104 protein-coding genes and 1 riboswitch (2 of these 105 only partly in view) are annotated in these 114295 nt (G+C 71.9%); of the genes, 31 read left to right on the top strand and 73 right to left on the bottom strand.

What is annotated here, in order from left to right; all coding sequences use genetic code 11:
- Nucleotides 1-347, bottom strand: the 5' portion of a protein-coding gene (locus tag ABZ385_RS12125) for a serine protease (RefSeq protein ID WP_358577676.1). Its footprint begins 451 nt before the window's first position; only the first 347 of its 798 coding nucleotides appear in the window; it begins with the start codon at nt 345-347; the stop codon falls past the left edge of the window.
- Nucleotides 348-596: 249 nt separating this feature from the next.
- Between ABZ385_RS12125 and ABZ385_RS12130 the strand changes: the two genes are divergently transcribed.
- A complete protein-coding gene (locus ABZ385_RS12130) occupies nt 597-1487 on the top strand; it encodes a hypothetical protein (RefSeq protein WP_358911207.1) in 891 nt (296 codons plus the stop codon).
- Between the two features lie 6 nt (nt 1488-1493).
- Here ABZ385_RS12130 and ABZ385_RS12135 read toward each other — a convergent pair whose 3' ends face one another.
- From ABZ385_RS12135 to hisI, 19 genes are all read right to left on the bottom strand, one after another.
- Nucleotides 1494-2357 (bottom strand): pentapeptide repeat-containing protein, encoded by an 864-nt coding sequence (locus ABZ385_RS12135; protein WP_358911209.1) that lies wholly within the window; start codon nt 2355-2357, stop codon nt 1494-1496.
- Nucleotides 2358-2533: 176 nt separating this feature from the next.
- Nucleotides 2534-4129: a DEAD/DEAH box helicase gene (locus ABZ385_RS12140; RefSeq protein ID WP_358911211.1), complete on the bottom strand. Its 1596-nt coding sequence runs from the start codon at nt 4127-4129 to the stop codon at nt 2534-2536.
- Nucleotides 4130-4275: 146 nt separating this feature from the next.
- On the bottom strand, nt 4276-4479 hold the full coding sequence (locus tag ABZ385_RS12145; RefSeq protein WP_055556530.1) for a cold-shock protein: 204 nt from the start codon (nt 4477-4479) through the stop codon (nt 4276-4278).
- Nucleotides 4480-4679: 200 nt separating this feature from the next.
- A complete protein-coding gene (locus ABZ385_RS12150) occupies nt 4680-5516 on the bottom strand; it encodes a carbohydrate ABC transporter permease (protein WP_358583074.1) in 837 nt (278 codons plus the stop codon).
- Nucleotides 5513-6523 (bottom strand): sugar ABC transporter permease, encoded by a 1011-nt coding sequence (locus ABZ385_RS12155; protein ID WP_358911213.1) that lies wholly within the window; start codon nt 6521-6523, stop codon nt 5513-5515. The genes ABZ385_RS12150 and ABZ385_RS12155 overlap by 4 nt, the downstream gene beginning before the upstream one ends.
- A gap of 54 nt (nt 6524-6577) precedes the next feature.
- The gene (locus ABZ385_RS12160; RefSeq protein WP_358911215.1) at nt 6578-7843 is read right to left on the bottom strand and encodes a sugar ABC transporter substrate-binding protein; all 1266 of its coding nucleotides are present in this window, start codon (nt 7841-7843) and stop codon (nt 6578-6580) included.
- 290 nt (nt 7844-8133) lie between these two features.
- Nucleotides 8134-9594 (bottom strand): glutamate synthase subunit beta, encoded by a 1461-nt coding sequence (locus tag ABZ385_RS12165; RefSeq protein ID WP_358583078.1) that lies wholly within the window; start codon nt 9592-9594, stop codon nt 8134-8136.
- Complete coding sequence (gene gltB, locus ABZ385_RS12170) at nt 9587-14155, bottom strand: glutamate synthase large subunit (protein ID WP_358911217.1); 4569 nt, start codon at nt 14153-14155, stop codon at nt 9587-9589. Before gltB ends, ABZ385_RS12165 begins: the two co-directional genes overlap by 8 nt.
- Nucleotides 14156-14461: 306 nt before the next feature.
- On the bottom strand, nt 14462-15193 hold the full coding sequence (locus tag ABZ385_RS12175) for a VIT1/CCC1 transporter family protein (RefSeq protein ID WP_358583081.1): 732 nt from the start codon (nt 15191-15193) through the stop codon (nt 14462-14464).
- 211 nt (nt 15194-15404) lie between these two features.
- Entirely contained in the window at nt 15405-16376 is a 972-nt protein-coding gene (gene lgt, locus ABZ385_RS12180; protein WP_358583083.1) for a prolipoprotein diacylglyceryl transferase, read from the bottom strand.
- 84 nt (nt 16377-16460) lie between these two features.
- Nucleotides 16461-17240, bottom strand: a complete 780-nt coding sequence (locus ABZ385_RS12185; protein ID WP_358583084.1) for a thioredoxin domain-containing protein — start codon at nt 17238-17240, stop codon at nt 16461-16463.
- Between the two features lie 62 nt (nt 17241-17302).
- On the bottom strand, nt 17303-18118 hold the full coding sequence (gene trpA / locus ABZ385_RS12190; RefSeq protein ID WP_358911219.1) for a tryptophan synthase subunit alpha: 816 nt from the start codon (nt 18116-18118) through the stop codon (nt 17303-17305).
- Nucleotides 18115-19398 carry a tryptophan synthase subunit beta gene (trpB, locus tag ABZ385_RS12195; protein WP_358911221.1) on the bottom strand — a complete coding sequence of 428 codons (1284 nt, stop codon included), beginning with the start codon at nt 19396-19398 and terminating at the stop codon, nt 18115-18117. The genes trpA and trpB overlap by 4 nt, the downstream gene beginning before the upstream one ends.
- A gap of 307 nt (nt 19399-19705) precedes the next feature.
- Nucleotides 19706-20515 (bottom strand): indole-3-glycerol phosphate synthase TrpC, encoded by an 810-nt coding sequence (gene trpC, locus ABZ385_RS12200; RefSeq protein ID WP_358583088.1) that lies wholly within the window; start codon nt 20513-20515, stop codon nt 19706-19708.
- Between the two features lie 142 nt (nt 20516-20657).
- Nucleotides 20658-21101, bottom strand: coding sequence for a DUF2752 domain-containing protein (locus ABZ385_RS12205; RefSeq protein ID WP_358583089.1), 444 nt, complete (start codon nt 21099-21101; stop codon nt 20658-20660).
- Between the two features lie 126 nt (nt 21102-21227).
- Entirely contained in the window at nt 21228-21452 is a 225-nt protein-coding gene (locus tag ABZ385_RS12210) for an HGxxPAAW family protein (protein ID WP_358583091.1), read from the bottom strand.
- Nucleotides 21453-21558: 106 nt separating this feature from the next.
- A complete protein-coding gene (locus tag ABZ385_RS12215; RefSeq protein WP_358911223.1) occupies nt 21559-22224 on the bottom strand; it encodes a TIGR02234 family membrane protein in 666 nt (221 codons plus the stop codon).
- A 7-nt stretch (nt 22225-22231) separates the two neighbouring features.
- The gene (locus tag ABZ385_RS12220; protein ID WP_358583093.1) at nt 22232-23740 is read right to left on the bottom strand and encodes an anthranilate synthase component I; all 1509 of its coding nucleotides are present in this window, start codon (nt 23738-23740) and stop codon (nt 22232-22234) included.
- Between the two features lie 11 nt (nt 23741-23751).
- Entirely contained in the window at nt 23752-24138 is a 387-nt protein-coding gene (hisI, locus tag ABZ385_RS12225; protein ID WP_358699969.1) for a phosphoribosyl-AMP cyclohydrolase, read from the bottom strand.
- An 82-nt stretch (nt 24139-24220) separates the two neighbouring features.
- On the opposite strand from hisI, the gene ABZ385_RS12230 reads away from it, so the two are divergent.
- Nucleotides 24221-24856, top strand: coding sequence for a TIGR03085 family metal-binding protein (locus tag ABZ385_RS12230; RefSeq protein WP_358699970.1), 636 nt, complete (start codon nt 24221-24223; stop codon nt 24854-24856).
- A 30-nt stretch (nt 24857-24886) separates the two neighbouring features.
- Here the strand turns inward: ABZ385_RS12230 and ABZ385_RS12235 are convergent, their stop codons facing one another.
- From ABZ385_RS12235 to hisD, 10 genes are all read right to left on the bottom strand, one after another.
- Nucleotides 24887-26152 (bottom strand): MFS transporter, encoded by a 1266-nt coding sequence (locus tag ABZ385_RS12235; RefSeq protein ID WP_358911224.1) that lies wholly within the window; start codon nt 26150-26152, stop codon nt 24887-24889.
- An 11-nt stretch (nt 26153-26163) separates the two neighbouring features.
- On the bottom strand, nt 26164-26778 hold the full coding sequence (locus ABZ385_RS12240) for a helix-turn-helix domain-containing protein (protein WP_358911226.1): 615 nt from the start codon (nt 26776-26778) through the stop codon (nt 26164-26166).
- A gap of 90 nt (nt 26779-26868) precedes the next feature.
- Nucleotides 26869-27624: an imidazole glycerol phosphate synthase subunit HisF gene (gene hisF / locus ABZ385_RS12245; RefSeq protein ID WP_358583099.1), complete on the bottom strand. Its 756-nt coding sequence runs from the start codon at nt 27622-27624 to the stop codon at nt 26869-26871.
- Nucleotides 27621-28031, bottom strand: a complete 411-nt coding sequence (locus tag ABZ385_RS12250; RefSeq protein WP_358583101.1) for a RidA family protein — start codon at nt 28029-28031, stop codon at nt 27621-27623. Before ABZ385_RS12250 ends, hisF begins: the two co-directional genes overlap by 4 nt.
- Nucleotides 28028-28765, bottom strand: a complete 738-nt coding sequence (gene priA / locus ABZ385_RS12255; RefSeq protein WP_358583103.1) for a bifunctional 1-(5-phosphoribosyl)-5-((5-phosphoribosylamino)methylideneamino)imidazole-4-carboxamide isomerase/phosphoribosylanthranilate isomerase PriA — start codon at nt 28763-28765, stop codon at nt 28028-28030. The genes ABZ385_RS12250 and priA overlap by 4 nt, the downstream gene beginning before the upstream one ends.
- Nucleotides 28762-29403: an imidazole glycerol phosphate synthase subunit HisH gene (hisH, locus tag ABZ385_RS12260; RefSeq protein ID WP_358583104.1), complete on the bottom strand. Its 642-nt coding sequence runs from the start codon at nt 29401-29403 to the stop codon at nt 28762-28764. Before hisH ends, priA begins: the two co-directional genes overlap by 4 nt.
- 17 nt (nt 29404-29420) lie before the next feature.
- Nucleotides 29421-29585, bottom strand: coding sequence for a hypothetical protein (locus ABZ385_RS12265; protein ID WP_358583106.1), 165 nt, complete (start codon nt 29583-29585; stop codon nt 29421-29423).
- 3 nt (nt 29586-29588) lie between these two features.
- A complete protein-coding gene (hisB, locus tag ABZ385_RS12270; protein WP_030783956.1) occupies nt 29589-30182 on the bottom strand; it encodes an imidazoleglycerol-phosphate dehydratase HisB in 594 nt (197 codons plus the stop codon).
- A complete protein-coding gene (locus ABZ385_RS12275; RefSeq protein WP_358583107.1) occupies nt 30179-31291 on the bottom strand; it encodes a histidinol-phosphate transaminase in 1113 nt (370 codons plus the stop codon). The genes hisB and ABZ385_RS12275 overlap by 4 nt, the downstream gene beginning before the upstream one ends.
- Nucleotides 31288-32619, bottom strand: coding sequence for a histidinol dehydrogenase (gene hisD / locus ABZ385_RS12280; RefSeq protein WP_358697942.1), 1332 nt, complete (start codon nt 32617-32619; stop codon nt 31288-31290). The genes ABZ385_RS12275 and hisD overlap by 4 nt, the downstream gene beginning before the upstream one ends.
- A 235-nt stretch (nt 32620-32854) precedes the next feature.
- On the opposite strand from hisD, the gene ABZ385_RS12285 reads away from it, so the two are divergent.
- From ABZ385_RS12285 to ybaK, 4 genes are all read left to right on the top strand, one after another.
- Nucleotides 32855-34369 (top strand): oxidoreductase, encoded by a 1515-nt coding sequence (locus tag ABZ385_RS12285; RefSeq protein WP_358583122.1) that lies wholly within the window; start codon nt 32855-32857, stop codon nt 34367-34369.
- A gap of 209 nt (nt 34370-34578) precedes the next feature.
- The gene (locus ABZ385_RS12290) at nt 34579-35550 is read left to right on the top strand and encodes a hypothetical protein (RefSeq protein WP_358911372.1); all 972 of its coding nucleotides are present in this window, start codon (nt 34579-34581) and stop codon (nt 35548-35550) included.
- Nucleotides 35551-35552: 2 nt separating this feature from the next.
- On the top strand, nt 35553-36299 hold the full coding sequence (locus ABZ385_RS12295; protein ID WP_358583109.1) for an LON peptidase substrate-binding domain-containing protein: 747 nt from the start codon (nt 35553-35555) through the stop codon (nt 36297-36299).
- Nucleotides 36300-36329: 30 nt separating this feature from the next.
- A complete protein-coding gene (gene ybaK / locus ABZ385_RS12300; protein ID WP_358583111.1) occupies nt 36330-36827 on the top strand; it encodes a Cys-tRNA(Pro) deacylase in 498 nt (165 codons plus the stop codon).
- A gap of 71 nt (nt 36828-36898) precedes the next feature.
- Here the strand turns inward: ybaK and ABZ385_RS12305 are convergent, their stop codons facing one another.
- The 4 genes from ABZ385_RS12305 to ABZ385_RS12320 all read right to left on the bottom strand — a co-directional run bounded on the left by ABZ385_RS12305 (nt 36899) and on the right by ABZ385_RS12320 (nt 41160).
- Entirely contained in the window at nt 36899-37549 is a 651-nt protein-coding gene (locus ABZ385_RS12305; protein ID WP_358911228.1) for a DUF2567 domain-containing protein, read from the bottom strand.
- A gap of 34 nt (nt 37550-37583) precedes the next feature.
- On the bottom strand, nt 37584-38381 hold the full coding sequence (locus ABZ385_RS12310; RefSeq protein ID WP_358583125.1) for an ABC transporter permease: 798 nt from the start codon (nt 38379-38381) through the stop codon (nt 37584-37586).
- A gap of 430 nt (nt 38382-38811) precedes the next feature.
- Nucleotides 38812-39774 (bottom strand): ABC transporter ATP-binding protein, encoded by a 963-nt coding sequence (locus tag ABZ385_RS12315; RefSeq protein WP_358911374.1) that lies wholly within the window; start codon nt 39772-39774, stop codon nt 38812-38814.
- Between the two features lie 135 nt (nt 39775-39909).
- Nucleotides 39910-41160 (bottom strand): NYN domain-containing protein, encoded by a 1251-nt coding sequence (locus ABZ385_RS12320; RefSeq protein ID WP_358583113.1) that lies wholly within the window; start codon nt 41158-41160, stop codon nt 39910-39912.
- Between the two features lie 337 nt (nt 41161-41497).
- Between ABZ385_RS12320 and ABZ385_RS12325 the strand changes: the two genes are divergently transcribed.
- On the top strand, nt 41498-41677 hold the full coding sequence (locus ABZ385_RS12325; protein ID WP_358583115.1) for a hypothetical protein: 180 nt from the start codon (nt 41498-41500) through the stop codon (nt 41675-41677).
- Between the two features lie 69 nt (nt 41678-41746).
- Here ABZ385_RS12325 and dnaE read toward each other — a convergent pair whose 3' ends face one another.
- Nucleotides 41747-45289 carry a DNA polymerase III subunit alpha gene (dnaE, locus tag ABZ385_RS12330; protein WP_358911229.1) on the bottom strand — a complete coding sequence of 1181 codons (3543 nt, stop codon included), beginning with the start codon at nt 45287-45289 and terminating at the stop codon, nt 41747-41749.
- A 180-nt stretch (nt 45290-45469) separates the two neighbouring features.
- Here dnaE and ABZ385_RS12335 point away from each other — a divergent pair, with 180 nt between their 5' ends.
- The 4 genes from ABZ385_RS12335 to ABZ385_RS12350 all read left to right on the top strand — a co-directional run bounded on the left by ABZ385_RS12335 (nt 45470) and on the right by ABZ385_RS12350 (nt 50167).
- Nucleotides 45470-46798, top strand: a complete 1329-nt coding sequence (locus tag ABZ385_RS12335; protein WP_358583118.1) for a DUF2252 domain-containing protein — start codon at nt 45470-45472, stop codon at nt 46796-46798.
- Nucleotides 46799-46875: 77 nt separating this feature from the next.
- Nucleotides 46876-47562, top strand: coding sequence for a hypothetical protein (locus ABZ385_RS12340; RefSeq protein ID WP_358911231.1), 687 nt, complete (start codon nt 46876-46878; stop codon nt 47560-47562).
- A gap of 45 nt (nt 47563-47607) precedes the next feature.
- Nucleotides 47608-48408: a DsbA family protein gene (locus ABZ385_RS12345; protein WP_358699041.1), complete on the top strand. Its 801-nt coding sequence runs from the start codon at nt 47608-47610 to the stop codon at nt 48406-48408.
- A 91-nt stretch (nt 48409-48499) separates the two neighbouring features.
- Nucleotides 48500-50167, top strand: a complete 1668-nt coding sequence (locus tag ABZ385_RS12350) for an alkaline phosphatase D family protein (RefSeq protein ID WP_358911233.1) — start codon at nt 48500-48502, stop codon at nt 50165-50167.
- A gap of 63 nt (nt 50168-50230) precedes the next feature.
- On the opposite strand, the gene ABZ385_RS12355 is transcribed toward ABZ385_RS12350, so the two are convergent.
- Nucleotides 50231-50800: a dienelactone hydrolase family protein gene (locus tag ABZ385_RS12355; protein ID WP_358584277.1), complete on the bottom strand. Its 570-nt coding sequence runs from the start codon at nt 50798-50800 to the stop codon at nt 50231-50233.
- Nucleotides 50801-50891: 91 nt separating this feature from the next.
- On the opposite strand from ABZ385_RS12355, the gene ABZ385_RS12360 reads away from it, so the two are divergent.
- Nucleotides 50892-51983: a mechanosensitive ion channel domain-containing protein gene (locus ABZ385_RS12360; protein ID WP_358699044.1), complete on the top strand. Its 1092-nt coding sequence runs from the start codon at nt 50892-50894 to the stop codon at nt 51981-51983.
- A gap of 24 nt (nt 51984-52007) precedes the next feature.
- Here the strand turns inward: ABZ385_RS12360 and ABZ385_RS12365 are convergent, their stop codons facing one another.
- From ABZ385_RS12365 to ABZ385_RS12385, 5 genes are all read right to left on the bottom strand, one after another.
- Nucleotides 52008-53594, bottom strand: coding sequence for a Na+/H+ antiporter (locus ABZ385_RS12365; RefSeq protein ID WP_358911235.1), 1587 nt, complete (start codon nt 53592-53594; stop codon nt 52008-52010).
- A 72-nt stretch (nt 53595-53666) separates the two neighbouring features.
- Nucleotides 53667-54134 (bottom strand): GNAT family N-acetyltransferase, encoded by a 468-nt coding sequence (locus tag ABZ385_RS12370; RefSeq protein WP_358584280.1) that lies wholly within the window; start codon nt 54132-54134, stop codon nt 53667-53669.
- A complete protein-coding gene (locus ABZ385_RS12375) occupies nt 54131-55072 on the bottom strand; it encodes an RluA family pseudouridine synthase (RefSeq protein ID WP_358584281.1) in 942 nt (313 codons plus the stop codon). Before ABZ385_RS12375 ends, ABZ385_RS12370 begins: the two co-directional genes overlap by 4 nt.
- A 69-nt stretch (nt 55073-55141) precedes the next feature.
- Nucleotides 55142-55753, bottom strand: coding sequence for a signal peptidase II (gene lspA / locus ABZ385_RS12380; RefSeq protein ID WP_358698068.1), 612 nt, complete (start codon nt 55751-55753; stop codon nt 55142-55144).
- A gap of 78 nt (nt 55754-55831) precedes the next feature.
- Nucleotides 55832-56878, bottom strand: a complete 1047-nt coding sequence (locus ABZ385_RS12385) for a TraR/DksA C4-type zinc finger protein (protein ID WP_358911237.1) — start codon at nt 56876-56878, stop codon at nt 55832-55834.
- A gap of 590 nt (nt 56879-57468) precedes the next feature.
- Here ABZ385_RS12385 and ileS point away from each other — a divergent pair.
- Nucleotides 57469-60618 carry an isoleucine--tRNA ligase gene (gene ileS / locus ABZ385_RS12390; RefSeq protein ID WP_358584284.1) on the top strand — a complete coding sequence of 1050 codons (3150 nt, stop codon included), beginning with the start codon at nt 57469-57471 and terminating at the stop codon, nt 60616-60618.
- A gap of 187 nt (nt 60619-60805) precedes the next feature.
- Here the strand turns inward: ileS and ABZ385_RS12395 are convergent, their stop codons facing one another.
- From ABZ385_RS12395 to rsmH, 16 genes are all read right to left on the bottom strand, one after another.
- Nucleotides 60806-61906, bottom strand: a complete 1101-nt coding sequence (locus ABZ385_RS12395; protein ID WP_358584285.1) for a DivIVA domain-containing protein — start codon at nt 61904-61906, stop codon at nt 60806-60808.
- Nucleotides 61907-61961: 55 nt separating this feature from the next.
- A complete protein-coding gene (locus tag ABZ385_RS12400; RefSeq protein WP_358584286.1) occupies nt 61962-62246 on the bottom strand; it encodes a YggT family protein in 285 nt (94 codons plus the stop codon).
- Nucleotides 62247-62327: 81 nt separating this feature from the next.
- On the bottom strand, nt 62328-62963 hold the full coding sequence (gene sepF / locus ABZ385_RS12405; RefSeq protein ID WP_358584287.1) for a cell division protein SepF: 636 nt from the start codon (nt 62961-62963) through the stop codon (nt 62328-62330).
- Nucleotides 62964-63087: 124 nt separating this feature from the next.
- Entirely contained in the window at nt 63088-63807 is a 720-nt protein-coding gene (locus tag ABZ385_RS12410) for a YggS family pyridoxal phosphate-dependent enzyme (protein ID WP_358584288.1), read from the bottom strand.
- Between the two features lie 6 nt (nt 63808-63813).
- Nucleotides 63814-64545 (bottom strand): peptidoglycan editing factor PgeF, encoded by a 732-nt coding sequence (gene pgeF, locus ABZ385_RS12415; RefSeq protein ID WP_358584289.1) that lies wholly within the window; start codon nt 64543-64545, stop codon nt 63814-63816.
- A complete protein-coding gene (gene ftsZ / locus ABZ385_RS12420; RefSeq protein ID WP_358911239.1) occupies nt 64542-65780 on the bottom strand; it encodes a cell division protein FtsZ in 1239 nt (412 codons plus the stop codon). Before ftsZ ends, pgeF begins: the two co-directional genes overlap by 4 nt.
- 275 nt (nt 65781-66055) lie before the next feature.
- Complete coding sequence (locus tag ABZ385_RS12425; protein ID WP_358911241.1) at nt 66056-66844, bottom strand: FtsQ-type POTRA domain-containing protein; 789 nt, start codon at nt 66842-66844, stop codon at nt 66056-66058.
- A 14-nt stretch (nt 66845-66858) separates the two neighbouring features.
- Entirely contained in the window at nt 66859-67953 is a 1095-nt protein-coding gene (gene murG, locus ABZ385_RS12430; RefSeq protein ID WP_358584292.1) for an undecaprenyldiphospho-muramoylpentapeptide beta-N-acetylglucosaminyltransferase, read from the bottom strand.
- Nucleotides 67954-67959: 6 nt separating this feature from the next.
- On the bottom strand, nt 67960-69255 hold the full coding sequence (gene ftsW / locus ABZ385_RS12435) for a putative lipid II flippase FtsW (protein ID WP_358584304.1): 1296 nt from the start codon (nt 69253-69255) through the stop codon (nt 67960-67962).
- A gap of 61 nt (nt 69256-69316) precedes the next feature.
- Nucleotides 69317-70756 carry a UDP-N-acetylmuramoyl-L-alanine--D-glutamate ligase gene (murD, locus tag ABZ385_RS12440; protein WP_358584293.1) on the bottom strand — a complete coding sequence of 480 codons (1440 nt, stop codon included), beginning with the start codon at nt 70754-70756 and terminating at the stop codon, nt 69317-69319.
- A complete protein-coding gene (gene mraY, locus ABZ385_RS12445; protein WP_358584294.1) occupies nt 70738-71808 on the bottom strand; it encodes a phospho-N-acetylmuramoyl-pentapeptide-transferase in 1071 nt (356 codons plus the stop codon). The genes murD and mraY overlap by 19 nt, the downstream gene beginning before the upstream one ends.
- Nucleotides 71805-73220: a UDP-N-acetylmuramoyl-tripeptide--D-alanyl-D-alanine ligase gene (murF, locus tag ABZ385_RS12450; protein WP_358911243.1), complete on the bottom strand. Its 1416-nt coding sequence runs from the start codon at nt 73218-73220 to the stop codon at nt 71805-71807. The genes mraY and murF overlap by 4 nt, the downstream gene beginning before the upstream one ends.
- Before the next feature lie 4 nt (nt 73221-73224).
- On the bottom strand, nt 73225-74892 hold the full coding sequence (locus ABZ385_RS12455) for a UDP-N-acetylmuramoyl-L-alanyl-D-glutamate--2,6-diaminopimelate ligase (protein WP_358911245.1): 1668 nt from the start codon (nt 74890-74892) through the stop codon (nt 73225-73227).
- A 25-nt stretch (nt 74893-74917) separates the two neighbouring features.
- Entirely contained in the window at nt 74918-76861 is a 1944-nt protein-coding gene (locus tag ABZ385_RS12460; RefSeq protein WP_358911247.1) for a penicillin-binding protein 2, read from the bottom strand.
- A 6-nt stretch (nt 76862-76867) separates the two neighbouring features.
- Nucleotides 76868-77494 (bottom strand): hypothetical protein, encoded by a 627-nt coding sequence (locus ABZ385_RS12465; protein ID WP_358911249.1) that lies wholly within the window; start codon nt 77492-77494, stop codon nt 76868-76870.
- Nucleotides 77495-77558: 64 nt separating this feature from the next.
- The gene (gene rsmH / locus ABZ385_RS12470) at nt 77559-78518 is read right to left on the bottom strand and encodes a 16S rRNA (cytosine(1402)-N(4))-methyltransferase RsmH (RefSeq protein WP_358584299.1); all 960 of its coding nucleotides are present in this window, start codon (nt 78516-78518) and stop codon (nt 77559-77561) included.
- A gap of 419 nt (nt 78519-78937) precedes the next feature.
- Here rsmH and ABZ385_RS12475 point away from each other — a divergent pair, with 419 nt between their 5' ends.
- The 4 genes from ABZ385_RS12475 (at nt 78938) to ABZ385_RS12490 (ending at nt 84546) form a co-directional block, all read left to right on the top strand.
- Entirely contained in the window at nt 78938-79495 is a 558-nt protein-coding gene (locus ABZ385_RS12475; RefSeq protein WP_358584300.1) for a carbonic anhydrase, read from the top strand.
- 220 nt (nt 79496-79715) lie between these two features.
- Complete coding sequence (locus ABZ385_RS12480) at nt 79716-80738, top strand: MoxR family ATPase (protein ID WP_358584301.1); 1023 nt, start codon at nt 79716-79718, stop codon at nt 80736-80738.
- Complete coding sequence (locus ABZ385_RS12485; RefSeq protein ID WP_358911251.1) at nt 80738-82096, top strand: DUF58 domain-containing protein; 1359 nt, start codon at nt 80738-80740, stop codon at nt 82094-82096. The genes ABZ385_RS12480 and ABZ385_RS12485 overlap by 1 nt, the downstream gene beginning before the upstream one ends.
- Nucleotides 82093-84546, top strand: a complete 2454-nt coding sequence (locus ABZ385_RS12490) for a DUF3488 and transglutaminase-like domain-containing protein (protein ID WP_358911253.1) — start codon at nt 82093-82095, stop codon at nt 84544-84546. Before ABZ385_RS12485 ends, ABZ385_RS12490 begins: the two co-directional genes overlap by 4 nt.
- Before the next feature lie 136 nt (nt 84547-84682).
- On the opposite strand, the gene ABZ385_RS12495 is transcribed toward ABZ385_RS12490, so the two are convergent.
- The 3 genes from ABZ385_RS12495 to ABZ385_RS12505 form a co-directional block, all read right to left on the bottom strand.
- Nucleotides 84683-85093 carry a DUF3040 domain-containing protein gene (locus ABZ385_RS12495; RefSeq protein WP_358911255.1) on the bottom strand — a complete coding sequence of 137 codons (411 nt, stop codon included), beginning with the start codon at nt 85091-85093 and terminating at the stop codon, nt 84683-84685.
- Between the two features lie 271 nt (nt 85094-85364).
- Nucleotides 85365-86201: a methyltransferase gene (locus tag ABZ385_RS12500; protein WP_358590677.1), complete on the bottom strand. Its 837-nt coding sequence runs from the start codon at nt 86199-86201 to the stop codon at nt 85365-85367.
- Between the two features lie 97 nt (nt 86202-86298).
- Nucleotides 86299-86847 carry an SAV_6107 family HEPN domain-containing protein gene (locus tag ABZ385_RS12505; protein ID WP_358911257.1) on the bottom strand — a complete coding sequence of 183 codons (549 nt, stop codon included), beginning with the start codon at nt 86845-86847 and terminating at the stop codon, nt 86299-86301.
- A gap of 163 nt (nt 86848-87010) precedes the next feature.
- Between ABZ385_RS12505 and ABZ385_RS12510 the strand changes: the two genes are divergently transcribed.
- From ABZ385_RS12510 to ABZ385_RS12530, 5 genes are all read left to right on the top strand, one after another.
- Nucleotides 87011-87805 (top strand): ATP-binding cassette domain-containing protein, encoded by a 795-nt coding sequence (locus tag ABZ385_RS12510; RefSeq protein WP_358584173.1) that lies wholly within the window; start codon nt 87011-87013, stop codon nt 87803-87805.
- On the top strand, nt 87777-89861 hold the full coding sequence (locus tag ABZ385_RS12515; RefSeq protein WP_358911258.1) for a YhgE/Pip domain-containing protein: 2085 nt from the start codon (nt 87777-87779) through the stop codon (nt 89859-89861). The genes ABZ385_RS12510 and ABZ385_RS12515 overlap by 29 nt, the downstream gene beginning before the upstream one ends.
- A 47-nt stretch (nt 89862-89908) precedes the next feature.
- Nucleotides 89909-90529 carry a TetR/AcrR family transcriptional regulator gene (locus tag ABZ385_RS12520; protein WP_358911260.1) on the top strand — a complete coding sequence of 207 codons (621 nt, stop codon included), beginning with the start codon at nt 89909-89911 and terminating at the stop codon, nt 90527-90529.
- Between the two features lie 402 nt (nt 90530-90931).
- A complete protein-coding gene (locus ABZ385_RS12525) occupies nt 90932-91546 on the top strand; it encodes a DUF4126 domain-containing protein (RefSeq protein WP_358584179.1) in 615 nt (204 codons plus the stop codon).
- Between the two features lie 45 nt (nt 91547-91591).
- Nucleotides 91592-93091: an NAD(P)/FAD-dependent oxidoreductase gene (locus ABZ385_RS12530; RefSeq protein ID WP_358584181.1), complete on the top strand. Its 1500-nt coding sequence runs from the start codon at nt 91592-91594 to the stop codon at nt 93089-93091.
- Between the two features lie 19 nt (nt 93092-93110).
- Here the strand turns inward: ABZ385_RS12530 and ABZ385_RS12535 are convergent, their stop codons facing one another.
- The 5 genes from ABZ385_RS12535 to ABZ385_RS12555 form a co-directional block, all read right to left on the bottom strand.
- Nucleotides 93111-93959, bottom strand: a complete 849-nt coding sequence (locus ABZ385_RS12535; protein WP_358911262.1) for a hypothetical protein — start codon at nt 93957-93959, stop codon at nt 93111-93113.
- 52 nt (nt 93960-94011) lie between these two features.
- Nucleotides 94012-94929 carry a methylenetetrahydrofolate reductase [NAD(P)H] gene (gene metF, locus ABZ385_RS12540; protein ID WP_358584185.1) on the bottom strand — a complete coding sequence of 306 codons (918 nt, stop codon included), beginning with the start codon at nt 94927-94929 and terminating at the stop codon, nt 94012-94014.
- 159 nt (nt 94930-95088) lie between these two features.
- Entirely contained in the window at nt 95089-95742 is a 654-nt protein-coding gene (thiE, locus tag ABZ385_RS12545) for a thiamine phosphate synthase (protein WP_358911264.1), read from the bottom strand.
- Between the two features lie 76 nt (nt 95743-95818).
- Complete coding sequence (locus ABZ385_RS12550) at nt 95819-96184, bottom strand: Rv2175c family DNA-binding protein (RefSeq protein ID WP_358584189.1); 366 nt, start codon at nt 96182-96184, stop codon at nt 95819-95821.
- 96 nt (nt 96185-96280) lie between these two features.
- On the bottom strand, nt 96281-97516 hold the full coding sequence (locus tag ABZ385_RS12555) for an FAD-dependent oxidoreductase (RefSeq protein ID WP_358584191.1): 1236 nt from the start codon (nt 97514-97516) through the stop codon (nt 96281-96283).
- 130 nt (nt 97517-97646) lie between these two features.
- A riboswitch (TPP riboswitch) is annotated at nt 97647-97759 on the top strand.
- Here ABZ385_RS12555 and thiO point away from each other — a divergent pair.
- The 6 genes from thiO to ABZ385_RS12585 all read left to right on the top strand — a co-directional run bounded on the left by thiO (nt 97757) and on the right by ABZ385_RS12585 (nt 103743).
- On the top strand, nt 97757-98977 hold the full coding sequence (thiO, locus tag ABZ385_RS12560; RefSeq protein ID WP_358584193.1) for a glycine oxidase ThiO: 1221 nt from the start codon (nt 97757-97759) through the stop codon (nt 98975-98977). (Overlaps the previous riboswitch by 3 nt.)
- The gene (gene thiS, locus ABZ385_RS12565) at nt 98974-99186 is read left to right on the top strand and encodes a sulfur carrier protein ThiS (RefSeq protein ID WP_358584195.1); all 213 of its coding nucleotides are present in this window, start codon (nt 98974-98976) and stop codon (nt 99184-99186) included. Before thiO ends, thiS begins: the two co-directional genes overlap by 4 nt.
- A 7-nt stretch (nt 99187-99193) precedes the next feature.
- A complete protein-coding gene (locus tag ABZ385_RS12570; RefSeq protein WP_358911266.1) occupies nt 99194-99997 on the top strand; it encodes a thiazole synthase in 804 nt (267 codons plus the stop codon).
- Between the two features lie 130 nt (nt 99998-100127).
- On the top strand, nt 100128-102074 hold the full coding sequence (pknB, locus tag ABZ385_RS12575; RefSeq protein WP_358911268.1) for a Stk1 family PASTA domain-containing Ser/Thr kinase: 1947 nt from the start codon (nt 100128-100130) through the stop codon (nt 102072-102074).
- A gap of 148 nt (nt 102075-102222) precedes the next feature.
- The gene (locus tag ABZ385_RS12580) at nt 102223-103122 is read left to right on the top strand and encodes a deoxyribonuclease IV (protein ID WP_358584201.1); all 900 of its coding nucleotides are present in this window, start codon (nt 102223-102225) and stop codon (nt 103120-103122) included.
- An 81-nt stretch (nt 103123-103203) separates the two neighbouring features.
- The gene (locus ABZ385_RS12585) at nt 103204-103743 is read left to right on the top strand and encodes a DUF4396 domain-containing protein (protein WP_358584203.1); all 540 of its coding nucleotides are present in this window, start codon (nt 103204-103206) and stop codon (nt 103741-103743) included.
- Nucleotides 103744-103756: 13 nt separating this feature from the next.
- Here ABZ385_RS12585 and ABZ385_RS12590 read toward each other — a convergent pair whose 3' ends face one another.
- On the bottom strand, nt 103757-104389 hold the full coding sequence (locus ABZ385_RS12590; RefSeq protein WP_358584205.1) for a sulfite oxidase-like oxidoreductase: 633 nt from the start codon (nt 104387-104389) through the stop codon (nt 103757-103759).
- A gap of 166 nt (nt 104390-104555) precedes the next feature.
- Between ABZ385_RS12590 and bfr the strand changes: the two genes are divergently transcribed.
- Nucleotides 104556-105035 (top strand): bacterioferritin, encoded by a 480-nt coding sequence (bfr, locus tag ABZ385_RS12595; RefSeq protein WP_358584207.1) that lies wholly within the window; start codon nt 104556-104558, stop codon nt 105033-105035.
- A gap of 22 nt (nt 105036-105057) precedes the next feature.
- Here the strand turns inward: bfr and ABZ385_RS12600 are convergent, their stop codons facing one another.
- Together ABZ385_RS12600 and ABZ385_RS12605 are read right to left on the bottom strand one after the other, a co-directional pair.
- Nucleotides 105058-105291, bottom strand: coding sequence for a (2Fe-2S)-binding protein (locus tag ABZ385_RS12600; protein WP_358584209.1), 234 nt, complete (start codon nt 105289-105291; stop codon nt 105058-105060).
- A gap of 165 nt (nt 105292-105456) precedes the next feature.
- A complete protein-coding gene (locus ABZ385_RS12605; RefSeq protein WP_358584211.1) occupies nt 105457-106809 on the bottom strand; it encodes a class II 3-deoxy-7-phosphoheptulonate synthase in 1353 nt (450 codons plus the stop codon).
- Between the two features lie 340 nt (nt 106810-107149).
- On the opposite strand from ABZ385_RS12605, the gene ABZ385_RS12610 reads away from it, so the two are divergent.
- The gene (locus tag ABZ385_RS12610; protein WP_358911270.1) at nt 107150-109048 is read left to right on the top strand and encodes an anthranilate synthase family protein; all 1899 of its coding nucleotides are present in this window, start codon (nt 107150-107152) and stop codon (nt 109046-109048) included.
- On the opposite strand, the gene ABZ385_RS12615 is transcribed toward ABZ385_RS12610, so the two are convergent.
- The 5 genes from ABZ385_RS12615 to ABZ385_RS12635 form a co-directional block, all read right to left on the bottom strand.
- On the bottom strand, nt 108991-109995 hold the full coding sequence (locus ABZ385_RS12615; RefSeq protein ID WP_358584215.1) for a 2-hydroxyacid dehydrogenase: 1005 nt from the start codon (nt 109993-109995) through the stop codon (nt 108991-108993). The genes ABZ385_RS12610 and ABZ385_RS12615 overlap by 58 nt on opposite strands.
- A gap of 88 nt (nt 109996-110083) precedes the next feature.
- On the bottom strand, nt 110084-111121 hold the full coding sequence (locus ABZ385_RS12620; protein WP_358584217.1) for a 6-phosphofructokinase: 1038 nt from the start codon (nt 111119-111121) through the stop codon (nt 110084-110086).
- A gap of 134 nt (nt 111122-111255) precedes the next feature.
- Nucleotides 111256-111909: a response regulator transcription factor gene (locus ABZ385_RS12625; protein ID WP_358584243.1), complete on the bottom strand. Its 654-nt coding sequence runs from the start codon at nt 111907-111909 to the stop codon at nt 111256-111258.
- Between the two features lie 92 nt (nt 111910-112001).
- Nucleotides 112002-113243: a DUF5931 domain-containing protein gene (locus tag ABZ385_RS12630; RefSeq protein ID WP_358911272.1), complete on the bottom strand. Its 1242-nt coding sequence runs from the start codon at nt 113241-113243 to the stop codon at nt 112002-112004.
- Between the two features lie 87 nt (nt 113244-113330).
- Entirely contained in the window at nt 113331-114086 is a 756-nt protein-coding gene (locus tag ABZ385_RS12635) for a lysophospholipid acyltransferase family protein (RefSeq protein WP_358911273.1), read from the bottom strand.
- A 158-nt stretch (nt 114087-114244) separates the two neighbouring features.
- Here ABZ385_RS12635 and ABZ385_RS12640 point away from each other — a divergent pair, with 158 nt between their 5' ends.
- Nucleotides 114245-114295, top strand: partial view of an alpha/beta fold hydrolase gene (locus ABZ385_RS12640; RefSeq protein ID WP_358584223.1) — the 5' portion only. The gene runs 729 nt beyond the window's last position; 51 of the gene's 780 nt are visible here — the first part of the coding sequence; it begins with the start codon at nt 114245-114247; its stop codon lies beyond the right edge, outside the window.

The raw sequence follows: 114295 nt of genomic DNA on the forward strand, positions 1-114295 counted from the left end.
GGGGCCTGGAGGACCTTGGTGGACTTGACCTTGATCGCGGAGGTGCTGCGCAGGTCGACGACGCCCGCGGTGGCGGTGATGCTGGTGTTGGCGCCGGAGCCGTCCACGCAGTGGGCGGCGGTCAGCACGATGTCCTTGGCGTACAGAGCACCGCCACAGCCCATCGACAGCCGGACCATGAACGGGAACTCGCCCTGCTTGGCGGTGGTGCCGCCGACGACGCTCTCGCTCGGCCGGGGGCCCGGCTCGGGAGCGGCCGAGGCGGCCACGGGCTGCAGGCTGAGGGCGGCGAGCGCGATTCCACCGAGGGTGGCGGCTCTCTTGACTCCACGCGGCTTGGTCTTCAACGGACTTCCCTTCGTGGGGTTTCGTGGGGGGCGGTGCACGCCATGGGCTCCCATCGACCACACGGATGGCATGAGCCCGCCAAAAGCGTTGTCCCGGATTATGGAGATCGGCGTCCGCTGAGTACAAGGGGCTGTTTCCGGCCAGGAGGCGGCGCGCGAAGCCCCCGCCCGCCCTGGGCCGTGGGCCCCAACACCCGTACAGTGAGGGCGAGTCGGGGTACCCGGCGGGTGGCGTCAGGGGGTGCGGGCGTGACGGTCGGCGGCGGTCCTGTCGTACACGGCTACCCCCACCTGGAGACCGTGCGCGCCGCCGTCACCGCACTCCACAAACGCCTGTCGTACGACACCGTCCACGCCTTCGACACCAGCGTCGCCCCCGCCGACGTGGCCCTCGGCGACCAGGACGACCTGTATCCGGGCGTGCAGCGGGTGGCCCGCGAGATGGTGCGGCACTTCCGCCTGCCCGACGCCCGGATGATCGTCGGCTTCCGCGAGATGACCCACGCGGCGCACGTCGAACTGACCGCCGGCCCCGAGTACTTCCTCGAACTCAACGACCGCTTCCGCACGCACCGGCGGGACATCGGCGCGGCACTCGCCCACGAGGTCACGCACGTGTACCTGCACCGCCTCGGCCTGTCCTTCCCCGGCACGCGCGACAACGAGATCCTCACCGACACCGCCGCCACCTATCTGGGCGCGGGCTGGCTGCTCCTGGACGCCTACCGCGAGGACGGCGCCTCCTCGCAGAAGCTCGGCTACCTCACCCCCGAGGAGTTCGGCTACGTCCTCGCCAAGCGGGCGCTGGCGTTCGGCGAGGCGCCGGAGACGTGGTTCACCAGCGCGCAGGCGTACACGGCGTACACCAAGGGCCTCGCCCGGGCCCGCCGCGACGAGCGGCAGCCACCGCTGGCGGCGGCCGCCTGGGCGGACAGGCGGCGGTACGCGAAGGACCGGCGGCACGCGCGTGAGGGTGCGCGGGCGGCCGGGGCGGCGTACGCGTTCACGCCCGACGGGCCCGGCGCGCTGCGGGTGTCCTTCCCCTGCCCCACGTGCTTCCAGCGGATCCGCGTCCCGGCGCGGGGCCGGGTCCGGGCCCGGTGCACGCTGTGCCGCACCGTCCTGGAGTGCGACGCCTGAGAGGCCCTAGGACGCGTCCGACCAGTGGCCGGGGCGGGCCAGGGCGCCGGGGAGCTTGGTGCGCTCGTCGCCCCTGGCCGCGTTCACCTGCGACTGCGTGAGGAACAGGGCGCCGGTGAGGTCGGCGCCCCGCAGGTCCGCGTCGCGCAGGTCGGCGCCGATGAGGTCGGCGGTGCGCAGGTCCGCCTCGCGCAGGTCGGCGGCGATCAGGCAGGCGCCGCGCAGGGTGGCGCCCCTGAGGTCGGCGCCCTTGAGCCGGGCGCCGAAGAGGTCCGCCCCTCGCCGGTTCTTCTTCTTGCCGCCGACGCCCTTGCGTACGAGTTCACTGGTGCGCAGGAGGAGGACGTTGACGTCCTCGCGGTGGGCGGCGACATCGGTGGCGGCGACGGCTTCGGCGCTGCCCCGGGTGAGTTCCTCGGTCCTGGCGAGGGCCTTCTCCAGGTCGGGGCGGATCGGCTCGGCCTGCGGCAGCGTGCGCGCCTCGGCCAAGTACCAGAGCAGTTCGTGGAGTTGCCGCATGACCGGGAACACCTCGAACATCTGCCGGGCGGTGGCGGGCTCCGCGCGCCAGTCGCGGCCGCCGAAGGTGCCCTGCGAGACGTGCTGCCCGGCGCCGAAGCAGTCGTACACGGTGCAGCCCCGGAAGCCCTTGCCGCGCAGCTCGCGGTGGATGCCGCAGCGGAAGTCCGCCTGGAGGTTGGTACAGGGCTTGCCCGCGTCCTTGTCGACGGCGAAGTCGGAGGACGCGGAGAAGGCGAGGGCCACGCAGCAGAGCCCGAAGCAGTCGCCGCACTCGGCGCGGAGCCCGGCACGGCCGTCCTGATCGTCCCCCAGCAGGTTCAGCACGAGCGGATCACGCTCCGACTTCATCGAACGTCTCCTTGTCGGACTTCGTACGGTACGGCGGTGGGACGGTGCGCGGACGGGCGAGGTGGGGTGGCACTCCCGCCCTACCCGGCGTGGTCCACCCGGGGCAAACGGGTGGGTGGGTGGGAGACCCCCGCCGCGGAGCGGCGGGAAACCCCCCACGGCGGGAAGCCGAAAGACTACGCGGCGCTACGACGCCCCCCTTGGGCCCCGCCCCCGGCCCGCCGAGGCGCCCGACGCCGCCCCTGCCCGGAAGCCGCAGCCGCACCAGCACCGGCACCGCCCCCGCCGCCCCCGCTACGGGGCCGCCGACGCCGCTGCGAAGTGCCACCCGCCGGCTGCTGCGGAGCGGGCGTCTCGATGACGACGGGCACCCCGGAAGGCTCGCGCGCCCCGGTGATCCGCACCAGTTCCTCGTCCGAGGAGCTGATCCGCGCCGTCCGCGGGCTGATCTCCGCGTCGGACATCAGCCGCGTCATGTCCCGCTTCTCCTCGGGCAGCACGAGCGTGACGACGCTGCCGGACTCCCCGGCCCGCGCGGTACGCCCGCCCCGGTGGAGGTAGTCCTTGTGATCGGCGGGCGGGTCGATGTTGACGACGAGGTCGAGGTCGTCGACGTGGATGCCGCGCGCCGCGACGTTCGTGGCGACCAGCGCGGTGACCTGCCCGGTCTTGAACTGGTCGAGCGTACGGTTGCGCTGCGGCTGGGAGCGGCCGCCGTGCAGGCCGGAGGCGCGTACGCCGTTGGCGAGGAGCCGCTTGGTGAAGCGGTCCACGGCGCGCTTGGTGTCCAGGAACATGATCACGCGGCCCTCGCGGGCGGCGATCCGCATGGCTACGGCCTTCTTGTCCGTCTCGTCGGCGACGTAGAGCACGTGGTGCTCCATCGTCGTGACCGCGCCCGCCGAGGGGTCGACGGAGTGCACGACGGGGTCGCTGAGGAACATCCGGACGAGCCGGTCGATGTTCTTGTCCAGCGTCGCGGAGAACAGCATGGTCTGGCCGCCCCGCTCGACCTGCTTGAGCAGCGCGGTGACCTGCGGCATGAAGCCCATGTCGGCCATCTGGTCGGCCTCGTCGAGGACGGTCGTGCGCACCCGCGACAGGTCGCAGTCGCCGCGCTCGATGAGGTCCTTGAGGCGGCCGGGGGTCGCGACGAGCACCTCGGCGCCGCGGCGGAGCGTGCCCGACTGCTTGGTGATCGACATGCCGCCGACGACGGTGGCCATGCGGAGGTTCACCGAGGTGGCGTACGGCGTGAGGGCGTCCGTCACCTGCTGGGCCAGCTCGCGCGTGGGCACCAGGACCATGGCGAGCGGCGACTTCGACTCGGCGCGGTGCCCGGCGGTGCGGGCCAGCAGGGCGAGGCCGAAGGCGAGGGTCTTGCCGGAGCCGGTGCGCCCGCGGCCGAGGATGTCACGGCCGGCCAGGGAGTTGGGCAGGGTGGCCGCCTGGATCGGGAAGGGGGCGGTGACGCCCTGGGCGGCCAGCGTCTTCAGGAGGGCCTCGGGCATGTCCAGGTCGCCGAAGGCCTCGACGGCGGGCAGGGCCGGGGTGATGCTCTCCGGCAGCGCGAACTCGCCGCCCTGGGCCGGCTTCGGCTTACGGCTCGCGGGCTTCTTCGCGGCGTGCGCGGAGCCCTTCGCCTGAGCCCTGGCCGAGCCGCCGGCCTGGCCCCTCGCGGAGCCGCCGGCCTGGCCGTTCGGCCTGCCCTTGCCCGCGGGGCTCGCGGAACGCTTGCGGGCGGGGCGTGCGGGGCGGTCGGAGTTGTTCATGCAGTGATGCCTTCCTGGTCGCTGGACTTTTCCGGACCTCTGAGCCTTCGGTGCGGCTCTGGGCCCGTAGGGCCCGATGACAGCGCAAGCCGAGGCCCGCACCTTCCGGTGCGGGCCTCGGCTCTGAGGTTCGCGCGCTGCGACGATCAGGCAGGAACGATGTTCTCGGCCTGGAGGCCCTTCTGGCCCTGGGTGACCTCGAAGGAGACCTTCTGGCCCTCCACGAGCTCACGGAAGCCGGAGGACGCGATGTTCGAGTAGTGGGCGAAGACGTCGGGGCCGCCGCCGTCCTGCTCGATGAAGCCGAAGCCCTTTTCCGAGTTGAACCACTTAACGGTGCCGGTTGCCATGTCAATCTCCTCAACAGGGGCAGAGTATGGAGAATCACGGAATTGCGATCTCCAGCGCTGCAATGACCCCATACCGGAGAGAACCGGTAAAACAATTACGCGCCCTCGGAGCATTCCCGTCAGGCGTACATAAAGTCATGGGTACCAAAACTGCAACACATAACTTTAACACGCCCGACGGAGCGGTTGTTCCCGGGGCCTCAGCCCTTGACCGCGCCCGCCGCCAGGCCCGAGCCCAGCTTCCGGTGCACGACCACGAAGAAGATCATCACCGGCACCGTGACCAGCGTGGAGCTGGCCATGACCGGACCCCAGGACGTCGAGTTCTCCCCGAAGAACTGGTAGATGCCGACGGCCGCCGTGTACTTGTCGCTGCCCTTCATGAAGGTGTAGGCGAAGACGAACTCGTTCCACGCCGTGATGAAGGCGAAGATCGAGGTGGCGACCAGGCCCGGCGCGACCAGCGGCAGCAGCACCGACCAGAACATCCGCGGCCAGGACGCCCCGTCGATGTACGCGGCCTCCTCGACCTCCTTGGGCACGGTGGCGACGAAGCCGCGCAGCGTCCAGATCGCGAAGGGCAGCGAGAGGGCGATGTAGACGATGCTCAGCCCGAGCAGGGAGTTGAGCATGTCGTAGTCCCGCATCTGGATGAACAGCGGGATGACGAGGGCCTCCAGCGGCACCATCTGCACGATCAGGATCATGATCAGTACGGAGGTGCGGAAGCGGAACTTGAAGCGCGCCACCGCGATGGCCGCGAAGAGCGAGAGCACTCCGGCGGCGACGATCGTGGCGAGCCCGACGAGCGCCGAGTTCAGCAGGTACGTACCGAAGTCGCCCTTGTCGAAGACGAACGCGAAGTGTTCGAGGCTGATGCCGCTCGGCAGGACGTCCGAGCCGCGGGTGAGCGCCTTCGGGTCGAGCGCGGTGGAGATCATCCAGTAGACGGGGAAGAGCGTGAAGACGAGGAGCGCGACGACGGCGGCCGGCAGGCCGACGCGGCTCGCGAGGGTGGTGCGGTGGCGGGCCGTCACAGGTCCTCCTCCCCCTGCCGGAACAGCGTGCGGATGTAGACGACGGTGATGATCAGGAGCAGTACGGTCAGCAGCACCGCGGCCGCGGCGCCCGCGCCGTAGTCGTTCTTGGCGAAGGCCTCGATGTAGGAGTAGACCCCGAGGTTGTAGACCTCCGGGTTGGAGCCGTCGCCGCCCGGCATCAGGTAGACCTGGGTGAAGACCTTGAAGTCCCAGATGGTGGAGAGGATGGTCACCACGAGGAAGACCGGCTTGATGGTCGGCACCGTGATGTTCCAGAACCGCTGCCAGGCGTTCGCGCCGTCCAGCTCCCCCGCCTCGTACAGCTCCTTGGGGATCGTCATGAGCCCCGCGAGGACGGTGATGGCGACGAACGGGAAGCCGTGGTGGATGACGTTGAGGGTGGCGATGGCGTAGAACGGGCCGCGCTCGGTGAACCAGTTGGTGGTCTCCGGGTCGATGAGGCCGGCCGCGCCCGCGAGCTGGCTGACCATGCCGTCCTGCGGCTGGAAGAGCCAGATCCACACATACGTGCCCGTCACCGCGGGCATGGCCCAGGCGGCGAGGATCGCGATCGAGCAGATCAGCCGCCAGGTCGGCCCGAGGCGGTTGAGGAGCAGCGCCACGAGCGTGCCGAGGGCGACGGTCAGGCCGACGCAGGCGACGGCGAAGAAGACGGTGTTGGGCAGGACGGTCTGCCACAGCAGGTCGCTGCCGAGCAGGTCGCTGTAGTGGTCGAAGCCGGTGAACGTGCCCGTTCCGCCGCCGAACTTGACCTCGTAGTCCTGCAGGGAGAGCTTGCCGACCTGGACCAGCGGCCACAGCAGCAGGCCGGCGAGGACCACGAGGGCGGGGGCGAGCAGGAGCCAGGGGCGGGTGAGGGTGGTCAGGCGCTTGCGGCGGCGGGCGGCCTCGGCGTCGCCGCCGGGCCGCGGGGCGTCGCGGCGGACCGGTGCCTTCGGTCCGCCGCCGACGAGCGTGTCCTTCACGACAGTCGCGTCCTTCACAGTCGCGCCTCGTCCTTCACAGTCGTGCCTTTCACGGTGCCGGAGCCGCCCTCGTCACTTGTCCTTGGCGAAGATCGCATCCATGTCCTTGGCCGCCTTGTCCGCGGCTTCCTGGACGGACGCCTTGCCGGTGAGGATCGACTGGACCATGCCGGGGATGACCTTGGAGGCCTGGATCTCGCCGTAGGCCGTGGTCTTGGGGACCGTGGCGCCGGCCTCCAGCATCTGCCGGGCGAACGGCTCGACCAGCGGGTCCTTCTTGGCGGCGATCTTCTTCAGCTCGGAGTTCTGGCCGGGGAAGTAGTTCGTCTGCTCGGCCCACTTGGCGGCGAACTCACCGGTGGTCAGCATCTTGACGAACTCCCAGGCCAGCTCCTTCTTGTCCGTGTTGAACGTGGACAGGTAGGAGCCGCCGAGGAAGGACTTGCTCATGCCGCCGTCCTGCCCGGGGATCGGCACGGCGCCGAGCTTGCCCTTGAGCGACGGGTTCTTGTCGATGATCGCCTTGGGGGTCCAGTTGCCGCCGATGGACATGCCGATCTGGCTCTTGTTCCAGGCCTCGCCGACCTCCTTCTCCGTCCAGGTGTTGACCTTGGCCGGGGAGACCTTGTCCTTGGTGGCGAGGCCGGTGTAGAACTCGATGCCCTTGACGGCCTCGGGCGAGTTGATGCCGGACTTCCACGAACTGCCCGACCCGGTGGCCAATTCGCCGCCCGCGCCCCACACGAAGGGGGTGGCGAACATCTCCGCGCCGCCGGCCACCGGGAAGGCGACCAGGTTCGGCTCCTTCTCCTTGAGCGTCCTCGCGGCCGTGCGCAGCTCGTCCCACGTGGTCGGGGGCTTGATGTGGTGCTTGGCGAAGAGGTCCTTGCGGTAGACGATCGAGCGGACGCCCGCGTACCAGGGCATGCCGTACTGCTTGCCGTCGAGCGTGCCCGCGTCCTTGAGGCCGGCGACGAGGTCGTCGCCGAGGCCTGACTTCTTGACCTCGTCGGTGACGTCCACGAGCGCGTCCGTCTTCGCGAACTGCGGCACCCAGGTCGTGCCGACCTCCGCCACGTCGGGCACCTGGTCCTCGCCGCCCTCGATGGCGGTGGTGAACTTCTTCTGGGCGGTGGCCCACTGCTGGTACTCGACCTTGATCTTGGCGCCGGTCTTCTTCTCGAAGGCCTTGCCCGCCTCGTCGAAGAACGGCCGGGCGTCGGGGTTGGTCCCCTCCATGATCCATACGGTGAGGGTCTTGCCCTTGCCGTCGGTGGCCTTGCCGCCCTCGTCGCCGTCATCGCCGCCGCACGCCGTGGCGGTCAGTCCGAGACTCATGGCGATAGAAACAGCCGCGATGACACGTCGCTTCATGCCGGCCCCCTCCAAGGTTGCGATTGGTGGGAGCGATTGTGGTCACACACCGCGGAGGCGGTCTAGACCCATTGGGATAAGCGGCCGAACCGTAATGACGGTTGCGGGTGACGCAACATGCGCACGTGCCATTGCGCACCATGCAACACACGCGTCCCGTACAACGCCACGGCGCCCGCCCTGGTCCGGTCGGGGACAAGGCGGGCGCCGCTTCAGTTCCGTACGCCGTTGTACGGGACGTATGGGGGTTGGGGTTACGCCATCAAGGCGCGGTCCGTCGGGCGGATCGGGGCCGGAAGATCACTCGCACCGGTGAGGAAGCGGTCGACGCCGCGGGCCGCCGAACGGCCCTCCGCGATGGCCCAGACGATGAGCGACTGGCCCCGGCCGGCGTCACCGGCGACGAAGACGCCGGGGACGTTGGTCTGGAAGTCGGCGTCGCGCGCCACGTTGCCGCGCTCGTCCAGCTCCAGGGCGAACTGGTCGATCAGGCCGTTCTCGCGGTCGGTGCCGGTGAAGCCCATCGCGAGGGTGACGAGCTGGGCGGGGATCTTGCGCTCGGTGCCCGGCTTCTGGGTCAGCCTGCCGTCGACGAACTCGACCTCCACCAGGTGGAGGAACTGGACGTTGCCGTCCTCGTCGCCCTCGAAGTGCGTGGTCGAGACGGAGTAGACCCGCTCGCCGCCCTCCTCGTGCGCGGAGGTGACCTTGTACAGCATGGGGAAGGTCGGCCACGGCTGGTGCGGCGCGCGGTCCTCACCGGGCCTGGGCATGATCTCCAGCTGGGTGACCGAGGCCGCGCCCTGGCGGTGGGCGGTGCCCACGCAGTCCGCGCCCGTGTCGCCGCCGCCGATGACGACGACGTGCTTGCCCTCGGCGGTGATGGGGGGCGCCACGAAGTCGCCCTCCTGCACCTTGTTGGCGAGCGGCAGGTACTCCATCGCGAAGTGGATGCCGTTCAGGTCGCGGCCCGGGACGGGCAGGTCGCGGGAGATGGTGGCACCGGCGGCGATGACGACGGCGTCGTAGCGCTTGCGCAGCTTCATCGCGTCGATGTCCCGGCCGATCTCCACGCCGGTGCGGAACTTGGTGCCCTCCGCGCGCATCTGCTCGATGCGGCGGTTGATGTGCCGCTTCTCCATCTTGAACTCGGGGATGCCGTAGCGCAGCAGGCCGCCGATGCGGTCGGCACGCTCGTAGACGGCGACCGTGTGGCCGGCCCGGGTCAGCTGCTGGGCGGCGGCCAGGCCCGCGGGGCCCGAGCCGATGACCGCGACCGTCTTGCCGGAGAGGCGCTCGGGGGCCTGGGGCGCGACGTCGCCGCGGTCCCACGCCTGGTCGATGATCGAGACCTCGACGTTCTTGATGGTGACGGGCGGCTGGTTGATGCCGAGCACGCACGCCGACTCGCACGGGGCCGGGCACAGGCGGCCGGTGAACTCCGGGAAGTTGTTCGTGGCGTGCAGGCGCTCCTGCGCGGCCGACCAGTCCTCGCGGTAGGCGTAGTCGTTCCACTCGGGGATGAGGTTGCCGAGGGGACAGCCGTTGTGGCAGAAGGGGATGCCGCAGTCCATGCAGCGCGAGGCCTGCTTGGAGATGATCGGCAGGAGCGAACCGGGGACGTAGACCTCGTTCCAGTCGCGGACGCGCTCCTCGACCGGGCGGGTCCTGGCGACCTCACGGCCGTGGTTCAAAAAGCCCTTGGGATCAGCCATTGGTCGCCGCCTCCATCATCTTCTCGGTGATCTCGGTCTCGGAGAGACCGGCTCGCTCGGCGGCGTCCTTGGCGGCGAGCACTGCCTTGTACGTGCTGGGGATGATCTTGCTGAAGCGCTCCACCGCCACGTCCCACTCGGCGAGCAGCTTCCCGGCGACGGTCGAACCCGTCTCCTCCTGGTGGCGGCGCACCACGTCGTGCAGCCACTGCTTGTCGGCGTCGGACAGCTCCTCGACGGCGCCCAGGTTGCCCGCGTTGACGTTGTCCCGGTCCAGGTCGATGACGTACGCGACACCGCCCGACATGCCGGCCGCGAAGTTGCGCCCGGTCTCGCCGAGGATCACCGCGTGGCCGCCGGTCATGTACTCGCAGCCGTGGTCGCCCACGCCCTCGGAGACCACGGTCGCGCCCGAGTTGCGCACGCAGAAGCGCTCACCGGTGCGGCCCCGCAGGAACAGCTCGCCGCCGGTCGCGCCGTACGCGATGGTGTTGCCGGCGATGGTGGAGTACTCGGCGAGGTGGTCGGCGCCCCGGTCCGGGCGGACCACGATGCGCCCGCCGGACAGGCCCTTGCCGACGTAGTCGTTGGCGTCGCCCTCCAGGCGCAGGGTGACACCGCGCGGCACGAACGCGCCGAACGACTGGCCCGCCGAGCCGGTGAAGGTGATGTCGATGGTGTCGTCGGGCAGGCCCGCGCCGCCGAACTTCTTCGTCACCTCGTGGCCGAGCATGGTGCCGACCGTGCGGTTGATGTTGCGGATGGCGACCTGGGCGCGCACGGGCTGCGCGTCGGTGGCGCTGGGGGCGGCGAGCGCGTCGGCGGAGAGCCTGATCAGCTCGTTGTCGAGGGCCTTCGCCAGGCCGTGGTCCTGGACCGCGATCTGGTGCCGGACGGCGCCCTCGGGCAGCGACGGCACGTGGAAGAGCGGCTGGAGGTCCAGGCCCTGCGCCTTCCAGTGCTTGACGGCCCGGTCGGTGTCGAGCAGCTCGGCGTGGCCGACGGCCTCCTCGATGGAGCGGAAGCCCAGCTCGGCGAGGAGTTCGCGGACCTCCTCGGCGATGAACTCGAAGAAGTTCACCACGTACTCGGCCTTGCCGGAGAAGCGCTCGCGCAGCGCCGGGTTCTGCGTGGCGATGCCGACGGGGCAGGTGTCCAGGTGGCAGACGCGCATCATGACGCAGCCGGAGACGACGAGCGGGGCGGTCGCGAAACCGAACTCCTCGGCGCCGAGCAGCGCGGCGATGATCACGTCGCGGCCGGTCTTCAGCTGGCCGTCGGTCTGGACGACGATGCGGTCGCGCAGCCCGTTGAGCAGCAGGGTCTGCTGGGTCTCGGCGAGGCCCAGCTCCCAGGGGCCGCCCGCGTGCTTGAGGGAGGTCAGCGGGGAGGCGCCGGTGCCGCCGTCGTGGCCGGAGATGAGGACGACGTCCGCGTGGGCCTTGGAGACGCCCGCGGCGACCGTGCCGACGCCGACCTCGGAGACCAGCTTCACGTGGATGCGGGCCCGCGGGTTGGCGTTCTTCAGGTCGTGGATGAGCTGGGCGAGGTCCTCGATGGAGTAGATGTCGTGGTGCGGCGGCGGCGAGATGAGGCCGACGCCGGGCGTCGAGTGACGCGTCTTGGCGACCCACGGGTAGACCTTGTGGCCGGGCAGCTGGCCGCCCTCGCCGGGCTTGGCGCCCTGGGCCATCTTGATCTGGATGTCGTCGGCGTTGACGAGGTACTCGGAGGTCACGCCGAAGCGGCCGGAGGCGACCTGCTTGATGGCCGAGCGGCGCGCCGGGTCGTACAGGCGGTCCGCGTCCTCGCCGCCCTCACCGGTGTTGGACTTGCCGCCCAGCTGGTTCATGGCGATGGCGAGGGTCTCGTGCGCCTCGCGGGAGATCGAGCCGTACGACATGGCGCCGGTGGAGAACCGCTTGACGATCTCGGAAGTCGGCTCGACCTCGTCGACGGGGATCGAGGGCCGGTCGGACTTGAAGCCGAAGAGGCCGCGCAGCGTCATGAGCCGCTCGGACTGCTCGTTCACGCGGCCCGTGTACTGCTTGAAGATGTCGTAGCGGCGGCTGCGCGTGGAGTGCTGGAGGCGGAAGACCGTCTCGGGGTCGAACAGGTGCGGCTCGCCCTCGCGGCGCCACTGGTACTCGCCGCCGATGTCCAGCGCGCGGTGCGCCGAGGGGACGCCGGAGGCCGGGTAGGCCTTGGCGTGCCGGGCGGCGACCTCCTGGGCGATGACGTCGAGACCGGCGCCGCCGAGCTTCGTCGTCGTCCCGCTGAAGTACCGCTCCACGAAGGCCTGGTCCAGGCCGATGGCCTCGAAGACCTGGGCGCCGCGGTAGGAGGCGACGGTGGAGATGCCCATCTTGGACATGACCTTCAGGACGCCCTTGCCGAGGGCGTGGATGAGGTTGCGGATGGCCTGCTCGGGCTCGATGCCGGGCAGGAAGGTGCCTGCGCGGACGAGGTCCTCGACGGACTCCATCGCGAGGTAGGGGTTGACGGCCGCGGCGCCGTAGCCGATGAGGAGGGCCACGTGGTGGACCTCGCGGACGTCGCCCGCCTCGACCAGCAGGCCCACCTGGGTGCGCTGCTTGGTGCGGATGAGGTGGTGGTGGACGGCCGAGGTGAGCAGCAGCGAGGGGATCGGCGCGTGCTCGGCGTCGGAGTGCCGGTCGGAGAGCACGATCAGGCGGGCGCCGGCCTCGATGGCGGCGTCGGCCTCGGCGCAGATCTCGTCGATGCGGGCGGCGAGGGCGTCGCCGCCGCCGCCCACCCGGTAGAGGCCGGAGAGCGTCGCGGCCGTCATGCCGGGCATGTCGCCGTCGGCGTTGATGTGGATGAGCTTGGCCAGCTCGTCGTTGTCGATCACCGGGAAGGGCAGGGTGACGCTTCGACAGGAGGCGGCGGTCGGCTCCAGGAGGTTGCCCTGGGGGCCCAGGCTGCTGTGCAGCGAGGTGACCAGCTCTTCGCGGATGGCGTCCAGCGGCGGGTTCGTGACCTGCGCGAACAGCTGGGTGAAGTAGTCGAAGATGAGGCGCGGGCGCTCGGACAGGGCCGCGATGGGGGTGTCCGTGCCCATGGAGCCGAGCGGCTCGCCGCCGGTCTTGGCCATCGGCGCGAGGATGATCCGCAGCTCTTCCTCGGTGTAGCCGAAGGTCTGCTGGCGGCGCGTGACGGAGGCGTGCGTGTGCACGATGTGCTCGCGCTCGGGCAGGTCGGACAGCTCGATCTCGCCGGTTTCCAGCCACTCCTGGTACGGGTTCTCGGCGGCGAGGGCGGCCTTGATCTCGTCGTCCTCGACGATGCGGTGCTCGGCGGTGTCGACGAGGAACATCCGGCCGGGCTGGAGGCGGCCCTTGCGGACGACCTTGGCCGGGTCGATGTCGAGGACGCCGACCTCGGAGCCGAGGACGACGAGGCCGTCGTCGGTGACCCAGTAGCGGCCGGGGCGCAGGCCGTTGCGGTCGAGGACCGCGCCGACCTGGGTGCCGTCGGTGAAGGTGACGCAGGCCGGGCCGTCCCAGGGCTCCATCATCGTGGAGTGGTACTGGTAGAAGGCGCGCCGGGCCGGGTCCATGGAGGCGTGGTTCTCCCAGGCCTCCGGGATCATCATCAGGACGGAGTGCGGCAGGGAGCGGCCGCCGAGGTGCAACAGCTCCAGGACCTCGTCGAAGGACGCGGAGTCGGAGGCGTCCGGCGTGCAGATGGGGAAGACGCGGTCCGGCTTCCGGGTGCCGAAGAGGTCGGAGGCCAGCTGCGACTCGCGGGCCCGCATCCAGTTGCGGTTGCCCTTGACGGTGTTGATCTCGCCGTTGTGCGCCACGAAGCGGTACGGGTGGGCGAGCGGCCAGCTCGGGAACGTGTTCGTGGAGAAGCGGGAGTGGACGAGCGCGACGGCCGTGGCGAAGCGGCGGTCGGACAGGTCGGGGAAGAACGGCTCCAGCTGGCCGGTGGTCAGCATGCCCTTGTAGACGATGGTGCGGGCGGAGAGCGAGGGGAAGTAGGTCCCGGCCTCGCGCTCGGCGCGCTTGCGCAGCAGGAAGGCCTTGCGGTCCAGTGCCAGGCCGGTGCTCTCGCCGTCGGCGACGAAGACCTGCCGGAAGACCGGCATCGTGGAGCGGGCGGTGGCGCCGAGCAGCTCGGGGGCGACGGGCACGTCGCGCCAGCCGAGGACGGTCAGGCCCTCCTCGGCGGCGATCGTCTCGATCTGCGAGACGGCCGCGTCGGTGGTGCCGGCGGTGTCGACGGGCAGGAACGCGATGCCGACGGCGTAGGAGCCGGCCTCGGGCAGTTCGAATCCGGCCACCTCGCGCAGGAACGCGTCGGGCACCTGGAGCAGGATTCCGGCGCCGTCGCCCGAGTCGGGCTCGGAGCCGGTGGCGCCGCGGTGTTCGAGGTTGCGCAGTACCGTCAGCGCCTGTTCGACCAGCTCATGGCTGGCAACACCGGTCAAGGTGGCCACGAAACCGACACCGCAGGCGTCGTGTTCGTTACGGGGGTCGTACATCCCCTGGGGGGCGGGGCGACCGTCCATGGGCGACCAGGCGTGGGTACGCATCGGCACTCCCGTCGTCGTCGAGGCAACTACAAAGGGCGAGGGACGACGTTGGCCCTGGCGAAATTTCGTGCAGGTTACATGATGGAACGCTTCTCGAAAAGCGGATAGTTCGTTCCACCATGTGGACACCGCTCGCGAAGGTGGGAGCGGCCGGAAGGGGCCTCTACGGTCAGATCCATGGCCGAAGGCCCAGAGCGCCGCCGGCTTCGTTGCCCGCAGCGCTTACGGCTCATGCCCGGTGGCCATCGATCCGAAACCGCCGAGTAACGGCTATTTATGCAAGGTCCCGTATAGGCCTGCGAGGGCTCATCCTACGGCCGTACCGAACAGGCTGCCCAGGGCGTACGTCACACCGGCCGCCGCGCCGCCGAGGGCGAGCTGGCGCAGACCGCTGAACCACCAGGAGCGCGCGGTGACCTTGGCGACCACCGCGCCGCAGGCGAAGAGGCCGATGAGCGCGAGCAGCAGCGCGGGCCACAGCACGGTGGCGCCGAGCAGGTAGGGCAGGACGGGGAGCATGGCGCCCAGCGCGAACGAGCCGAAGGAGGACACGGCGGCCACGGTCGGCGAGGGCAGGTCGCCGGGGTCGATGCCCAGCTCCTCGCGGGCGTGGATCTCCAGGGCCTGCTCGGGGTCCCTGGAGAGCTGCCGGGCGACCTCGCGGGCCAGCCGGGGCTCGACGCCGCGCGACTCGTACAGCTCGGCCAGCTCGCGCTCCTCGTCCTTGGGGTGCTTGCGCAACTCCCGCCGCTCGATGTCCAGTTCGGCCTGGACCAGCTCGCGCTGCGAGGCGACCGAGGTGTACTCCCCCGCCGCCATGGAGAAGGCTCCGGCGGCGAGCCCCGCGAGGCCGGTGATGACGATGGTCTGCTGCGCGACCGAGCCGCCCGCGACACCCGTCATCAGCGCGAGGTTGGACACCAGTCCGTCCATCGCGCCGAAGACGGCGGGACGCAGCCAGCCGCCGTTGACATCACGGTGGGTGTGGTTGTCGCGGTGCGCCTCGTGCAGCGTCGCTTCGGTCCCGATGATCGCCATGGTGTGGACCCCCTCAATGCTTGGACGAAGTCGAAAGTACGCCCGAAATAAATCTCTCGCCAGCAAGGAAGGCCGTACTTACCTGCGCAAACGCGGTTCGGCGGGGGCGGCCGGGCCCTGGCGCGACGCCCTCGCCGACGTAAAAGCGAGGGGCCGCCGGATCGGTTGATCCGGCGGCCCCTCGGGGAACGAACGTACGGGCGGTGCGGCCTCAGCTCTTCTCGGCGGCCTCGGAATCCTTCTTCGCCGGGTCCTTCTTCGCCGGGTCCTTCTCGGCGGCCTCCTCGGTGCCCTCGGCCTCTTCGGAGTCCTTGGTGAGCTTCACGGGCTCACCGTCGCCACCACTGTCACTGGCACTGTCACTGGCACCGTCGGGTTCCACGACCGCCTCGCGCCCGGGGCGCTTCTTCGCCGACAGCACGAAATAGATCACGGCCAGCACGAAGACCACGATCGCGGTCCAGACGTTCAGCCGCAGACCGAGGATGTGGTGCGCGTCGTCGACCCGCATGTACTCGATCCAGCCGCGCCCGGCGCAGTACGAGGCGACGTACAGCGCGAACGCCCTGCCGTGCCCGAGCCGGAAGCGGCGGTCGGCCCAGATGACCAGGAGGGCGACGCCGACGCACCACAGGGACTCGTACAGGAAGGTGGGGTGGTAGGTGCCGGGGAGCCGGCCGTCCTCCGCCGAGGTGATCTTCAGCGCCCACGGCACGTCCGTGGCCTTGCCGTACAGCTCCTGGTTGAACCAGTTGCCCCAGCGGCCGATGGCCTGGGCCAGGGCGATGCCGGGGGCCAGCGCGTCGGCCCAGGCCGGCAGCGGGATGCCCCGGCGGCGGCAGCCGATCCACGCGCCGACCGCGCCGAGCGCGATCGCGCCCCAGATGCCGAGGCCGCCTTCCCAGATCTTGAAGGCGTCCACCCAGTTACGGCCCTCGCTGAAGTACAGCTGGTAGTCCGTGATCACGTGGTAGAGGCGACCGCCGACGAGGCCGAACGGCACGGCCCACACGGCGATGTCGGCGACGGTGCCGGGCCGGCCCCCGCGGGCGACCCACCGCTTGTTGCCGAGCCAGACGGCCACGAAGACGCCGATGATGATGCAGAACGCGTAGCCGCGCAGCGGAATGGGGCCGAGTTCGACCACCCCGCGCGAGGGACTGGGGATGTAGGCAAGGTCCATGGCAGGTCCGACGCTACCGTGCCGGGCGGTGGCGACGGCAACCAGCCCGGCTACGGCTCCATAACGGGCCTCGCGGCCCTCTCCTCAGCCCTTGTCGGCGTCCTGCACCAGTCGGCGCAGCTTCTGCGGGGTGAGGGGGTTCCGCTGGTCGCTGAAGATGTTCTTGCCGTTGAGCAGCACGGTGGGGGTGCCCTGGAGCTTCGCGTCCCGGAAGGCCTTGTTCGACTTGGTGACCCACTTGTCGTGGGCGCCGTCCTCCACGCACTTCTTGAAGGTGTCCGTGACCAGGCCGTCCACCTGACCGGCGAGTTCGATCAGCTTGTCGTTCTTGGCGAAGGCGTCGTCCGTCTCGGCGGGCTGGTTCTTGAACAACACGTCGTGGTAGGCCGGGAACCTGCCCGCGTCCTGGGCGCACGCCGCGGCGTTGGCCGCGCGCAGGGAGCCGCTGCCGCCCATGTTCCCGTCGATGAGCGTGGCCAGGTGGTACTCCACCTTGAGCTTGCCCTGGTCGGCCAGGTCGTGGACCGTCGAGCGGTAGGCGTCCTCGAAGCCCTTGCAGGCCGGGCAGCGGAAGTCCTCCCAGATGGTGAGGGTGGACTTCGCGTCCGCCTTGCCGAGCGGGAGCGTCAGCTCGTCCTGACCGGTCGCCCCCTTGGGGACGGCCACCGGCCCCGATGTGTCCTTCTCGTCGTCCCCGGACCCGGCGGCGAGCAGGCCGACCACGGCGGCGAGGCCGAGGACGCCGACCACGGCGGCGCCCACGATCAGCGCCCGGCGCCGCTTGTCGCGGGCCTTCTGCCGCTCTCGCTCTTCCGTCAGCCGCTCACGGGCCGATCGCTTTGCCTCACGGTTCTTCTCACTCACACCCCGCCAACGAACCGGGGAGGCGCGAGCGCGCCTCCCCGGTCCAGGTCCACCCGTACGAGTTACGCCTTGCCGCGCACCCCGTCGGCCAGCTCGGCCGCGAGCGCGCGCACGGCGGCGAGTCCGGCGGCCCCGTCCGCGGCGTCCAGCATCCGCTGCACGAACGCGGAGCCGACGATCACCCCGTCGGCGAAGCCCGCGACTTCGGCGGCCTGCCGGGCGTCGGAGACGCCGAGCCCCACGCAGACCGGCAGGTCGGTGGTGGCCTTGGTGCGCCGCACCAGGTCCTGCGCCTGTTCGCCGACGGAGGCGCGGGTGCCGGTGACGCCCATCAGCGACGCCGCGTAGACGAAGCCGGAGCCCGCCGCCGTGATGGTGGCGAGCCGCTCGTCCTTGCTGCTCGGCGCGACGACGAAGACGGTGGCGAGGTCGTGCTTGTCGGCGTGCTCACGCCACAGCGCGGACTCCTGGACGGGCAGGTCGGGCAGGATGCAGCCGGCGCCGCCCGCCTCGGCGAGTTCGGCGGTGAAGCGCTCGACGCCGTAGCGGTCGATGGGGTTCCAGTACGTCATGACGAGCACCGGCTTGCCGGTCGCCTCGTGGGCCTCGCGGACGGTGCGCATGACGTCGCGGATCTTGAGGCCGCCGCGCAGGGCGATGTCGTCGGCGGTCTGGATGACCGGGCCGTCCAGCACCGGGTCGCTGTGCGGCAGGCCGACCTCGACGATGTCGGCGCCGCCGTCGAAGACGGCCTTGACCGCCTCGATGGCGCCGTCGACGGTGGGGAAACCGGCGGGCAGATAGGCGATGAGCGCGGAGCGGCCCTCGGCCCTCGCGGCCGCCAGGGTGTCGTTCAGCAGTCGGATGTTGCCGCTCACTTGGCGTCTCCCTCGATCTCCGCGGTGGCCGCCGCGTCGGCCTCGACCGCGGCGTCCGTGTCGTACAGGTCGAAGTAGCGCGCGGCGGTGTCCATGTCCTTGTCGCCGCGCCCGGAGAGGTTGACGACGATCAGCCCGTCCTCGCCCAGCTCCTTGCCGACGTCGAGCGCCCCGGCGAGCGCGTGGGCGCTCTCGATGGCCGGGATGATGCCCTCGGTGCGGGAGAGCAGCCGCAGGGCCTGCATGGCCGCGTCGTCGGTGACCGCGCGGTACTCGCCGCGGCCGCTGTCCTTGAGGTAGGCGTGCTCGGGGCCGATGCCCGGGTAGTCCAGGCCCGCCGAGATCGAGTACGGCTCGGTGATCTGGCCCTCCTCGTCCTGCAGGACGTAGGAGCGGGAGCCGTGCAGGATGCCCGGCTCGCCCGCGGTCAGGGTGGCCGCGTGCTCGCCCGTGTCGACGCCGTGCCCGGCGGGCTCGCAGCCGACGAGGCGTACGTCGGCGTCGGGGATGAAGGCGTGGAAGAGGCCGATGGCGTTGGAGCCGCCGCCCACGCAGGCGACGGCGGCGTCGGGCAGCCGTCCCGCGCGCTCCAGGATCTGCCGCCTGGCCTCGACGCCGATGACGCGGTGGAAGTCGCGGACCATGGCGGGGAAGGGGTGCGGGCCCGCGACGGTGCCGAAGAGGTAGTGGGTGCGGTCGACGTTGGCGACCCAGTCGCGGAACGCCTCGTTGATGGCGTCCTTCAGGGTGCGGCTGCCGGACTTCACGGCGACGACCTCGGCGCCGAGCATGCGCATGCGGGCCACGTTCAGGGCCTGGCGCTCGGTGTCGATCTCGCCCATGTAGATGGTGCAGTCGAGGCCGAAGAGCGCGCAGGCGGTGGCCGTGGCGACGCCGTGCTGGCCGGCGCCGGTCTCCGCGATGACGCGGGTCTTGCCCATCCGCTTGGTGAGCAGGGCCTGGCCGAGCACGTTGTTGATCTTGTGCGAGCCGGTGTGGTTGAGGTCCTCGCGCTTGAGGAAGACGCGGGCGCCCCCGGCGTGCTTCGCGAAGCGGGGGACCTCGGTGAGGCTGCTGGGCCTGCCGGTGTAGTTGACCAGGAGGTCGTCGAGCTCCGCGGCGAAGGCGGGGTCGCTCTTGGCCTTGTCGTACTCGACGGCGACCTCGTCCACGGCGGCCACGAGGGCCTCCGGGATGAACTTGCCGCCGAACGCGCCGAAGTAGCCTTCGGCGCTCGGGACTTGACCCTCGGGGTCCGGGATGAAGAACTCGCTGGGCATGGCTGATTCCTCGCTGAGGCGTGGGTTGGCGTCTGTCTCGCGTACGCCTTGTCGCCGCTGCCGTTCCAGGACTCAGCGCGACTGCGGCCCGTCGTGGGCTGCTCGCGCGGTTCCCCGCGCCCCTTTCAGGGGCGTTTCAGCTCGCGGCGTCCAAGGCGCCGCGTCGCCATCGCATCCCGGGGATCTGGCCCGGCTCCGAGCCGATGTGGTAGCGCACGCGCCTGCCCCGCACACGGCGTGCGGGGGCCCGGCAGCCGCGGGGGCGGCAGCCGGGGGCCAGGCGGGCGGAGATCGGCATCGGGAGGGGTCAGCTCCGTCCGTGCCGCAGCGCGGGGTGAGCGCCGGCGGCGACCAGGTCGGAGACCGCGGCCTTCGGGTCGCGGCCGGTGACCAGGGACTCGCCCACGAGCACCGCGTCGGCGCCCGCGTTGGCGTACGCGATCAGGTCGTGCGGGCCGCGCACACCCGACTCGGCGATCTTGACGACGCTGTCCGGCAGCTCGGGGGCGATCCGCTCGAACACCGTGCGGTCGACCTTGAGCGTCTTCAGGTCGCGGGCGTTGACGCCCACGACGCGGGCACCCGCGTCCACGGCGCGCTCGGCCTCGTCCTCGTCGTGCACCTCGACGATCGGCGTGAGGCCGATCGACTCGGCGCGCTCGATGAGGGACTCCAGGGCGGGCTGGTCCAGGGCGGCCACGATCAGCAGCGCGAGGTCGGCGCCGTACGCCCGGGCCTCCCACAACTGGTACGAGGTGACGATGAAGTCCTTGCGCAGCACCGGGATGTCGACCTTGGCGCGGACGGCCTCCAGGTCGGCGAGCGAGCCGCCGAAGCGGCGCTCCTCGGTGAGCACGGAGATGACGGCGGCGCCGCCCGCCTCGTAGTCGGCGGCGAGCCCGGCGGGGTCGGCGATCGCGGCGAGCGCGCCCTTGGAGGGGCTGGAGCGCTTGACCTCGCAGATGACCTTCACGCCGTCACCGCGCAGGGCGGCCGCGCCGTCCTTCGCCGCGGGGGCCTTCGCCGCGCGTTCCTTGAGCTCGTCGAGGCTGACGCGCGCCTGCCGCTCCGCGAGGTCGGCACGGACTCCGTCGATGATCTCGTCGAGCACACTCACGCGAGCGGTCCCCTTCCCTGACGGTTGAAGCTGACGTTCAAGCTGGTCACTGCGATGGTATCCGCAGGAGGGCGAAGCCCCCGCATCCGGTTGACGCCCGTCCCACGACCTGGACAGGCGTCACCCGTGTGGCCTGCGGGTTCTAAGGACGCAGCCATGACCCGAACGGCAGATTGCGCACGAGGGTGAAGAGCGTGACCACCGCGCCGAGCGCCCACAGGTGCGCCGGGCCGAGCGCGATCCGCGGCGGCCGTCCGCGCACCGCCTTGACCACCCACACGGCCCACCCGCACGCGAGGAGCGCGTAGCCGGCGACGGCGAGCGCGTTGGCGCCGAGCGCCGTGGCGAGGTCGCCGTGGACGACGGCGTGGGCGCTGCGCAGCCCGCCGCAGCCGGGGCAGTACAGGCCGGTCAGGCGCAGCAGGGGGCAGACGGGGTAGTGGCCCGGTTCGTTGGGGTCGACGGCGCCGACGTAGGCGAAGGCGCCGCTGACGCAGGCGAGCAGACCGGCGGGCACCAGGAGGCGGCCCAGGACGGCGGGCGCGCCCTTGCGGGCGGTTCCCGCGCTGTCGGTTTCGGCGCTCATCCGTGCATTGTGCCCGGCGCGGGGGCCGGCCGCCCGGTGGGCGCACGCGAGAAGAGGCGGCTCCGGCTGCTGCCGGACCGCCTCTTCTCCGTACCGGACGTCGTACGGCGGACCGTACGACGCACGTCAGCTCTCGGACCGCACGACCTCGCGCTGCGGGCGCTTGTTCGAGCCCAGACCCGCGGCGCGCATGGCGCCACCGACGATGGCGCCGAGCGCGATGAGGGCCATGCCGGCCCAGAACCCGGGCACGTTGGCCATCACCATGAAGGCACCCGCGACGCAGAAACCGATGAAGGCGATGATGACACCGGTCCAGGCGGCCGGGGTGTGTCCGTGGCTACCCGCCATGACTTGCTCCTCGTTGCTGTATGCGTGGTGGTGGGCGCCAGGCCCACCGCGAGTCGGACGCTCGCCGTCATTGTCCCGTACCCGCGCGTAAGGGGTGAGCGCGGGGTCACGCTTCGCGCGTCGGGTCCTCGCCGCGGTCCAGGGCCTTCCACAGTTCCTCGGGCCGCTCGGGATCGGGGGCGCGGCGGGCCTTGCGGGGGCTCGGCGAGCCGTCGCGTTCGTAGCGGCCCGACATCGCGGGCCAGGAGCGGCCGTAGGTGAGGGCGAGCAGCCCGGCGAGCAGGATCAGCACGCCGGCGGCGGCCGCGGCGTACGGCCATCCGGTGTGGCCGAGGTCGCCGATGGTCGCGGCGGCGTCGCCGGACGCGGTGGCGGCCTTCTCGTCGAGCGCGTCGCGGCCGCCCGCGCCGAGCAGGGCGGCGGCCACGATGCCCGCGCCGCTGAGCGTGAGCAGCACGGAGACCAGGGCGCGGCCGGCGCGGCGGACCGCGAAGACGGCGACGAGCGCGGCGAGGCCCACTATCGCGAGGGCCGCGGGCACGCCGGTGACGTCGCTGCCCGTGACGCTCAGGGGCAGCTCGCCGCCCGCCACCGACGCGGTGCCGCGGGCCCAGGTCTGGCGGGAGGCGAGCAGGGCGAGCGCCGCGCCGAGGGCGCCGAGCAGCAGCGCGGCGGCGATGCTGCGCCTGCTGCCACGCTGTGCCGGGGTCTCGGCGGGTCCGGCGGGCTCGGGAGGGGTCTCGGAAGAGGGCGGTGGTACTGCGGAAGTCACCTGCCCACTATCCCTCACGGCTCGCGGGGGCGTGCAGGCGGTTGGCGGTGTGGATGGCGCGCAGCACGGCGGCGGCCTTGTTGCGGCACTCGGTGTCCTCGGCCACGGGGTCGGAATCGGCGACGACGCCGGCTCCGGCCTGCACGTACGCCGTGCCGTCGCGCAGCAGGGCGGTGCGGATGGCGATGGCGGTGTCGGAGTCGCCCGCGAAGTCGAGGTAGCCGACGCAGCCGCCGTACAGGCCGCGCCGGGAGGGCTCCAGCTCGTCGATGATCTGCATGGCGCGCGGCTTGGGCGCGCCGGAGAGGGTCCCGGCGGGGAAGCAGGCGGTGAGCACGTCGAAGGCGGTGCGGCCTTCGGCGACCTGTCCGGTGACCGTCGAGACGATGTGCATGACGTGGGAGTACTTCTCGATGGACATGAAGTCGACGACCTCGACGGAGCCCGGCTCGCAGACGCGGCCCAGGTCGTTGCGGCCGAGGTCGACGAGCATGAGGTGCTCGGCGCGCTCCTTGGGGTCGGCGAGCAGTTCGTCGGCGAGCGCCTGGTCCTCCCGCGGGGTGGCGCCGCGGTGGCGGGTGCCGGCGATGGGGTGGACCATGGCGCGCCCGTCCTCGACCTTGACGAGGGCCTCGGGGCTGGAGCCGACGACGTCGAACCCGTCGAGGCGCAGGAGGTACATGTACGGCGAGGGGTTGGTGGCCCGCAGGACCCGGTACACGTCCAACGCGCTTGCCGTGCACGGCGTTTCGAAGCGCTGGGAGGGCACGACCTGGAAGGCCTCGCCGGCCCGGATGCGCTCCTTGATGTCCTCGACGGCCTCCTGGTACTGCTCGCCGCCCCACAGCGCGGTGTACGCGGGCAACTCGGAGGCCGGCAGCGCGGCCGGGGGCTGGGCGACGGGGCGCGAGAGGTCGGCCTCCATCGCGTCGAGGCGGGCGACGGCGTCGGCGTGGGCCTCGTCGACGCCGGTGTCGAGGTCGTTGTGGTTGATCGCGTTGGCGATCAGGAGGACCGAGCCGTCCCAGTGGTCGAGCACGGCGAGGTCGCTGGTGAGCAGCATGGTCAGCTCGGGCAGGCGCAGGTCGTCGCGCTCGCCGGGGCCGATCTTCTCCAGGCGGCGCACGATGTCGTAGCCGAGGTAGCCGACCATGCCGCCGGTGAAGGGCGGCAGGCCGGTGTCGGCGACCAGGTCGCCGGGGGTGTGCAGGGTCTCGATGGTGGCGCGCAGGGCGGCGAGCGGGTCGCCGTCGGTGGGCACGCCGACGGGCGGGGTGCCCAGCCAGTGGGCCTGCCCGTCGCGGACGGTGAGGGTGGCGGCGCTGCGGACGCCCACGAAGGAGTAGCGGGACCAGCTGCGGCCGTTCTCCGCCGACTCCAGGAGGAAGGTGCCGGGGCGTTCGGCGGCGAGCTTGCGGTAGAGGCCGACGGGGGTGTCGCCGTCCGCGAGGAGCCTGCGGCTGACGGGGATCACGCGGCGGTCGCTCGCGAGCTTGCGGAAGGTCTCCAGGTCCATGGCAGCAGACCCTACTGACCGCGGGCCACTGCGCCGGCCAGCGGCAGCACGTCGGAGTCGAAGCAGGTGCGGGTGCCCGTGTGGCAGGCGGCGCCGACCTGGTCGACCTGGACGAGGACGGTGTCCGCGTCGCAGTCCAGGGCGACCTCCTTGACGTGCTGGACGTGTCCGGAGGTGTCGCCCTTGACCCAGTACTCCTGGCGGCTGCGCGACCAGTAGGTGCAGCGCCCGGTGGTGAGGGTGCGGTGCAGCGCCTCGTCGTCCATCCAGCCGAGCATCAGCACCTCACCGGTGTCGTACTGCTGGGCGATGGCGGGCAGGAGGCCGTCTGGGCTGCGCTTGAGGCGCGCGGCGATCTCCGGGTCGAGGCCGCTGCTGGGCGGGGGCACGCTGGTCATGCGCCCATTGTGCCGCGCCGGGGCGGCCGGTCCGGTGGGCGTCCACTGTCCGGACCGGGGGGAGGGCCGTAGGCTTGCCGGTATGTCGACCCATGCGAAGCGTGAACGACTTCTCCTCGCCGACCTGTTGGAGGCGGAGGGCCCCGAGGCGCCGACCCTCTGCGAGGGCTGGCGGACCCGGGACCTCGCGGCCCACGTGGTGGTGCGCGAGCGCCGCGCGGACGCCGCGGGCGGGCTGCTCATCAAGCAGCTGGCGGGGCGCCTGGAGCGGGTGCAGGCCGAGTTCGCCGCCAAGCCGTACGAGGAGCTGATCCAGCTGATCAGAACGGGGCCGCCGCGGTTCTCGCCCTTCAACCTCAAGCAGGTGGACGAGGCGTCGAACGCCGTCGAGTTCTACGTCCACACCGAGGACGTGCGCCGCGCGCGGCCCGGCTGGAGCCCGCGCGACCTGGACCCGGTCTTCTCGGACGCCCTGTGGTCCCGGCTGGAGCGCACGGCCCGGCTGCTGGGCCGCAAGGCCCCGGTGGGCCTGGTGCTCCGCCGCCCGAACGGCCAGACGGCGGTGGCCCACCGGGGCACCCCGGTGGTGACGGCGACGGGCGAACCGTCCGAACTGCTGCTGTTCGCGTACGGCCGCCAGGACGTCGCCGACGTGTCCCTGGACGGCGACAAGAACGCGATCGGCGCCCTGCACGAGACCAAGCAGCTGGGGCTCTGAGGAAGCAGCCGGGACGCTGGGGAAGCCGTCTCAGCGCGGGAGTTCGGCGCGGCGCAGGGGGCGTGAGCAGAGGCCGAGCACGCCCCCGGCCGCGCTGAGCGCCGCGCAGCCGGCGAACACGGCCTCGACGCCCCACGCCCCGATCGCGGCGCCCACCGCGGGGTAGGTGAGCGGGGCGATCCCGAGGGTGAAGAGACTGCCCACCGCGGTGACGCGGCCCAGGTAGGCGGGGTCGGTGACGGTCTGGGCCAGCGCCCCGCACAGGGCGCCGCTCAGTCCGATCAGCATCCCCAGGAGGACCGCGGCCACGACGGCGCCCGCCACCGAGGGCACGAGGCCGAGCGCGGCGAGGGCGGCCGTGCCCGGCAGGGCCGCGAGGGACAGCACGGTTCCGGCGCGGGGCACGCGGCCCCGCACGGCGAGCAGCAGCGAGGCGAGTCCGGCGCCGGCGCCGAAGCCGGCGAGGATCCAGCCCTGCCCCGAGGCGCCCCAGCCGCGCTCCTCGGCGAGCAGCACGAGCCCGATGTTCGCGGGCCCCGCGAAGCCCAGCTCGATGACCGCGGTCACCAGCATCAGCGGGGCGAGGACCCGGTGGCCCCGGATGTAGCGCAGGCCGTCGCCCAACTCCTTTCCCGCGCCCCCGAACCGTCCGCCGGGCTCCGGGTCCCGCGTCCCGTCCCCGGGCAACTCCCCCACCCGTACGGCGAGCAGCAGCGCGAGGGACACCGCGAAGAGCAGGCCGGCCGCCCCGAACGCCGCCGGTGAGCCGCCCGTGGCGACCACGAGGCCGCCCAGCGGGCCGCCGGCCACCGTGGCGACGCGGGCCGCGACCCCGCGCATGCCCTGCACCCGGGCGAGCTGCCCCGGCGCGGTGATGCGGGCCGGCAGTGTGCCGACGCTCGGCAGGAACAGCGCGTCCACGGCGCCGAACACCAGGGCGACCAGGGTCAGGGCCCAGATGCCGGGGGCGGTGAGGAGCAGCAGCGCGGCCACGCCCAGGATCACCAGGCACCGGACGGTGTCGCTGGCGATGACGACGCGGCGCGGCCCGAACCGGTCGGCGACGACCCCGCCGCCGAGCATGAGGACGGCGCGCGGCACGGCTCCCACGGCGAGGACCAGGCCCGCCTGCGCGGGGCTGCCGGTGCGGGTGGCCGCCCAGGACAGGGCCACGAAGTAGACGCTGTCGCCGACCATCGAGGCGGTGTAGGCGCTGAGCCAGCGCAGGACGTTGCCGTCGCGGTGGGCGGGGCGCCCGACGCCGGCGGGGGCCGGGCGTAAGCCGGTGGTGGTCATGGGGCGGACCCTCAGATCCGGAACGGGAAGCCGGCGAGGTGGACGGCGACGTTCTCGCGGTCCTCGGTGTCGCCCGCCGCCTCGGCGGCCTTGCCGCGCTCCTCGTACGTCTTGATCAGGGCGTGGATCTCCGCGGTGAGGGCGGTGAGTTCGGCCGGGTTGAGCCGGGCCAGGAAGTCCGACTGGTCCGCCGCCCCGCGCCACCGCTCGCCCCAGGCCGCCTGCTGGTCGAGGTAGGTCTCGTACTGCTCGTTGCGGTGGGCGATAAGGCCGCGGACGACGGCCGTGTGCGTGGCCACGCCCTCGGGGCTGTCCTTGAAGTCCTCGTGCCGGAAGCTCAGGGTGTCCTGCGCGGCCTGCCACCAGCGCTCCCGCGCGTCCGCGCTGCGCGCCTCGGCCTCCTCGATCAGGCCGTGCTCGGCGAGCTTGCGCAGGTGGTAGCTGACGAGCGAGACGGCCTCGTCGACCTGCGCGGCGAGCTGCGAGGCGGTCGCGGGTCCGGCCACCCGCACGGCGCCGTACAGCTTCATCCGCAGGGGGTGGCCGAAGGCCTTGAGCGTGCCGACGTCGGTGATGCGGCGGGTGGGGCGGGCAGGGCGGGGCGAGGGCTGCTGAGCGTCGTCCATGGCGTCACCGTAGGTACGAAAGAAAAGTTGCGCAATATAAATTGCGCAACTTTTCTTTCGCAGCTCGCCCTGGGGCCTGGCGTCCTCGCGCTAGCGCACCGGGTGTCCGGCCTCCCGCAAGGTCTCCTTGACCTCACCGATCCGCAGGTCGCCGAAGTGGAAGACCGACGCCGCGAGGACCGCGTCCGCGCCCGCCGCGATGGCCGGGGGGAAGTGCTCCAGGCGGCCCGCGCCACCCGAGGCGATGACCGGCACCGTGACGTGCTTGCGTACGGCCTCGATCATCTCGATGTCGTAGCCGTCCTTGGTGCCGTCGGCGTCCATCGAGTTGAGCAGGATCTCGCCCGCGCCCAACTCGGCGGCCTGATGCGCCCATTCGACGGCGTCGATGCCGGCCGACTCGCGGCCGCCGTGCGTCGTCACCTCGAAGGAGCCGGACGGGGTGCGGCGCGCGTCCACGGACAGGACGAGCACCTGCCGGCCGAACCGCTCGGCGATCTCGCGGATCAGGTCGGGGCGGGCGATCGCGGCGGTGTTCACACCGACCTTGTCCGCGCCGGCGCGCAGCAGCTTGTCGACGTCCTCGGCGGTGCGCACGCCGCCGCCGACCGTGAGCGGGATGAAGACCTGCTCGGCGGTGCGGCGGACCACGTCGTAGGTCGTCTCGCGGTTGCCGGAGGAGGCGGTGATGTCCAGGAAGGTCAGCTCGTCGGCGCCCTCGGCGTCGTACACCTTGGCCATCTCGACGGGGTCGCCCGCGTCGCGCAGGTTCTGGAAGTTGACGCCCTTGACGACGCGGCCGTTGTCCACGTCGAGGCAGGGGATCACGCGTACGGAGAGGGTCACCGCGCCTCTCCCCCGGTCGTGGGGGCGTACGCCTCCACCTCGACCTCCACGACCAGGCTCGGGTCGACGAAGCCGGAGACGATCAGCATCGAGGCGGCCGGGCGGACCGCGTCGAAGAGTTCCTTGTGGGCCCGGCCCACGTCCTCCACGTCGCGCGCGTGCGTGAGGTACATGCGGGTGCGCACGACGTGCTCCCGGCCGAGGCCGAGCTGCCCGAGGGCGTCGAAGGCGACCTGGAAGGCGTTGCGGGTCTGCTCGTAGGGGGTGCCGGCCTCGATCACGCCGTCCACCACGGACGTGCAGCCGGAGACCAGGACGAGACCGTTCGGCAGCGCGACGGCACGTGAGTAGCCGATGGCCTCTTCCCACGGGCCGCCCGAGCCGACGCGGCGTACGACGTCGCTCATGACGACGCCACCGCGGCGAGCGCCTCTTCCAGCGTGAACGCCTTCGCGTACAGCGCCTTGCCCACGATCGCGCCCTCGACGCCGAGCGGGACGAGCTCGGAGATCGCGCGCAGGTCGTCCAGGCTGCTCACACCGCCGGAGGCGACCACCGGGCGGTCCGTGGCCGCGCACACGTCGCGCAGCAGCTCCAGGTTGGGGCCCTGGAGCGTGCCGTCCTTGGCGATGTCGGTGACCACGTAGCGCGCGCAGCCCTCGGAGTCCAGGCGCGCCAGCGTCTCGTAGAGGTCGCCGCCGTCGCGGGTCCAGCCGCGGCCGCGCAGCGTCGTGCCGCGTACGTCGAGGCCGACCGCGATCTTGTCGCCGTGCTCGGCGATGACCTTGGCGACCCACTCGGGGGTCTCCAGGGCGGCGGTGCCGAGGTTGACGCGGGTGCAGCCGGTGGCGAGGGCGGCGGCCAGCGAGGCGTCGTCGCGGATGCCGCCGGACAGCTCCACCTTGATGCCGTCGCCCGCGAGGCTCCCCGCGACCTCGGCGATGAGGCCCCGGTTGTCACCCGTGCCGAACGCGGCGTCCAGGTCGACCAGGTGCAGCCACTCGGCGCCCGACCGCTGCCAGGCGAGGGCGGCCTCCAGCGGGGAGCCGTAGGAGGTCTCCGAGCCGGACTCGCCGTGGACGAGGCGTACGGCCTGGCCGTCGCGGACGTCGACGGCGGGAAGGAGTTCGAGGATGCTCACAGGGTTCCGATCCAGTTGGTGAGGAGCTGGGCGCCGGCGTCGCCGGACTTCTCGGGGTGGAACTGCGTGGCGCACAGGGCGCCGTTCTCCACGGCCGCCACGAAGGGCTCGCCGTGCGTGGACCAGGTGACGTGCGGGGCGCGCATCGCCGGGTTCGCGACTTCGAAAGACCAGTGGTGCACGGCGTAGGAGTGCACGAAGTAGAAGCGGGCGTCGTCGTCCAGGCCCTTGAAGAGCGTGGAGCCCGCCGGGGTCTCGACGGTGTTCCAGCCCATGTGCGGGACGATCTCGGCCTTCAGCGGCTCGACCGTGCCGGGCCACTCGTCCAGGCCCTCGGTCTCCACGCCGTGCTCGATGCCGCGTTCGAAGAGGATCTGCATGCCCACGCAGATGCCCATCACGGGGCGGCCACCGGCGAGGCGCCGCCCGACGATCCAGTCGCCGCGCGCGTCCCGCAGGCCCCGCATGCAGGCCGCGAAGGCGCCGACGCCGGGCACGAGCAGGCCGTCGGCGTTCATGGCCCGGTCGTAGTCGCGGGTGATCTCGACGTCGGCCCCCGCGCGCGCGAGGGCGCGCTCGGCGGAGCGGACGTTGCCGAAGCCGTAGTCGAAGACGACGACCTTCTTGGGAGTGCTCATCTGTCGTACGCCTCCCGTCAGTTCCAGTAGTCGAGTCGCAGGACGCCCGCCGCCAGACACATCACCGCGGCGATGGACAGCAGCGTGATCAGGCTCTTGGGCATCCCCTGCTTGACGAAGGAGATGACGCCGCCGATCAGGAAGAGACCGACGACGATGAGGATGGTGTTGAGGCCGGTCATGGGTTACAGCGCGCCCTTCGTTGAGGGCAGGATGCCGGCCGCGCGCGGGTCCCGCTCGGACGCGTACCGCAGGGCCCGGGCGAGGGCCTTGAACTGGCACTCCACGATGTGGTGGGCGTTGCGCCCGTACGGCACGTGGACGTGCAGGGCGATCTGCGCCTGCGCGACGAAGGACTCCAGGATGTGCCGGGTCATCGTCGTGTCGTACTCGCCGATCATCGGCGCCATCTTCTCGGGCTCGGTGTGCACGAGGTAGGGGCGCCCGGAGAGGTCGACCGTCACCTGGGCGAGCGACTCGTCCAGCGGGACCGTGCAGTTGCCGAAGCGGTAGATGCCCACCTTGTCGCCGAGGGCCTGCTTGAAGGCGGCGCCGAGCGCGAGCGCGGTGTCCTCGATGGTGTGGTGGGAGTCGATGTGCAGGTCGCCCTCGGTCTTGACCGTGAGGTCGAACAGGCCGTGCCGGCCGAGCTGGTCGAGCATGTGGTCGTAGAAGCCGACCCCGGTCGACACGTCGACCTTTCCGGTGCCGTCGAGGTCGATCTCCACGACGACCGACGTCTCCTTGGTGGTCCGTTCGACCCGTCCTACGCGGCTCATGCGCCGTGCTCCTTCTTGAGTTCGCGTACCGCATCGAGGAACGCGTCGTTTTCGGCCGGGGTTCCCGCGGTGACCCGCAGCCACCCCGGTACGCCGTTGTCCCGGACCAGGACGCCCCGGTCGAGGATCCGCTGCCACACCTCGTGGGCGTCGGGGAACCGTCCGAACTGGACGAAGTTGGCGTCGGAGTCGGTCACCTCGTAGCCCAGCGCGCGCAGCTCGGTGACGAGGCGGTCGCGTTCGGCCTTGAGCTGCTCCACGTACTTCAGGAGCGTGTCGGTGTGCTCCAGGGCGGCGAGCGCGGTGGCCTGGGTGACGGCCGACAGGTGGTACGGCAGGCGCACCAGCTGCACGGCGTCGACCACCGCGGGGTGGGCGGCGAGGTAGCCGAGGCGCAGTCCGGCCGCGCCGAAGGCCTTGGACATGGTCCGCGAGACGACGAGGTTCGGCCGTCCGTCGATCAGCGGGAGCAGCGAGTCGCCGTGGCTGAATTCCACGTACGCCTCGTCCACGACGACCATGGACGGCTTGGCGGCCTGCGCGGCCTCGTAGAGGGCGAGGACCGTGTCGGCGGGCACGGCGGTACCGGTGGGGTTGTTGGGCGTCGTCACGAAGACGACGTCCGGCCGGTGCTCGGCGATGGCCTCGGTGGCCGCCGCCACGTCGACCGTGAAGTCCTCGTGGCGGGGGCCCGAGAGCCAGGTGGTGCCGGTGCCGCGCGCGATCAGGCCGTGCATCGAGTACGAGGGCTCGAAGCCGATGGCCGTCCTGCCGGGGCCGCCGAAGGTCTGCAGGAGCTGCTGGATGACCTCGTTGGAGCCGTTGGCCGCCCAGACGTTGGCGAGGGCGACCTCGTGGCCGGTGGTGCGGGTGAGGTAGCGCGCGAGTTCGGTGCGCAGCTCGACCGCGTCCCGGTCGGGGTAGCGGTTGAGGTCGCGGGCGGCCTCGCGGACCCGCTCGGCGATGCGCTCGACGAGCGGCTCGGGCAGCGGGTAGGGGTTCTCGTTGGTGTTCAGGCGCACCGGTACGTCGAGCTGGGGCGCCCCGTAGGGGGACTTGCCGCGCAGCTCGTCGCGGACGGGCAGATCGTCGATGCGTACGTCGCTCACTGGCCCGGCACCTGCCATCCGAACCTTGCCTTGATCGCCGCGCCGTGCGCCGGCAGGTCCTCCGCCTCGGCGAGCGTCACCACGTGGTGGGCGACCTCGGCCAGCGCCTCGCGGGTGTAGTCCACGATGTGGATGCCGCGCAGGAACGACTGGACGGACAGGCCCGAGGAGTGGCAGGCGCAGCCGCCGGTGGGCAGGACGTGGTTGGAGCCCGCGCAGTAGTCGCCGAGGGAGACGGGCGCCCAGGGGCCGACGAAGATCGCGCCCGCGTTCCGCACGCGGTCGGCGACGGCGGCGGCGTCGGCGGTCTGGATCTCCAGGTGCTCGGCGCCGTACGCGTCGACGACCCGCAGGCCCTCTTCCAGGCCGTCGACCAGCACGATCGCGGACTGGCGGCCCTGGAGCGCGGGCACGATCCGGTCCTCGACGTGCTTGGTGGCGGCGATCTGCGGCGCCAGCTCCTTCTCGACGGCGTCCGCGAGCGCCACGGAGTCCGTGACGAGGACGGCGGCGGCGAGCGGGTCGTGCTCGGCCTGGCTGATCAGGTCGGACGCGACGTGCGCCGGGTCGGCGGTGTCGTCGGCGAGGACCGCGATCTCGGTCGGGCCGGCCTCGGTGTCGATGCCGATGCGGCCGGTGAAGTAGCGCTTGGCGGCGGCGACCCAGATGTTGCCGGGGCCGGTGACCATGTTGGCCGGGGCGCACGTCTCGGTGCCGTAGGCGAACATCGCGACGGCCTGGGCGCCGCCGACCGCGTACACCTCGTCGATGCCGAGGAGCGCGCAGGCGGCGAGGATCGTGGGGTGCGGGAGCCCGCCGAAGTCGGCCTGGGGCGGCGAGGCGAGGGCCATCGACGCGACGCCCGCCTCCTGCGCCGGGACGGCGTTCATGATCACGGAGGAGGGGTAGACGGAGCGGCCGCCGGGGGCGTAGAGCCCGACGCGCTCGACCGGCACCCACTTCTCGGTGACCTTGCCGCCGGGCGCGACCCGCACGGTGTGCGGGGCGCGGCGCTGCTCGCGGTGGACGGCGCGGGCGCGGCGGATCGACTCCTCCAGGGCCTCGCGCACGACGGGGTCGAGACCGGCCAGGGCCTCCTGGAGGGCGGCGGCGGGCACCCGCACCCGGTCGAGCCGGACGCCGTCGAATTTCTCCGCGTACTCGATCAGCGCCGCGTCGCCGCGATGATGCACGTCTTCGCAGATGGGCCGCACCTTCTCCAGGGCGGCCGCGACGTCGAAGTCGGCACGGGGCAGCAGGGCGCGAAGGGCGGACCCCGACGGAAATTCCGTGAGGGCGTCGCCGCGCAGATCGATTCGAGAGATCACATGGCCAATTCTCTCAGACCTTCTTTCGACGTCGGTCGCCCGTATCACTGGCTGATATAGATCTCGCGTGGCCCGTTCACCCCAGGCGTTCAGCCGGTCACGGAGCGGGCATGAAACAGGTGTACGAGGCAGGTGCGCGAGGCATGGGCGCGCCGCGACGGGGAGGAAGACAGCAGTGGTCGACGACGCCGGTACCGGTGACCCGCCGGACGGGCTGACCGCCGCGGAGATCGGCATGTGGCAGGCCTTCCGCAACGGCAGTGTGTACGACCTCAGATCCGGTGACGCCGCGGTGGACGATCCGCACGGCGGCCACCCCTGGGGTCCCGAGCGCAGCGTCCGGGCGCGCATCGTGTGCTGGCTGCTGCTGGACGGGCCGCCCGCGCTCGCGGGCCGCGTCTCCTCGCTGAAGCTGGCGGGCGTGCAGATCACCGACGTGCTCGATCTCGCGGGCGGGACCGTCGTGCCGTACACGGAGTTGAAGCACTGCCGCTTCGAGAAGGAGGTGCTCCTGCCGGAGACCCGCTTCGCGACGCTGCGGCTCGTCGACTGCTCGATCCCGCGCCTGGAGGCGGCCCGGCTGCACACGGAGGGCGACCTGCACCTGCCGCGCTGCCGGGTCCACAACGGCATCCGCCTCACGGACGCCCAGATCGGCACGGACCTGCTCCTGAACCAGGTGGTGGTCTACCGCGACCGGCGCAGCCGCTCCATCACCGGCGACGGGCTCACCGTCGGGCAGGACCTCCAGGCCGAGATGATGGAGTCGCACGGCGAGCTGAGCATGCGCGGCGCGAAGGTCGGCGTCTCGCTGAGCCTGCGCGGCAGCCGGCTGATCAACCAGTACGGGCGGTACGCGCTCAACGCCCCCCAACTCACCGTGGAACGAACGCTCTACTTAACCCCGGCGGCGGTCGGCAATCCGCCGCAGACGAGCGGTACGACCCCGGCGCGCGGCACCCGTGTGCAGCGCTTCGAGTGCGAGGGCGGCATCCGGCTCGACGACGGCCGCTTCGGCGACGCCATCGACTTCGCGGCGGCCCGCTTCACGCTCCAGAACGACCAGGAGATCTCGCTGCGCCGCGTGCAGACGCCCGAGCTGCGCTTCCTCGGCGAGGCGCCGGCGCGCGGCAAGGTCGTCCTGTCCGGCGCCAAGGTCGTGAACCTCATCGACCGGGCGACGAGCTGGCCCGGTCCCGGCGGCCTCCAGATGGGCGGCTTCACCTACGAGAACCTCGTCCCGCAGGGCAGTTTCCCGCTCGCCCTACGGCTGAGCTGGGTGGCGGCCGCGACCGCCGAGTACAACCCGGAGCCGTACGAGAAGCTCGCCGCCGTCCTGCGCAACGGCGGCGAGGACGCCGACGCCCGCGAGGTCCTCCTCGCCAAGCAGCGCCGACGCCGCGAGACGCTGCCGCTGGCGGCGAAGCTGTGGGGGTACGCGCAGGACTGGACGGTCGCGTACGGCTACCGGCCGGGCCGGGCTGCGGTGTGGATGGCCGTGCTGTGGGCGGTCAGCGCGGTGGCCTTCTCGCACGCCGACCACCCGGCGATCAAACCGGGCGAACACCCGCACTGGAACCCGGCGCTCTTCTCCCTCGACCTGCTGCTGCCCGTGATCGACCTGGGCCAGGACAGCTACTGGCAGCTGCGCGGCGGCTGGCAGTGGTTCTCGACGGCGCTGATCCTGCTCGGCTGGGTCCTCGCGACCACGGTGGCGGCGGGCGCCACACGCCTGCTGCGCCGCAACTGAGGGGCGGCGGGGCGCGGGTGGCTGCCGAACCGTTATCCGGTCGTGGGCAACCTTCTCCGCGCTGTGGCCGTCCTTCCTGCGCGACCAGCAATCGAGCGACCGATGACGACCGATTGAGCGACCACGACGGTGACCGGCCCCCGCGCGAGCGACGCCGGTCGAGGCAAAGGAGGGCACGGGTGCTGCGTGCCTTCGTCCGGACCGCCCGCATGCTCCGGCACACCCCGCGGCTCGCCGCCGGCCTGCCGCCGGACGAGGAGGTGCTCCTCGACGTGCCCGACGAGCAGCTGGCCCCCGCGCTCGTCGCCGCGGGCCGGGGCGATCACGGCCCGGCGGCCAAGCTGCTCGCCACCAGCCGCGAGGCCGCCGAGTGGGAGAACCGCGACCGCTACACCACCCGGCTCGCCGCCTTCGCCCGCTCCCGCCCGGAGTGGTTCGACAACTGGCTGGAGGCGTCCCCGCACGACCCGGACGCCCTCCTCGTCAAGGCGGAACTGGCGGTGATGCGCGGCTGGGAGTCCCCGGCCCGCGCCGAGCTGCTGCGCGAGATGAGCCCGCTGCTCGCCGCCGCCGCCGAGGCCGCCCCGCGCGACCCCGTGCCCTGGCGGATCGCCCTGGACCACGCGCGGGGCATCCACGCCCCGCACACCGTCTTCGAACAGCTCTGGGCACAGGCGGTGCGCCGCTCCTCGTACCACTACGGATGCCACGCCTCGGCCCTGCAGTACCTGTCGGCCGCCTGGTACGGCTCGCACCGCGAGTGCTTCGACTTCGCCGAGCGCGCCGCCGCGGACGCGCTGCCCGGCTCGCTGATACAGGTTCTCCCGGCACGGGCCGCCTTCGCCTATCTCACCAGCCCCTCGGGGAAAGTGCCGCGCGAGCGCCTGGACGCGGCGGCCGACCTCGCGATCGGCCTCTCCCGCGAGTACGAGGCCTGCGACCCCTGGCCCGCCGAGGTCCGCAACCTCCTCACCTACGTCCTGGTCCGCCTGGAACGCTGGGAGGACGCACTGGAGCAGCTGCGCCTGATCGGCCCGTACGCGACGTCCTTCCCCTGGGACCGGATGGCCGACGACCCGCTGGGCCAGTTCCTGGAGCTGCGCGACGGCGTGCGGATAGAAGTGGCCTCGACGACGCCTCTGCGGCCGCCGCGCGGACGCGCCGGCGCCGACGAGCATTAGGCTTGCCGGTCGTGACCATCCGGCTTCCGCTCTTTCCGCTCAACTCGGTGCTGTTCCCCGGCCTCGTACTGCCGCTGAACGTCTTCGAGGAGCGCTATCGCGCCATGATGCGCGACCTGCTCAAGACCCCCGAGGAGGAGCCGCGCCAGTTCGTCGTCGTCGCCATCCGCGACGGCCTGGAGGTGGCGCCGAGCGCGCCCGGCCTCCCCGACCAGACCGCGCTGCCCGAGCACGGCCCCGCCGCCGGCTTCGGCGACGACCCGCTCAAGGCCTTCCACGCCGTCGGCTGCGTGGCGGACGCCGCGACGATCAGGGAGCGCGCCGACGGCGGCTTCGAGGTGCTGGCCACCGGTACGACGCGCGTGCGCGTCGTGTCGATCGAGGCTTCCGGGGCCTACCTGACCGCCGAGGTCGAGGAGGTGCCGGAGGAGCTGGGCGAGGGGGCGGGCACGCTCGCCGACGGGGTCCTGCGCGCCTTCCGCTCCTATCAGAAGCGGCTGGCCGGGGCGCGGGAGCGGTCGCTGACGACGGGCGCCGAGCTGCCGGACGAGCCGTCCGTGGTCTCGTATCTGGTGGCCGCCGCGGCGGTCCTGGACACCCCGACGAAGCAGCGGCTCCTGGAGGCGCCGGACACCGCCTCGCGGCTGCGCGACGAGCTGGGGCTGCTGCGCGCGGAGACCGCGATCATCCGCAATCTGCCGTCGCTGCCCGCGACGGAGCTGACGCGCGGGACGACCAGCCTCAACTGATCCACGGCCGAGCGAGGTAAGGCGAGCACCTTGGCGAAGAAGCAGAAGAAGCAGGCGGCCGGCACCCCGGCGACGGTGGCGCTCACCGCGGCGGGCACCGCCTTCACGGTGCACTCCTACGAGCACGACCCCGCCCGGACCTCGTACGGCGAGGAGGCCGCGCAGGCCATGGGCGTCCCGCCCGACCGCGTGTTCAAGACCCTGGTCGCGGAGGTGGACGGCGAGCTGACCGTGGCCGTGGTGCCGGTCGCGGGTTCCCTGGACCTGAAGGCGCTGGCCGCCGCGGTGCACGGCAAGCGCGCGGTGATGGCCGACCCGGCGGCCGCCGAACGCACCACGGGCTATGTGCGCGGCGGCATCTCCCCGCTGGGCCAGCGCAAGAAGCTGCGCACGGTCCTGGACGACTCGGCGACGGCCCACGCCACCATCCATGTCTCCGCGGGCCGTCGCGGCCTGGAGGTCGAGCTGGCGCCGGACGACCTGGCGAAGCTCACGGAAGCGGTGCTCGCGCCCATCGGCAGGGCGTGAGGCCGCCGCCTGCCCGTACGACGTGACAGTCCCGCGAAGAAGCGCGGGGCCGGCCACGGCAGGCGCCCCGCCTAGGCCGGCGGGTACGGGTCCGGGTACGGGTCCGGGTACGGGTCCGGGTCGCGCGGTCCGAACAGGGCGGTGAGGCCGAGGTGGACGGCCAGCGCGGCCACCGGCCAGGTGAGGAGAGTGCCCTTGGCCTTGAGTTGCAGGGGCGCGTTGAAGACGACGCCCTTGCCGACGGCCTTGGCGTGCGCGACGACGTCCGTGTCGGGTCCGAGCAGACCCCCGAGCTTCCAGGCCAGCAGGGCGCCCAGCAGGCTGCCCACCGCGAGCCCCGCGACCATCGGGACGCCCCCGCTCCTGCGCACCAGGAAGGCCACGACGCCACTGACGGCGCCGAAGGCGAGCGAGAGCAGAGTGAACGTTCCGTCGACACCGATCGCCTGCTCGCCCTCGGTGTCCTTGAGGTACACCGCCTCGCCGTCCGAGATGAGCGGGATGCGCGGCGCCATCCAGATCCACAGCGCACCGAGCACCAGGCCGCCGAGAGCCACCAGGACCATGATCGCCGCGGACTGCAGCAGTTCCTTCTTCATGCCGGGCCCGTCCTCCTCGTGACCGTACGGGGGCAGCGCTCCGTACGGCTGCGCGGGTACCTGCCAGGGGTCGTGCGCGGGTCGGTCGTGCGGCGGTTGGGAGGGAGTCAGCGGTGCGGTCACCCACACATCGTGCCAGTACTCCCTGTGCGGCGCGTCACCGGACGGCCGCCCGGCGGTACGCCCACGTGGCGGCCGCGAGCGAGGCGACGCCGACCCCCGCGCAGACCGCCAGATCGAGGGCGACGACGGCCCAGTCCGGGTTTGGATCGAACGTACGGGCGAAGGCCTCCACTCCGTACGTGGACGGCAGCAGGTCGCGCGCGTACTGGAGCAGCGTGGGCATCCGCTCGGCGGGCAGCACGCCGAGCAGCAGCGCCGCCGACATGCCCAGCTGGCCGAGGAGGGTGGCCAGTTCGGGCCGCGGCGCGAGCAGCCCCAGCGCGGCACCGAGGCCCGCGAGGGCGGCGCCGGCCAGCGGGATCACCGCGACGAGCACCCACAGGTGGGTCAGCGGCAGCCCGAAGAGCCCGCATCCGACGACCGCCGTGACGAGGGTGCCGGGCACCGTGAAGGAGGCGTACGCGGCCGCCGCGCCCAGCACCACGGAGGCGGGCGGCACGGGCAGCGTGGCGTAGTGGTCGAGCCCGCCGTCGGCGCGGAGCCGGCCGAAGTACTGCGCGAGGAGGTTGAGCGCGACGAACGCGACGACGAGCACGGAGGACCCGGCGACGACCGCGCGGGCCTCGCCGCCGCCGTCGACGACGCCGCGCATCAGGATCATGATGCCGATGGACTGGAAGGTCGCCACGAAGAGCAGCGGCATCCGGGCGACCCGCGCGCGCGAGAGCTGGGCCCGGTAGACGGCGGCGAGCGCCGGCAGCAGCCGGGCGCGCGGCCCGAGCACCGCGGACCCTTCGACGTCCTGCCCCGCGTGCGCACTGTCGCCCCGCACGGCAACCTCCAGAGGAACCGCGCTCACCAAACACCCTTCCCACACAGAGCCGCGCCCCTAAGGGCCCCTACCCCGCGACCCACCGCGGGCAAAACCCACCCCACCCCCGCCGGGCGACCCGACGCGGACAAAATCCGACCCGTCCCCGCCCGGCGACCCGCCGCGGGCAAAACCCGACCCGTCCCCGCCCGGCGACCCGACACGGGCAAGACCCGACCCACCCCCGCCCGGCGACCCGACACGGGCAAGACCCGACCCACCCCCGCCGGGCGACCCGACGCGGGCAAGACCCGACCCACCCCCGCCCGGCGACCCGACGCCGGGTAAACGGGTGGGTGGGTGGGAGACATCCGCCGCGAAGCGGCGGCACAGCCAGACCCCCACGAACCCGCACAAGAACCCACAGCCGAACCAGAACCCGAAGCCACCGTCACGCCTTCACCAGCCCCCGCCCACTCCCACCCAACGCGAGATAGACGTCCTCAAGACTGGCCGTGGCCACGGTGAAGTCATCCAAGGCCCCAAAGGCGACCCCGCCAGTAACCGCCGCGACAGCCGCCCGAGCCTCATCGGGCGCGAGCCGCAAGGACCACCGCCGCCCCGTCTCGACGGCGAGGGAGCGGAGCGCGGCCACCTCGGGGACGCCGATCGGCGCTCGCTCCCGCCACACCAGCTCCACCCGCACCTCGTCGGCGACCTTCTCCTTGAGCCCGGCCGGGGTGTCGCAGGCGATGACCCGCCCCCGGTCGAGGACGGCGACCCGGTCAAGGACGGTCTCCGCCTCGATGACGTTGTGCGTGACGAGCAGCACCGTCGTCCCCCGCTCGGCCCGGCGCCGGTCGATCGCCGCCCACACGGCACGCCGCGCGACGGGGTCCATCCCGGTGGTCGGCTCGTCCAGGACGAGCAGCGGCCGCTCCCCCACCAGCGCGGTGGCGAAGCAGGCGAGCCGCCGCTGCCCGCCGGAGAGCTTCTTCAGCGGCCGTGAGGCCAGCCCCGTGAGCGCCAGCTCCGTCAGGACCGCGTCCCGCTCGGCCCGCGCCCGGCGCACGTCGAGCCCGCGCAGCCGCGCGGTCGTCTCGACGGCGAGCGACACCGTCAGCTCGTCCAGCGCGGTGGACTCCTGCCCGAGGTAGGCGAGGATCCGCGCGGCCCGCTCGGGGTGGCGCACGATGTCGTGCCCGAGGATGTCGACGGCGCCGCTGTCGGGCCGCATGAGCCCGGTCAGCTGGCGTACGAGGGTGGATTTGCCGGCGCCGTTGGGGCCGAGCAGACCGAAGATCTCGCCGCGCCGCACCGTGAGGCAGATGCCGTCGCTGGCGCGGACCTCGGGCGTCGCGGGCCTGCCGCGCCTCCCACGGGCCGCGGGGTAGGTCTTGACCAGGTCGCGCACCGCGCAGACGGCGTCGCTGCCGTGTTCCTGACGGAGTCCCTGTCGGACTGCCGGTGCCGGGCGCGTACTCACGAAGGACGAGCCTACGGGGTCCACGGGGCGAGATGACGCCCGGGGCGCCCCGTACGCCCCGTATCAGTCACCTGCCCGGTCCCCCGCGGGCGCGTGCTCGGTGGCCGTCCGCCCGTCGATCTCCCGCCAGAAGCCGGCCCGGATCGCGTACCGGTCGTGCTCGTCGATCTGGTCGTCCTTGTGGGCGAGCAGGCCGAACCGCGCGGCGTAGCGCAGCAGCTCGCCGTCGATGCGGTGCGGGATGCGCGGGTACATCGTGGACAGTTTCTGGAGGTTGTGCTGTTCGGGGAGGCGGGCCGTCCAGCGCCGGGCGAACACCTGTCCGACCTCGTAGGGGTCGCCGCCGACGGTGGTGATGTCCTCCTCGCGGTCGGCCCAGCGCTGCTCGGCGGTGGTCAGCTGGGCGAGGGTCGGCAGGGCGGCGGCCTCGGGGCCCTCGGGGGCGCCGCCGGGCCGCTCGACCCAGCCCTTGTCGGAGGACCACCGCAGCGTCGCGTTCGTGGGGTGCTGCGCGGTCTGGGTGCCGGGGCCGCGCAGGGCGGCCAGGTCCTTGGGGGTGGGCACGCCCTTGCCGGAGGGGCCGCGGTGCTCGCCGGGTTCCCGGCCGTTGGAGGGGGTGTCGCCATTGGGGGCGGGGGTGGTGGTCGCCTCCTCCTCGGCGCGCTGGGCGGCGGCGGCGAGGGCGGACTCCGGGAGCGGCGCGGAGAGGATCGCGGCGATCTCGGGGCGCGGCGCGGGCGGCGGGGCGCCGCAGATGCCGGAGAGTTCCTTGGGGCGTACCGCCTTGGTGATCCACGCCCGGTCGAGCACGCGCCGCTCGTCGGCCTCGGCGACCAGGTCCTCGGACTGGTTGTAGTCGCCGTCGGCGGCCTGGACGGCCCACAGGTGGACGGCGACGCCGTGCTCCTTGGCGGCCATCATGCCCGGCAGCAGGTCGCCGTCGCCGGTCACGAGCACGATGTCGGAACAGGCGCGGTTGCGGGCCAGCTCGGTCAGCTCGGCGTGCATGGCGGCGTCCACGCCCTTTTGCGCCCATCGCCCGTCGCTGCGGGTCAGGGCGCCGAGCCGGACGGTGACGCGCGGCATGACGCGCAGGCGCCGGTGCTCGGGCTGGGGCACGCGGTCGGGTGCCCCGTCGAACCAGTAGATGCGCAGCAGCGGGCGCTCGGTGTCGGCTTCCGCGCGTTCGCGCAGCCCCCGGATCAGGGCGGAGTGGTCGACGGTGATCCGGGACCTGGAGGGTTCCCCCGCGAGGAGACTCGCGGCGGCACCCAGCAGATACCCGGCGTCCACCAGGACGATGCAGCGGTCCACGCGATCCACCCTCTTTCCCTGGAGGTTCTCCGGCCTTCGGCGGAAGTCCCTGAAAAGTGCCCGGAGGTTCCTGGACGTTCCCTCGATGGCCCACGAACACACCCTGTGACGGAAACGAGTCAGGAGTGCGGGTGCGGGGCCGCCTCGGGTTCGCTTCGAGTCTGCCCGACCCGGCGGAGGTTAACGGCCGGAACTCGATCTTCGGCGTGGCGTATGGGCGCATCTCGCGGAGGCGGACCTTATTACACACGGTAATTGCCCGAAATGCGCGGCTTGTCGACGTATGTGAACCTGATCGCGTCATGGCCCCCAGGTCCCCCTCAGGAGGAAGATCACCATGGCCAAGAACAAGAATCGCAAGCAGGGCAGCCAGGAGAACCGCGCCTCGGCGGCCGAGCGGGCATCGGAGCAGGCCAAGTCGGCCGCCGTCGAGGCCCAGTCGCCGATGGAGACGCAGGCTCAGGGCAGCCCCGCTGATGTTGCCCGTAAGCACCAGCGCCGCTTCGGCCACAACTGACGCACGGCGAGGCACACATGAGGGGCGCACCCGCGCGGGTGCGCCCCTCATGCTCTGCCGAGTCCCGGCTCAGCCCGCCAGGCAGGACGGGCCGAGCAACACCTTCAGATCGCCGAAGAGGGCCGGGTCCGGCTTCACGCGGTGCCGGTCGAGCCGCAGCACGGTGGTCTTCTGCGCCCCCTGGAGCTTGATCCGCACCTCGCTGTTGCCGCGGTGGTGGCTGAGGACCTCACCGAGGCGGGTCACCATCGGCGGGCTCACCTTGACGGTCGGGATGGTGATCACCACGGGCGCGTTGGTGCCCGCGTTCGACAGGTCGGGGACCTGGAGCTCCATCGCGACGAGCCGCGGCACGTCCTCGCGCTTGTCGAGGCGCCCCTTGACGAAGACGACCGCGTCCTCCACGAGTTGGGTCGACACCAGCTGGTAGGTCGCCGGGAAGAACATGCACTCGATGGAGCCCGCGAGGTCCTCCACCGTGGCGATGGCCCAGGCGTTGCCCTGCTTGGTCATCTTGCGCTGGAGGCCCGAGATGATGCCGCCGATGGTGACCACCGACCCGTCGGAGAAGTCGCCCCCGGTGAGCTGCCCGATGCCCGCGTCGGCCTTGTCGGACAGAACGTGCTCCAGGCCGAAGAGGGGGTGGTCGGAGACGTACAGGCCGAGCATCTCCCGCTCCTGGGCGAGCAGGTAGGTCTTCTCCCACTCGTCCTCGGAGAACTCCACGTCGAGCCCGAAGCCCGGCTCGTCGCCGGCGCTCTCGTCGCCCATCCCGCCGAAGAGGTCGAACTGGCCCTCGGCTTCCTTCCTCTTGACCGCCACGACGTTGTCGATCATCGGTTCGTACTGCGCGGTCAGGCCCTTGCGGGTGTGCCCCATCGTGTCGAACGCGCCCGCCTTGATGAGCGATTCAGTGGTGCGCTTGTTGCAGGCGGCCGCCTCGACCTTGTCGAGGTAGTCGGGGAACGAGGTGAACTTCCCCTTCGCCTTGCGCGAGCGGATGATCGACTCCACCACGTTCGTACCGACGTTGCGGACGGCCTCCAGGCCGAAGAGGATCACGTCGTCGCCCTGGGCGGCGAAGTTGTGCACGGACTCGTTCACGTTCGGCGGGAGCACCTTGATGCCCATGCGCCGGCACTCGTTCAGATAGACGGCCGACTTGTCCTTGTCGTCCTTCACCGAGGTGAGCAGCGCGGCCATGTACTCGGCCGGGTAGTTCGCCTTCAGGTAGGCGGTCCAGTAGGTGACCAGGCCGTACGCGGAGGAGTGCGCCTTGTTGAACGCGTAGCCGGCGAAGGGGACCAGGACGTCCCACAGGGCCTGGATGGCCTCGTCGGAGTAGCCGTTCTTCCGGGCGCCCGCCTGGAAGAGGACGAAGTTCTTCTCCAGCTCTTCGGGCTTCTTCTTGCCCATCACGCGGCGCAGGATGTCGGCCTCGCCGAGGCTGTAGCCCGCGACGATCTGGGCGGCCTTCTGCACCTGCTCCTGGTACACGATGAGGCCGTAGGTCAGGCCCAGCGTCTCCTTCAGGGGCTCTTCGAGCTCCGGGTGGATCGGCGTGATCTCCTGGCGGCCGTTCTTGCGCTCGGCGTAGTTCGTGTGCGAGTTCATGCCCATCGGGCCCGGCCGGTACAGGGCCGAGACGGCGGAGATGTCCTCGAAGTTGTCGGGCTGCATCTGGCGCAGCAGGGAGCGCATCGGGCCGCCGTCGAACTGGAAGACGCCGAGCGTGTCGCCGCGGCAGAGCAGTTCGAAGGTCTTCGGGTCGTCGAGCGGCAGGGAGAGCATCTCCAGCTCGACGCCCTTGTTCGCCTTCACCATCTTGACGGCGTCGTCCATGATGGTGAGGTTGCGCAGGCCCAGGAAGTCCATCTTGAGCAGGCCGAGCGACTCGCACTGGGGGTAGTCCCACTGCGTGATCGTCACGCCGTCGGTGTGCCGCACCCAGATCGGCGCGTGGTCCACGATCGGCTCGCTGGACATGATCACGCCGGCCGCGTGCACACCCATCTGCCGGACCAGGCCCTCGACACCCTTGGCGGTGTCGATGACCTTCTTCACGTCCGGCTCGTTCTCGTACATCCCCCGGATCTCGCCCGCCTCGCTGTAGCGCGGGTGCTTGGGGTCGGTGATGCCGGAGAGGTCGATGCCCTTGCCGAGGACGTCGGCGGGCATCGCCTTGGTCAGGCGGTCGCCCATCGCGTACGGATATCCGAGCACGCGCGCGGAGTCCTTGATGGCGTTCTTCGCCTTGATCTTTCCGTACGTGCCGATCATGGCGACCTTGTCGGCGCCGTACTTCTCCGTCACGTACCTGATCACCTCGACGCGCCTGCGCTCGTCGAAGTCGATGTCGACGTCGGGCATGGAGACGCGCTCGGGGTTGAGGAACCGCTCGAAGATCAGGCCGTGCGTGATCGGGTCGAGGTCGGTGATGCCCATGGCGTACGCGACGATCGAGCCGGCCGCGGAGCCTCGGCCGGGGCCCACCGCGATGCCGTTGTTCTTGGCCCACATGATGAAGTCCGCGACGACCAGGAAGTACCCCGGGAACCCCATCTGGATGATGATGTCCATCTCGTACTCGGCCTGCTTCTGGCGGTCCTCGGGGATGCCGTCCGGGTAGCGGCGCTCCATGCCGCGGCGGACCTCCTCCTGGAACCAGGTGACCTCGGTGAAGCCCTCGGGGATGTCGAACTTCGGCATCAGGTCGCGCTTTTCGAACATGCCCGTGGTGTCGATCTGCTCGGCGACCAGGAGCGTGTTGCGGCAGCCCTCCTGCCAGGCGTCCGAGGAGTCGATGGCGTACATCTCGTCGGTCGACTTCAGGTAGTAGCCGGTGCCGTCGAAGCGGAAGCGGTCCGGGTCCGAGAGGTTCTTGCCGGTCTGGATGCACAGCAGGGCGTCGTGGGCGGTCGACTCGTGCGCGTACGTGTAGTGCGAGTCGTTCGTCACCAGGGGCGGGATGCCGAGCTTCTTGCCGATCTTTAGCAGGTCGTCGCGGACCCGGCGCTCGATCTCGATGCCGTGGTCCATCAGCTCCAGGAAGTACCGGTCCTTGCCGAAGATGTCCTGGTACTCCGCGGCGGACTTCAGCGCCTCGTCGAACTGGCCGAGCCGCAGCCTGGTCTGCAACTCACCCGAGGGGCAGCCGGTGGAGGCGATCAGCCCCTGTGACCACTGGGAGATCGTCTCCTTGTCCATGCGGGGCCACTTCTGGAGCCAGCCCTCCGCGTACGCGTCCGAGGAGAGCCGGAAGAGGTTGTGCAGACCCGTCTTGTTCGCCGCCCAGATCGTCTTGTGGGTGTAACCACCCGAACCGGACACGTCGTCCCGCTTCTGGTGCGGCTGGCCCCACTGGATCTTCCGCTTGTTGCGCCGCGACTCCGGCGCCACGTACGCCTCGATCCCGATGATCGGCGTCACGCCCGCCTTCTGCGCCGAGTGGAAGAAGTCGTACGCCCCGTGGAGGTTGCCGTGGTCGGACATGGCGATGTGCGTCATGCCCATCTCATTGCACGCGTTGAACATGTCCTTGAGCCGCGCGGCACCGTCAAGCAGCGAGTACTGGGTGTGCACGTGCAGGTGCGTGAAGGGCGGCTTGGTCACGGTGGGAGGCCTCCGGGAAACGGTCGGTGAAGGGCTGCGGGCGGTCCGGGGGGACAGCGGGGAAGTCTAGTCCGCGGCAGTGACAGCCGACGGGCACTCGGGGGTACCGTCGTGCGTTGGACCGGTCGGGAACCTGTCCCAAATGTCACCGCCCCACCCCGCACCAGGAGGCACCCCGCGATGTCCGTCCCGCAGCCCACGGCCGATGAGCGCGGCGAGCAGATCCTCGCCGTCTTCGGCACCGCGTTCGGCGAGCTGCTTGCCGCGGACCCCGCCGCTTTCCGCGTGAAGTTCCGGAAGATGGCCTCCTCCGCCTTCGCGTTCTACCGCGGCACGGCCTGCCTGTTCTACGCCGACCTGGAGCGCGAGCAGCACGGCGGGCCGTACCTGGACGAGCGCACGGGCCGGGTGTGGATCCACGGCGACCTGCACGCCGAGAACTTCGGCACGTACATGGACGCCCAGGGCCGTCTGATCTTCAACGTGAACGACTTCGACGAGGCCTACGTCGGCCCGTTCACCTGGGACCTGAAGCGCCTCGCCGCCTCCCTGGCCCTGATCGGCTACTCCAAGGCGCTCAGCGACGAGCAGATCTCCGACCTGGTGCGGATATGCGCCGCGGCATACCGCGAGCGGATCCACGAGCTGGCGACGGGCGCCAAGAGCGACGAGGTGCCGCCCTTCACGCTGGACACCGCCCAGGGCCCCCTCCTGGACGCCCTGCGCGACGCGCGTTCTCTGACCCGGTTCGGGCTGCTCGACTCGATGACCGAGATCCGCGACTTCGAGCGCCGCTTCGCGCCCGGCGGCGGCTCCATCGAGCTGGACGCCGCCACCCGCTACAAGGTCCTCGCGGCCTTCGACGGCTATCTGGAGACGCTCCCGGACTCCTCGCTGACCCGCCCCGACTCCTACCGCGTCAAGGACGTCGTGGGCCGGCGCGGCATCGGCATCGGCTCCGCGGGCCTGCCCTCGTACAACATCCTCCTGGAGGGCAACAGCGACGCCCTGGAGAACGACGTCGTGATCTACCTCAAGCAGGCGCAGACCCCGGCGGTCTCGCGGCACATCACGGACCCGGCGGTGCGCGGCTACTTCCGGCACGAGGGGCACCGCACCGTCATCTCCCAGCGCGCCCTGCAGGCGCACGCCGACCCGTGGCTGGGCTGGACCGAGCTGGACGGCGCCGGGCAGCTCGTCGCCGAGGTGTCGCCGTACGCGGTCGACCTGGACTGGTCGGACATCGACGACCTGGAGGAGATCTCCCTGGTCGTCGCGGACCTCGGCCGCGCCACGGCCACGATGCACGCCGCGGCGGACGACGAGAGCGGCCACTCGGAGCTGGTGCCCTTCTCCACGGAGCGCGCCATCGACGCCGCGATCGCGGCCGACGAGGACGGCTTCGGGGACCTGCTCGTGGACTTCGCGCACAGCTACGGCGCGCGGGCGCGCGGCGACCACCAGATCTTCGTCGACCTGTTCCGCAACGGCGCCATCCCGGGCCTGTGAGCCCCCGCGGCCCGCTGCGGAACTCTTAGGGACCCTTTAGGGGCCGCCTACAGGAACTCGTGGCACACTCCTCCGCGATGGACATATCCGGGACCCGACTCAGAGCCGTGCGCGCGGCGCTGTTCACGGCACTCGTCGTGACGCTCTCCGCCGCGTCGCACGTGCTGCTGTCCCGGGCCCCCCTGCCGCCGGCCACCGTCGCGGCCATCGCCGCCGCCGTCTTCGTCCTGGCGTACGCCCTGGCGGGACGCGAGCGCGGCTACGGGCGGATCGCCGCCCTGCTGATCCCGTCCGAGCTGGCCGCCGACACGGTGTTCACCGCCGGGCAGCACGTCTGCTACGGCGAGGCGGGCGGCCCGGTGGCGGGCCCGCTGCGCTCCGTCGGCTTCGACGTGCTGTGCGGCGGCACGCCCGTCGGGACCCCGCTGGCCCGGATGACCGCCGACGGCCACGGCGGCGCCGCGGCGCTGCTCGCCGACGCCGAGCCGAGCGCCGCCTGGCTGCTGCTCGGAGCGCACGTCGCGGTGGGTCTGGTGGCGGCGGCCTGGCTGCGGCGCGGCGAGCGGGCGCTGGCCCAGCTGCTGCGCGCGGTCGCCGGGGCGACGTTCCGGCCGCTGCTGCGCGCGGTCGCCTCCGTGGGCGCCGCGCGTCCGCCCGAGCTGCGCCTGCCGCGCCCCGAGCGCCGGGCGCATGTGCCGCGCACGCGCCTGCTGGTGCACTGCGTGGGGCGGCGGGGGCCGCCGTGCTCGGCCGTCTTCGCCTGAGCACGACGCACCCCCACGCAGTTCACCCACACGGAGAAAAAGATCATGAGCCAGCGCAACAGCCAGGCCGCCAAGTCCGCCGCCCGTGAGCGGATCCGCCTCCAGCAGGAGGCCGAGCGCAAGCGCGAGAAGCGCAAGCGCGCGATGATCGTCGGTGTCTCGATCGTCGCGGTCCTCGCCATCGCCGGCGGCGTCGGCTACGCCGTGATGCAGTCCAACCAGCCCTCGAAGTGGGAGGAGGCCGCCGACGCGAAGGTGGTCGCCCCGGCGAACTCCTCGGGCACGGACGGCACCAAGGTCACGATCGGCGAGTCCGCCGCCAAGAACACGGTCCACCTGTACGAGGACCCGCGCTGCCCCGGTTGCGCCGCCATGGAGCAGTCCATCGGCGACGCGATCGACAAGGGCATGAAGGACGGCGACTACAAGCTGACCTTCACCATCGGGACGTTCCTCGACAACAACCTCTCCGGCGAGGGGTCGAAGAACGCCCTCAGCGCGCTCGGCGCCGCCCTGAACGTCAGCCCCGAGGCGTTCCTGGAGTACAAGACCGCCCTGTACTCGGCGAAGTACCACCCCTCGGAGTCCACCGACAAGTTCGCCAAGGACGAGTACCTGATCAAGGTGGCGAACACCGTGGACGCCCTCAAGAACAACAAGAAGTTCCAGAGCGCCGTCGAGAAGGGCACCTTCGACCCCTGGGCCCTGAAGATGAGCGACTCCTTCCAGTCGGCCGAGGGCGTCGAGTCCACCCCCACCATCAAGATCAACGACAAGGTCGTCGAGACGCCGAAGACCGACGACGCCTGGAAGGCCGCGCTGAAGAAGGCGGGCGTCACGAAGTAGCGGCAGGCCTTCGCACCCGCCCTGGCTGGAAGGGGGGCGAACCTGGCCGGTTCGCCACCCAAGTGGTTACCGATCAGTATCGTGATCGCCCGTGACCAGTCGAAACCAAGATCACCTGCCGCTCCACGCCCCGTCCCCGAGCCGCCGTACCGTCGTCAGGGCCGCGGCCGCCACCGCCGCCCTCGGCGCCTCGCTCACCACCGTCCCCGCGCACGCCGCGGACGGGCCGGCCTTCCACCACGGCGTCGCCTCCGGGGATCCGCTGCCCGACGGCGTCCTGCTGTGGACCCGGGTGACGCCCACGCCGGACGCCGTGCCCGGGTCGGGCAAGGGGCCCGACACCGAGGTGCGTTGGGAGATAGCCGAGGACAAGGGCTTCTCCAGAGTCGTCGGCCGCGGCAGCACCACGGCGCGGGCGGAGTCCGACCACACGGTCAAGGCCGATGTAAGGGGCTTGCTCCCTGCGACCACCTATTACTTCCGCTTCTCCGCGGGCGACGCCTCCCCGGTCCACTCCCCCGTGGGCCGCACCAGGACCACCCCCGCGTACGACGCCTCAGCGCACGGCGTCCGGTTCGGCGTGGTGTCCTGCGCCAACTGGGAGGCGGGCTACTTCTCGGCCTACCGCCACCTCGCGGCCCGCACCGAACTGGACGCGGTCCTGCATCTCGGCGACTACCTCTACGAGTACCGCAGCGGCGAGTACCCGGCCGCCGAGAACGTCGTACGCCCGCACGAACCCCGGCACGAGATCGTCACGCTCGCCGACTACCGCGTCCGGCACGGCCTGCACAAGACCGACCCCGACGCGCTGGCGATGCACGCCACGCACCCGGTCATCGCGATCTGGGACGACCACGAGTTCGCCGACAACGCCTGGTCGGGCGGCGCGGTGAACCACTCCGCCGGGACGGAGGGCCCCTGGGCGGCGCGCATGGCCGCGGCCAAGCAGGCCTACTTCGAGTGGATGCCCGTACGCCCCTCCACCGAGGGCACGGTCTACCGCCGCGTCCGCTTCGGCAAGCTGGCCGACCTGCACCTGCTCGACCTGCGCTCCTTCCGCTCCGAGCAGGCGAGCGCCGGCAGCGGCGCGGTGGACGACCCGGACCGCACGCTCACCGGCCGCGCGCAGCTCGACTGGCTCAAGTCGGGCCTCGCGGCCTCGGACGCCGTCTGGAAGCTGGTCGGCACCTCGGTGATGATCTCGCCGGTGGCCTTCGGCGCCCTGCCGGCGCACGTCCTCAAGCCCCTCGCCAAGCTGCTGGGCCTGCCCCAGGAGGGCCTCGCCGTCAACGTCGACCAATGGGACGGCTACACGGACGACCGCAGGGAACTCATCGGTCACCTGCGCGACAACGGCATCCGCAACACCGTCTTCCTGACCGGTGACATCCACATGGCGTGGGCGAACGACGTGCCGGTCAAGGCGGCCACGTATCCCCTGAGCCACTCCGCGGCCACGGAGTTCGTGGTCACCTCGGTGAGCTCCGACAACATCGACGACATGCTCCACGTCGCCCCGCACACGGTCTCCCGGGCGGCCGCGCTCGCCCTCGAGGCGGCCAACCGCCACGTGAAGTGGCTGGACATGGACTCGCACGGCTACGGCGTCCTGGACATCACCGCGGAGCGCTCGCAGATGGACTACTACGCCCTGTCCGACCGCACCGACCCCGCGGCGACCTCGTCCTGGCTGCGCTCGTACCGCACGCGCAGCGGCACGCAGAGGGTCGAGCGGGCGTACGAGCCCGTGCGCTGACCCACTGACGGCCCCCCTGGGAAGACGACGCCCCGACGGTCATCCCGTCAGTGCGTCACCGCGTCACAGCGTCTCCAGGAAGCCGATCGCCGTGCGCCACGTGTCCTCGGCGGCCGCCGCGTCGTAGTCGTCGAGGCCGGGGTCGGTGTAGAGGTGTCCCGCGCCCGGGTAGCGGTAGACCTCCACGTCGGCCCCGGCCCGGCCCATCCGCAGGTACCAGGCGCTGAGCCAGTCGTCCGTCTCGAACGGGTCGGGCTCCGCCACGTGCAGCTGCACCGGCAGCTCGTCCACGGACACGTTCTCCGCGATGTCGGACGTGCCGTGCAGGAGCAGCAGGCCGCGCGCCTTCTCGTCGCCGAGCGCGAGGGTCTGCGCGGTCGCGGCGCCCAGGGAGAAGCCCGCGTACACCAGGCCCCGCTCGGAGTAGGGGGCGGCGGCGAGGATCGCCCGCTTCAGGAGTTCGTCCTTGCCCAGCTCGTCCTGGAAGGCCCTTCCGTCCTCGACGTCGTCGAAGGTGCGTCCGCCGAACAGGTCCGGTGTCCAGACCTCGTGCCCCTCGGCGCGCAGCCGGTCCGCCGCCGCGTGGACCGCGGGCCGCAGCCCGTACGTCGAGTGGAAAAGCATGATGTTCATGGTGACATCGTGCCATCCGTCCCCGCCCCCTCCCGCCGAGGTCACGGGGGCCGTGCCGAGGGCGGCACCGAGTGCCCCTACCCTCGATGGCATGGAGAACGTACTGCGTCCGTTGATCGTGATCGGCGGCTCGGTCGTGCTCACAGTGGTGGTCGGCTGGTTGGTCGACTTCGCTTTGCGCAGGGCCGACGAACGGCATCACGAGACCCCGCTGTGGGGCCTGCTGCGCCGCTGCCGGGTGCCCTTCCACCTCGTCCTGTGGACCGCCCTGGTGAGAGGCTCCTACGGGCAGGCCGAGATCGCCAAGGACAACACGGCGGCCGTCGAGCGCGGCCTGTCCCTCATACTCATCGGCTCCACGGCCTGGCTGGTCGTGCGGATCGCCGCGGCGATAGTGGAGTCCTCCTACGCCCGCTACGCCGCGGTCCACCGCGACCCGGCCCGGGTCCGCAGGGTCCGTACGCAGGTGACGCTCATCCAGCGCGTCGTCTCCGCGATCGTCGGTGTCGTGGCGGTGGCCGCGATGCTGCTCACCTTCCCCGCCATGCAGGCGGCCGGCACCTCGCTGCTGGCCTCGGCGGGCATCCTCGGCATCGTCGCCGGTGTCGCCGCCCAGTCCACCCTCGGCAACCTCTTCGCGGGCCTGCAGATCGCCTTCGGCGACATGGTGCGCATAGGGGACACCGTCGTGGTGGACGGCGAGTGGGGCACCGTGGAGGAGATCACCCTGACCTTCCTCGCCGTACGCACCTGGGACGAGCGCCGGATCACGATGCCCGTGTCGTACTTCACGTCGAAGCCGTTCGAGAACTGGTCCCGCGGCGGCGCGCAGATGACCGGCACGGTCTTCTTCCACCTGGACCACTCGGCGCCGGTCCACCAGATGCGTGACAAGCTCCGGGACATCCTGCGCGACTGCGCGGCCTGGGACGGCCGGGACTGGGGTCTCGCCGTGACCGACACGACACCGAGCACCCTCCAGGTGCGTGCCCTGGTCACCGCCAAGGACGCCGACGACATCTGGACCGTCCGGGTCACCGTGCGCGAACAGCTGATCCAGTGGCTGACGGAACACCACCCGTACGCCCTGCCGAAGATCACCACGGCCTTGGCCCAGCCCACGCCGAACGGCCACCGCCCGCTGCACCTGACGTCGAAGGCGCCGCGGACCGGCCGCGGCTGACCCGCCGGGCCTCGCGGGCGGGGGTCAGCGCAGGCTGCGTACGTCGAGGTGGTGCAGCACCCGGTCGACGACCTCCGGGTCGGCGCCGGGCTCGCTGCGCGCGGCGAGGACCTCGTGGCGGGCGGCGGACATCATCTCGCGCTGGATGCGCTGGACGGCCTTCATGCGGTCCACGCGCTTGGCGTACCGCTCCCGCCGTTCCTCGTCGACCACGTCCGGGCTGATCCTCGCCCCGATGTCGAACGCGCCGCGCAGCAGCCGCTCGGAGATCTCCTCCGGGAGCTCCTCGACCTCCTCGATCTCCTTCAGGCGGCGCTTGGCGGCCTTGGCGGCGCGCACCGCGAGCGCCCGTTCCAGCTCCCGCTCCGCGTCGGTGTCGGCCCGCACCCCGAGCCTTCGCACCAGCCAGGGCAGCGTGAGCCCCTGGGCGACGAGCGTCGCCATGATCACGCAGAACGCGATGAAGATGATCTCGTCGCGGGCCGGGAACGGAGCCCCGTCGTCCGTCTTGAGCGGGATGGCGAGCGCCAGGGCCACCGACGCCACGCCGCGCATGCCGGCCCACCACATGACGACGGTCTCGCGCCAGGTCGTCGGGATGTCCTCGTCGTAGTCCCGGCGCTTGTGCAGGCGCTTGGCGAGCCAGGTCGCGGGCAGCAGCCACAGCAGCCGTACGCCGACGACGACCCCGACGACCGCCGCGCCCCAGCCGAACATCTCCCACTCGCGGCCGCTCGCGATGCCGAAGACGTTGTGCAGCTCCAGGCCGATGAGCCCGAACGCGGCGCCGGTGACCAGGGTGTCGACGATCTGCCAGAAGGTCTGCCCGGTGATGCGGCCGAGCACGTCGTCGGCGTCGACGGCGTTCTCCGCGAGGTAGAGCGCGGTGGTCAGGACGGCCAGCACCCCGGAGCCGAGCATCTCCTCGGCCAGCACATAGCCGACGAACGGCACGAGCAGCGTCAGGCCGGTCTGCAGGACGGCGTCGCCGAGCAGCCCCATGAGCTTGTTCGTCACCCAGCCGAGCGCGAGCCCGACGAGCACGGCCACCACGGCGGACAGCACCAGCTGCCCGGCGGCGGACGGCCAGGAGAACGTCCCGCTCACCGCCGCCGCGATCGCCACGTGGTAGAGCACGATCGCCGTGACGTCGTTGAACAGGCCCTCGCCCTCCAGGATCGACACGAGTCTGCGGGGCAGCCCCAGCGAGCCCGCCACGGCGGTCGCGGCGACGGGGTCCGGCGGCGCGACGAGCGCCCCGAGCGCGACGGCCGCGGCGATCGGCAGCCCGGGGACGATGGCGCTCGCCATCGCGGCGACGGCCGCCGTGGTCACGAAGACCAGCGCCACGGCGAGCAGGAAGATGGGCCGCCGGTTGGCCGCGAACTGGCGCCACGAGGTGCGCTGCACGGAGGCGTAGAGCAGCGGCGGCAGGATCAGCGGCAGGATGTAGTCGGGCGGGATCTCGACGTTCGGCACGAACGGCAGCAGGGCCATGCCGATCCCCGCCAGCGTCATCAGGATGGGCGCGGGCAGGCCGAGCCGCTCCCCCAAGGGGACGGTGACCACCGCTCCCAGCAGCAGGACGAGCAGCAGCGCCAGTTGATCCACGGTGCGCCCTCCGGGCGGTCGAGACTCCAACGATCAAGACTCAACCCTGCCACGCGGCGACGCCCGACGCGTTCAGCGCAGCGGCTTGCGCATGGCCCTATGTGGAATCCCGGCGTCGGGGAACTCCGGTCCGTACGCCTCGTACCCCAGGCGCTCGTAGAACCCCACGGCGTGGGTCTGGGCGTGCAGGTCGACCGCCGTCAGCCCACGCGCGCGTGCCGCGTCCTCGATGGCCCCGACGAGGGCCGCGCCGACACCGAGGCCGCGTGCGGTCGCCGTCACCGCGAGCCGGCCGAGCGCGCCCACCCCGGCGTCCCCGCCGTTCTTGGCGGCCGCCGCCTCGCCGGTCAGCAGCCGGCCCGTGCCGAGCGGGACGCCGTCCTCGTCCACGGCCAGGACGTGCACCGCTCCGGCGTCGTGGGCGTCGTACTCGATCTCCTCGGGCACCTGCTGCTCGGCGACGAAGACGGCCTTGCGGACCGCGAAACAGGCCTCCAGGTCGGCGGCCTCCCGCGCGACCCGGATCGTCACACCGGTCACGAACTCTCCGCCCGCACCCGGTCCAGCGCCTGCTGGAGGTCGTCGGGGTAGCCGCTCTCGTACTCCACCCACTGGCCGTCGCCCGGGTGCTCGAAGCCGAGCCGGACGGCGTGCAGCCACTGGCGGGTGAGGCCGAGCCGCTTGCCGAGCGTCGGGTCCGCGCCGTACGTCAGGTCACCCACGCAGGGGTGCCGGTGCGCGGACATGTGCACGCGGATCTGGTGGGTGCGGCCCGTCTCCAGCTTGATGTCGAGCAGGGAGGCGGCCCGGAAGGCCTCGATGAGGTCGTAGTGCGTGACGGAGGGCTTGCCCTCGGCCGTGACCGCCCACTTGTAGTCGTGGTTCGGGTGGCGGCCGATGGGGGCGTCGATGGTGCCGCTCATGGGGTCGGGGTGGCCCTGGACCAGCGCGTTGTAGCGCTTGTCGACCGTGCGCTCCTTGAACTGGCGCTTCAGCGAGGTGTACGCCCGCTCCGACTTGGCGACCACCATCAGGCCGGAGGTGCCCACGTCCAGGCGGTGCACGATGCCCTGGCGCTCGGCGGCACCGGAGGTCGAGACGCGGTACCCGGCGGCGGCGAGGCCGCCGATCACGGTGGTGCCGGTCCAGCCGGGGCTCGGGTGCGCGGCGACGCCGACCGGCTTGACGATCACGACGATGTCGTCGTCGTCGTGCACGATCTCCATGCCCTCCACGGGCTCGGCCACGACCTGCACCGGAGCGGGTGCCTGGGGCATCTCCACTTCCAGCCAGGCGCCGCCGTGCACCCGCTCGGACTTGCCGACCACCGAGCCGTCGACCGCGACCTTCCCCGCCGCGGCGAGCTCGGCGGCCTTCGTACGGGAGAAGCCGAACATGCGCGAGATGGCGGCGTCGACGCGCTCGCCCTCCAGGCCGTCCGGCACGGGCAGGGTGCGGATCTCGGGAATCGTGCTCACCCATTGAGTATGCAGGAGCCCACCGGCCCCCCGGCACCACGGGCCGTCGCCCCGCCCCCCGGAGCGGGCTCAGTCCTTGTGGACGGTGCCGTCCGGGTCGAGTCCCCGGAAGGACAGCAGCACGATCAGGATGCCGCCGCAGACGATCGCGGAGTCCGCGAGGTTGAAGACCGCGAAGCCCTTGGGGGCGATGAAGTCGACCACCGCGCCCTCGAAGACGCCGGGCGCGCGGAAGATCCGGTCGGTGAGGTTGCCGAGCGCGCCGCCCAGGAGCAGGCCGAGCGCGATCGCCCACGGCAGGCTGTAGAGCTTGCGGGCGAGCCGGGCGATCACCACGATGACCGCCGCCGCGATGCACGTGAAGATGATCGTGAAGGCCTCGCCGAACCCGAAGGCGGCGCCCGCGTTGCGGATCGCGGTGAAGCGGAGCCAGTCGCCGAGGACGTCGATCGCGTCGTGGTGCTCCAGCTTCGCGACCACGATCATCTTGCTGACCAGGTCGCAGGCGTACGCGAAGGCGGCCACCGCGAACAGCACGGCGATCTTGCGCCTGCCCTTGGGCCGGTCGCCGCCCTCGCCCGCGTCCGCCGTCCCGTCGGAGACCGAGCCGGACCGCTCCGGCTCGTCCCCGGCCGTCTCAGGGATGTCCGGCGTACCGATGATGCGCTCCGCCTCTGCCACGTGAGTCCCTCAACCTAGGTACCTGACTGGGGACGAGGGTACGGCACACGCATCCGGGGCCAGGCGTCCAGCCCACGCTCAGGAGCGCCGCTCCTGCTTCTGCTTGCACTCCACGCACAGGGTCGCGCGCGGGAAGGCCTGCATCCGCGCCTTGCCGATCGGGTTCCCGCAGTTCTCGCAGAGGCCGTACGTGCCCGCGTCGAGGCGTTCCAGGGCGCGCTCGGTCTGGTCGAGCATCTCGCGCGCGTTGGCGGCCAGGGACATCTCGTGCTCGCGGGTGATGTTCTTCGTGCCGGTGTCGGCCTCGTCGTCGCCCGCGCCGTCGCCGGAGTCCCGCATCAGGCCCGCGAGGGCCTTCTCCGAGGCGGCGATCTCCGCGGTCAGCCGCAGCGACTCGCTCTGGAGTTCCGCGCGGGCCTCCGCGACCTCCTCCGGGGTCCAGGGGTCCTCGCCCGCGCGGACCGCGAGCCCGCCGGGCCCCGCCGCGGCGCCGCGCGCCTTGGGCACTGCCGTCGACTGCGCCTCGGCGGTCGCCGTGGCCGGAGTCTTCTTCGCAACCACTGTCGTGGCTCCCGTCGTCTCCGCGGCCTCAGCCGCATCCTCGGCCGCGGACGCGACCGTCTTCTTGGCCGTGCTCTTCTTGGCGGTGCTCTTCTTGGGTGGGCTCTTCTTGGCCGTGGTCTTCTTCCCGGCCGCCGGCCTTCTCGCCGGGGACGACTTCTTGGCAGCGCTCTCAGCGACCGCGTGCGGGTCCGTCACCGGCTCGTGAGCGGTCTCCGCCTCCGAGAGGGCAACCGTTTCCTCACCGGCCGCTTCCCCGGGTACGGTCTCCTTAGCGGTGCTCTTCTTAGCAGACACTTTCTCAGCAGTCATCTTCTTAACGCTCGCCTTCTTAGCCGCCGCTTTCTTGGCGGTGGCTTTCTTGGCGGGCGCCTTCTTGGCCGTGGCTTTCTCAGCGGTGACCTTCTTGGCGACGGCCTTCTTCACGGCGGTCTCCTTGGCCACCGCCTTCTTCGCAGCGCCGGACACCGCCTTCTTGCCGCTCACATCCTTGGCCGTCGCCCCGGCCGCGCCTGTGGATCTGCCGGACGCCGACTGCTGTACGGCGGTCTTCTTCGCCACCATGGCCGCGGCCCCTTCACATATTGTGATCTTGCACGCGAATCGTGCTGGGACGATAAATCGACTCCAGGCCCGCGGCAACGGGGCACGCCGCCCGATCCGCCCGCCGCACCGGTCCCGCGCGGCGAGTCTGCAAGCGTTGTGCCCAACTCCCCGCGGGGTAATCCGCCGACCGGCGCGCGGGGATCCACTCGCCCCCGTGTCGCCATTCGGGTCACGCCGGCTCTTCGCGGACCGCCCCGCGACGGCCCGCGAAAACCGGTCGGCCGCCCCTCCCCGGGCGCCGTACACTGGGGTGCAGCGAGAAGCGTGGATGGGGACGAGTAGCGGCGTACGCGGCCATGAGCGACCCGGGGACGGTGTGAGCCCGGGGGCGAGCGCGACGTGAAGATCACCCCGGAGCCGCCGGAAGAAAGCCGAGGCCCGCGGGCCCCGGTCGGTAGACCCGGTATCGCGACCCCAATGAGGGGGCTCACCGGCGCGGACCCCGCCCCGGAGGGCCAAGGAGGGTGGTACCGCGGGAGCGCGCCGCACCAGGCGCACACAGCTCTCGTCCCTCCGACGGAAGGCAGCACATCCGCCGGAGGAGCTCGTTGAATACGCCGCCGCAGTACCGCCAGGTGCCCGCCCAGGTCGACCTGCCCGCCCTCGAGCACGCCGTGCTCGACTTCTGGCACGAGCAGAAGATCTTCGCCAAGAGCCTGGAGCAGTCCGAGGGCCGCCCCGAGTGGGTGTTCTACGAGGGCCCGCCCACCGCCAACGGCATGCCGGGCGCCCACCACATCGAGGCCCGGGTCTTCAAGGACGTCTTCCCGCGCTTTCGCACCATGCGGGGCTATCACGTGGCCCGCAAGGCCGGCTGGGACTGCCACGGCCTGCCCGTGGAGCTCGCCGTCGAGAAGGAGCTGGGCTTCAACGGCAAGAAGGACATCGAGGCGTACGGCATCGCCGAGTTCAACGCCAAGTGCCGCGAGTCCGTCACCCGGCACACCGACGCCTTCACCGAGCTGACGACCCGCATGGGCTACTGGGTCGACCTGGACGACGCGTACCGGACGATGAATCCGGAGTACGTCGACTCGGTCTGGTGGTCCCTGAAGGAGATCTTCAAGAAGGACCTCCTCGTCCAGGACCACCGCGTCGCCCCCTGGTGCCCGCGGTGCGGCACGGGCCTGTCCGACCACGAGCTGGCGCAGGGCTACGAGACGGTCGTCGACCCGTCCGTCTACGTCCGTTTCCCGCTCACCTCCGGTCCCCTGGCCGGCGAGGCCGCCCTCCTGGTCTGGACGACGACGCCCTGGACGCTCGTCTCCAACACCGCTGTCGCCGCGCACCCCGACGTCACCTACGTCGTCGCGACGAAGGGTTCGGAAAACCCCGAGAAGCTGGTCGTCGCCCAGCCGCTCGTCGAGAAGGCCCTCGGCGAGGGCTGGCAGACCACGGGCGAGACCTTCACCGGCGCCGAGATGGAGCGCTGGACCTACCAACGCCCGTTCGACCTGGTGGAGTTCCCGGCTCCGGCGCACTTCGTGGTCAACGCCGAGTACGTCACCACCGAGGACGGCACCGGCCTCGTCCACCAGTCCCCCGCCTTCGGTGAGGACGACCTCAAGGTCTGCCGCGCCTACGGCCTGCCGGTCGTCAACCCGGTCCGCCCCGACGGCACCTTCGAGGAGGACCTCCCCCTCGTGGGCGGCGTCTTCTTCAAGAAGGCGGACGAGACCCTCACCAAGGACCTCGCCGACCGCGGCCTGCTCTTCAAGCACATCGCGTACGAGCACAGCTACCCGCACTGCTGGCGCTGCCACACGGCCCTGCTCTACTACGCGCAGCCGTCCTGGTACATCCGCACCACGGCCGTCAAGGACAAGCTCCTCCAGCAGAACGAGCGGACCAACTGGTTCCCCGACTCGGTCAAGCACGGCCGCTTCGGCGACTGGCTGAACAACAACGTCGACTGGGCGCTGTCCCGCAACCGCTACTGGGGCACCCCGCTGCCCATCTGGCGCTGTGAGGAAGGCCACCTCACCTGCGTCGGCTCGCGCGCGGAACTGGGCGAGCTGACCGGCACCGACCAGTCGGGCCTCGACCCCCACCGCCCGTTCATCGACGAGGTCACGTTCGCGTGCCCCGAGTGCGACGGCACGGCCACGCGCGTGCCGGAGGTCATCGACGCCTGGTACGACTCGGGCTCGATGCCGTTCGCGCAGTGGGGATACCCGTACAAGAACAAGGAGCTGTTCGAGAGCCGCTACCCGGCGCAGTTCATCTCCGAGGCCATCGACCAGACCCGCGGCTGGTTCTACACGCTGATGGCCATCGGCACCCTGGTCTTCGACAAGTCGTCCTACGAGAACGTGGTCTGCCTCGGCCACATCCTCGCCGAGGACGGCCGCAAGATGTCCAAGCACCTGGGCAACATCCTCCAGCCCATCCCGCTCATGGACCAGCACGGCGCCGACGCGGTGCGCTGGTTCATGGCGGCCGGCGGCTCCCCGTGGGCGGCCCGCCGCGTGGGCCACGGCACCATCCAGGAGGTGGTCCGCAAGACCCTCCTCACGTACTGGAACACGGTCGCCTTCCAGGCGCTGTACGCCCGTACGTCGAAGTGGGCCCCGAGCGACGCCGACCCGGCGCCCGCCGACCGCCCGCTCCTGGACCGCTGGCTGCTCAGCGAACTGCACGCGCTCACCGACCAGGTCACCCAGGCCCTGGAGGGCTACGACACCCAGCGCGCGGGCAAGCTCCTGTCCGGCTTCGTGGACAACCTCTCCAACTGGTACGTACGCCGCTCCCGTCGCCGCTTCTGGCAGGGCGACAAGGCGGCTCTGCGCACCCTGCACGAGGCCGTCGAGACGGTCACGCGCCTGATGGCCCCGCTGACACCGTTCATCACCGAGCGCGTCTGGCAGGACCTGATCGTCCCGGTGACCCCGGACGCCCCGGAGTCCGTGCACCTGTCCTCCTGGCCCGAGGCGGACCTCTCCGCCATCGACCCGGAGCTGTCCCGGCAGATGGACCTCGTGCGGCGCCTGGTCGAGCTCGGCCGGGCCTCGCGCGCCGAGTCGGGCGTCAAGACGCGCCAGCCGCTGTCGCGCGCGCTGGTCGCGGCGTCCGGCTTCGAGGCGCTGGGCACCGAGCTGCGCGCGCAGATCACGGAGGAGCTGAACGTCTCCGCACTGGCGTCGCTCTCCGAAGTCGGCGGTTCACTGGTCGACACGACCGCGAAGGCCAACTTCCGCGCGCTCGGCAAGCGTTTCGGCAAGGGCGTCCAGGCGGTCGCCAAGGCCGTCGCCGAGGCCGACGCGGCCGCGCTGTCGCTGGCCCTGCGCGAGGGCACGGCCTTCGTCGAGGTCGACGGCGAGAAGGTGACGCTCGCCCCCGACGAGGTCATCATCACGGAGACCCCGCGCGAGGGCTGGTCGGTGGCGTCCGACTCCGGTGCCACGGTCGCCCTGGACCTGGAGCTGACGGACGAGCTGCGCCGTGCGGGCCTGGCCCGGGACGCCATCCGCCTGATCCAGGAGGCCCGCAAGAACAGCGGCCTGGACGTCGCGGACCGGATCGCCCTGCGCTGGTCCTCCACCGAGCCGGCGGTGAGCACGGCCCTGGCCGAGCACGCGGGCCTCATCGCGGACGAGGTGCTCGCCACCGACTTCGCCGAAGGTGAGGCGGACGACACATTCGGGCAGCCGTTCACGGACGACTCCCTGAAGCTGGCCTTCCGCCTCCGCAAGGCGTAAGGCTCGCACGAAGGCCCGGTTCCGCCGAAGATCTCGGCGGGACCGGGCCTTTCGCGTACGCGCCCGCGTCGGATACGCGGCTGCGCGCGAGGGACGGAAAAGCAGGGGACGGAAAAGGGCCGGGCCCCCGGAAAATCCGGGGGCCCGGCCCTGAACGCTGCCGACGCCTAGGGCGTGGTCCCGCCCGTCAGTTGTCGTCCTCGTCGATGAGGAAGCCACGCATCGGCGACGGAGCCTGCTGCATGGGCTGCTGCCCCTGCGGCCGCACCGGCGCCATCGGCTGGGTCATCGCCGGGGACATCTGCTGCTGTCCGCCGTAGGACGGACCGCCCTGGCCCTGGTTGCCACCCATCGACTGGTTGCCGCCGTAGGACGGGGCACCCGCGCCGGCCGGAGCCATCGACGGCGCCGGGGACGGCGGCAGCGAGGCGGTGGCCGGAGTGCGCGGCGGGGCCAGCGAGTCGTCGGCCTGGGTCTCCAGCTGGCGCAGCTGCGACTCCAGGTAGGACTTCAGACGCGTGCGGTACTCGCGCTCGAAGCCGCGCAGGTCCTCGACCTTGCGCTCCAGCGTGGCGCGAGCGGACTCCAGGGAGCCCATCGCGACGCGGTGCTTCTCCTGCGCGTCCCGCTCCAGGGCGTCGGCCTTGGCACGGGCGTCGCGCTCCAGGCCCTCGGCGCGCGAACGAGCCTCGCCGACGATCTTGTTGGCCTCGGAACGGGCCTCCGCGATCGCCTGGTCGGCGGTCTGCTGCGCCAGGGACAGCACGCGAGCGGCACTGTCACCGCCGGGGCCCTGTCCGCCCTGCGACATCTGCGGACCGTGGCCGCCCATGGGACCACCCATGGGGCCGCCCATCGGACCCTGGCCCATCGGGCCGGGACCCTGCGGACCACCCTGCGGGTGCCCCTGGCCGTGGCCGCTGGGGCCTGCGGGCAGCTGCGGTGCGCCGCCGGGCAGCTGCGGCGGGCCGCCCATGGGGCCACCCATCTGCTGCTGCGGCGGGACCGGCTGCGGACCCGATATAGCGGCGGGCACCGGGGCGCCGGGACCTCGCTGGTCCTGCGGCCCGTCGGGACCCTTGCGCATTCCGCCCTGCTGCTGGTTCTGCGCGGCGGCGCGCGTGGCGGCCGCCAGCTTGGCGCGCAGGTCCTCGTTCTCGCGGAGCAGGCGGGTCAGTTCGGCTTCGACCTCATCGAGGAAGGCATCGACCTCGTCCTCGTCATAGCCTTCTCGGAGGCGGACGGTCGTGAACTGTTTGTTCCGCACGTCCTCGGGGGTCAACGGCATCTCTTCACCTCAACGTAGTCGTCGGCATTCGGCAAGACCGTATTAGACATCGCGCTCACAGCTGACTCACGACGTGGATCAGGATGTAGACGATGATCATCAGCACGAAGAAGGACAGGTCGAGCGCCACGCCCCCGAGACGCAGCGGCGGAATGAACCGCCGCAAGAGCTTGAGCGGTGGATCAGTGACAGTGTAGGTGGCCTCCAGAACGACCACCATCGGCTTGCCGGGTTGCCATGAGCGGGCGAACTGGAAGACGTAGTCCATGACCAGTCGGAAGATCAGCACGATGAGGAAGCACATCAGCGCGATGTAAAGCACCTGCACGACCACGCTCATGTCCGCGGTTCCCTCTCCCCTGTTACTCGTGCTTCGTCGTTCCGGTACTGCGTCTACGGCAACTACTGCGTCACTTACGTCTCAGCTCTGGTTGAAGAACCCGCCCTCTGCGATGCGAGCCTTGTCCTCCGCCGTTACATCGACGTTAGCAGGCGACAACAGGAACACCTTCTGCGTCACTCGTTCAATGCTGCCATGCAGACCGAAGACCAGACCGGCGGCAAAGTCGACAAGTCGCTTCGCGTCGGTGTCGTCCATCTCGGTCAGATTCATGATCACCGGAGTGCCCTCGCGGAAGTGTTCCCCGATGGTACGGGCCTCGTTGTAGGTCCGCGGGTGCAATGTGGTGATGCGGTAGGGCTCCCGCTCGGACACGACCTTGGGCATGATCACCGGTGCGTTCTTCTCCAGGCTCTGACGTTCAGGTGTGATGGATGCCACGGGGGCGATTCGTGCCGGACGTCCGGATTCCGCGGCCAGCGAAGTGGAATGGGCCGCCGGTTCACGGGGGGCGGGTGGCTGCACCACTCGTACCGATTCGTCCCGTTGCGGCTGGTGAGCCTGGTGCGACTGGTGGGGCGGTTCATGCCGCCTGCGGTCGCGCTCCGGCTCCGGCTCGGGTTCGAACTCGTCATCGGGGTCGAACCCCGGACCGTCGTACCCATCGTCCTCCACGAGGCCGAGGTAGACCGCCATCTTGCGCATCGCGCCGGCCATGCTCTGAGTCCTCCGCTCTGTGGTGGATCGGCTGTCGTCACCAACTGCCCGCGATCCACGAGGTATCCCCGCTCAACAGCGGGAATGACCATATTTTCTGCTGTGGTCCGACTTCTTGGCGACGTTACCCGAGCCCGGGGCGCACTCCGAGTACCGCCGTACCGACGCGCACATGTGTCGCCCCGGCCGCAACGGCCTGTTCGAGGTCCGCGCTCATCCCTGCCGACACCATGTTCGCAGCAGGATGGTTCGCGCGCATGAGGGTTGAGAATTCCACCAATCGCTCGAAGGCCGCCCGCTGCCGGCCGGCGTACGGTCCGGTGAGCGGGGCGACGGTCATCAGACCGTCCAGCCGCAGTCCCGGCGCCTTCGCCACGAGGTCGGCCAACTCCTCGATCCCGCCCGGGCCCACGCCCCCGCGCTCCCCCCGGCCGTTCTCCCCGGCGTCGAGCGCGACCTGGATCAGGCAGCCCAGCTCCCGCTCCGCGCGCACCGCCGCCGCCGAGAGCGCGGTGACGAGCCTCGGCCGGTCGACGGACTGCACCAGATCGGCATAACCGACCACGGAACGGACCTTGTTGGTCTGCAACTGGCCCACGAAGTGCCAGGAAAGGGGGAGATCCGTGCACTCGGCCGCCTTCGGCGCCGCGTCCTGGTCGCGGTTCTCCGCGACATGGCGCACGCCCAGTTCCGAGAGAATCCGCACATCGCTCGCGGGGTAGGTCTTGGTGACCACGATGAGGGTCACCTCCTCGCGCGCCCGCCCGGCCGCCGCGCACGCCGCGGCGATGCGCTCCTCGACCTTCGCCAGATTGTCGGCGAGTTGCTGCTTACGGTCCGTCATTTCCTATCAGTCCAGCCAGACATAGCCCGCGAGCCGACCGGTCGTACGGTCGCGGCGGTAGGAGAAGTGGTCACCGGATTCCCGGGTGCACACCGGCGATCGCGCCCGGTCGCGCACCCCGAGCCGCTCCAGCTGGGCGTGCACCCCCGCGCTCACGTCGAGCGCCGGCGTGCCCCAACTCGTCACGGCGTGCGCCGCGGGCTCGACGGCGGCGACCTCGGCGCGCATCGCCTCGGGCACCTCGTAACAGCGCCCGCAGACGGCGGGTCCGGTGCGGGCGAGGATCCGCCCCGGGTCCGCGCCGAGCCCGACCATGGCCTCGACGGCGGCCGGCACGACGCCCGCCACCATGCCGGGGCGCCCGGCGTGCGCCGCCGCCGCGACCTTGGCGACCGGGTCGGCGAGCAGGACCGGCGTGCAGTCGGCGGTCAGGACGGCGAGCGCCACTCCCCTGCGGGCGGTCACCACCGCGTCGACGGCCGGGATCTCGGCGTCCGAGCCCCAGGGGCCGTCGACCACGACGACGTCGCGGCCGTGCACCTGGTTCATCCACACGACCCGGGCCGGGTCGAGGCCGAGGGACGCGGCGGCCAGCGTCCGGTTCTCCCGCACGGCGCCGGCGTCGTCGCCGACCGCGCCGCCGAGATTGAGCTCCTCGTACGGAACGGCGCTCACCCCGCCCCACCGGTCGGTGAAGGCGAAGTGCGCGCCGCTCTCGGTGCTGTGCTCGCTTATCACTTCAAGAAGTCCGGCACGTCCAGCTCCTCGGCCTGGCTGTCCTGGTAGGGACGGGCCGGCGGAACCTGCGGCGGGGCGGCGGGCGTGGCCGGGGCCTCGCTCGCCGGGGCCGACTCCGCGGGCTCCTGTGCCGAGGGCTGCTCGTCGCGCGTGGTGACGCTGCCGAGTCCGCCGAAGGCCGGGCGGGGCGATTCGGCGGCGGGACGCGTGGGCGCGGAGGGCGCCGGCTCGTCGCGCTTGGCCGATCCGGACGCCGAGCTGAGGACGGTGTCCCGCTTGGACGGCGGCTGCCCGCCGTCGAAGCCCGCCGCGATGACGGTGACCCTGACCTCGTCGCCGAGCGCGTCGTCGATGACCGCGCCGAAGATGATGTTGGCCTCGGGGTGCGCGGCCTCGCTGACCAGTTGGGCCGCTTCGTTGATCTCGAAGAGGCCGAGGTCGGAGCCTCCGGAGATGGAGAGCAGCACACCGCGGGCGCCGTCGATGGACGCCTCCAGGAGCGGTGAGGAGATCGCCATCTCGGCCGCCGCGACCGCGCGGTCGTCGCCGCGGGCCGAGCCGATGCCCATGAGCGCCGAACCCGCCTCGGACATGACCGACTTGACGTCGGCGAAGTCGAGGTTGATCAGACCCGGGGTCGTGATGAGGTCGGTGATGCCCTGGACGCCGGAGAGCAGGACCTGGTCCGCCGACTTGAAGGCGTCGAGGACGGAGACCTGGCGGTCCGAGATGGACAGCAGTCGGTCATTGGGGATGACGATGAGGGTGTCGACCTCTTCGCGCAGCTCCGCGATGCCGTCCTCGGCCTGGTTGGCGCGGCGGCGGCCCTCGAAGGTGAAGGGCCGGGTGACCACACCGATGGTGAGGGCGCCGAGCGAGCGCGCGATGTTGGCGACGACAGGTGCGCCGCCCGTTCCGGTGCCGCCGCCTTCGCCGGCGGTGACGAAGACCATGTCGGCCCCCTTGAGGACCTCCTCGATCTCCTCGCGGTGGTCCTCTGCGGCCTTGCGGCCGACTGCCGGGTTGGCGCCGGCGCCGAGGCCGCGGGTGAGTTCACGGCCGACGTCGAGCTTGACGTCGGCGTCGCTCATCAACAGGGCTTGCGCGTCGGTGTTGATGGCGATGAACTCGACGCCCTTGAGACCGACCTCGATCATCCGGTTGATGGCATTGACACCACCGCCGCCGACACCGATGACTTTGATGACTGCGAGGTAGTTCTGCGGTGCTGCCACGTCGAAGGCCTCTCGCCTCGAGTTACGTGTCGCCGTTTCGCAGGTGTGCGAGGCGGCGACTGATGCCGAATGGGACGGTCCGAACGCCGACCCGAACCCTAACGCTGAAGTTTAGGGTTACCAGTGTGTCTGTTCTCTGGACTCTTCCGAACAGGACACTAAGTCGACAAGTGGCGCACGTTCAACGAACACGCCGAACCTCCCGTTTTTCTTTTCACCCTATGTGATCAGCCGTAGCAGTGCCGAACCAGGGTGCTGGCCTGCACAGATACACGTCAACTCCCTGATGACGCAGGGGCCGTGGGGACGCTCACATCGAAGTGCCGTGCCTTGGGTGCCGCTTTCATCAGCGCGCTGAGGGTAGTGGCTTTCGTACGCCCCTTCTCACCACTGCCCCAGACGACCGTGCGAGCGCCGCTCAACTCCAGCGAGATGGAGTCGTACGAACGGACCTTGACCTCGCGGGTGTCACGGGCGACGGCTTCGGGCAGGTCACCGGTGACCCGCACCGCCTCGCGCAGCAGCCGGTCGGTGCCGAACCGGCGCAGGCTCGCGGCCGCGCCGCGCCGATCCGGCGTCAGTTCGAGACGCGGGACGCCCTCGGGGGCGTGCTCGACCGTGGCGAATCGCACTCCCTCGCCGTCCACTTCGACGAACTTTCCGCCCTTTTCGATGACGAGGGCGGGCTTGCGTTCCGTCACTTCGAGACTGATGTCGTGCGGCCAGGACCGGACGGCCTCGACCGAGTCGATACGGGGCAGTTCCGAGCGGAGCCGGCTCTCCAGGGCGTCCGTGTCGACCGAGACCAGCGGGTCCCCGACCGGGGCCCGCGCCGCGTCGAGCACCTCCTGGGCCGTGAGCACCCGGGTGCCCGAGACCGTCACCCGCTCCAGGCGCAGCCACTGCGAGCCGTAGAGCACCCACAGGGCCCCGGCCGTGACGAGCGCGGCGAGGACCCCGCCCGCGATCAGGGCGCGCGAACGCGGCGTCAGGCGCCGGACGCGCTGCGGGCGGGGCGGGCCGGACTTCTTCTGCTGCCGTTCGGCGGTGATCGGTCCGGCCACGGTCCCCTGCCCTCTCACGCGTTGCGGCGTGCCGCAATCGCCTCGTAGACCATGCCGACGAGCAGCTCGTCGGCGTCCCTGCGGCCGAACTCCGAGGCCGCGCGGGACATCTCGTACAGCCGGTGCGGATCGGCCAGCACGGGCAGCACGTTGCCCTGCACCCACTCGGGCGTCAGTTCCGCGTCGTCCACCAGCAGTCCACCGCCCGCCTTGACCACCGGCTGGGCGTTGAGCCGCTGTTCGCCGTTGCCGATCGGCAGCGGTACGTAGGCGGCGGGGAGCCCGACGGCGGAGAGTTCGGCGACGGTCATCGCGCCCGCGCGGCAGAGCATCATGTCGGCCGCCGCGTACGCGAGGTCCATCCGGTCCACGTACGGTACCGGGATGTACGGGGGCATCCCCGGCATCTGGTGCACCTGCGGCAATTCGTTCTTCGGGCCGACCGCGTGCAGGATCTGGATGCCCGCGCGCTGGAGCACCGGGGCGACCTGCTGGACGACCTCGTTGAGCCGCCGCGCGCCCTGGGAGCCGCCGGAGACGAGCAGGGTCGGCAGGTTGGGGTCGAGGCCGAAGGCGGCGCGCGCCTCCGGGCGGACCCGGGCCCGGTCGAGCGTGGCGATCGTGTGCCGCAGCGGGATGCCGATGTAGCGGGAGTTGCGCAGCTTGCTGTCGGGGGTGGCGACGGCCACCCCGTGGGCGTACCGCGAACCGATCTTGTTGGCGAGTCCGGGCCGCGCGTTGGCCTCGTGCACCACGATCGGCACCCCGGCCCGCTTGGCCGCGAGATAGCCGGGCAGCGCCACGTAGCCGCCGAAGCCGACCACGCAGTCCGCCTTGGTGCGCTCCAGGATCTGCTCGGCCGCCTTGATGGTGCCGCGCAGCCGTCCCGGGACGGTGATCAGCTCAGGGGTGGGCTTGCGGGGCAGGGGGACGGCCGGGATCAGCGCGAGTTCGTAGCCCCGCTCCGGTACGAGCCGGGTCTCGAGTCCGCGCTCCGTGCCCAGGGCCGTGATGCCCACGGTCGGGTCCTGCCTCCGCAGGGCGTCCGCGAGGGCGAGCGCGGGCTCGATGTGGCCGGCGGTCCCCCCGCCGGCGAGTACGACATGCACCGAAATTCACCGCTCTCCGGACGAACGCGCCTTGACGCGCCGTCGCATCGTGTTCCATCTCACCCGAGGTTGCCGCATGGCCAGGGCCGCCTTCGCAGCGGGGTCCGATCGCGCGAAGGCGATGAGGAGCCCGATGGCGAACATGGTCGGCAGCAGGGCCGAACCCCCGTAGGAGAACAGCGGGAGCGGGACACCGGCGATCGGCAGCAGACCGAGCACCGCACCGACATTGATCACGGCCTGCGCCGTGATCCAGGTGGTCACGCCTCCCGCGGCATACCTCACGAAGGGGTCCTCCGTGCGTCCGGCCACGCGGATACCCGCATAGCCTAGAGCCGCGAACAGGGCGAGCACCGACAGTGTCCCCGCAAGACCGAGTTCCTCCCCGGTGATGGCGAAGATGAAGTCGGTGTGGGGTTCAGGAAGTTGACCCCATTTTTCCACACTCGCGCCGAGGCCGGAACCGAAGAATCCGCCGGAGGCCAGGGCGTAGATGCCGTGCACGGCCTGCCAGCACTGGTCGCCGGGGCCCGGGTCGGTGGCGCCGATGCAGGCGAGCCGCGCCATGCGGTTGGGGCTCGTCTTGATGAGGATCACACCGAGCAGGGCGGCGACGCCGAGCACGCCGGCGAACAGCCGGGTGGGCGCGCCCGCGAGCCACAACAGGCCGAAAAGGATCGCGGTGAGAATGATCGCGGTGCCCATGTCACCGCCGAGCATGATGAGCCCGAGCAGCATGAAGGCGACCGGCACGAGCGGCACCAGCATGTGCTTCCACTGGGTCAGCAGCCGCTTGTCGTGCTTGCGCGCGAGCAGGTCGGCGCCCCAGAGCACCAGGGCGAGCTTGCCGAACTCACTGGGCTGGAGCTGGAAGGGGCCGCCCAGGTAGATCCAGTTCTGGTTGCCGTTGACGCTGCGCCCTATCCCCGGGATCTGCACCAGGACCATCAGGAAAACGGTCACGGCGAGCATCGGATAGGCCAGTGCCCGGTGGAGTTTGACGGGCATCCGCATCGCGAGCAGCAGCAGGATCGCGCCCAGTACGGCGGCGACGAACTGCTTGCGGAAGAAGTACGAGGCGGGCAGGTCGAGCTGGAGCGCCTGGATCATCGACGCGGAGTAGACCATCACCAGGCCGAGCACGGTGATCAGCAGGCTGCTGCCGAAGATCAGGTAATACGCCGTGAGTGGACGGTCCCAGGCCCGGCGGACCCGGTGGAAGAGTCGCCGGAGCCCGCTCTCGCCCGGGGGGTGACAGGCGCCTTCGGGGCGTACCGGAACCGGTCGTCTGGCGACCCTCACGGAAGACCTGGCCACGTTCCCCTCCCAAGGGTGTGCCCGGCGCCGGCCGGGCGCGGCCCGGTCAGGCGCGCGTGGAGCCGAGTTCGCGGACGGCGTCCGCGAACGCTTCACCACGCTCGTTGTAGTTGGTGAACATGTCCATCGACGCACAGGACGGGGCCAGCAGTACGGTGTCCCCCGGCCGGGCCAGCTGTGCCGCCCGGCGTACCGCCTCGGACATCGCCCCAGTGTCGGTCCGGTCGAGGTCGACCACCGGGACCTCGGGGGCGTGTCGCGCCAGCGCTTCGCGGATCAGCGCGCGGTCGGCCCCGATCAGCACGACCCCGCGCAGCCGCTCGGCCGCCCCGGCGACGAGTTCGTCGAAGGTGGCGCCCTTGGCGAGGCCGCCCGCGATCCACACGACCGACTCGTAGGCCGCCAACGACGCCTGTGCCGCGTGGGTGTTGGTGGCCTTGGAGTCGTCGACGTAGGCGACCTCGGCGACGTCGGCGACGTGCTCCACGCGGTGGGCGTCCGGGCGGAAGGCCCGCAGGCCCTCGCGTACGGCCGTCGCCTGGACGCCGAAGGCACGGGCGAGGGCCGCCGCCGCCAGCGCGTTGGCGATGTTGTGCGGGGCGGGCGGCTCGACGTCGGAGATCTCCGCGAGCTCCTGCGCCTGCTTGTGGCGGTCCGGCACGAACGCACGGTCGACCAGGATGCCGTCCACGACGCCCAGTTGCGAGGGCGCGGGCGCGTTCAGCGTGAAACCGATGGCCCGGCAGCCCTCTTCGACGTCGGCGCCGCGGACCAGGTCCTCGGTGGCCTGGTCGGAGACGTTGTAGACGCAGGCGACGCGGTTGCCCTCGTAGACGCGGCCCTTGTCGGCGGCGTACGCCTCCATGGAGCCGTGCCAGTCGAGGTGGTCGGGCGCGAGGTTGAGGACCACCGCGGAGTGGGCGCGCACGGAGGGCGCCCAGTGCAGCTGGTAGGAGGACAGCTCGACGGCGAGCACGTCGTAGGCGTCGTCGCCCTCCTGGATCACGTCCACGATGGGGGTGCCGATGTTGCCGACGGCGGCGGTGCGCAGGCCGCCCGCGGTCAGGATCGAGGCGAGCATCCGCGTCGTCGTGGTCTTGCCGTTGGTGCCCGTGACGGCGAGCCAGGGGGCCGCGCCCGGGCCGCGCAGCCGCCAGGCGACCTCCACGTCCCCGACGACGTCCACGCCCGCCTCGGCGGCCGCCGCGAACAGCGGCGAGGACGGCTTCCAGCCGGGCGAGGTGACCACGAGGTCGGTGCCCTCGGGCAGCGTCTCGGCGTCGCCCAGGCGTACAAAGACGCCCTCGGCCCGCAGCGGGGCGGCGCGCTCCTCGTGCGCCGCTCCCGAGCCGCCGTCCACGACGGTGACCCGCGCGCCGAGGCCGGCCAGGGCGCGGGCGGCGCTGATGCCACTCACGCCGAGACCGGCGACGGTGATGTGCTTGCCCTGCCAGTCGGAGGCGGTGGTCACTTTTCGGCTGCCCATCCCGCGTAGAAGAGACCGAGGCCGACGATCACGCACATGCCCTGGATGATCCAGAAGCGGACCACCACAAGGACCTCGGACCACCCCTTGAGTTCGAAGTGGTGCTGGAGTGGCGCCATGCGGAAGACCCGCTTGCCGGTCATCTTGAAGGAGCCGACCTGGATGACGACCGACATGGTGATCATCACGAAGAGGCCGCCGAGCAGCGCGAGGAGCAGCTCCGTGCGGGAGCAGATCGCGAGGCCCGCGAGCGCGCCGCCGAGGGCGAGCGAACCGGTGTCGCCCATGAAGATCTTGGCGGGCGAGGTGTTCCACCACAGGAAGCCGAAGCAGGCGCCCATCAGCGCGGAGGCCACGACCGCGAGGTCGAGCGGGTCCCTGACCTCGAAGCACGCCTGGGGGTTGGTCAGCGTCGTCGCGTTGGCGCAGGACTCCTGGTACTGCCAGACACCGATGAAGGTGTAGGCGCCGAAGACCATCACCGAGGCGCCGGTGGCGAGGCCGTCCAGGCCGTCGGTGAGGTTCACGCCGTTCGACATCGCGAGGATCATGAACAGCGCCCAGACCACGAACAGGACCGGGCCGATCGACCAGCCGAAGTCCGTGACGAACGACAGCTTGGTGGAGGCCGGGGTCTGGTTGCGGTTGTCCGGCCAGTTCAGCGCGAGCACGGCGAAGCCGATGCCGACGATCAGCTGGCCGGCCATCTTCGCCTTGGCCCGCAGGCCGAGCGAACGCTGCTTGACGATCTTGATGTAGTCGTCGAGGAAGCCGACGAGGCCCATGCCCGCCATCAGGAAGAGCACCAGCAGGCCGGAGAGCGTGGTCTCCGTACCCGTGATGATCTTCGTGAGGAAGTAGGCGATGAGCGTGGCCAGGATGAAGGCGATACCACCCATGGTCGGCGTACCGCGCTTGCTGTGGTGCTCGCGCGGGCCGTCGTCCCGGATGAACTGGCCATAGCCCTTGCGGGCCAGGAGCTTGATCAGCAGAGGAGTGCCGACCAGGGTCAAGAAGAGCCCGATCACACCCGCGAAGAGGATCTGCCTCATCGGCCGGAGACCTGCCCCTCGGAAGCCACCGCGGCGTCTTCGAGCAGCGCCGAGGCGACCCGCTCCAGACCGACCGACCTGGACGCCTTCACCAGCACGACGTCTCCCGGGCGCAGCTCGCTGCGCAGCAGGTCGATCGCCGCCTGTGCGTCGGACACGTGCACCGACTCCTCACCCCACGAACCCTCGTTGTATGCGCCCAGTTGGAGCCAGGACGCTTCCCTGCCCCCGACTGCCACGAGCTTGCTCACGTTGAGCCGGACGGCAAGGCGTCCGACCGCGTCGTGCTCGGCGAGACCCTCGTCCCCGAGCTCGGCCATCTGACCGAGCACCGCCCACGTACGGCGCCCCTTGCCGATCGCCGCGAGCGCGCGCAGGGCGGCTCGCATGGACTCGGGGTTCGCGTTGTAGGCGTCGTTGACGACCGTCACACCGTCCGGGCGCTCGGTGACCTCCATACGCCAGCGGGACAGCGTGCCCGCCTCGGAGAGCGCGAGGGCGATCTCGTCGACGGACATGCCCAGCTCATGGGCGACGGCGGCCGCGGCAAGCGCGTTCGACACGTGGTGCTCACCGTACAGCCGCAAGGTCACTTCGCCGCACCCGGAGGGTGTGTGCAGCGTAAAAGCGGGCTGCCCGATCGTGGTGAGCCGGACATTCTCGGCACGTACGTCGGCGTCCTCGGCCTCTCCGAAGAGCAGCACGCGCGCTTTCGTGCGCGAGGCCATGGCGCGTACGAGCGGGTCGTCGGCGTTGAGGATCGCGGCGCCTTCCGCGGGCAGCGCCTCCACCAACTCGCCCTTTGCCTGCGCGATCTGCGCCCGGCCGCCGAACTCGCCGATGTGGGCGGTGCCGACGTTCAGGACGAGGCCGATCTTCGGCGGTGTGAGCTCGGTGAGGTAGCGAATATGGCCGATTCCGCGCGCTCCCATCTCCAGGACGAGGAAGCGCGTCTCGTCCGTGGCGCTGAGCGCGGTCAGCGGCAGGCCGATCTCGTTGTTGAGGGAGCCGGGCGTGAAGACCGTGGGTGCCTTGCGCCGCAGCACCTGCGCGAGCAGGTCCTTGGAGCTGGTCTTGCCGACCGAGCCGGTCAGCGCGACCAAGGTGGCGCCGAGCCGCTCCACGACGTGGCGTGCGAGGGCGCCGAGCGCCGCCTGCACGTCGTCGACGACCACGGCGGGCACGCCGACCGGCCGCGAGGCGAGTACGGCGACGGCGCCCGCGGCGACCACGTCGGCCGCGTAGTCGTGGCCGTCGACGCGCTCGCCGACGAAGGCGACGAAGAGGCTGCCGGGCTCCACTTCACGGGAGTCCCGGACGACGGGTCCGGTGACCTGGACGGCCGGATCCGGTATGTCGTACGTCTGCCCGCCGACGACGCTGGCGATCTCGGCGAGGGAGAGGGCGATCACAACTTCATCCCTGGGTTTGCTGGATAGCTTCGCGAAGCACCTGGCGGTCGTCGAAGGGACGCACCACCCCGGCGATGTCCTGCCCCTGCTCGTGTCCCTTGCCCGCGACCAGGACGGTGTCGCCCGGTCGCGCGCGGACGACGGCCGCGCGGATGGCGGCGGCGCGGTCCTCGAAGACGGCGACGTCGCCGCGCTCGTGGGCCGGCACCTCGGCGGCGCCGGCGAGCATCGTGGCGAGGATCGCGAGGGGGTCCTCGCCACGGGGGTTGTCCGAAGTCAGTACGGCGGTGTCGGCGAGGCGGGCCGCGGCCGCGCCCATCGGCATCCGCTTGGTCTTGTCCCGGTCGCCGCCGCAGCCGAGCACGATGTGGAGCTTGCCCTCGGTGACCTTGCGCAGCGCGCGCAGCACCGACTCGACGGCGTCCGTCTTGTGCGCGTAGTCCACGACGGCGAGGTAGGGCTGGCCCGCGTCGACACGCTCCAGGCGGCCCGGCACGCCCGGCACCGCGGCGATGCCGTCGGCGGCCCGCTGCGGGTCGATCCCGGCGACCGCCAGCGAGACGATCGCGGCGAGGGTGTTGGCGACGTTGAACGGGCCGGCCAGCGGCGACTTCGCGGTGACGCGCTCGCCCTTGGGGCCGACGGCGACGAACGTGGAGTCGAGCGGGCCGACCTCGACGTCCTCGGCGCGCCAGTCGGCGTCCGGGTGCCCCTCGGCGGAGAAGGTGACGACCGGCACCTCGGACTCGGTGACGAGGCGGCGCCCGTACTCGTCGTCGAAGTTGACCACGCCGAGCCGCGAGCGCCGCTTGGTGAACAGCTGCGCCTTGGCCTGGAAGTAGTCCTCCATGCCGGAGTGGAACTCCATGTGCTCCGGGCTGAGGTTGTTGAAGACGGCGACGTCGAAGACGCAGCCGTCCACCCGTCCGAGCACCAGGGCGTGACTGGAGACCTCCATGGCGACCGCCTCGACGCCGCGTTCGCGCATCACCGCGAACAGGGCCTGGAGGTCGGTGGCTTCGGGGGTGGTGCGCTCCGACTTGATGCGGGTCTCGCCGATGCGCATCTCGACCGTGCCGATCAGGCCGGTCGCGCGCAGCCCCTTGAGTCCGCCCTCGACGAGGTAGGCGGTCGTGGTCTTGCCGGACGTGCCGGTGATGCCGATCTGGAGCAGATCGCGGCCGGGATGGCCGTAGACCGTCGCGGCCAGCTCACCCATCCGGTCGCGCGGGCTGTCGACGACCAGGACCGGCAGGCCGGTCGTGGCCGCGCGCTCGGCGCCGGTCGGGTCGGTCAGGATCGCGGCGGCGCCGAGGTCGGCGGCCTGGGCGACGAAGTCGGCGCCGTGCATGCGGGCACCGGGCAGCGCGGCGTAGATGTCACCGGGGCGGACCGCGCGCGAGTCGTGCGTGATGCCCGTGATCTGTGTGCCGCCGGTGTCCCCGGCCGCTTCGACGGCGACGCCCAGCTGGCCCGCCAGGTCCGTCAGTGAGGCCGCGGCGACCTGTTCCGGCCGCGGCGGTCCCGGGTAGGTCACGGGAGCGCCCTTCTGGGTGGTTTGGGACTGATCAGCGTGTGGCACGGCGGTGAGCGTACCGGGCGTACCCCTCTCGGAGCGAAGTGAGGGGCGTGGCGGCGGGTGGTTCCCGGGGCCGGGGGTGATCGTTGTCACGGGCGGTTCCTGGTGGGTCTCAGGGCTAGAAGGTGACGGGGAGGCGGGCGGGACCGCTTCCCGTCGGCGGGACTTGGAGCGTCTTGAGGGCGAACTCCATGACTTCCTTGTAGATGGGGCCGCAGATCTGGCCGCCGAAGTAGCTGCCCTTGGTGGCGTTCTGGATCGCGCAGTAGACGGTGACGCGCGGCTTGTCGGCGGGGGCGAAACCGGCGAAGGAGGAGGTGTAGCCCTTGTAGCGGCCGGTCGCCGGATCGACCCGGTTGGCCGTACCGGTCTTGCCCGCCACCCGGTAGCCGGGGATGCGGGCCTTGGTGCCGGTGCCCTCCTCGTCGTCGACGACGGATTCGAGCATCTGCGCGAGGGTCCGGGCCGTCTTGTCGCTCACCACCCGCGTCTTCCTGGGCTTCGGGGCGGGGGTGAAGCGGCCGTCGGGGCCCTTCGTGCCGCGCACCAGGGTGGGCTCGACGCGTACGCCGCCGTTGGCGATGGTCGAGTACACCGAGGCCGCCTGCATGGCGTTGATCGACACGCCCTGGCCGAAGGGGATCGTGAACTGCTGCGAGGTGGACCACTTCTCGGGGGGCGCGAGGATTCCGGACGTCTCGCCGGGGAAGCCGAGCCCGCTCTCCTTGCCGAGGCCGAACTTGCGCAGGTAGGAGTAGAGGACCTTGTTGGCCTCGCGCTGCGTCTTGCCCAGTTCCCCGGTGGCGAGGATGGTGCCGATGTTCGAGGACTTGGCGAGCACGCCGTTGAGGGTCAGCTGCCAGGTGGGGTGGTCGATGTCGTCCTGGAAGAGGCGGTCGCCGCGGTGCAGCCGGTTGGGCACCGTCACATGGGTGCCCGGCGTGGCCACGTTCTCTTCCAGAACCGCCGCCATCGACATGACCTTGGCGGTGGAGCCGGGCTCGAAGGCGTCCTGGAGCGCGGCGTTGCCGAGCGCCGTGCCGCTGGCCTTCGAGAGGTCGTTGGGGTCAAAGCCCGGGGCGTTGGCCATCGCGAGGACCTCGCCGGTCCTGCTGTCCTGCACTATCACGTAGCCGCGGTCGGCCGCGGACTTCCGGACCTGCTCGGTGATGGCGTTCTGCGCGGCCCACTGGATGTCGCGGTCGATGGTGAGTTCGATGTCGGAGCCGGGCACGGCGGGCGTCTCCGTGGAACCCGCGGTCGGCACGCGCCGACCACCGGACTGGGCGTAGCGGATCTTGCCGTCCTCGCCCGCCAGCTGCTTGTCGAGCTGCCGTTCCAGGCCGCCGCCGCCCTCGCCGTCGGAGTTGACCCAGCCCAGTATCCCGGCGGCCAGGTCGTGGTTCGGATAGACGCGCTTGCTGCTCGGGTCGGCGAGGACGCCGGCCAGGACGTTGGGCGAGTTCGGGTCGGTGCCGGCCTTCTCGGCGAGCGCGCCGCGCAGGTCCTTGATCTGCTTCCAGACCTGGGGGGTCTGGCGCGTGGCGAGCAGGACGTAGCGCGTGCGAGGAGTCTTGAGCTGCTTGGCCAGCGCGGTGGCGTCCTTGCCGAGGATGGGCGCGAGGAGCGCGGCCGCCTGCTCGGGCGCGTCCTTGGTCTTGGTCTCCTTCGGCGTGAACAGGGTGGGGTCCGCCGTGATGTCGTACGCGTCCACGCTGGCGGCCAGTTCCACGCCGCCGCGATCGGTGATGCGCCCGCGCTCGGCGGCCAGGGTGTGCGTGAAGTAGCGGTTCTTCTCGGCCTTGGCCGCGTACACACTGGCGTCCACGGCCTGCACCTGGAGCAGGCGTACGACGAAGGCCAGCATCACCAGCGTCAGGCCCAGGCTGACCATGCGAAGGCGCGGGCGGGGGCTGCCCAGGCGGATCGTGCGGGGCCTGGCCTTCGGCGCGGGGCGGCGGGCGGCGGGGCGCCCCGCGGGGGCCGGGCGGCGGGGCGCGGCGGGGCGGGCGGGCCGAGCGGGCCCTGGCACCCGGCGCCGCGGGGGTTCCCTGTCGGACACTTAACGTCACCTGCCGGAGGTCGTCGGGGGGCCGGGCATCGCGGGCCGGGGGGTCGTGGGCCGGACAGTCGTGGGTCGGACAGTAAGGGGCCGAGGAGTCGTGAGCCGGGCCGGGGGCTCCGCGCGCGCGGGTCCGGAGGCCGTGGGCGTGGGCGCGGCGGCCGACGCCGAGGCCGAGGCGCTTGCGGAGGCCGGTGCGGAGGGCCGGACGGGGGCCGGGACGGTGAGCGCCGGGGGCGCCGCTTCCTGGGGGCGCGGCGCGGGCCCGGCGGCGGCGCCGGGCACTCCGCGCACGGTCCCGTCGAGGTTCAGGAAGGCCGGGTCGCCGCCGGGGACCAGGCCGAGTTCGGCGGCGCGCCGCTGGAGGGCGTCGGGGGCCGCGAAGCCGTCCACGTCGCGCTGGAGCTGCTGCTCCTCCTCGGTGAGGTCCTTCGTCTCCTTCTTCAGCTCGCTCACCTGGAACGAGCCTTCGTTGAGCGAGGAGTTCAGGATGAGCAGCGTGATCAGGCCGCCGCCGAGGAGCAGGACGACCAGCAGGACGAAGGGGGTGCGGGCCGCCTGGTTGGAGCTCTGCGGCAGCAGTCGCGCGAGGCGGGCGGCTCTCCCCCGCAGCTCGGGCTTCTTCTTGCTCATAAAGCCTCCTCGCGGACTCGGCTCGGCAAACTCGGGCTCAGGGGCCGTGCGGCGGGGCCGGGCGTCAGCCGACGTCCTCGCGGATGCGCTCCGCGCCGCGCAGCCGGGCCGGGGCCGCCCTGCGGTTCTCGGCGATCTCCTCCTCGGTGGGCAGTTCGGCGCCCCGGGTCAGGAGCTTGAGCCGCGGCTGGTAGCGCTCGGGGACGACGGGCAGGCCGGGCGGGGCCGTGTTCGCCGCACCGGCCGCGAACACCTGCTTGACCAGGCGGTCTTCGAGGGAGTGGTACGACAGGACGGCGATCCGGCCGCCGACCGCCAGCGCCTTGACGGCCGCGGGCACGGCCCGTTCCAGGACGCTCAGTTCGCCGTTGACCTCGATGCGCAGGGCCTGGAAGGTGCGCTTGGCGGGGTTGCCGCCGGTGCGCTTGGCGGCCTGCGGCAGGGAATCGCGGATCAGTTCGACGAGCCGCGCGCTGTTGCTGAACGGCTCCTTGTCGCGCTCGCGCACGATGGCGCTCACGATGCGCTTGGCCTGCTTCTCCTCGCCGTACGCGCGCAGGATCCGCACCAGTTCGCCGGGCGCGTAGGTGTTGAGGACCTCGGCCGCGCTGATGCCGGTCGTCTGGTCCATGCGCATGTCCAGGGGGGCGTCCTGGGCGTACGCGAACCCCCGGTCGGCCTCGTCCAGTTGCATGGAGGAGACCCCGAGGTCGAACAGGACGCCCTGGACGCGCCGGACGTCCAGGCGGTCGAGCACCTCGGGCAGCTCGTCGTAGACCGCGTGCACCAGGGTGGCCCGCTCGCCGTAGGGGGCGAGCCGCTCGCCGGACAGGCGCAGCGCCTCCTTGTCGCGGTCCAGGGCGATGAGGCGGGCCGCGGGGAAGGTGGCGAGGAGCGCCTCGCTGTGACCGCCGAGGCCGAGGGTGCAGTCGACGACGACCGCTCCCGGCTCGGCGAGGGCGGGGGCCAACATGTCCAGGCACCGCTGGAGCATCACCGGGACGTGTCGGCTGTTGTCGGTCAAGGGGCCCTCTCAGGTCCGGCGCGGCGTTCGTACGCACTGCCGGGTCCCCGCCCGCTCCGTGAAGGGGAATGGTCCGCCGGCGCCGGGAAAGTGGCGTCAGCCGACCGGGAGCGGGAGGAGGCCGAGCCGTACGTACGCGCCGCGCACGTGGGGATTCAGGGAATCTCCGGGATGTGCGGTCCAGCGGGGAGCAGGTCACGTCTCCCGCTTCGCGTCACTTTAGTCCACCGTGTCGCCCGGTCAATCAACCGGCCTGCGCGTCGCGGACCGGTCCGGGGAGAGCGGGGAGAGGGCGCGGGTCACCCGTTCGGACGGGGCGCGGCAAGCCCCTGTGGGGTACCTCACAACAAGAGTCTTTGACATTTTTTGTCCCTTCTCGCGACGGGCCAAGACGATCAGTGAGCACTAACGTCATAGCCATGTCGACTTCCGCATCCCCTTCCGGCCCCACCCCCACAGCGCCGAACGGTGACCTGGCCGCCGACGCGGTCACCGACCGTCTGGTGGAGGCGAACGTGCGCTACGCCGCCGGCTTCACCGACCCCGGCATGGACGCCCGCCCCGTGCTGCGCGTGGCCGTCGTCGCCTGCATGGACGCGCGCCTCGACCTGCACGACGCGCTCGGTCTGGAGCTGGGCGACTGCCACACCATCCGCAACGCGGGCGGTGTGGTCACCGACGACGTCATCCGCTCCCTGACCATCAGCCAGCGGGCGCTGGGCACCCGCAGCGTGGTCCTCATCCACCACACCGGCTGCGGCCTGGAGTCCCTCACCGAGGAGTTCCGCCAGGACCTGGAGACCGAGGTCGGGCAGCGGCCGACCTGGGCGGTGGAGTCCTTCCGCGACGTCGACCAGGACGTACGCCAGTCGATGCAGCGCGTGCGGACCTCCCCGTTCCTGCTGCACACCGGCGACGTCCGCGGCTTCGTGTTCGACGTGACCACGGGTCTGCTGAGGGAAATCGACCCTGCGTGACGGACAAAAGTCCCTGAGACCCCCCAAAGCGTCGCCAGTTATCCACAGGCGAGTGACACGACCCGCTACACCCAACAACAATGCGGGGTGACACCACACCGACCGTTCAGGCGTGGTGTCGGTGAATTCGTGTGGACCGGGTCGCGCGCGTGAGCGGCGGCCCGGACACGGGGTATCCCCTGCTCCCCAAGAGCTTCGGGGAAGGGCCGAGGAGGGCCGGGTGACGACCTATGACGATCGAGCGAGCCTCACAGACCTGACCACCACAGCGGAGCGCGTCCGCAGGTCGGTGGAGGGTGTGATCGAAGGCAAGCCGGAGGTCGTACGGCTTTCGCTGACGGTGCTCCTCGCCGAGGGGCACCTGCTCATCGAGGACGTGCCGGGCGTGGGCAAGACCATGCTCGCCAAGGCGCTCGCGCGCTCCGTCGACTGCTCGGTGCGGCGCATCCAGTTCACGCCCGACCTGCTGCCCTCGGACATCACCGGGGTGTCGATCTTCGACCAGCAGCGCCGGGACTTCGAGTTCAAACCCGGCGCGATCTTCGCCCAGATCGTGATCGGCGACGAGATCAACCGCGCCTCCCCCAAGACGCAGTCCGCGCTCCTGGAGTCCATGGAGGAGCGCCAGGTCACCATCGACGGGCAGACCTACGAACTGCCCAGCCCCTTCATGGTGGTGGCCACCCAGAACCCCGTGGAGATGGAGGGGACCTACCCCCTGCCCGAGGCGCAGCGCGACCGTTTCATGGCGCGGGTCTCGATCGGCTATCCGGGCCCGGAGGCCGAGCTGCGGATGCTCGACGTGCACGGCGGCGTCTCGCCCCTGGACGACCTCCAGCCGGTGGCGCACGCGCACGACATCGTGAAGCTCATCGACGCGGTCCGCACGGTCCACGTGGCCGAGTCCGTGCGGCGGTACGCCGTGGACCTCGTCGCCGCCACCCGCAGCCACCCGGACCTCAGACTCGGCGCCTCCCCGCGCGCCACGCTGCACCTGGTGCGCGCCGCCAAGGCCTCCGCCGCGCTCAGCGGCCGGGAGTTCGCCCTGCCGGACGACGTGCAGGCCCTGGCCGTCGCGGTCCTCGCGCACCGCCTGCTGCCCACCGCGCAGGCCCAGCTGAACCGCCGCACCGCCGAATCGGTCATCCTGGAGATCCTCCAGCACACGCCCGTCCCCGCCGCCGCCCCACCGGGCGCCGGCGCCTTCTTCGACCAGCGGCCGCCCGGCACCCGGGGGCTCTGATGACGGCCGGGGGGATGCCGGCGGGGCCCGCGCAAGGCGACAGCGCCGGGCTGCGCACGGCTCTCGCGGGCCTGACCACCCGCGGACGCTCCTTCCTGGCGGCCGGGGTCGCCGCCGCCATCTGCGCCTACGTCCTCGGCCAGGCCGACCTGCTGCGCGTCGGGCTGCTGCTCGCCGTGCTGCCGCTGGTCTGCGCCCTGGTCCTCTTCCGCACCCGCCACCGCGTGGCGAGCAGCCGCAGGCTCTCCCCCGCGCGCGTGCCCGCCGGTTGTGAGGCCCGGGTGCACCTGCGGATGGACAACGTCACCCGGCTGCCCACCGGACTGCTGATGCTCCAGGACCGGGTGCCCTACGTCCTCGGCCCCCGGCCGCGGTTCGTGCTCGACCGCATCGAGGCGGGCGGACGCCGCGAGGTGTCCTACCGCGTCCGCTCCGACCTGCGCGGGCGTTATCCGCTGGGGCCGCTGCAACTGCGCCTGACGGACCCCTTCGGCATGTGCGAGCTGACCCGCTCCTTCTCGACGTACGACACCCTCACCGTCATCCCGCGCGTGGAGGCACTGCCCCCGGTGCGGCTCACCGGCGAGGCCAAGGGGTACGGCGAGGGGCGCAACCGCTCGCCGGCGCTCGCCGGCGAGGACGACGTCATCCCGCGCGGCTACCGCCACGGCGACGACCTGCGCCGGGTGCACTGGCGCTCCACCGCGCGCTACGGCGAGCTGATGGTCCGCCGCGAGGAGCAGCCGCAGCGCGCCCGCTGCACGGTGCTGCTGGACACCCGGGGCGCCGGCTTCCGGGGCGCGGGGCCCGACTCGGCCTTCGAGTGGGCGGTGTCCGGCACGGCCTCCGCCCTGGTGCACATGCTGGAGAGGGGCTTCTCGGTACGGCTGCTGACCGACACCGGCACCTCCGTGCCGGGCGAGGGCTCCGACGGCTTCGCGGGCGCGAGCCAGGAGTCGGCGGACGCGGCCGGCCTGATGATGGACACCCTCGCGGTCGTCGACCACTCCGACGGGGCCGGGCTCTCCCGCGCGTACGACGTGCTGCGCGGCGGCAACGAGGGCCTGCTCGTCGCCTTCCTCGGCGACCTCGACGAGGAACAGGCGGCGGTGGTCGCCAAGATGCGCCGCCGCAGCGGCGCCGCGGTCGCCTTCGTCCTGGACGGCGCGGCCTGGGCGCGGGGCCCCGGCGGTGTGCCCTCCGGCGCCGGTGAGGCGCGGGTGCGGATGCTGCGCGAGGCGGGCTGGACGGCGCTGCCGGTGCCCCCGGGGGCGAGCCTGGCTGACCTGTGGCGGCAGGCGGACCACACCCGCGCCGCCGGATCGCACGGGGGTACGACAGTGGGGGGATGGTCATGAGTGGACGCGCGCGGCTCGCGCTGTGCGCCACCGCGGCCACGGTGCTGGCGTCGAGCGCGCTGCTGCCGCTCGTCGATCCGGCGACGTGGTTCCTGCAGGCGGTGCTCCTGCTCGCCCTGCAGAGCGGGGTGGGCGCGCTGGCCCGGCGGGCGCCGCTTGCCAGGCCGCTGACCGTGGCCGTGCAGGCGCTGGTGACGCTGCTGCTGCTCACCCTGGTCTTCGCCCGCGAGCAGGCGCTCGCGGGGATAGTGCCCGGGCCCGAGGCGTTCCGCCGCTTCGGCGTGCTCCTGGAAGCGGGCGGCGCCGACGTCGGGCGGTACGCGATCCCGGCGCCGCTCAGCGACGGCATCCGGCTGATGCTGGTGGGCGGGGTCCTGGTGATAGGCCTCGCGGTGGACGCGCTCGCGGTGACCTACCGCACGGCGGCCCCGGCAGGGCTGCCACTGCTCGCCCTGTACTCGGTCGCGGCGGGGCTCTCCGGGAGCGGCGCCGGATGGCTGTGGTTCCTGTTCGCCGCCTGCGGCTATCTGCTGCTGCTCCTGGCCGAGGGGCGGGACCGGCTCTCCCAGTGGGGCCGGGTGTTCGGCGGCGGCGCCCCGCGCTCTCCGGGACGGGTCTCGGGGGGGCTGGAGACGCGTGGCGGGGCGAGTGCGCCCGTGCGCACCGGGCGGCGCATCGGCGCTCTCGCGCTGGGCGTCGCCCTGGTGGTGCCGCTCGCGCTGCCGGGCCTGGACGGCGGCCTCCTGGGCGGCACCGGGGGTCCGGGCGGCAACGGCACGGGCGGCGGCGGGACGATCTCCGCCGTGAACCCCCTGGTCGCGCTCCAGGACAGCCTGAACCAGCCGGAGGACCGGGAGGTCCTGTCGTACCGCACGAACGCCGAGCAGGGCGAGGAGCTGTATCTGCGGATCGTCTCGCTCGACCAGTTCGACGGCACCACCTGGAAGACCACCGTCCGGGGCATCGAGGACGTGCCCTCGCCGCTGCCCGATCCCCAGGGGCTGTTCCCCGACGTCCGCAGGACCAAGATCCGCACGAAGATCTCGGCCGCCGACGGCTACGCGCAGAACTGGCTGCCCATGCCGTTCCCCGCCAGCCAGGTGGACATCGGCGGCCGGTGGCGGTTCGAACCGGTGGGCCGCGCTCTGGTCGGCGACCGCGGGCAGACCACGCGCGGCGTCGACTACGAGGTCAGGAGCCTGGTCGTGGAGCCCACGGCCGCCCAGCTGGCCAACGCCTCCTCGCCCCCGGCGAACCTGCGGCGGGAGTTCACCAAGGTCCCGGACTCGCTGCCCGCCATGGTCGCGGATACCGCCCGCCGGGTCACCAAGGGCTCCACGAACCCCTACGAGCAGGCGGTCAAGCTCCAGGACTACTTCGCCTCGGACGGCGGATTCACGTACAACACGCAGGTCAAGGCGGGCAGCGGCCCGTCGGCGATCGAGAAGTTCCTGAGGCAGAAGGAGGGCTTCTGCGTCCACTTCTCCTTCGCGATGGCCTCCATGGCGCGCACGCTCGGCATACCGGCCCGGGTCGCGGTGGGCTTCACGCCGGGGTCCGCGCAGGCCGACGGCACGATGTCGGTCGGGCTGCGGGACGCGCACGCCTGGCCCGAGCTGTACTTCGAGGGCGTGGGCTGGACCCGTTTCGAGCCGACGCCCAACCGCGGTTCGGTGCCCGACTACACCCGCTCGGACACCCCTTCCGGTGACACGAGCGACGCGGACACCCCGGAGCCGTCCCGTACCTCCGAGCCGTCCGCCGCGCCCTCGGCGTCCGACAGCTGCCCGCCCGAGGTGCGCAAGCAGGGCGGGTGCGCGAGTGCCGCGCCGCAGGTCGCCGCCGGTTCGGGCGGCGACGGCCCGCCCGTCGGGACGATCGTCCTGGTGGCCCTCGCCGCGCTGCTCCTGCTCACGCTGCCGCTGCTGCCCCTGCTGTGGCGGACCCGGGTGCAGACGGTGCGACTGGGCCCGGCCGGTGTCGTCGAGGGCGGCGCGGCCCTCACGCCCGCGGTCGCCGCGCCCCGGACCCTGGGCGCCTGGCTGGAGGTGACCGACACGGCGTGGGACCTCGGCATCGAGCCGGACGAGTCGCAGACGCCCCGCAGGGCCGCCGAGCGGATCATCCGCGTCGGGCAGCTGTCCCCCGACCCGGCACAGGCCCTCCACCGGGTGGCGACCGCCGTGGAGCAGGTGCTCTACGCGCCCACTCCGCAGCCGCCGCCGGCCGGGCTGCTCGACGACGTGCGGCGGGTGCGCGCGGGGCTGCGGGCCTCGGCGAGCCGGCCGGCCCGGCTGCGGGCGACACTCGCGCCGCGTTCGGCCGCCCGGGTGGTGTGGGCGCTCTCCGGGCGCTGGACGGCGTTCGGCACCCGTTGGAGCGAGCGGGCCGCCGAGCGGTGGGCGGCCCTGACCCGCAGGCTGCCGCGGCGGGCTCCGCGTCAGGGATGAGGCGCCGCCGGCCCTGGCGGGCACACGGGTGAGAGGGGCACACGCAGGAGAGGGGCATACGTGTGAGGGGTGGCCGCCGTGGGCGGTCACCCCTCACATGGTCACGGTCTGGTGTGGCGGCCTCGCGGGGCCGAGCTCAGTGACCACCCTGCTGTTCGTCGCGGCGGCGCTGCCACCGCTGCTCGATGCGGTCCATGACGGAACGGCGCTGCCTGGTCTGCCGATGAGCCTGCGCTCCACCCTGCGCGGCCGCGCCCGAGGGCTGCTCGCCCGGCTTCGGAGCCTTGCGCCAACCGGTGACGGCGAGCACAGCGCAGCCCAGCATGACGAGGAATCCCACCACGCTGATCCAGATCTGCTGGGCGACCATTCCGGCCATGAGAAGGGCGATGCCCACCAGGAAGCCGACGACCGCTTGGTAGACCCGCTTCCGGGTGTACGTGCGCAGCCCGCTTCCCTCAAGCGCTGTCGCGAACTTGGGATCTTCGGCGTACAGCGCTCGCTCCATCTGCTCGAGCATGCGCTGCTCGTGCTCCGAGAGCGGCACGGAGTCCTCCTCATCGTGCAGTCGCCGGGGCGACCGGGGGTCCCCTTCAGGATAGGCAGGGAATCGCCCCCGTGAAACCCGCCCCTCTGCGCCAACTTCGCCAAACCGGGCCAACACATCGCTCCGGCTCGCTGAAGCGTGCATTCCCCGGCGGCCGAACCGTCATGCGGGACGGTGTCCCTCGATCATACGGCGCCGGTCACCCGTTCGGGGGGCCTGTGGCGTACTCCATGTGCCGCCGCGCCGCTGATCAGCGGCGCGGCGGGGTCCCTCAGGGCTGGTCCGTACCGCGCGCCTGCCCCAGGACGTGGAGCTGGGTGGCCACGGAGTGGAAGGCGGGCAGCTCGGCGGCGGCGGCCTCCAGCTCCAGGAGGGCCTCCATGGCACCCGGCTCGGTGTCCACCAGGACGCCGGGGACGAGGTCGGCGAAGACCCGCACGCCGTGCACCGCGTCGACGCGCACACCGGCGGCCTCGACCAGCTCGGTGAGCTGCTCGGCGGTGAAGCGGCGCGGCACGGGGTCGCCCGCGCCCCAGCGGCCCGCCGGGTCGGTGAGCGCGGTCCGCGCCTCCTTGAAGTGCCCGGCGAGGGCCCGCGCGAGCACGGCGCCGCCGAGGCCGGCGCCGAGGAGGCTGAGCACACCGGCGGGGCGCAGCGCGTCGACGGCGAGGCGCACGCCCTCGGCCGGGTCGTCCACGTACTCCAGGACGCCGTGGCACAGGACGGCGTCGAAGCCGCCGCGCTCGACCACGTCGAAGAGGCCGAGGACATCGCCCTGGACCCCGCGCACGCGCTCGGCGACACCGGCCTCGGCGGCCCGGCGCTCCAGCGCGAACAGGGCGTTGGGGCTGGGGTCCACGACCGTGACACGGTGGCCGAGGCCGGCCACGGGCACCGCGAAGTTGCCGCTGCCGCCCCCGGTGTCGAGCACGTCCAGCCGGGTGCGCGACTGGCGGCCGACGGCCTCGGTGCGGCGGTCCAGGGCGTCCTTGAGGACGTCCCAGACCACGGCGGTACGCAAGGAAGCGCGCGGGCGGGGGGAGTCGGAGCGCAGCGACGCCGCTTGGGGGCGGTGGGGGGAGACGGGCGGGCGCATCGGGTCCGACACGGCAGTTGACTCCTCGGCGCGTGGGTGGGCGATCGTCCCCACCCTATTGCCTGCCGCCCGGTGCCCCGCCCACCCGTCCCGGGCGACGAGCCGCCGGTCAGCCCGCGTTCGGCCGCTCCTCTCCCGCCTCCACGGGCTCGGGCCTCGGCTGGGGCAGGACGGGCTGGAGGACCAGCATCCGCTCGACCAGGCGCAGGAACATCGCCACGTCCCGCACGAGGTCGTCGGCGTCACGGCCGGTGGCGGCCCCCCGGATGCCCGCCTCGGCGCGGGCCCGGCGGGCGGCGCCGGAGGCGAACAGAGCGCTCCACTCGGTCAGTTCGGGCGCGATCTCGGGCAGGACCTCCCAGGCGCTGCGGATGCGCTGCCTGCGGCGCGGGGTCGCCTCCGGCCTGCCGCGGGCGGCGAGGACGGCGGCCGCGGTGCGCAGGGCGGCCAGGTGGGCGGTGGCATAGCGCTCGTTCGGGGCGTCCAGGCGGGCGGCCTCGTCGATTCCGGCGCGGGCCTGGGCGAGGAGTTGGAGGGCGGCGGGCGGGGCGGTCGCGCGGCGCAGGACGGGGTGGACGTCGCTCGCCGGGCCGTTCAGCGCGGGTGCGGGGCGCATGGCGCTGTGCCGGTGTGCTGCTGCCGCGGAAGTGCTGGCCATGACGAACCTCCTGTCGTCGTGTGACGGCACTGTGGCCGTATGTGCCCATCGTGGGCCACGCCACTGACAATCGGCTCTGACCTGGACCTTTGCGTCGAATGGGGGTTCGGGCCTACTTTTGTACTGACTGGTCAGTTCAAAAACCGGGTTGTCAGGGGGGATTGTGGACGGTTCGACCGAGGCCGCTCGTGGAGTCGCCGTCGCCGCCGAGGGGTTCGGGCTCAAGGGCCCGCGCGGCTGGGCGTTCCACGGCATCGACATCGACGCCGGGCCCGGATCGCTGATCGCTCTGGAGGGCCCGTCCGGCTCGGGCCGCACCTGCCTCCTGCTCGCTCTGACGGGACGTATGCGCGCGACCGAGGGCCACGCACGCGTGGCGGGCTTCCGCCTGCCCGAACAGCTGGCCTCCGTGCGTCGGATCAGCGCCCTGGGACCCGTGCCCGGGGTCACCGATCTCGACCCGGCGCTGACCGTCGCCGAGCATCTGCACGAACGGGCGCTCCTTGAGCGGCGGTTCGGCGGTCCGCTGCGGGGCCTCTTGCGGCCGCGTGCCGAGCGGCGCGAGGAGACGCGGCTGCGCGTGACCGCCGCGCTGGCCGCCGCGGGGCTCGACCTGGAGTCGCTGCCCAAGGGGCGCAGGACCTCCGTACGCGATCTGGAGCGGCTCGAGGCCCTGCGCCTGTCCGTGGCCCTCGCGCTGATCGGCCGGCCGCGGCTGCTCGGGGTCGACGACACCGACCTGAAGCTCTCGGATGCCGAACGCGGCGAGGCCTGGGACCTGTTGAGGTCCCTCACGGAGAGCGGCACGACCGTCGTGGCGGTGTGCAGCGAGGCGCCCGAGGGCGCGGTCGTGGTGCGCACCGGCGCCCGACCGGTGCCGGACACCGAGCGGGAACAGCACGGTGGCGACGACGACAAGGAGACGGCGGATGCGCTCGCCCAAACTGGCCTCGCTTGAACTGAGGCGCTTCGGCAGGGGAAAGCTGCCACGGGCCGCGCTCGTCGCGCTCCTGCTGCTCCCCCTGCTGTACGGCGCGTTGTACCTGTGCTCCTTCTGGGACCCGTACGGGCGTCTCGACCGCATACCCGTCGCGCTCGTCAACGAGGACGAGGGGGCCACCGCGCAGGGCAAGAAGCTCCGGGCGGGCGACTCCATCGTGCACAAGCTGCACGACAGCAAGACCTTCGAGTGGCACGAGGTCACCGACGCCGAGGCTCGCGAGGGCGTCGAGGACGGGAGGTACTACCTGTCGCTGACCATGCCCTCGGACTTCAGCGAGCGCATCGCGTCCAGTTCCGGGGATTCCCCGGAGACGGGCGCCCTGCGGGTGCGTACGAACGACGCGAACAACTACATCGTCGGGCAGATCTCGCGGACGGTCTTCTCCGAGGTGCGCAGGGCCGCGTCGACCAAGGCCTCGCGCTCCTTCCTCGACAAGATCTTCATCTCGTTCTCCGACATCCACGACAAGACGCAGCAGGCCGCGGAGGGCGCGGACAGGCTCGACGGCGGCATCGGCAAGGCCAAGAAGGGCTCCACGGACCTCGCGAAGGGGCTCGGGGACGCCAAGGAGGGCAGCGCCGCGCTGGCCTCGGGCGTCAAGAAGCTCCACAAGGGCGCGGGCGACCTGAAGAGCGGCGCGCGGCAGGTCGCGGACGGCACCCACCGGCTCGCCGGCAAGGTCAACGGCACCGCGGACAAGGTGCGGCCCTTCCTGAAGGACAACGGCAAGACCATCGGGGACACCGCCCAGTTGGTCGCCGACACATCCAAGGCGATGCGCCGCGACCTGGACGACTGGGTCAAGCTCGCCCCCGGGGCCGCCAAGGGCGCCAAGGAGGGCTCCAGGATCATCGGCGACTTCTATGCGAAGCACTGCGAGAACGCAGCGGTGCCCGATCCCGGTTGCCCCAAGTTCAAGGAGGCCAAGGAGGCCGCCGAGAACGTCTCCACCATCGCGGACGACATGAACACCGTGATCAAGGACCAGCGCGGCGACGCCAAGCGGCTCGACAAGCACCTGGCCACCCTCCAGAAGAAGTCGCAGGCCCTCGCCGACCGCGCCCCGCACCTCGACGAGGACCTGGACAAGGCCGTCACCCAGATCAACGAACTGGACAGGGGCGCCGGCAAGGTCGCCGACGGCGCCAAGAAGCTGCACACCGGCCTCGGCACCGCCAAGACGGGCGCCAGCGACCTCGACACGGGCATCGGCAAGCTGGAGACGGGCGCGAGCGACCTCAAGGGCGGCATGTTCAAGCTCGCCGACGGCTCGGCGAAGCTGTCCGGCGGGCTGCACGACGGCGTCAAGAAGATCCCCGACTACGGCAAGAAGGACCGCGACGCCCGCACCGACGTCATGGCCGACCCGGTGCAGCTCGCCTCGCGGTCGCTGCACAAGGCGCCCAACTACGGCACGGGTTTCGCGCCGTACTTCATCCCGCTGTCCCTGTGGGTGGGCGCGATGGTGGCGTACATGCTGATCGCGCCGCTCAACCGGCGCGCGCTCGCCGCGGGCGCGTCCGCGTGGCGCATCGCGCTGGCCGGCTGGCTGCCCGTGGTGGCCCTCGGAGTGCTCCAGGTGGTGGCCCTCATGTCGGTCCTGCACTGGGGGCTCGGCCTCCAGATGGCCAGGGCGGCCGGCACCATCGGCTTCCTGTGCCTGACCACGGCGTGCTTCGCGGCCATCGTGCAGTGGCTCAACGCCCGCTTCGGGGCGGCCGGGCGCATCCTCGTCCTGGCCGCGCTCATGCTCCAGCTGACGTCGGCGGGCGGCACCTATCCCGTGCAGACGAGCCCCGGCTTCTTCGGGGCGATCCACCCCTTCCTGCCGATGAGCCATGTCGTCGACGCGCTGCGCAGGCTGATCACCGGCGGCGGCCTCGGGCCCGTCTGGCAGGCGTGCGCGGTCCTGGCCGCCTTCACGCTGGGCGCGTTGGCGCTCACCGCGCGCTCCGCGCACCGCAAGCAGGTGTGGACCCTGGAGCGGCTGCACCCGGAGCTGAGCCTGTGAGCGCATCGAGGACGGGTGGCCCCGCGGGACCTGTGAGAATCAAGGTCATGGACAGCAGTGCAGGCAGCTCCCGGCGCGAGGCCACCCGGCAGAAGCTCTACGAGGCGGCCGTCACGCTCATCGCGGAACAGGGCTTCTCCGCCACGACGGTCGACGAGATCGCCGAACGGGCCGGGGTCGCGAAGGGCACGGTCTACTACAACTTCGCGAGCAAATCGGTCCTCTTCGAAGAGCTGCTGCGGCACGGCGTCGGTCTGCTGACCGCCTCCCTGAGGGAAGCGGCCGAGGAGACGCGCGCGAGCGGCGGCAGCAATGTCGACGCCCTCGACGCGATGATCAGGGCCGGTCTCGTCTTCATCAACCGCTACCCCGCCTTCACCCAGCTGTACGTCGCCGAGCTGTGGCGCACGAACCGCGCCTGGCAGTCCACCCTGCTCGTGGTCAGGCAGCAGGCCGTCGCGGTGGTCGAGGACGTGCTGCAGGCGGGCGTCGCCGGCGGGGAGCTGAGCGAGGAGATCGACATCCCGCTGACGGCCGCGGCGCTCGTCGGGATGGTGCTGGTCGCCGCCCTCGACTGGCAGGCCTTCCAGCCGGAGCGTTCCCTGGACGACGTGCACGCGGCGCTCTCGCGGCTGCTCCAAGGCCGGGTCAGCGGCACGCGCGCGTAAGGCGGTCGGCAGCCAGGCACGCGCGCGTAGCGGTACGGCAGCCCGGTACGCGCCCGTACGAAGGCGCCGGTCCGGTGCCCCCTGTTCGCCAGGCGGCACCGGACCGGCGCCTTCTTCGTGTCCCCCGTGACCCCCGTGCGTCCCCCGTGTGGTCGCCCCCCGAGTCACCCCCGTACCCCGCTCCCGCCTCGCGGCGGAAGGAGCGGCCAAGGGCCCGGCGCGGTTCCGCCGCCCCGTGTCGGCGGTACCGGCGCCGTGCCCTTCTCCGTGGCCCCCACTCTGCCGTCTTCGCAGGTGGGGGCCTATCCGCGCGCGTACTCATCTCCGCGGATAGGTACGGATACTCAGACGTGCGCGCCGCTGCCCGGGCCGCGCCGCCCGACAGTGGTTACGATCGCGTCCGTGTCCGTACTCCCCCTGGTGTTCACCAGCGGCTGGGCGAGCGGGATCAACGCGTACGCCGTTGTCCTGCTGCTCGGCGTCTTCGGCGCCACCGGCGTCAGCGACGAGGTGCCCGAGGCGCTCCAGCGGCCGGACGTGCTGATCGCCGCCGGGGTGCTCTTCCTCTGCGAGGCCGTCGCCGACAAGATCCCCTACGTCGACTCCGTCTGGGACTCGGTGCACACGGTCGTCCGGCCGGTGTCCGGCGCCGTGGTGGGCGCGCTGCTCGCAGGCCAGAGCGGGTCCCTGTCGGACCTCGCGGCGGGCGCCGTGGGCGGTTCGACGGCGCTGGCCAGCCATGCGGTGAAGGCCGGCACCCGGATGGCGATCAACACCTCGCCCGAGCCCTTCAGCAACGTCGTGATGAGCACGGCCGAGGACCTCGGGGTCGGCGGGCTCATCTCCTTCGCGATGTTCCACCCCGAGGCCGCCGCCGTCATCGCGGCGGTGCTCCTGCTGCTCGGCCTGTTCCTGCTGTTCTTCCTCCTCTCGCGCATCCGCCGGTTCCTGCGGCGCAGGGCGCAGCGGCGCGAGGAGAGACGGCTGGCCGGACGGGACGGGCCGCCCGCGCTCTGAGGCCCTGCGGCACGGCTGTCGGTGGTGGCCGATAAAGTCCCTGGCATGGCACGGATTGTGGTGATCGGCGCCGGGATGGGCGCCATGACGGCCGCCGCCCGGCTGGCCGTCGCGGGCCACCGGGTGGTGGTGTACGAACGCGGGCGGACCTACGGCGGCGCGCTCGGCCGCGTCGAGCGGGACGGGTTCGCCTTCGACACCGGGCCCGGCCTGCTCCAGCTCCCCGCGGTCTACCGCGACGTGTTCGTCAAGACCGGCAAGGAGCCCCTGGAGCAGTGCGTCGAGCTCTCCCAGGTGGAGCCCGCCGTGCGCCACGTCTTCGCCGACGGCACCACGACCGACCTGCCGAACGCCTCGCGCGCGGGCGTCGGCGAGGCCCTGGACGCGGCCCTCGGCGCCGGCGCGGGCGCCCGCTGGGCGGCGTTCATGAACCGCGCGAGGGAGACGTGGGACCGCACCCGCCGCCCTCTCCTGGAAGAGCCCCTGTACCCGAACTGGCAGGTGCTCGGCGCCCGCGAGCCGTACCCCGCCGTGCCCCACAAGCGCCTGCTGCGCCGTGAGCGCCGCGCGGGCACCCTCAGCGAGATCGGCGAGCTGGAGCTGGGCGGCGACGCCCGGCTGTTGGCGCTCCTGGAGCAGTTCGCCCTCGCGCAGGGCCTCGATCCCCGGTCGACCCCGGCGAGCGCGGCCGTCCTGCCGTACCTGGAGCAGACCTTCGGCACCTGGTCGGTGCGGGGCGGCCTGCGCGCCCTGGCCACGGCGGTGTACGAGCGGTGTCTGGCCCGCCGGGTGGAGTTCGTGTTCGACACGGCGGTGGTCCGGATCGTCGAGAAGGACGGCCGGGCGGCGGGTGTGGAGCTGGCCGACGGCTCGACGGCCGACGCCGACTTCGTGGTGGCCGGTGTGGCACCCACCGTGCTGGACGGGATGCTCTCCGGTGTGGAGATACGGGCGCGGGACGACGTCCCCGCGCGCGCCGGGCTGCCCAGCCGCCTGACGGTCCTGCTGGCCCTGTCGGGCGCCCGCCCCGAGGGCGCCCCGCACCGGACGGTGCTGCACTCCCGCGACCGGCAGGACGAGCTGGAGCGCCTCTTCGGGGAGCGGCCGGGCCTGCCCGCCTCCCCCACCGTGACGGTGCTGCGCCCCGACGACCCGAGCCTGACGCCCGACGGCGCGCACGAGGCGGTGACGCTGACGGTGACGGTGCCCGCGCGCCTGGAGGTGGGCCCGGCCGACGTGGAGCGGGTGATCTCCCGGGCCGAGTCCGTCCTCCCGGGGCTGCGCGAACGCCTCCTGTGGCACGGGACGCACACCCCGGCCGACATCGCCGAGGCCACCGGAGCCGACGGCGGCGCGGTCCCCGCCCCGGCGCTCGCGGCGGCCGGCGGACGGCTCCTGCACCCGTCCAACAGCACCCGACTGCCGGGCCTCTTCGCGGTCGGCGGCTGGTCGCACCCGGGCGGTGGCCTGCCCCACGCCGGCATGTCGGGCGCGCTGGTCGCGGGGCTGATCGTCGAGGGCCCGGACTTCCGGGGCTCGCAGTGACCCTGACCTCCGCAGGGGGTCAGTAGCGGTACTGCTGCTCGTTGTAGCCCGAGTTGTCGTGGCCGTCGTGGCCCTCGGCGTGTCCGTCCTGGGGCGGGTAGGGCTGCTCCGCCGGGAGTTCGCCGCCGTACTGCCCCTCGGTGGAGCGCTGGTGCGGCACCCAGACGCCGCCGGGCGGGGTGTCGTCGTAGACCTCGCCGGGCCCGCCGTAGGTGTCGCCGCCGTACGGGGCGTAACTCTGCTGGTCGCCGTAGCCGGCGTAGCTCTGTCCCGCGTCGTAGGTCTGGGTGCCGACGTACGGGTCGGAGTACGCGGCGTACTGCTGGTGCCCGGTCTCGTCGTAGCCGTAGTGCTGCTGGTCGTAGCCGGGGAAGGGCGCGGCGTCGAAGTCGTTACCGGCAGCCTGCGGAGCGGCGGGCGGGGCGTACGGCGTGTCGCTGTAGACGCCGTACTGCCCGGTGTCGTCGGGCAGGGGCTGCGGTTCGTGGACCGCCGGGTCGTGCGCGGGAGGCGGCGGGACCTGCTCGTACTCCAGGTCGGACACCTGGAGCGCCGGTTCCCGCACGTCCGCGGCGGGCCGGGACGGCTTCTTGCGGCGCTTGCTCAGGCCTGGTTTGCCGCCGAGCGCCCAGCCGGTGGAGAAGCCGCGGCGGAACGACAGCGTCACGTACGTCTGGCCGACGGCGAAGGCGATGGCGCCGGCCGCGATGACCAGGACCGAGGAGAGCACCACGCCGACGACGACGCCCAGGAAGCCCACGAAGGCCAGCAGGCGCCAGCGCAGCCTGGCCTTGTACTGCAACAACACCTCGCCGAGCAGCCACAGCGCGACGAATCCGAACGCGATGTAGAGGACCGTCCAGCCCATGTACGCCCCACTCCCCTACGGCCGCCGCCCGTGGGTACGGGGGTACTGCCGTTCAGGCCTGTTCGTGCAGGCCCAGATTCTCGTAGATTTCCAGCGTCGCCGTGGAGTTGTTGAGCGTGATGAAGTGCAATCCCGGCACGCCTTCGGCCAGCAACCGCGCGCAGAACTCCGTCGCGAACTCGATGCCAATGGAGCGTACAGCGGCGGGATCGTCTTTGGCCGCGAGGATCCGCTCTTTCAGCCTGTCCGGGACCACGGCGTTGCTGAGCTGGGGCAGCCGGTCGAGCTGGCGGACGTTGGTGACCGGCATCATCTCGGGGATGATCGGCGTCGCGCAGCCCGCCGCCTCGACGCGGTCGCGCAGCCGCAGGTACTCCTCGGGGTCGAAGAACATCTGCGTGATGGCGTAGTCCGCGCCGGCCCGGCACTTGTCGATGAAGTGGCGGGTGTCGGACTCCCAGTCGGGCGAGCGCGGGTGCATGGCGGGGAAGGCGGCGACGCCCACGCAGAAGTCGCCGGACTCCTTGATGAGTTCGACCAGTTCCGAGGCGTAGGTGAGGCCCTTGGGGTGCGCGATCCACTCACCGAGCGGGTCGCCCGGCGGGTCGCCGCGGACCGCGAGCATGTTCCGGATGCCGGCGTCGGCGTACTGCCCGATGATGTTGCGCAGCTCCGCCACGGAGTGGTCGACCGCGGTCAGGTGTGCGACGGGCGTCAGCGTGGTGTCGGCGACGATCTGCTGGGTCTCCTTGACCGTGCCGGTCCGGGTCGAACCGCCCGCTCCATAGGTCACGGAGACGAAGTCGGGGGCGACCGCCTCGACCCGGCGCAGCGCGTTCCACAGATTCCGCTCGCCCTTCGGGGTCTTCGGCGCGGAGAACTCGAACGAGTACGTCGTCTTGCCGGTCGCGAGCATGTCGCGCACGGTGCGCGCGCGGTCCGTCCTGGTGGAAGCTGTGCCTAGGGCCATATGGGCAGGTTAGCCAGGCCCCGGCGGTCCCCCAACCGGACCTGGCGATTTCAGGGCATTTGTCGGGGGTCTTGTCCACGGACCGGACACGGCCGCGCCCCGGTCACACCACGGCAGCGCCATGTCCGCGCCACGGCAGCACCACGTCCGCGCCACGGCTCAGCCGGCCGTACGCAGCCGCTTCGCGAAGTCCGCTGCGGCCGCGCCGGGGTCGTCGGCCTCGGTGATCGCCCGTACGACGACCACGCGGCGCGCGCCCGCTTCGAGGACCTGGTCGAGATTGCCCGCGTCGATGCCGCCGATGGCGAACCAGGGGCGGTCCGTGCCGAGGGAGGCCGTGTACCGGACCAGGTCCAGGCCGGGGGCGTGGCGGCCCGGCTTGGTGGGGGTGGGCCAGCAGGGGCCCGTGCAGAAGTAGTCCACGCCCTCCTGGGCGGCGGCCGCGGCGGCCTCGGACTCGGCGTGCGTGGAGCGGCCGATAGCCACGTCCCGGCCGAGGATGGCGCGGGCGGCGGGGACCGGCAGGTCGCCCTGGCCGAGGTGGAGGACGTCGGCGCCGATGGCGTGCGCGACGTCCGCCCGGTCGTTGACCGCGAGGAGCTTGCCGTGCCGCCGTGCGGCGTCGGCGAAGACCTCCAGGTGCGCCAGCTCCTCGCCGGCCTCCATGCCCTTGTCGCGCAGCTGCACGATGTCGACGCCGCCCGCGAGGACGGCGTCGAGGAACTCGGGGAGGTCGCCCTGGCGCCTGCGGGCGTCCACGCACAGGTAGAGACGGGCGTCGGCGAGCTGGGCGCGCGGGTGGTCGGCGGCCATGGAGAGATCCCCCCGGTGTGGATGGGCGACGCGGGCCGCGCGCGAACGCGGCCCGCACCCGAAGCGGTGTGTTCGGTCAGACGGCGAGCGCCTGGGCGCGGCGCTTCACCTCCGTGCCGCGATTCTCGCTCAGGGCCTGCGCGGGGGTGCCGGGCAGGGAGGGGTCGGGGGTGAAGAGCCACTCCAGCATCTCTTCGTCGGAGAAGCCGTCGTCCCGCAGCAGCGTCAGAGTGCCGACGAGGCCCTTGACGACCTTGTCGCCGTCGATGAAGGCGGCCGGCACCTGGAGCGTGCGGTTCTCACCACGGCGTACGGCGATCAGCTGGCCTTCCTTGACCAGCTGGCGTACGCGCGTCACCTCGACGTCGAGCATTTCGGCGATGTCGGGGAGGTGGAGCCAGGCGGGGACGAGCGCGTCGGTCTTTGAGTCAATCTCGGTCACCGCCCCAGCGTATCTCTGGCCGGGGGCCCGGGCGTGCCTGGCTCTCCCCGGTGGCGTCCCGCAGCCCCGCCTTCTTCCTGAAGCGCCGCCTTCTTCCTACAGTGCCGCCTTCTTCAGCGGCACCGACGGGTCGGCCGCCAGGACCGGGTCCAGGTGGGTGCCCGCCTCGATCAGCTTGCGGCCCTGGGCCAGGTCCCTGGGGCGACCCACCGCGAGGACCGCCGCAAGGGCGCCGCTCCTGAGCCAGCACACCGACCAGGCCACCCCCGTCGGGTCGCCGCGCCACACCAGCTCGTCGGTCGCCGTGTGGTGGCCCGCGTACTGCACGAAACGGCCGAACTGCTCCGACCAGAAGTAGGGCACCGGGTCGTACGCCGTCGGGGTGTCGCCGATGATGTCGGCCGCCACGGCGCGCGGGCCCTGGAGGGCGTTGTCCCAGTGGTGGACGAGCAGGCGCTCGCCGTACCTGGCGGAGGGGAAGGAGGCGCAGTCGCCGACCGCGTACACGTCGGGCGCCGAGGCGCGCAGGTGGTCGTCGGCCACGACCTCCCGGTGGGCGCCCAGCTCGATGCCGGAGCCGGCCAGCCAGCCCGTCGCGGGGCGCGCACCGATGCCGACGACGACGGCGCCGGCGGGCAGCCGGGTCCCGTCGGAGAGGAGCACCGCGCCGGGCTCGACGCGCTCCACGCGCGCGTGGGTGCGCAGAGCGGCTCCGGAGTCCGCGTACCAGCCCGCCATGCGGGCGGCGACCTCTTCCGGCAGCGCTCCGGCCAGCGGCCGCCCCGCGGCCTCGACCACGGTGACGGCGCAGCCCGCCTCGCGCGCGGCCGTCGCGAACTCCGCGCCGATCCAGCCGGCCCCCACGACCACGATGTCGTGCTGCGCGGCGAGGACCGGCCGCAGCCGCTCGGCGTCGTCCAGGGTGCGCAGCAGGTGGACGCCGGGGACGCCTTCGGTGCCCGGCAGCCGGATCGGTTCGGCGCCCGTGGCGAGGACCAGGACGTCGTAGCCGACCGGTCCTTCGGCGGTGTCCAGCACGTGGTCGGCGGGGCGCACCCCGGTGACCTCGCGGCCCAGGGTGAGGTCGATGCCGAGGGCCTCGAAGTCGATGTCGAACGCGGAGCCCTCCGCCTTGCCGAGCAGCACCGCCTTGGACAGCGGCGGCCTGTCGTAGGGCTGGTGCGGCTCCGCCCCGATGAGGGTGACCGTGCCGGCGAAACCCTGCTCGCGCAGGGCCACGGCGGTCTGCACCCCGGCCATTCCGGCGCCGACGATGACGACGCGCCGCCCGGCCTGCCCCTGCTGCCCGCTCTGCCTCTGCTGCTCGCTCACCCGATCACTGTAGGGCGGCGGGCGGGGCTGTCCTCAGAGGCCGGTAAGGAGATCTCTGACACAACGTCACCGTCCATGCCCGGACAGCTCCCCTACTGCCTCACCGGGCGACGGGCTAGGGTGGTCGGCGCAGAGCACTCGCGGGAGCCCGGACGCACCGGGCTGAGAGGGAGGCTGGACGGCCTCCGACCGTACGAACCTGATCCGGGTCATGCCGGCGAAGGGAGGGGCTGGACGCCCATGCAGCCACGTACATCGGCACACGCGCCGCCGGCGCGATCCACGGGCCCGACGGACGTCCTCGTCGTGGGGGGCGGCATCATCGGCCTGGTCACGGCCTGGCGGGCCGCGCAGCGCGGCCTCTCGGTCGCCGTCGTGGACCCCGAACCGGGCGGCGGCGCCGCGCGGGTCGCGGCCGGCATGCTGGCCGCCGTCACCGAACTGCACCACGGCGAGCAGACCCTGCTGGGGCTCAACCTCGCCTCCGCGCGCCGCTATCCGGACTTCGTCGCCGAACTGACCGAGGCGAGCGGCCGCGACGTCGGCCATCGCGCGTGCGGCACGCTCGCGGTCGCGCTCGACGCCGACGACCGGGCCCATCTGCGCGAGCTGCACGCCCTCCAGAGCCGTTCCGGCCTGGATTCGGAGTGGCTGAGCGGCCGCGAGTGCCGCCGCTTGGAGCCGATGCTGGCCCCGGGCGTGCGGGGCGGGCTGCGCGTCGACGGCGACCACCAGGTCGACCCGCGCCGGCTCGCGGCGGCGCTCCTGGTGGCCTGCGAGCGGGCGGGCGTCGCCCTGCACCGCGCGTGGGCCGAGCGGCTGTCGGTCGCGGGCGAGCGGGCCCGGGGAGTGCTCCTCGGGGACGGCACCGAGCTGCACGCGGGGCAGGTGGTGCTGGCGGCGGGCAGTCTCAGCGGGCGCCTGGCGGGCGTGCCGGACGACGTGCTGCCGCCCGTGCGGCCGGTGAAGGGGCAGGTGCTGCGGCTGAGTGTGCCGAAGCCGTACGCGCCGTTCCTGAGCCGCACCGTGCGCGCGGTCGTGCGCGGCAGCCACCTCTACCTCGTGCCGCGCGAGAACGGCGAGCTGGTCGTCGGCGCCACCAGCGAGGAACTGGGCTGGGACACCACGGTCACGGCGGGCGGCGTCTACGAACTCCTGCGGGACGCCCACGAACTCGTGCCCGGCATCACGGAGCTGCCGCTGACCGAGACCCGCGCAGGCCTGCGCCCGGCCTCCCCCGACAACGCGCCGCTGCTCGGCCCGACCCGGCTGCCCGGCCTGCTGCTGGCCACCGGGCACTACCGCAACGGCGTGCTGCTGACGCCCGTGACGGGCGACGTCATGGCGCACGCCCTGACCACCGGGGAACTGCCCGACGAGGCGCGCCCGTTCACCCCGCGGCGCTTCACCGGGCCCTCCCCCGTCCCCCCTACGCAGTCGTTCACGGAGCAACCCGCATGAGTACGAACATTTCCGTCTCCGTCAATGGGGAGGCGCGCGAAGTGGCCCCGGGCACCACGCTCGACGTCCTCGTCGCCACGCTCACCGCGGCGCCCTCCGGTGTCGCCGCCGCCCTCAACGAGACCGTCGTCCCGCGCGCGCGGTGGACCGGCACGGCACTCGTCGCCGGCGACCGCGTCGAAGTGCTCACCGCCGTCCAGGGAGGCTGATCCGACCATGGCAGACGACCCTTTCGTCCTCGGCGGGCTCACCCTCTCCTCGCGCCTGATCATGGGTACGGGCGGGGCGCCCAGCCTCGACGTCCTGGAACGGTCCCTGGTCGCGTCCGGCACCGAGCTGACCACCGTCGCGATGCGCCGCCTCGACCCGGGCGTGCAGGGCTCGGTGCTCTCCGTGCTCGACCGGCTCGGCATCCGCGTCCTGCCGAACACGGCGGGCTGCTACACCGCCGGTGAGGCCGTCCTGACCGCCCGCCTCGCGCGCGAGGCGCTCGGCACGGACCTGGTGAAGCTGGAGGTCATCGCGGACGAGCGGACGCTGCTGCCCGACCCGATCGAGCTGCTGGACGCCGCCGAGATTCTGGTCGACGACGGTTTCACGGTCCTGCCGTACACGAACGACGACCCGGTGCTCGCCCGCAAGCTCCAGGACGTGGGCTGCGCGGCGATCATGCCGCTCGGCTCGCCCATCGGCTCGGGGCTCGGCATCCGCAATCCGCACAACTTCCAGCTGATCGTGGAGCACGCGCGCGTGCCGGTGATCCTGGACGCGGGCGCGGGCACGGCGTCCGACGCCACGCTCGCGATGGAGCTGGGGTGCGCGGGCGTGATGCTCGCCTCGGCGGTGACGCGGGCGCAGGAGCCGGTCCTGATGGCGGAGGCCATGCGGCACGGCGTCGAGGCGGGGCGCCTCGCCCACCGGGCCGGGCGGATTCCCCGGCGGCACTTCGCGGAGGCGTCCTCTCCCGCGGAGGGCATGGCCAGGCTCGATCCGGAGCGGCCGGCGTTCGGGACGCCCTGAGAAGGGCGGGGCTCTGGGCGCTCACGGCTGCCCGCCGGGGGCCCGGCGCCCGTCACAGCTCGGCTGCAGTCCGGCCGCGGGCAGGACCGGCCGGGACGAGGTGTCGGTGGCGGCTCGTAGACTCCCCTGCGTGGACACGACCCTTCAGGACCCCCTCGTCGGGCAGCTGCTCGACAGCCGTTACCGGATCGAGGGGCGCATCGCGGTGGGCGGGATGGCCACGGTCTACCGGGCCGTGGACACCCGCCTCGACCGCGTGCTCGCGCTCAAGGTGATGCACCCCGCGCTGGCGGCCGACGCCTCCTTCGTGGACCGTTTCATCCGCGAGGCCAAATCGGTCGCCCGCCTCTCGCATCCGAACGTGGTGGGCGTCTTCGACCAGGGCACCGACGGGTCGTACGTCTATCTGGCGATGGAGTACATCGCGGGCTGCACCCTGCGCGACGTCCTGCGCGAGCGCGGCGCGCTCCAGCCGCGGGCCGCGCTCGACATCCTGGAGCCGGTCCTCGCCGCCCTCGGCGCCGCGCACCGCGCCGGGTTCGTGCACCGCGACATGAAGCCGGAGAACGTCCTGATAGGGGACGACGGCCGGGTCAAGGTCGCCGACTTCGGGCTCGTCCGCGCGGTGGACACCGTCACGAACACCACGGGCACCGTCCTTGGCACCGTCTCCTACCTCGCCCCCGAGCAGATCGAGCACGGCACGTCCGACACGCGTGTGGACGTGTACGCGTGCGGCGTCGTGCTCTACGAGATGCTGACCGGCGCCAAGCCGCACTCCGGGGACTCCCCCGCCCAGGTGCTCTACCAGCACCTCAACGAGGACGTGCCGCCCCCGTCGGCGGCCGTGCCCGGGCTCGCCCCCGAACTCGACGGGCTGGTGGCCCACGCCACGGCCCGCACCCCCGACGCCCGCCCGTACGACGCGGTGGCGCTCCTCGCCCGGCTCCGGGAGGCCCGGGCCGCCCTGAGCGAGGAGCAGCTCGACGCGGTGCCGCCGCAGGCGCACACGACGGAGCACGACAACGCCGAGGACCGCACCAGCGTCATCCCGCGCGCGGCCCGCTCCGGCCGGCCGCCGCTGCCCGCCGAGGGCGGCGCCGGGCAGGACCCGCTGAACCGCACGAGTGTCCTGCCGACCCCGCCGGCCGCGCCCGCCGCGCCCGTCCGGCCGGGGCGCCGCCGCCTCGATCCGCGCCGCCGCACGCTGGCGGTGGTCGCCGCGGTGCTGCTGGCCCTCGGTCTGGGCGCCGGGGTCTGGTACATCAACTCCGGGCAGTTCACGGAGGTCCCACCGGTCCTGGCGAAGACCGAGGCGCAGGCCAGGAAGCGTCTGGCGGACGCCGGTCTGGAGGTGAAGGAGGTCAAGCGCGCCTACAGCGACACGGACAAGCGCGGCACGGTCATGGACAGCGACCCCGAGGCGGGCGACCGCATCCGGCAGAACGACCAGGTGACGCTGACCGTCTCGCGCGGCCCGGAGAAGGTGAAGGTGCCGGACGTCAAGGACATCCCGCTGGCCAGGGCGAAGCAGGAGCTGAAGAACTCCGGTCTCGCCCCCGGCATGGTCACCAAGGGCTTCAGCGACAGCGTCGAGAAGGGCTCCGTGATCAGCACGGACCCGAGGGCGGGCTTCACCCGCAAGGCGGACTCGGCCGTCGCCCTGGTGGTCAGCAAGGGCCGCGCGGTCCAGGTGCCCGACGTGACGGGTGACTCCGAGGCCGACGCCACCTCGGAGCTGGAGGACGCCGGGCTCAAGGTGAAGATCGATCCGAACCGGAAGCACTCCGACGAGGACAAGGGCGCCGTCGTCGAGCAGTCCCCCGGGGCGGACAGGCAGCTCGCCGAGGGCGACACCGTCACGCTGGTCCTCTCCAAGGGCCCGCCGATGGTCGAGGTCCCGGATGTGACCGGGATGAGCGTGGACGACGCCGTGGACGCGCTGGAGGACGCGGGCTTCGACGTGGACAAGGACCGCGGTCTGCTCGGCCTCTTCGGGGACACGGTCAAGAAGCAGTCGGTGGACGGCGGCGACAAGGCCCCCAAGGGGTCCACGATCACCATCGAGATCCGCTGAGGTCATCGAACTCTCCTGACCGCACCCGCGAGGCCGCCGACGGCCCGTCGCTCTCCTCAGGGACGGGTGGATGTTCCGTCGGGGGCCATGACCAATCCCACCCCCGGTGCTGTCCGCGTGCCCCCGCGTGCGTGCCACCCTTGACAGGGTGAGCAGCGACAACACCCTCCTGACGGCGTCCCGCGGCGCCGCGTCCCGCAACCCCGTCGGCGGCCATGTGCCCGTGGCCGGCGGCCTGGCCTCCGTGGGGCTTTCCTACGCCCGGGACATCGGCGCCGAGGCCGTCCAGGTCTTCGTGGCCAATCCGCGCGGCTGGGCGACTCCGCCGGGGAACCCGAAGCAGGACGAGGCGTTCCGCGCGGCCTGCGCCGCCGAGAACATCCCGGCGTACGTCCACGCGCCCTACCTCATCAACTTCGGCTCGCACACCGGGGCGACCGCCGAGAAGTCCGTGGACTCCCTGCGCCACTCGCTGCGCCGGGGCCGCGAGATCGGCGCGCTCGGCGTCGTCGTGCACACCGGTTCCGCGACCGGCGGACGGGAGCGCGGGGTGGCCCTGAAGCAGATGCGGGAGCTGGTGCTGCCCCTGCTGGACGAGCTGACGCACGACGACGACCCGTACCTGCTCCTGGAGTCGACCGCCGGCCAGGGCGCCTCGCTCTGCTCCCGCACCTGGGACTTCGGGCCGTACTTCGAGGCGCTGGACGCCCACCCGAGGCTGGGCGTGTGCCTGGACACCTGCCACATCTACGCGGCCGGGCACGACCTGGCGGGCCCCGGCGGCATGAAGCAGACCCTCGACCTCCTGGTCGACACGGTCGGCGAGGGCCGGCTGAAGCTCGTGCACGCGAACGACTCCAAGGACGTCGTCGGCGCCCACAAGGACCGGCACGAGAACATCGGATCCGGCCACATCGGCGAGGAGCCCTTCCGCGAGCTGATGCTCCACCCCGCCACCGAGGGCGTACCGCTGATCATCGAGACGCCCGGCGGCAAGGACGGGCACGCGGCGGACGTGGCGCGGCTCAAGGGGCTCAGGAGCAGCTAGAAACACTTGAAGAGTACCCCTGGGGGGTATACGGTTCCTGTCTGGCGGCAGGAACCGTTGCCTTACGTTGGGGAGCCAGTCATGCAGCACGAGACAGACGCCGAGCACACGCACCAGCACCACCAGCACCACGACGACGACCACGCCCCGCAGGACCACGCGCACCATCTCCCGCAGGGCGGCGGGGTCAGCTGGCGCATGGCCGCCCAGGCGACGTTGCACTGCCTCACGGGCTGCGCCATCGGCGAGGTGCTCGGGATGATCATCGGCACCGCGCTCGGCTGGGGCAACGTGCCGACGATGATCCTCGCCATCGCCCTGGCCTTCGCCTTCGGTTACGCCCTGACGCTGCGCGGCATCCTCAAGGCGGGCGTCGACTTCAGGACCGCCTTCCGCGTGGCGCTCGCCGCCGACACGCTCTCCATCGCCGTGATGGAGCTGATCGACAACGGCGTGATCGCGCTGTGGCCCGGCGCCATGGACGCGCACCTGGGCGACCCGATGTTCTGGTGGATCCTGGCCATCGCCCTGGCCGCCGCTTTCGTGGTCACCACCCCCGTGAACAAGTGGATGATCGGCCGCGGCAAGGGCCACGCGGTGGTGCACCAGTACCACCACTGAGCGGGTGCGCCGGCTAGAGCTCGGGGCCGTCCCCGGGCTCTTCCTGGTAGGAGTAGCGCTGCTCCCGCCAGGGGTCGCCGACGTTGTGATAGCCGCGCTCCTCCCAGAAGCCGCGGCGGTCGGCGGTCATGTACTCGACGCCGCGGACCCACTTGGGGCCCTTCCAGGCGTACAGATGCGGCACGACGAGCCGCAGGGGGAAGCCGTGCTCCGCGGTGAGCAGTTCGCCGCCCTTGTGGGTGGCGAAAATCGTGTCCTCGGCGGCGAAGTCCGCCATCCGCAGATTGGAGCTGAAGCCGTACTCGGCCCAGACCATGACGTGGGTGGCCTCGGGGGCGGGCGGCGCCAGCTCCAGGAGCGTGCGGGCGGGCACGCCGCCCCACTCGGCGCCCAGCATGCTGAACTTCGTGACGCAGTGCAGATCGCCCACGACCGTGGCGTAGGGCAGGGCGGAGAACTCCTCGTGGGTCCAGCAGTGCTTCTCGCCGTCCGCCGTGGCCCCGAAGACCCTGAACTCCCAGCGCTCGGGGCGGAACTTCGGCACCGGACCGTAGTGCGTCACCGGCCAGCCGCGCTGCAGCCGCTGACCCGGCGGAAGCTCCGACTCCGCCGCCTGTCGAGATGCGCGTTCCGCCGGCTGACCCATGACTCCATCCTGACAGACGGGGGACAGTGGGAGTGACCAGACGAAGTCTGACAGATACGGATTCGGGCAACTCCTACTAAGCGTGCACTTACTGGACGGCTTCCGAACACCGGTGCAAAGATGCGCGCTACCTGCCCAGTTCACCCCCGTGGAAGGAGCCTCTGCGATGCAGGGCGACCCCGAGGTCCTCGAATTTCTCAACGAGCAGCTGACCGCCGAGCTGACGGCGATCAACCAGTACTTTCTCCACGCCAAGATGCAGGAGAACTTCGGCTGGACCAAGCTCGCCAAGTACACCCGCGCCGAGTCGTTCGACGAGATGAAGCACGCGGAGACGCTGACCGACCGGATCCTGTTCCTCGACGGTCTGCCCAACTACCAGCGGCTCTTCCACGTCCGGGTGGGCCAGAGCGTCACCGAGATGTTCCAGGCGGACCGGCAGGTCGAGGTGGAGGCGATCGACCGCCTCAAGCGCGGCATCGAGGTCATGCGGGCCAAGGGCGACATCACCTCGGCCAACATCTTCGAGTCGATCCTCGCGGACGAGGAGCACCACATCGACTACCTCGACACCCAGCTCGAACTGGTCGAGAAGCTGGGCGAGCCGCTCTATCTGGCGCAGCTCATCGAGCAGCCGGAGAGCTGAGGCCCGCGGGCCCCGGCGGGGCTCAGGCCGCCTCCTCCAGCGCGGCGAGCGCCGGTGTCCCCTGGTCGACCAGTTCGCGGCGGGGGCACGCGCCCCTGCCGAGCAGTGCCTGGATGCGCCGTACGCATGAACCGCAGTCCGTGCCCGCCTTGCAGGCCGAGGCTATCTGGCGGGGGGTGCAGGCACCGGCCTCCGCGTGCTTCTTCACCTGCGCCTCGGTGACCCCGAAGCAGTTGCAGACGTACACGCGGCTCACCTCCCGGACGGGGGACGGACAGGACTCATCAGCGGCGCCGTCCCGATTGATCGGTGAGGCTAACCTAACCTTACCCATGACTCGGGGCCCACAAAAGCCCCCGATACGCCGGTGGGGCGCGGATCACATGGATCCGCGCCCCACTCGTACGTACGTCCCAAGGACCTACTGGTCGCGGTACATCTCCGCCACCAGGAACGCCAGGTCGAGCGACTGGCTGCGGTTGAGCCGCGGGTCGCAGGCCGTCTCGTAGCGCTGGTGCAGGTCGTCGACGAAGATCTCGTCGCCGCCGCCCACGCACTCGGTGACGTCGTCACCGGTCAGCTCCACGTGGATGCCGCCCGGGTGGGTGCCGAGGGCCTTGTGGACCTCGAAGAAGCCCTTGACCTCGTCGAGCACGTCGTCGAAGCGGCGGGTCTTGTGGCCGGAGGCCGCCTCGTAGGTGTTGCCGTGCATCGGGTCGGTGATCCAGGCGACGGTCGCGCCGGAGGCGGTGACCTTCTCGACCAGCTCGGGCAGCTTGTCGCGGACCTTGTCGGCGCCCATGCGGACGATGAAGGTCAGCCGGCCGGGCTCGCGGTCGGGGTCGAGGCGCTCGATGTACTGCAGCGCCTCCTCGGCCGTGGTGGTCGGGCCGAGCTTGACGCCGATCGGGTTGCGGATCCGCGCGGCGAACTCGATGTGCGCGTGGTCGAGCTGGCGGGTGCGCTCACCGATCCAGACCATGTGGCCCGAGGTGTCGTACAGCCGGCCGGTGCGGGAGTCGACGCGGGTCAGCGCGCCCTCGTAGTCGAGCAGCAGCGCCTCGTGGGAGGCGTAGAACTCGACGGTCTTGAACTCCTCCGGGTCGGTGCCGCAGGCCCGCATGAAGTGCAGCGCGTTGTCGATCTCGCGCGCCAGCTGCTCGTAGCGCTGGCCGGACGGGGAGGACTTCACGAAGTCCTGGTTCCAGGCGTGCACCTGGCGCAGGTCGGCGTAGCCACCGGTGGTGAAGGCGCGCACCAGGTTCAGCGTGGAGGCGGAGGCGTGGTACATCCGCTTCAGGCGCTCGGGGTCCGGGATCCGGGCCTCTTCGGTGAAGGCGAAGCCGTTGACGGAGTCGCCGCGGTAGGTCGGCAGCGTCACGCCGTCGCGGGTCTCGGTCGGCTTGGAGCGCGGCTTGGAGTACTGCCCCGCGATGCGGCCCACCTTCACGACGGGCACGGACGCCGCGTACGTGAGGACGGCACCCATCTGGAGCAGGGTCTTCAGCTTGTTGCGGATGTGGTCGGCCGACACGGCGTCGAAGGCCTCGGCGCAGTCGCCGCCCTGGAGCAGGAACGCCTCTCCCTTGGCGACGGAGGCCAGTCGGGCGCGCAGCTGGTCGCACTCGCCCGCGAAGACGAGCGGCGGATACGACTCGAGGTCCGCGATCACATCGCGCAGAGCCTCGGCATCGGGGTACTCGGGCTGCTGCGCCGCGGGCAGGTTTCGCCAGGTGTTGCCACCGGTTGCGGTGGTCTTAGCGTTCACGGTCACCTCGTCAACATTACGGGGTCGGACGCACCGGTCCATTCACCCGCTCACCAAGTGAGACGGAGCAGACACGGAAGAGCGGGCGCCTCGCGCGGCCCGCCCGCGTACGGCGCCCGTCCCGGCCGGCGCCTCGATCCGCCGACGATGCGCCGCCGATGCGCTAGGGTGCCGGACATGCACGCGCAGACGACGACGCGAAACTGGTGGTGGCCCGCTCATCCGGCGGCCCACTGACTGCGCGTACGCACGACTCGCGAAGGCCGCCCGAGGGGCGGCCTTCTGTGTTTCCCGGCGCTCGCCGGGGCCGGGCCGTTCCTCCTTCGAGTGAGAAGGAACCCGACCCATGCAGCAGACCGTCCTCACCGACCTGCTCCGCCACGACCGCCCGTTCGCCCTGCTGCGCCGCCGCACGCCGGGCCGCGACCACGACACGGTCGAGGTCCTCATCGGCCCGACGGGCACCTACGACCGCCTCGCGGACATCCCCGAGGGCCTCGCGCTCGTGCCCTTCCGGCAGATCAGGGAGCGCGGCTTCGACGTCCGCGACGACGGCACGCCGCTGACCGTCCTCACCCCCGAGGAGACGTACGAACTGCCGCTCGACGCGGCCCTGGCGGCGCTGCCCGCGCACGACGTGCGGGTCGAGGGCGGCGCCTTCGACGTGGACGACGCGGCGTACGCGGACATCGTCGGGCGCGTCCTGCGCGAGGAGATCGGGCGGGGCGAGGGCGCCAACTTCGTCATCCGCCGGACCTACGAGGGGCAGATCCCGGGGTTCGGCAGAGCGGACGCCCTCGCGCTCTTCCGGCGGCTCCTGGTGGGTGAGCGGGGGGCGTACTGGACGTACGTCGTGCACACCGGGGAGCGCACGCTCGTCGGGGCGAGCCCCGAGGTGCATGTGCGGATGTCGGGCGGGACGGTCGTCATGAACCCGATCAGCGGCACCTACCGCTACCCGGCGGGCGGGCCGACCGCCGACGACCTGCTCGCCTTCCTCGCCGACGGCAAGGAGATCGAGGAGCTGTCGATGGTCGTCGACGAGGAGCTCAAGATGATGTGCACCGTCGGCGACCGGGGCGGGGTCGTGATCGGGCCGCGCCTGAAGGAGATGGCCCACCTCGCGCACACCGAGTACGAGTTGCGCGGCAAGTCCTCGCTGGACGTGCGGGAGGTCCTGAAGGAGACCATGTTCGCGGCGACCGTCACCGGGTCGCCGGTGCAGAACGCCTGCCGCGTCATCGAACGCCACGAGGCCGGGGGCCGCGGCTATTACGCGGGCGCCCTCGCGCTCGTCGGCCGGGACGCGGGCGGCGCGCAGACCCTGGACTCCCCCATCCTGATCCGCACCGCCGACATCTGTGCCGCCGGGAGGCTGCGGGTGCCGGTCGGGGCGACGCTGGTGCGCGGCTCGGACCCCGCGGGCGAGGTCGCGGAGACCCACGCCAAGGCGGCGGGCGTGCTGGCCGCCCTCGGCGTGCGCCCCGGGCGGCCGCGCCATGAGGACGTGCGCCCCGCCCTCGCCGACGATCCCCGCGTGCGTGCCGCTCTGGACGGGCGGCGCGCCCACCTCGCGCCGTTCTGGCTGCGGATGCAGGAGCCGGCCCAGGAGCTGACCGGGCACGCGCTCGTCGTGGACGGCGAGGACACGTTCACCGCGATGCTCGCGCACGTCCTGCGCTCCCTGGGGCTCCAGGTGTCCGTGCGGCGGTACGACGCGGTGGGGCTGCGGGAGGCGGTGCTCGCGCACCGGGGTCCGGTCGTGCTCGGTCCCGGGCCCGGCGACCCGTCCGACCTCGCGGACCCGAAGATGCGGTTCCTGCGCTCCCTGACGGCGGAGGTGCTCGCCGGCCACGGGCACGGCGTGCTGGGCGTCTGCCTCGGGCACGAGCTGATCGCGGCGGAACTGGGCCTGGAGATCGTCCGCAAGGACGTGCCGCACCAGGGCGCGCAGAGCGAGGTCGACCTGTTCGGGCGGACCGAGACGGTGGGGTTCTACAACAGCTTCGTGGCGCACTGCGACGACACGGGGGCGGCGGAGCTGGCCGCGCGCGGCGTGGCGGTCAGCAGGGACACGGCGAGCGGCGCGGTCCACGCGCTGCGCGGGGCCTCGTTCGCCGGTGTGCAGTTCCATCCGGAGTCGGTGCTGACGCTGCGCGGCACCGAGGTCGTGCGGGAGCTGCTCGGTCAGGTCCTGTCCACGGCGGGGACCAGGACGTTCTCGCCGCGGCGGCCCTCGATGTAGTCCAGGACGTTGGCCAGGGTGGTGTCGATGATCTGACTGACGGCGTCCGCGGTGTAGTACGCCTGGTGGGACGTGACCAGCACGTTCGGGAACGTCACGAGGCGGGCCAGGGTGTCGTCCGCCATGGCCTCCAGGGACTTGTCGAGGAAGAACAGGCCCGCCTCCGCCTCGTACACGTCCAGGCCCACGCCCGTGAAGCGCCCGGCGCGCAGCTCGGCGACGAGGGCCTCGGTGTCGATCAGTCCGCCGCGGCTGGAGTTCACCAGGATCGCGTCGTCCTTCATCGCCCGCAGCGCCGCCGCGTCCACGAGGTGCCGCGTGGAGGGGAGCAGCGGCACGTGCAGGCTGAGCAGATCGGCCTCGGCGAAGAGCCGGTCCTTCTCCACATAGGTCATGCCCAGCTCGACGCAGGCCTGGTTGGGCGCGGCGTCCCAGCCGAGCAGGCGCATGCCGAAGCCGTGCGCGATGCGCGTGAACGCCTCGCCGATCCTGCCGGTGCCGAGGACGCCGACGGTGCGGCCGCGCAGGTCGCGGCCCATCAGCCCGTCGAGGCGGAAGTCGAAGTCGCGGGTGCGGTTGCTCGCCCGGACGATGCGGCGGTTGACGGCCATCGCGAGCGTCCAGGCGAACTCGGCCACGGAGTAGGGCGAGTAGGACGAGACGCGGGCGACGGTCAGGCCGAGGCGCTCGGCGACCTGGAGGTCGATGTTGTTGAACCCGGTGGAGCGCTGGGCGATCATCTGCGTCCCACCGGCCGCGAGGGTCTGCAGGACGCGGTTGTCCAGGGTCGCGTTGACGCTGGAGGAGATGATCTCGTAGCCCGCGGCGATGGGGGCGGTGTCCTCATCGAGGAAGACGTCGAGGCAGCGGACGTCGTGGTGTCCCTCGAAGGCCTTCTCCAGCAGCGGCTTCTCGTCCGATTGCACGCCAAATGCGAGGATTTCCATGGGTGTGAGTCTATTGAGCGCTGATCGGGACAGCACACCGGCCCCGCCCGGAGCCGTCCCGGTCGGGCCGGTGGGGGTGCCCTCGCCGTCAGCCGAAGAAGACGCCGACCTCCTCGTACAGCGCCGGGTCCACCGTCTTCAGGCGGGCCGTGGCCTCCGCGATCGGGACGCGGACGATGTCCGTGCCGCGCAGCGCGACCATCTTGCCGAAGTCGCCGTCGCGCACCGCCTCGATCGCGTGCAGGCCGAAGCGGGTGGCGAGCCAGCGGTCGAAGGCGCTCGGGGTGCCGCCGCGCTGGACGTGGCCGAGGACGGTGGTGCGCGCCTCCTTGCCGGTGCGCCCCTCGATCTCCTTGGCGAGCCACTCACCGACCCCGGAGAGCCGGACGTGCCCGAAGGAGTCCTGCGTACCGTCCTTGAGGACCATCTCGCCGTCCTTGGGCATCGCCCCTTCCGCGACGACGACGATCGGGGCGTACGACGCCTTGAACCGCGAGGTCACCCAGGCGCAGACCTGCTCGACGTCGAAGCGCTGCTCGGGGATGAGGATGACGTTGGCGCCGCCGGCGAGGCCCGAGTGCAGGGCGATCCAGCCGGCGTGCCGGCCCATGACCTCCACGACGAGGACCCGCATGTGGGACTCGGCGGTGGTGTGCAGGCGGTCGATCGCCTCGGTGGCGATGCCGACGGCGGTGTCGAAGCCGAAGGTGTAGTCGGTGGCGGAGAGGTCGTTGTCGATGGTCTTCGGGACGCCGACGACCGGGACGCCGTACTCGTCGGTGAGGCGCGCGGCGACGCCGAGCGTGTCCTCGCCGCCGATCGCGACGAGGGAGTCGACCTCGTGCTTGGCGAGGTTCTCCTTGATGCGCCGCACGCCGTTCTCCGCCTTGAACGGGTTGGTGCGCGAGGAGCCGAGGATGGTGCCGCCGCGCGGCAGGATGCCGCGGACCGCGGGGATGTCGAGCGGGACGGTGTCGCCCTCCAGCGGACCGCGCCAGCCGTCCCGGAACCCGACGAAGTCGTAGTCGTACTCCTGCACGCCCTTGCGGACGATGCCCCGGATGACGGCGTTGAGCCCGGGGCAGTCGCCGCCGCCGGTCAGTACGCCGATTTTCTTGGCCCCCATGGAAGAGTCCCTTCGCCTCAGTGACCTGACGCGAGTCACGCTAATGGTGATCCAGGTCACCCGGGGACGGGGCGTACGGTCAATTCCCCGCCGGGATACGGGAGTTGATCAGGGGCTTTCACTCGTACGAGGGGTCAGGCGTCGCCGCCCCTGTCGATGCCGCGCTCGATCGCGTACCGCACGAGCTCCACCCTGTTGTGCAGCTGGAGCTTGCCCAGGGTGTTCTGGACGTGGTTCTGCACGGTCCGGTGGGAGATGACCAGGCGCTCGGCGATCTGCTTGTAGCTCAGGCCCTTGGCGACCAGGCGCAGGACCTCCGTCTCCCGGTCGGTGAGGCGCGGGGCCTTCGGGTCGTCCGGGGTGCCGGCCGCGGGCTCGGTGGCCAGCCGGCGGTACTCGCCGAGGACCAGGCCCGCGAGGCCCGGGGTGAAGACCGCGTCGCCGACGGCCGTGCGGCGCACGGCGTCGATCAGCTCCCGCGTGGAAGCCGACTTCAGGAGATAGCCGGTGGCCCCGGACTTGACCGCCTCCAGGACGTCGGCGTGCTCGCCGCTCGCCGACAGGACGAGGACGCGCAGCGCGGGGTTGGCGGCGACCAGCTCCTTGCAGACCTGGACGCCGGGCTTGAGCGGGAGGTTCAGGTCCAGGACGAGCACGTCGGGGGCGGCGGCCTGCGCGCGGCGGACGGCCTGCTCGCCGTCCCCGGCGGTGGCGACCACGTCCAGGCCCGCCTCGGCGAGATCGCGGGCGACCGCGTCGCGCCACATCGGGTGGTCGTCGACGACCATGACCCTGATGGCGGCGGCGCCGCCCGCCGTCCGTCCGGGGCCGCCGTCGGCCTCCGCGGGCACCGGCCCGGCCTGCTGTCGCTGCTGCTCGGTCATCGTGTCCTTCCTGCCTTCCCCCGTGTGTCCCGTGCCGCTTCGCGCGGGACCCTCAATTCCACTTCCGTGCCCTGGCCCGGCACCGAGAGCAGCTCCGCCGTGCCCCCGATGTCCCGCAGCCGCCCCCGGATCGACAGGGCGACGCCGAGGCGCCCCTCCCCCTCGGCCTCGGCGAGCCGGCCCTCCGGGATGCCCGGCCCGTCGTCCCGGACCGTCACGATCACCTCGCCCGGCTCGTCCTCGACCAGGATCCAGGCGTGGGCGTTCGCTCCGGCGTGTCTGCGGACATTGTCCAGTGCGGCACCGACAGCGGCCGCCAGCTCCCGGGCGGCGGGCGGCGCGAGGAGCACCGGGGCGCCCGGTTCGGACAGGGTCACCTTCGCCCCGGCGTGCGGGGCGAGGAGGGGGCGCACATCGCGGGGCGCCGTGTCGTCGGGCTCCTCGTCGGCTTCCTCGACCAGGCGTACGAGCGCGCCCTGGGCGGCGTCCTCCGAGGCGCGCGAGGCGGGCACCAGGCCGCCGGCGACCAGGGTGCGCAGCGCCACTTCCTGCTCGCCCGCCAGCCGGCCCAGTTCGGCGGCCTCGCCGCCGAGGGCGGTGCCGCGCCGCTGCACCATGGCGAGGACCTGCAGGACGCTGTCGTGGATGTCGCGGGCGAGGCGCTCGCGCTCACGGGTCGCGGCCTCGATCTCCAGGGCGCGTGCCAGGGTGCGCTCGGAGGCGCGGGCCACCTCCACGACGTAGCCGATGGCGATGGAGGCGATGCACACGAGCAGGACGTTGTGCACGGTGTCGCGGCTGAACGCGCCGCGCTGCACGACGTTGGCGACGCCCACCAGCAGGGAGGCGAGGGCCGCCCAGCGCCAGCCGCCCTTGATGGCGAACGCGAGGACGGCGCCGGCGGTCCATATGGAGGGCAGCGTCGGGCCGCCGTCGACGATCCGCTGGTGCGCGTAGGCGAGCGGCGTGAGCAGGATGCCCGCGAGGGCCACGGTCAGGTCGGTGACGAGGAATTGCCGGGTGCAGCTCGCGGCGCCGGCCACGCGGGGCAGCGAGCCGAGCGTCCAGCCGGCGAGCACCACGTAGTACGCGATGGCCACCCAGGGGCGCTCGGCCCGCTCGTGCGCCGTCGAGAAGAGGCCGATCGCGTAGAGCATCGTCAGGACGCGGTAGCCGGCGAGCGCGCGCCAGAGCGGCTGCTCGACCGACATCCTCATGACTCTCTCGCGCCTGACCACGACCCCGTCCCCCCGCGTCCCCGTGCCCCGGCGCCGTCCCCCGCCGCCGTCTTCCCCGCCGTCCTCCCGCCCCCTGAACGGACGCCGCTAGGAGCCGGAGCGTTCCTCGTCCTGCCGCTGCTTGTCCGCCGCCTTGTCGGCCGCCGCCTTCTCGGCCGCCTTGGCGGCCTTCACGGCGTCGGCGATCTGCCGCTTCGCGGCCGTCGCGTACATGTCGACGTACTCCTGGCCGGAGAGCTTCATGATCTCGTACATGACCTCGTCCGTCAGCGCCCGCAGCACGAAGCGGTCCTGCTCCATGCCCTGGTAGCGGCGGAAGTCGAGCGGCTTGCCGATGCGGATGCCCGGGCGCATCAGCTTGGGGAGCACCTTGCCGGGCGGCTGGATCTTCTCCGTGTCGATCATGGCCACGGGCAGCACCGGCGCGCCGGTGGCGAGCGCCACGCGCGCGAGGCCGCCGGGCTTGCCGCGGTAGAGGCGGCCGTCGGGCGAGCGGGTGCCCTCGGGGTAGATGCCGAACAGCTCGCCGCGCTCCAGGACCTCGATGCCGCTCTTGATGGCCGCCTCGCCCGCGCCGCGCGCTCCGGAGCGGTCGACGGGCAGCTGGCCCACGCCCTTGAAGAAGGCGGCGGTGAGCTTGCCCTTCACCCCGGGTGAGGTGAAGTACTCCGCCTTGGCGATGAAGGTGACCTTGCGGTCGAGGACCGCGGGGAGGAAGAAGGAGTCCGAGAACGAGAGGTGGTTGCTCGCGAGAATCGCGGGCCCTTCGGCGGGGACGTTCTCAAGGCCCTCCACCCAGGGCCTGAAGCCGAGCTTCAGCGGCCCTCCGATGGCAACCTTCATTGCGCCGTAGATCAAACCGAGTGCCTCCTGTTTCTGTGGATCAGACCTTAACCCGGGGTACGGCCAATGGGCCCGACGACCCTGGTCGGTGTCAGTCCGGTCGCGTACGGTGAGGTACTCCTTACCCCCCTTGCCACATCTCACGAAGGAGACCGAAGGTGCCGGTCCTCCCCGGAGCCGAGCCGTACCGCCACGATGGCGGCGAGGTC

The sequence above is a fragment of the Streptomyces sp. NPDC005898 genome (genome assembly GCF_040629635.1).
Taxonomy (GTDB): domain Bacteria; phylum Actinomycetota; class Actinomycetes; order Streptomycetales; family Streptomycetaceae; genus Streptomyces.

What these genes read in the sequence shown, in the direction of transcription:
- ABZ385_RS12165 (WP_358583078.1), bottom strand. Translation starts at nt 9,594, where the DNA reads ATGGCTGATCCCAAGGGCTTTTTGAACCACGGCCGTGAGGTCGCCAGG.
- ABZ385_RS12265 (WP_358583106.1), bottom strand. Translation starts at nt 29,585, where the DNA reads ATGACCGGCCTCAACACCATCCTCATCGTCGTCGGTCTCTTCCTGATC.
- hisI (WP_358699969.1), bottom strand. Translation starts at nt 24,138, where the DNA reads ATGACCAGCGTGCCCCCGCCCAGCAGCGGCCTCGACCCGGAGATCGCC.
- ABZ385_RS12465 (WP_358911249.1), bottom strand. Translation starts at nt 77,494, where the DNA reads ATGAGCAAGAAGAAGCCCGAGCTGCGGGGGAGAGCCGCCCGCCTCGCG.
- ABZ385_RS12230 (WP_358699970.1), top strand. Translation starts at nt 24,221, where the DNA reads ATGTCGACCCATGCGAAGCGTGAACGACTTCTCCTCGCCGACCTGTTG.
- ABZ385_RS12210 (WP_358583091.1), bottom strand. Translation starts at nt 21,452, where the DNA reads ATGGCGGGTAGCCACGGACACACCCCGGCCGCCTGGACCGGTGTCATC.
- ABZ385_RS12135 (WP_358911209.1), bottom strand. Translation starts at nt 2,357, where the DNA reads ATGAAGTCGGAGCGTGATCCGCTCGTGCTGAACCTGCTGGGGGACGAT.
- ABZ385_RS12610 (WP_358911270.1), top strand. Translation starts at nt 107,150, where the DNA reads ATGCAGCAGACCGTCCTCACCGACCTGCTCCGCCACGACCGCCCGTTC.
- ABZ385_RS12205 (WP_358583089.1), bottom strand. Translation starts at nt 21,101, where the DNA reads ATGAGCGCCGAAACCGACAGCGCGGGAACCGCCCGCAAGGGCGCGCCC.
- ABZ385_RS12385 (WP_358911237.1), bottom strand. Translation starts at nt 56,878, where the DNA reads ATGGTGGCGAAGAAGACCGCCGTACAGCAGTCGGCGTCCGGCAGATCC.
- ABZ385_RS12615 (WP_358584215.1), bottom strand. Translation starts at nt 109,995, where the DNA reads ATGGAAATCCTCGCATTTGGCGTGCAATCGGACGAGAAGCCGCTGCTG.
- ABZ385_RS12250 (WP_358583101.1), bottom strand. Translation starts at nt 28,031, where the DNA reads ATGAGCGACGTCGTACGCCGCGTCGGCTCGGGCGGCCCGTGGGAAGAG.
- ABZ385_RS12240 (WP_358911226.1), bottom strand. Translation starts at nt 26,778, where the DNA reads ATGGACGACGCTCAGCAGCCCTCGCCCCGCCCTGCCCGCCCCACCCGC.
- ABZ385_RS12625 (WP_358584243.1), bottom strand. Translation starts at nt 111,909, where the DNA reads ATGGTCGTCGACGACCACCCGATGTGGCGCGACGCGGTCGCCCGCGAT.
- mraY (WP_358584294.1), bottom strand. Translation starts at nt 71,808, where the DNA reads ATGAGGCAGATCCTCTTCGCGGGTGTGATCGGGCTCTTCTTGACCCTG.
- ABZ385_RS12490 (WP_358911253.1), top strand. Translation starts at nt 82,093, where the DNA reads ATGAGTGGACGCGCGCGGCTCGCGCTGTGCGCCACCGCGGCCACGGTG.
- ABZ385_RS12635 (WP_358911273.1), bottom strand. Translation starts at nt 114,086, where the DNA reads ATGAAGGTTGCCATCGGAGGGCCGCTGAAGCTCGGCTTCAGGCCCTGG.
- ABZ385_RS12395 (WP_358584285.1), bottom strand. Translation starts at nt 61,906, where the DNA reads ATGCCGTTGACCCCCGAGGACGTGCGGAACAAACAGTTCACGACCGTC.
- murD (WP_358584293.1), bottom strand. Translation starts at nt 70,756, where the DNA reads ATGGGCAGCCGAAAAGTGACCACCGCCTCCGACTGGCAGGGCAAGCAC.
- thiE (WP_358911264.1), bottom strand. Translation starts at nt 95,742, where the DNA reads ATGGCCGCCGACCACCCGCGCGCCCAGCTCGCCGACGCCCGTCTCTAC.
- hisB (WP_030783956.1), bottom strand. Translation starts at nt 30,182, where the DNA reads ATGAGCCGCGTAGGACGGGTCGAACGGACCACCAAGGAGACGTCGGTC.
- ABZ385_RS12325 (WP_358583115.1), top strand. Translation starts at nt 41,498, where the DNA reads ATGGCCAAGAACAAGAATCGCAAGCAGGGCAGCCAGGAGAACCGCGCC.
- thiS (WP_358584195.1), top strand. Translation starts at nt 98,974, where the DNA reads ATGAGTACGAACATTTCCGTCTCCGTCAATGGGGAGGCGCGCGAAGTG.
- ABZ385_RS12570 (WP_358911266.1), top strand. Translation starts at nt 99,194, where the DNA reads ATGGCAGACGACCCTTTCGTCCTCGGCGGGCTCACCCTCTCCTCGCGC.
- ABZ385_RS12585 (WP_358584203.1), top strand. Translation starts at nt 103,204, where the DNA reads ATGCAGCACGAGACAGACGCCGAGCACACGCACCAGCACCACCAGCAC.
- trpB (WP_358911221.1), bottom strand. Translation starts at nt 19,398, where the DNA reads ATGCCCAGCGAGTTCTTCATCCCGGACCCCGAGGGTCAAGTCCCGAGC.
- ABZ385_RS12290 (WP_358911372.1), top strand. Translation starts at nt 34,579, where the DNA reads ATGCTCCGGCACACCCCGCGGCTCGCCGCCGGCCTGCCGCCGGACGAG.
- ABZ385_RS12410 (WP_358584288.1), bottom strand. Translation starts at nt 63,807, where the DNA reads ATGACGGACCGTAAGCAGCAACTCGCCGACAATCTGGCGAAGGTCGAG.
- ABZ385_RS12535 (WP_358911262.1), bottom strand. Translation starts at nt 93,959, where the DNA reads ATGGGCTGGACGGTCCTCTACATCGCGTTCGGATTCGTCGCGCTGTGG.
- lgt (WP_358583083.1), bottom strand. Translation starts at nt 16,376, where the DNA reads ATGGACCTTGCCTACATCCCCAGTCCCTCGCGCGGGGTGGTCGAACTC.
- ABZ385_RS12515 (WP_358911258.1), top strand. Translation starts at nt 87,777, where the DNA reads ATGCGCTCGCCCAAACTGGCCTCGCTTGAACTGAGGCGCTTCGGCAGG.
- ABZ385_RS12355 (WP_358584277.1), bottom strand. Translation starts at nt 50,800, where the DNA reads ATGAACATCATGCTTTTCCACTCGACGTACGGGCTGCGGCCCGCGGTC.
- ABZ385_RS12590 (WP_358584205.1), bottom strand. Translation starts at nt 104,389, where the DNA reads ATGGGTCAGCCGGCGGAACGCGCATCTCGACAGGCGGCGGAGTCGGAG.
- ABZ385_RS12485 (WP_358911251.1), top strand. Translation starts at nt 80,738, where the DNA reads ATGACGGCCGGGGGGATGCCGGCGGGGCCCGCGCAAGGCGACAGCGCC.
- bfr (WP_358584207.1), top strand. Translation starts at nt 104,556, where the DNA reads ATGCAGGGCGACCCCGAGGTCCTCGAATTTCTCAACGAGCAGCTGACC.
- ABZ385_RS12145 (WP_055556530.1), bottom strand. Translation starts at nt 4,479, where the DNA reads ATGGCAACCGGCACCGTTAAGTGGTTCAACTCGGAAAAGGGCTTCGGC.
- gltB (WP_358911217.1), bottom strand. Translation starts at nt 14,155, where the DNA reads ATGCGTACCCACGCCTGGTCGCCCATGGACGGTCGCCCCGCCCCCCAG.
- ABZ385_RS12620 (WP_358584217.1), bottom strand. Translation starts at nt 111,121, where the DNA reads ATGGGGGCCAAGAAAATCGGCGTACTGACCGGCGGCGGCGACTGCCCC.
- ABZ385_RS12285 (WP_358583122.1), top strand. Translation starts at nt 32,855, where the DNA reads ATGTGGCAGGCCTTCCGCAACGGCAGTGTGTACGACCTCAGATCCGGT.
- ABZ385_RS12360 (WP_358699044.1), top strand. Translation starts at nt 50,892, where the DNA reads ATGGAGAACGTACTGCGTCCGTTGATCGTGATCGGCGGCTCGGTCGTG.
- ABZ385_RS12220 (WP_358583093.1), bottom strand. Translation starts at nt 23,740, where the DNA reads ATGGACCTGGAGACCTTCCGCAAGCTCGCGAGCGACCGCCGCGTGATC.
- ABZ385_RS12475 (WP_358584300.1), top strand. Translation starts at nt 78,938, where the DNA reads ATGTCGACTTCCGCATCCCCTTCCGGCCCCACCCCCACAGCGCCGAAC.
- ABZ385_RS12175 (WP_358583081.1), bottom strand. Translation starts at nt 15,193, where the DNA reads ATGGCGATCATCGGGACCGAAGCGACGCTGCACGAGGCGCACCGCGAC.
- ABZ385_RS12505 (WP_358911257.1), bottom strand. Translation starts at nt 86,847, where the DNA reads ATGGCCAGCACTTCCGCGGCAGCAGCACACCGGCACAGCGCCATGCGC.
- ABZ385_RS12345 (WP_358699041.1), top strand. Translation starts at nt 47,608, where the DNA reads ATGAGCCAGCGCAACAGCCAGGCCGCCAAGTCCGCCGCCCGTGAGCGG.
- ABZ385_RS12235 (WP_358911224.1), bottom strand. Translation starts at nt 26,152, where the DNA reads ATGACCACCACCGGCTTACGCCCGGCCCCCGCCGGCGTCGGGCGCCCC.
- hisH (WP_358583104.1), bottom strand. Translation starts at nt 29,403, where the DNA reads ATGAGCACTCCCAAGAAGGTCGTCGTCTTCGACTACGGCTTCGGCAAC.
- ABZ385_RS12335 (WP_358583118.1), top strand. Translation starts at nt 45,470, where the DNA reads ATGTCCGTCCCGCAGCCCACGGCCGATGAGCGCGGCGAGCAGATCCTC.
- ABZ385_RS12340 (WP_358911231.1), top strand. Translation starts at nt 46,876, where the DNA reads ATGGACATATCCGGGACCCGACTCAGAGCCGTGCGCGCGGCGCTGTTC.
- ABZ385_RS12530 (WP_358584181.1), top strand. Translation starts at nt 91,592, where the DNA reads ATGGCACGGATTGTGGTGATCGGCGCCGGGATGGGCGCCATGACGGCC.
- ABZ385_RS12160 (WP_358911215.1), bottom strand. Translation starts at nt 7,843, where the DNA reads ATGAGTCTCGGACTGACCGCCACGGCGTGCGGCGGCGATGACGGCGAC.
- ABZ385_RS12520 (WP_358911260.1), top strand. Translation starts at nt 89,909, where the DNA reads ATGGACAGCAGTGCAGGCAGCTCCCGGCGCGAGGCCACCCGGCAGAAG.
- sepF (WP_358584287.1), bottom strand. Translation starts at nt 62,963, where the DNA reads ATGGCCGGCGCGATGCGCAAGATGGCGGTCTACCTCGGCCTCGTGGAG.
- metF (WP_358584185.1), bottom strand. Translation starts at nt 94,929, where the DNA reads ATGGCCCTAGGCACAGCTTCCACCAGGACGGACCGCGCGCGCACCGTG.
- ABZ385_RS12400 (WP_358584286.1), bottom strand. Translation starts at nt 62,246, where the DNA reads ATGAGCGTGGTCGTGCAGGTGCTTTACATCGCGCTGATGTGCTTCCTC.
- thiO (WP_358584193.1), top strand. Translation starts at nt 97,757, where the DNA reads ATGCAGCCACGTACATCGGCACACGCGCCGCCGGCGCGATCCACGGGC.
- ABZ385_RS12140 (WP_358911211.1), bottom strand. Translation starts at nt 4,129, where the DNA reads ATGAACAACTCCGACCGCCCCGCACGCCCCGCCCGCAAGCGTTCCGCG.